Origin of the sequence: uncultured Ilumatobacter sp. (assembly GCF_963980585.1) — a bacterium.
Lineage (GTDB): Bacteria > Actinomycetota > Acidimicrobiia > Acidimicrobiales > Ilumatobacteraceae > Ilumatobacter_A.
This window is the reverse complement of the sequence record NZ_CAXCAM010000007.1, coordinates 1-91,747: the sequence shown is the minus strand read 5'-3', so window position 1 is coordinate 91,747 and position 91,747 is coordinate 1. Positions and strand designations below refer to the sequence as shown.

At 62.6% G+C, this 91,747-nt stretch carries 95 protein-coding genes and 1 pseudogene; 86 read left to right on the top strand and 10 right to left on the bottom strand.

Annotation, left to right across the window (positions count from 1 at the left end; genetic code table 11):
- The 3 genes from ACH2DW_RS04150 to ACH2DW_RS04140 form a co-directional block, all read left to right on the top strand.
- The coding region (locus ACH2DW_RS04150) for a TraR/DksA family transcriptional regulator (RefSeq protein WP_394928450.1) at nt 1-603 on the top strand (603 nt) is incomplete at its 5' end.
- A 24-nt stretch (nt 604-627) separates the two neighbouring features.
- Nucleotides 628-1,134 (top strand): signal peptidase II, encoded by a 507-nt coding sequence (gene lspA / locus ACH2DW_RS04145; RefSeq protein WP_394928449.1) that lies wholly within the window; start codon nt 628-630, stop codon nt 1,132-1,134.
- Complete coding sequence (locus ACH2DW_RS04140; protein WP_394928448.1) at nt 1,131-2,060, top strand: RluA family pseudouridine synthase; 930 nt, start codon at nt 1,131-1,133, stop codon at nt 2,058-2,060. Before lspA ends, ACH2DW_RS04140 begins: the two co-directional genes overlap by 4 nt.
- Before the next feature lie 38 nt (nt 2,061-2,098).
- On the opposite strand, the gene ACH2DW_RS04135 is transcribed toward ACH2DW_RS04140, so the two are convergent.
- Nucleotides 2,099-2,548 carry an RrF2 family transcriptional regulator gene (locus ACH2DW_RS04135; protein WP_394928447.1) on the bottom strand — a complete coding sequence of 150 codons (450 nt, stop codon included), beginning with the start codon at nt 2,546-2,548 and terminating at the stop codon, nt 2,099-2,101.
- Nucleotides 2,549-2,620: 72 nt separating this feature from the next.
- Between ACH2DW_RS04135 and ACH2DW_RS04130 the strand changes: the two genes are divergently transcribed.
- The 5 genes from ACH2DW_RS04130 (at nt 2,621) to ACH2DW_RS04110 (ending at nt 9,227) form a co-directional block, all read left to right on the top strand.
- The gene (locus ACH2DW_RS04130) at nt 2,621-3,745 is read left to right on the top strand and encodes an alkaline phosphatase family protein (protein WP_394928446.1); all 1,125 of its coding nucleotides are present in this window, start codon (nt 2,621-2,623) and stop codon (nt 3,743-3,745) included.
- A 23-nt stretch (nt 3,746-3,768) separates the two neighbouring features.
- A complete protein-coding gene (locus ACH2DW_RS04125) occupies nt 3,769-4,284 on the top strand; it encodes a proteasome activator (RefSeq protein WP_394928445.1) in 516 nt (171 codons plus the stop codon).
- A 73-nt stretch (nt 4,285-4,357) separates the two neighbouring features.
- Nucleotides 4,358-7,942, top strand: coding sequence for a DNA polymerase III subunit alpha (dnaE, locus tag ACH2DW_RS04120; RefSeq protein ID WP_394928444.1), 3,585 nt, complete (start codon nt 4,358-4,360; stop codon nt 7,940-7,942).
- Nucleotides 7,943-7,968: 26 nt separating this feature from the next.
- Nucleotides 7,969-8,625, top strand: coding sequence for a hypothetical protein (locus ACH2DW_RS04115; RefSeq protein WP_394928443.1), 657 nt, complete (start codon nt 7,969-7,971; stop codon nt 8,623-8,625).
- Nucleotides 8,622-9,227: a nitroreductase family protein gene (locus ACH2DW_RS04110; RefSeq protein ID WP_394928452.1), complete on the top strand. Its 606-nt coding sequence runs from the start codon at nt 8,622-8,624 to the stop codon at nt 9,225-9,227. Before ACH2DW_RS04115 ends, ACH2DW_RS04110 begins: the two co-directional genes overlap by 4 nt.
- Before the next feature lie 30 nt (nt 9,228-9,257).
- Here the strand turns inward: ACH2DW_RS04110 and ACH2DW_RS04105 are convergent, their stop codons facing one another.
- Complete coding sequence (locus tag ACH2DW_RS04105) at nt 9,258-11,369, bottom strand: thioredoxin domain-containing protein (protein ID WP_394928442.1); 2,112 nt, start codon at nt 11,367-11,369, stop codon at nt 9,258-9,260.
- Nucleotides 11,370-11,789: 420 nt separating this feature from the next.
- Between ACH2DW_RS04105 and ACH2DW_RS04100 the strand changes: the two genes are divergently transcribed.
- From ACH2DW_RS04100 to ACH2DW_RS04090, 3 genes and pseudogenes are all read left to right on the top strand, one after another.
- Entirely contained in the window at nt 11,790-12,332 is a 543-nt protein-coding gene (locus tag ACH2DW_RS04100; protein ID WP_394928441.1) for a pyridoxamine 5'-phosphate oxidase family protein, read from the top strand.
- 394 nt (nt 12,333-12,726) lie between these two features.
- Nucleotides 12,727-13,581: pseudogene (locus tag ACH2DW_RS04095) on the top strand (SulP family inorganic anion transporter); the annotation flags it as partial.
- Complete coding sequence (locus ACH2DW_RS04090) at nt 13,555-14,136, top strand: STAS domain-containing protein (RefSeq protein ID WP_394928451.1); 582 nt, start codon at nt 13,555-13,557, stop codon at nt 14,134-14,136. The pseudogene ACH2DW_RS04095 and the gene ACH2DW_RS04090, both read left to right, overlap by 27 nt.
- 61 nt (nt 14,137-14,197) lie before the next feature.
- Here ACH2DW_RS04090 and ACH2DW_RS04085 read toward each other — a convergent pair whose 3' ends face one another.
- Nucleotides 14,198-15,355, bottom strand: coding sequence for a phytanoyl-CoA dioxygenase family protein (locus ACH2DW_RS04085; RefSeq protein ID WP_394928440.1), 1,158 nt, complete (start codon nt 15,353-15,355; stop codon nt 14,198-14,200).
- A gap of 190 nt (nt 15,356-15,545) precedes the next feature.
- Here ACH2DW_RS04085 and ACH2DW_RS04080 point away from each other — a divergent pair, with 190 nt between their 5' ends.
- On the top strand, nt 15,546-17,000 hold the full coding sequence (locus ACH2DW_RS04080) for a DUF1254 domain-containing protein (RefSeq protein ID WP_394928439.1): 1,455 nt from the start codon (nt 15,546-15,548) through the stop codon (nt 16,998-17,000).
- A 108-nt stretch (nt 17,001-17,108) separates the two neighbouring features.
- The gene (locus ACH2DW_RS04075; protein ID WP_394928438.1) at nt 17,109-17,375 is read left to right on the top strand and encodes a GlsB/YeaQ/YmgE family stress response membrane protein; all 267 of its coding nucleotides are present in this window, start codon (nt 17,109-17,111) and stop codon (nt 17,373-17,375) included.
- A 12-nt stretch (nt 17,376-17,387) separates the two neighbouring features.
- Here ACH2DW_RS04075 and fabI read toward each other — a convergent pair whose 3' ends face one another.
- Nucleotides 17,388-18,170: an enoyl-ACP reductase FabI gene (gene fabI / locus ACH2DW_RS04070; protein ID WP_394928437.1), complete on the bottom strand. Its 783-nt coding sequence runs from the start codon at nt 18,168-18,170 to the stop codon at nt 17,388-17,390.
- 121 nt (nt 18,171-18,291) lie between these two features.
- On the opposite strand from fabI, the gene cysS reads away from it, so the two are divergent.
- The 28 genes from cysS (at nt 18,292) to ACH2DW_RS03930 (ending at nt 45,489) form a co-directional block, all read left to right on the top strand.
- Nucleotides 18,292-19,428 (top strand): cysteine--tRNA ligase, encoded by a 1,137-nt coding sequence (cysS, locus tag ACH2DW_RS04065; protein ID WP_394928436.1) that lies wholly within the window; start codon nt 18,292-18,294, stop codon nt 19,426-19,428.
- 77 nt (nt 19,429-19,505) lie between these two features.
- Complete coding sequence (locus ACH2DW_RS04060; RefSeq protein WP_394928435.1) at nt 19,506-20,267, top strand: lysophospholipid acyltransferase family protein; 762 nt, start codon at nt 19,506-19,508, stop codon at nt 20,265-20,267.
- A 51-nt stretch (nt 20,268-20,318) separates the two neighbouring features.
- Entirely contained in the window at nt 20,319-22,322 is a 2,004-nt protein-coding gene (gene thrS / locus ACH2DW_RS04055; RefSeq protein WP_394928434.1) for a threonine--tRNA ligase, read from the top strand.
- Between the two features lie 38 nt (nt 22,323-22,360).
- Entirely contained in the window at nt 22,361-22,846 is a 486-nt protein-coding gene (locus ACH2DW_RS04050; RefSeq protein ID WP_394928433.1) for an HIT family protein, read from the top strand.
- Nucleotides 22,847-22,855: 9 nt separating this feature from the next.
- Nucleotides 22,856-23,350: a hypothetical protein gene (locus ACH2DW_RS04045; protein ID WP_394928432.1), complete on the top strand. Its 495-nt coding sequence runs from the start codon at nt 22,856-22,858 to the stop codon at nt 23,348-23,350.
- Nucleotides 23,351-23,362: 12 nt separating this feature from the next.
- Complete coding sequence (locus ACH2DW_RS04040) at nt 23,363-24,049, top strand: CDP-alcohol phosphatidyltransferase family protein (RefSeq protein ID WP_394928431.1); 687 nt, start codon at nt 23,363-23,365, stop codon at nt 24,047-24,049.
- Entirely contained in the window at nt 24,046-24,984 is a 939-nt protein-coding gene (locus ACH2DW_RS04035) for a phosphatidylinositol mannoside acyltransferase (protein WP_394928430.1), read from the top strand. The genes ACH2DW_RS04040 and ACH2DW_RS04035 overlap by 4 nt, the downstream gene beginning before the upstream one ends.
- A 74-nt stretch (nt 24,985-25,058) precedes the next feature.
- Nucleotides 25,059-26,153, top strand: a complete 1,095-nt coding sequence (locus ACH2DW_RS04030; RefSeq protein ID WP_394928429.1) for a glycosyltransferase family 4 protein — start codon at nt 25,059-25,061, stop codon at nt 26,151-26,153.
- Nucleotides 26,154-26,179: 26 nt separating this feature from the next.
- Entirely contained in the window at nt 26,180-26,734 is a 555-nt protein-coding gene (locus tag ACH2DW_RS04025; RefSeq protein ID WP_394928428.1) for a LemA family protein, read from the top strand.
- A gap of 9 nt (nt 26,735-26,743) precedes the next feature.
- Complete coding sequence (locus ACH2DW_RS04020; protein WP_394928427.1) at nt 26,744-27,649, top strand: M48 family metallopeptidase; 906 nt, start codon at nt 26,744-26,746, stop codon at nt 27,647-27,649.
- On the top strand, nt 27,649-28,761 hold the full coding sequence (locus ACH2DW_RS04015) for a DUF3048 domain-containing protein (protein ID WP_394928426.1): 1,113 nt from the start codon (nt 27,649-27,651) through the stop codon (nt 28,759-28,761). The genes ACH2DW_RS04020 and ACH2DW_RS04015 overlap by 1 nt, the downstream gene beginning before the upstream one ends.
- A 44-nt stretch (nt 28,762-28,805) precedes the next feature.
- The gene (pdxS, locus tag ACH2DW_RS04010) at nt 28,806-29,690 is read left to right on the top strand and encodes a pyridoxal 5'-phosphate synthase lyase subunit PdxS (RefSeq protein ID WP_394928425.1); all 885 of its coding nucleotides are present in this window, start codon (nt 28,806-28,808) and stop codon (nt 29,688-29,690) included.
- Nucleotides 29,687-30,289, top strand: a complete 603-nt coding sequence (gene pdxT, locus ACH2DW_RS04005; protein ID WP_394928424.1) for a pyridoxal 5'-phosphate synthase glutaminase subunit PdxT — start codon at nt 29,687-29,689, stop codon at nt 30,287-30,289. The genes pdxS and pdxT overlap by 4 nt, the downstream gene beginning before the upstream one ends.
- Nucleotides 30,290-30,306: 17 nt before the next feature.
- Nucleotides 30,307-31,053: a YebC/PmpR family DNA-binding transcriptional regulator gene (locus ACH2DW_RS04000; RefSeq protein ID WP_394928423.1), complete on the top strand. Its 747-nt coding sequence runs from the start codon at nt 30,307-30,309 to the stop codon at nt 31,051-31,053.
- Nucleotides 31,050-31,505, top strand: a complete 456-nt coding sequence (locus ACH2DW_RS03995; RefSeq protein WP_394928422.1) for a peroxiredoxin — start codon at nt 31,050-31,052, stop codon at nt 31,503-31,505. Before ACH2DW_RS04000 ends, ACH2DW_RS03995 begins: the two co-directional genes overlap by 4 nt.
- Before the next feature lie 27 nt (nt 31,506-31,532).
- The gene (gene ruvC, locus ACH2DW_RS03990) at nt 31,533-32,078 is read left to right on the top strand and encodes a crossover junction endodeoxyribonuclease RuvC (RefSeq protein WP_394928421.1); all 546 of its coding nucleotides are present in this window, start codon (nt 31,533-31,535) and stop codon (nt 32,076-32,078) included.
- Nucleotides 32,075-32,662: a Holliday junction branch migration protein RuvA gene (ruvA, locus tag ACH2DW_RS03985; RefSeq protein ID WP_394928420.1), complete on the top strand. Its 588-nt coding sequence runs from the start codon at nt 32,075-32,077 to the stop codon at nt 32,660-32,662. The genes ruvC and ruvA overlap by 4 nt, the downstream gene beginning before the upstream one ends.
- 27 nt (nt 32,663-32,689) lie before the next feature.
- Entirely contained in the window at nt 32,690-33,727 is a 1,038-nt protein-coding gene (gene ruvB, locus ACH2DW_RS03980; RefSeq protein ID WP_394928419.1) for a Holliday junction branch migration DNA helicase RuvB, read from the top strand.
- A 32-nt stretch (nt 33,728-33,759) separates the two neighbouring features.
- Entirely contained in the window at nt 33,760-34,785 is a 1,026-nt protein-coding gene (gene queA / locus ACH2DW_RS03975; protein ID WP_394928418.1) for a tRNA preQ1(34) S-adenosylmethionine ribosyltransferase-isomerase QueA, read from the top strand.
- Nucleotides 34,786-34,794: 9 nt separating this feature from the next.
- The gene (tgt, locus tag ACH2DW_RS03970) at nt 34,795-35,892 is read left to right on the top strand and encodes a tRNA guanosine(34) transglycosylase Tgt (RefSeq protein ID WP_394928417.1); all 1,098 of its coding nucleotides are present in this window, start codon (nt 34,795-34,797) and stop codon (nt 35,890-35,892) included.
- 61 nt (nt 35,893-35,953) lie between these two features.
- Entirely contained in the window at nt 35,954-36,460 is a 507-nt protein-coding gene (gene yajC, locus ACH2DW_RS03965) for a preprotein translocase subunit YajC (RefSeq protein ID WP_394928416.1), read from the top strand.
- Nucleotides 36,460-37,914: a protein translocase subunit SecD gene (gene secD / locus ACH2DW_RS03960; protein ID WP_394928415.1), complete on the top strand. Its 1,455-nt coding sequence runs from the start codon at nt 36,460-36,462 to the stop codon at nt 37,912-37,914. Before yajC ends, secD begins: the two co-directional genes overlap by 1 nt.
- Nucleotides 37,911-39,077: a protein translocase subunit SecF gene (gene secF, locus ACH2DW_RS03955; protein WP_394928414.1), complete on the top strand. Its 1,167-nt coding sequence runs from the start codon at nt 37,911-37,913 to the stop codon at nt 39,075-39,077. Before secD ends, secF begins: the two co-directional genes overlap by 4 nt.
- Before the next feature lie 25 nt (nt 39,078-39,102).
- On the top strand, nt 39,103-39,630 hold the full coding sequence (locus ACH2DW_RS03950; RefSeq protein ID WP_394928413.1) for an adenine phosphoribosyltransferase: 528 nt from the start codon (nt 39,103-39,105) through the stop codon (nt 39,628-39,630).
- Between the two features lie 2 nt (nt 39,631-39,632).
- Nucleotides 39,633-41,882: a RelA/SpoT family protein gene (locus tag ACH2DW_RS03945; protein ID WP_394928412.1), complete on the top strand. Its 2,250-nt coding sequence runs from the start codon at nt 39,633-39,635 to the stop codon at nt 41,880-41,882.
- Between the two features lie 48 nt (nt 41,883-41,930).
- Nucleotides 41,931-43,184, top strand: coding sequence for a histidine--tRNA ligase (gene hisS, locus ACH2DW_RS03940; RefSeq protein WP_394928411.1), 1,254 nt, complete (start codon nt 41,931-41,933; stop codon nt 43,182-43,184).
- A complete protein-coding gene (aspS, locus tag ACH2DW_RS03935) occupies nt 43,181-44,944 on the top strand; it encodes an aspartate--tRNA ligase (RefSeq protein WP_394928410.1) in 1,764 nt (587 codons plus the stop codon). The genes hisS and aspS overlap by 4 nt, the downstream gene beginning before the upstream one ends.
- Before the next feature lie 20 nt (nt 44,945-44,964).
- Nucleotides 44,965-45,489, top strand: a complete 525-nt coding sequence (locus ACH2DW_RS03930; RefSeq protein WP_394928409.1) for a TlpA family protein disulfide reductase — start codon at nt 44,965-44,967, stop codon at nt 45,487-45,489.
- On the opposite strand, the gene ACH2DW_RS03925 is transcribed toward ACH2DW_RS03930, so the two are convergent.
- A complete protein-coding gene (locus ACH2DW_RS03925; RefSeq protein WP_394928408.1) occupies nt 45,486-46,151 on the bottom strand; it encodes a zf-HC2 domain-containing protein in 666 nt (221 codons plus the stop codon). The two genes, ACH2DW_RS03930 and ACH2DW_RS03925, sit on opposite strands and share 4 nt — an antisense overlap.
- A gap of 55 nt (nt 46,152-46,206) precedes the next feature.
- On the opposite strand from ACH2DW_RS03925, the gene ACH2DW_RS03920 reads away from it, so the two are divergent.
- The 21 genes from ACH2DW_RS03920 to ACH2DW_RS03820 all read left to right on the top strand — a co-directional run bounded on the left by ACH2DW_RS03920 (nt 46,207) and on the right by ACH2DW_RS03820 (nt 66,898).
- On the top strand, nt 46,207-46,782 hold the full coding sequence (locus ACH2DW_RS03920) for a sigma-70 family RNA polymerase sigma factor (RefSeq protein WP_394928407.1): 576 nt from the start codon (nt 46,207-46,209) through the stop codon (nt 46,780-46,782).
- 47 nt (nt 46,783-46,829) lie between these two features.
- Nucleotides 46,830-47,423 (top strand): SCO family protein, encoded by a 594-nt coding sequence (locus tag ACH2DW_RS03915; protein WP_394928406.1) that lies wholly within the window; start codon nt 46,830-46,832, stop codon nt 47,421-47,423.
- A gap of 2 nt (nt 47,424-47,425) precedes the next feature.
- Complete coding sequence (locus ACH2DW_RS03910) at nt 47,426-47,842, top strand: hypothetical protein (RefSeq protein WP_394928405.1); 417 nt, start codon at nt 47,426-47,428, stop codon at nt 47,840-47,842.
- A gap of 44 nt (nt 47,843-47,886) precedes the next feature.
- Entirely contained in the window at nt 47,887-48,870 is a 984-nt protein-coding gene (locus ACH2DW_RS03905) for a hypothetical protein (protein ID WP_394928404.1), read from the top strand.
- Nucleotides 48,845-49,387 carry a copper chaperone PCu(A)C gene (locus tag ACH2DW_RS03900; protein ID WP_394928403.1) on the top strand — a complete coding sequence of 181 codons (543 nt, stop codon included), beginning with the start codon at nt 48,845-48,847 and terminating at the stop codon, nt 49,385-49,387. The genes ACH2DW_RS03905 and ACH2DW_RS03900 overlap by 26 nt, the downstream gene beginning before the upstream one ends.
- 20 nt (nt 49,388-49,407) lie before the next feature.
- Entirely contained in the window at nt 49,408-50,526 is a 1,119-nt protein-coding gene (locus tag ACH2DW_RS03895; RefSeq protein ID WP_394928402.1) for a M24 family metallopeptidase, read from the top strand.
- Nucleotides 50,527-50,540: 14 nt separating this feature from the next.
- Nucleotides 50,541-51,104 (top strand): elongation factor P, encoded by a 564-nt coding sequence (gene efp, locus ACH2DW_RS03890; RefSeq protein WP_394928401.1) that lies wholly within the window; start codon nt 50,541-50,543, stop codon nt 51,102-51,104.
- A 13-nt stretch (nt 51,105-51,117) separates the two neighbouring features.
- Nucleotides 51,118-51,552: a transcription antitermination factor NusB gene (gene nusB / locus ACH2DW_RS03885; protein WP_394928400.1), complete on the top strand. Its 435-nt coding sequence runs from the start codon at nt 51,118-51,120 to the stop codon at nt 51,550-51,552.
- A gap of 15 nt (nt 51,553-51,567) precedes the next feature.
- Nucleotides 51,568-53,154 carry a DUF2079 domain-containing protein gene (locus ACH2DW_RS03880; RefSeq protein ID WP_394928399.1) on the top strand — a complete coding sequence of 529 codons (1,587 nt, stop codon included), beginning with the start codon at nt 51,568-51,570 and terminating at the stop codon, nt 53,152-53,154.
- A gap of 99 nt (nt 53,155-53,253) precedes the next feature.
- Nucleotides 53,254-53,808: a bifunctional pyr operon transcriptional regulator/uracil phosphoribosyltransferase PyrR gene (pyrR, locus tag ACH2DW_RS03875; RefSeq protein WP_394928398.1), complete on the top strand. Its 555-nt coding sequence runs from the start codon at nt 53,254-53,256 to the stop codon at nt 53,806-53,808.
- Nucleotides 53,805-54,764 carry an aspartate carbamoyltransferase catalytic subunit gene (locus ACH2DW_RS03870; RefSeq protein WP_394928397.1) on the top strand — a complete coding sequence of 320 codons (960 nt, stop codon included), beginning with the start codon at nt 53,805-53,807 and terminating at the stop codon, nt 54,762-54,764. The genes pyrR and ACH2DW_RS03870 overlap by 4 nt, the downstream gene beginning before the upstream one ends.
- Complete coding sequence (locus ACH2DW_RS03865; RefSeq protein WP_394928396.1) at nt 54,761-56,056, top strand: dihydroorotase; 1,296 nt, start codon at nt 54,761-54,763, stop codon at nt 56,054-56,056. The genes ACH2DW_RS03870 and ACH2DW_RS03865 overlap by 4 nt, the downstream gene beginning before the upstream one ends.
- An 88-nt stretch (nt 56,057-56,144) precedes the next feature.
- Nucleotides 56,145-57,281 carry a glutamine-hydrolyzing carbamoyl-phosphate synthase small subunit gene (gene carA / locus ACH2DW_RS03860; protein WP_394928395.1) on the top strand — a complete coding sequence of 379 codons (1,137 nt, stop codon included), beginning with the start codon at nt 56,145-56,147 and terminating at the stop codon, nt 57,279-57,281.
- Nucleotides 57,281-60,574 carry a carbamoyl-phosphate synthase large subunit gene (carB, locus tag ACH2DW_RS03855; RefSeq protein WP_394928394.1) on the top strand — a complete coding sequence of 1,098 codons (3,294 nt, stop codon included), beginning with the start codon at nt 57,281-57,283 and terminating at the stop codon, nt 60,572-60,574. The genes carA and carB overlap by 1 nt, the downstream gene beginning before the upstream one ends.
- A gap of 2 nt (nt 60,575-60,576) precedes the next feature.
- Nucleotides 60,577-61,482, top strand: coding sequence for a dihydroorotate dehydrogenase (locus ACH2DW_RS03850; RefSeq protein WP_394928393.1), 906 nt, complete (start codon nt 60,577-60,579; stop codon nt 61,480-61,482).
- Between the two features lie 5 nt (nt 61,483-61,487).
- Complete coding sequence (mihF, locus tag ACH2DW_RS03845; RefSeq protein ID WP_394928392.1) at nt 61,488-61,796, top strand: integration host factor, actinobacterial type; 309 nt, start codon at nt 61,488-61,490, stop codon at nt 61,794-61,796.
- A 6-nt stretch (nt 61,797-61,802) separates the two neighbouring features.
- Nucleotides 61,803-62,345, top strand: coding sequence for a guanylate kinase (gene gmk, locus ACH2DW_RS03840; RefSeq protein WP_394928391.1), 543 nt, complete (start codon nt 61,803-61,805; stop codon nt 62,343-62,345).
- A gap of 27 nt (nt 62,346-62,372) precedes the next feature.
- The gene (gene rpoZ / locus ACH2DW_RS03835) at nt 62,373-62,696 is read left to right on the top strand and encodes a DNA-directed RNA polymerase subunit omega (RefSeq protein ID WP_394928390.1); all 324 of its coding nucleotides are present in this window, start codon (nt 62,373-62,375) and stop codon (nt 62,694-62,696) included.
- A gap of 19 nt (nt 62,697-62,715) precedes the next feature.
- Complete coding sequence (gene coaBC / locus ACH2DW_RS03830) at nt 62,716-63,921, top strand: bifunctional phosphopantothenoylcysteine decarboxylase/phosphopantothenate--cysteine ligase CoaBC (protein WP_394928389.1); 1,206 nt, start codon at nt 62,716-62,718, stop codon at nt 63,919-63,921.
- Nucleotides 63,922-63,966: 45 nt separating this feature from the next.
- On the top strand, nt 63,967-65,157 hold the full coding sequence (gene metK, locus ACH2DW_RS03825; protein WP_394928388.1) for a methionine adenosyltransferase: 1,191 nt from the start codon (nt 63,967-63,969) through the stop codon (nt 65,155-65,157).
- Nucleotides 65,158-65,167: 10 nt separating this feature from the next.
- On the top strand, nt 65,168-66,898 hold the full coding sequence (locus ACH2DW_RS03820; protein WP_394928387.1) for a hypothetical protein: 1,731 nt from the start codon (nt 65,168-65,170) through the stop codon (nt 66,896-66,898).
- Here the strand turns inward: ACH2DW_RS03820 and ACH2DW_RS03815 are convergent, their stop codons facing one another.
- Nucleotides 66,899-68,347 (bottom strand): plastocyanin/azurin family copper-binding protein, encoded by a 1,449-nt coding sequence (locus ACH2DW_RS03815; RefSeq protein WP_394928386.1) that lies wholly within the window; start codon nt 68,345-68,347, stop codon nt 66,899-66,901.
- Nucleotides 68,348-68,430: 83 nt separating this feature from the next.
- Nucleotides 68,431-69,045 carry a class I SAM-dependent methyltransferase gene (locus ACH2DW_RS03810; protein WP_394928385.1) on the bottom strand — a complete coding sequence of 205 codons (615 nt, stop codon included), beginning with the start codon at nt 69,043-69,045 and terminating at the stop codon, nt 68,431-68,433.
- Nucleotides 69,046-69,064: 19 nt separating this feature from the next.
- On the opposite strand from ACH2DW_RS03810, the gene def reads away from it, so the two are divergent.
- From def to ACH2DW_RS03775, 7 genes are all read left to right on the top strand, one after another.
- Complete coding sequence (gene def / locus ACH2DW_RS03805; RefSeq protein WP_394928384.1) at nt 69,065-69,607, top strand: peptide deformylase; 543 nt, start codon at nt 69,065-69,067, stop codon at nt 69,605-69,607.
- Nucleotides 69,608-69,620: 13 nt separating this feature from the next.
- Nucleotides 69,621-70,454 (top strand): methionyl-tRNA formyltransferase, encoded by an 834-nt coding sequence (locus ACH2DW_RS03800; protein ID WP_394928383.1) that lies wholly within the window; start codon nt 69,621-69,623, stop codon nt 70,452-70,454.
- Nucleotides 70,451-71,701, top strand: a complete 1,251-nt coding sequence (locus ACH2DW_RS03795) for a transcription antitermination factor NusB (RefSeq protein ID WP_394928382.1) — start codon at nt 70,451-70,453, stop codon at nt 71,699-71,701. Before ACH2DW_RS03800 ends, ACH2DW_RS03795 begins: the two co-directional genes overlap by 4 nt.
- On the top strand, nt 71,698-72,189 hold the full coding sequence (locus ACH2DW_RS03790) for a molybdenum cofactor biosynthesis protein B (protein ID WP_394928381.1): 492 nt from the start codon (nt 71,698-71,700) through the stop codon (nt 72,187-72,189). Before ACH2DW_RS03795 ends, ACH2DW_RS03790 begins: the two co-directional genes overlap by 4 nt.
- A gap of 119 nt (nt 72,190-72,308) precedes the next feature.
- The gene (hisG, locus tag ACH2DW_RS03785) at nt 72,309-73,181 is read left to right on the top strand and encodes an ATP phosphoribosyltransferase (RefSeq protein WP_394928380.1); all 873 of its coding nucleotides are present in this window, start codon (nt 72,309-72,311) and stop codon (nt 73,179-73,181) included.
- Nucleotides 73,178-73,381, top strand: a complete 204-nt coding sequence (locus ACH2DW_RS03780; RefSeq protein WP_394928379.1) for a cold shock domain-containing protein — start codon at nt 73,178-73,180, stop codon at nt 73,379-73,381. The genes hisG and ACH2DW_RS03780 overlap by 4 nt, the downstream gene beginning before the upstream one ends.
- A gap of 22 nt (nt 73,382-73,403) precedes the next feature.
- Nucleotides 73,404-73,721 (top strand): MGMT family protein, encoded by a 318-nt coding sequence (locus ACH2DW_RS03775; RefSeq protein WP_394928378.1) that lies wholly within the window; start codon nt 73,404-73,406, stop codon nt 73,719-73,721.
- 60 nt (nt 73,722-73,781) lie between these two features.
- Here the strand turns inward: ACH2DW_RS03775 and ACH2DW_RS03770 are convergent, their stop codons facing one another.
- Complete coding sequence (locus ACH2DW_RS03770) at nt 73,782-74,201, bottom strand: hypothetical protein (protein WP_394928377.1); 420 nt, start codon at nt 74,199-74,201, stop codon at nt 73,782-73,784.
- 192 nt (nt 74,202-74,393) lie between these two features.
- On the opposite strand from ACH2DW_RS03770, the gene infC reads away from it, so the two are divergent.
- The 8 genes from infC to ACH2DW_RS03730 all read left to right on the top strand — a co-directional run bounded on the left by infC (nt 74,394) and on the right by ACH2DW_RS03730 (nt 80,962).
- Complete coding sequence (gene infC / locus ACH2DW_RS03765) at nt 74,394-75,209, top strand: translation initiation factor IF-3 (protein WP_394928376.1); 816 nt, start codon at nt 74,394-74,396, stop codon at nt 75,207-75,209.
- A gap of 10 nt (nt 75,210-75,219) precedes the next feature.
- On the top strand, nt 75,220-75,417 hold the full coding sequence (gene rpmI, locus ACH2DW_RS03760; RefSeq protein WP_394928375.1) for a 50S ribosomal protein L35: 198 nt from the start codon (nt 75,220-75,222) through the stop codon (nt 75,415-75,417).
- Between the two features lie 16 nt (nt 75,418-75,433).
- Complete coding sequence (gene rplT, locus ACH2DW_RS03755) at nt 75,434-75,787, top strand: 50S ribosomal protein L20 (protein WP_394928374.1); 354 nt, start codon at nt 75,434-75,436, stop codon at nt 75,785-75,787.
- A gap of 19 nt (nt 75,788-75,806) precedes the next feature.
- Nucleotides 75,807-76,583: a TrmH family RNA methyltransferase gene (locus ACH2DW_RS03750; protein ID WP_394928373.1), complete on the top strand. Its 777-nt coding sequence runs from the start codon at nt 75,807-75,809 to the stop codon at nt 76,581-76,583.
- A gap of 19 nt (nt 76,584-76,602) precedes the next feature.
- Nucleotides 76,603-76,938 (top strand): glyoxalase superfamily protein, encoded by a 336-nt coding sequence (locus ACH2DW_RS03745; RefSeq protein WP_394928372.1) that lies wholly within the window; start codon nt 76,603-76,605, stop codon nt 76,936-76,938.
- Nucleotides 76,939-77,169: 231 nt separating this feature from the next.
- A complete protein-coding gene (gene pheS, locus ACH2DW_RS03740; protein ID WP_394928371.1) occupies nt 77,170-78,183 on the top strand; it encodes a phenylalanine--tRNA ligase subunit alpha in 1,014 nt (337 codons plus the stop codon).
- A gap of 15 nt (nt 78,184-78,198) precedes the next feature.
- Entirely contained in the window at nt 78,199-80,565 is a 2,367-nt protein-coding gene (gene pheT, locus ACH2DW_RS03735; protein ID WP_394928370.1) for a phenylalanine--tRNA ligase subunit beta, read from the top strand.
- A gap of 4 nt (nt 80,566-80,569) precedes the next feature.
- Nucleotides 80,570-80,962, top strand: a complete 393-nt coding sequence (locus ACH2DW_RS03730) for an ACT domain-containing protein (RefSeq protein ID WP_394928369.1) — start codon at nt 80,570-80,572, stop codon at nt 80,960-80,962.
- 2 nt (nt 80,963-80,964) lie between these two features.
- On the opposite strand, the gene ACH2DW_RS03725 is transcribed toward ACH2DW_RS03730, so the two are convergent.
- Nucleotides 80,965-81,612 (bottom strand): YqgE/AlgH family protein, encoded by a 648-nt coding sequence (locus ACH2DW_RS03725; RefSeq protein WP_394928368.1) that lies wholly within the window; start codon nt 81,610-81,612, stop codon nt 80,965-80,967.
- 23 nt (nt 81,613-81,635) lie between these two features.
- On the opposite strand from ACH2DW_RS03725, the gene argC reads away from it, so the two are divergent.
- The 8 genes from argC (at nt 81,636) to ACH2DW_RS03685 (ending at nt 89,240) form a co-directional block, all read left to right on the top strand.
- Entirely contained in the window at nt 81,636-82,658 is a 1,023-nt protein-coding gene (argC, locus tag ACH2DW_RS03720) for an N-acetyl-gamma-glutamyl-phosphate reductase (RefSeq protein ID WP_394928367.1), read from the top strand.
- Entirely contained in the window at nt 82,655-83,557 is a 903-nt protein-coding gene (argB, locus tag ACH2DW_RS03715) for an acetylglutamate kinase (protein ID WP_394928366.1), read from the top strand. Before argC ends, argB begins: the two co-directional genes overlap by 4 nt.
- Nucleotides 83,554-84,759 carry an aspartate aminotransferase family protein gene (locus tag ACH2DW_RS03710; RefSeq protein ID WP_394928365.1) on the top strand — a complete coding sequence of 402 codons (1,206 nt, stop codon included), beginning with the start codon at nt 83,554-83,556 and terminating at the stop codon, nt 84,757-84,759. The genes argB and ACH2DW_RS03710 overlap by 4 nt, the downstream gene beginning before the upstream one ends.
- Nucleotides 84,756-85,661, top strand: coding sequence for an ornithine carbamoyltransferase (gene argF / locus ACH2DW_RS03705; protein ID WP_394928364.1), 906 nt, complete (start codon nt 84,756-84,758; stop codon nt 85,659-85,661). The genes ACH2DW_RS03710 and argF overlap by 4 nt, the downstream gene beginning before the upstream one ends.
- Nucleotides 85,658-86,122 carry an arginine repressor gene (gene argR / locus ACH2DW_RS03700; protein WP_394928363.1) on the top strand — a complete coding sequence of 155 codons (465 nt, stop codon included), beginning with the start codon at nt 85,658-85,660 and terminating at the stop codon, nt 86,120-86,122. The genes argF and argR overlap by 4 nt, the downstream gene beginning before the upstream one ends.
- Before the next feature lie 32 nt (nt 86,123-86,154).
- On the top strand, nt 86,155-87,606 hold the full coding sequence (gene argH / locus ACH2DW_RS03695) for an argininosuccinate lyase (protein WP_394928362.1): 1,452 nt from the start codon (nt 86,155-86,157) through the stop codon (nt 87,604-87,606).
- A complete protein-coding gene (locus ACH2DW_RS03690) occupies nt 87,607-88,218 on the top strand; it encodes a DNA-3-methyladenine glycosylase (RefSeq protein WP_394928361.1) in 612 nt (203 codons plus the stop codon).
- Between the two features lie 113 nt (nt 88,219-88,331).
- Entirely contained in the window at nt 88,332-89,240 is a 909-nt protein-coding gene (locus ACH2DW_RS03685) for an SDR family NAD(P)-dependent oxidoreductase (RefSeq protein ID WP_394928360.1), read from the top strand.
- Between the two features lie 21 nt (nt 89,241-89,261).
- Here the strand turns inward: ACH2DW_RS03685 and ACH2DW_RS03680 are convergent, their stop codons facing one another.
- The gene (locus ACH2DW_RS03680) at nt 89,262-90,347 is read right to left on the bottom strand and encodes a DUF2332 domain-containing protein (RefSeq protein WP_394928359.1); all 1,086 of its coding nucleotides are present in this window, start codon (nt 90,345-90,347) and stop codon (nt 89,262-89,264) included.
- 26 nt (nt 90,348-90,373) lie between these two features.
- Here ACH2DW_RS03680 and tyrS point away from each other — a divergent pair, with 26 nt between their 5' ends.
- Nucleotides 90,374-91,651 (top strand): tyrosine--tRNA ligase, encoded by a 1,278-nt coding sequence (gene tyrS / locus ACH2DW_RS03675; protein ID WP_394928358.1) that lies wholly within the window; start codon nt 90,374-90,376, stop codon nt 91,649-91,651.
- Nucleotides 91,652-91,747 lie beyond the last annotated feature (96 nt).

Here is a 91,747-nt window from a genome sequence, read left to right as displayed (position 1 = left end):
AAAAAGGCTGCCACGAAGAAAGCTGCAAGCAAGAAAGCGGCAAGCAAGAAAGCGGTCGTGGACCCGGCGATTCCTCGGCCCAAGCAGACAGTGCCTCCGAAGCCCGCTCCGAAGCCCAAGAAGAAGACCGGCTCGCCGTTGTCACCGTTGTTGTCGAACGAGATCCCTGAGCAAGTTGAAGTTCCCAAGCCGCGCGGCACGAGCAAAGACGGCGTGTCCTACACCAAGGACTTCGACGTGAAGTTCCTGAAGTCGCAGCGGGACGAATTGCTGGCGCGTCGTGCGGCTGAACTCGCACGGGCCACACGTCTTGAAGATGAAGCCACCTCGATCATCGAAGACGGTGAAATGGGCGACGTGCAGTTCGACGACGAGGGTGGCGAGGGCGACACCATGGTTGTCCAGCGTGACCTCGACCGGCTGTTGTCAGGTCAGGCTCGCCAGACCATTGGTGATATCGATGAGGCGCTTGCCCGTATCGAGGCGGGAACGTATGGGTACTCAGTGGTATCGGGCAAGCCGATTCCGCGTGAGCGTCTTGAAGCCATTCCTGAGACCACCGTGTTGGCCGTCGAGAAGGTCAGCGGCGCCGGGTTCCGGTAGTCCGAAACACAACACCGCATCGTCATGGCAATTGCCCGCGCCGCATCTTGGCGGGCTCCTGTCTTGTTGGCCATGGTCGTCGTCGTCGTCGATCAGTGGACCAAGCACTGGGCAGTCACCGTCCTGGGTACCGATCGTGAGATCGAAGTGTTCTGGACGCTGCAGTTCAACCTTGCCTTCAACAGTGGCATGGCGTTCAGTCGTGGCGAAGGATTCGGGCCGGTCATTGCCGTTGCGGCAACCGCCGTCATCGTCTGGCTGCTGATTTCGCTGCGCACTGAGTCGAGTCGGCTCTCGACCGTCGGCATGGGCCTCGTCATCGGTGGTGCTGCAGGTAACCTGATTGATCGGCTGTTTCGTGGCGAAGCATGGCTCCGTGGCGCCGTGGTCGACTTCATTGACTTCCAGTGGTTTCCGATCTTCAACATCGCCGACATGGCAATCAACGTGGGAGCCGGCGTGTTGATCCTCAACACGATTCTGGTCAGCCGCCGAAAGCCTGACGAGGCCAGAGAAGATGAGATGGCATGAGTACCAGCATGATGACTGACGAGGTGCCTGCAGCGCTTGACGGCCAACGACTCGATCGCATTGTCGCCCTGATGGGCGACATCAGCCGGTCTGACGCCGCCGCTGCGATAGCGGCTGGGGGTGTCATCGTCGATGGTGGCGCCGCTTCGTCCGGCAAAGTTCGATTGACGGAAGGTCAGGTCGTCTCGCTTGATCCGGCGACGTTCCCGCAGGTCGAATTGCCGCGGGCCGATTCGTCCGTGGAGTTCGGTGTTGTGCACGAAGACGACCATGTCATCGTCGTCGACAAGCCGGCCGGTCTTGTGGTGCATCCAGGCGCTGGCAATTTGACCGGGACACTCGCCAACGGGTTGTTGGCCCGCTTCCCGGATATCGAAGGCGTTGGTGATCCGATGCGACCAGGCATCGTGCATCGCCTCGATGCAGGAAGCTCGGGGCTGCTGGTCGTCGCTCGCACCAACCACGCTGCTGAGTACCTGATCGATCAGTTTGCTGATCACACCTGTACTCGTCGTTACGAAGCGCTTGTCTGGGGAGTTCCGGATGCTCCGCACGGAATTATCGACGCGCCGCTCGGACGCAATCGGAACGACCCGCTCAAGATGGCGGTGGTTGCCCATGGCAAGTACGCACGGACCGACTACCGAGTCATCGGCACCTATTCGGAGCCAGCCGTTGTCTCTCGACTCGAATGTCGTCTCGAAACGGGCCGCACACATCAGATTCGCGTGCATCTGGCGTCAATCAATCATCCGTTGGTCGGCGACCCGGTCTACGGACAGCGCCGCCCAGACCTCGGTGTGCAACGTCCGTTCTTGCATGCCGCAGAACTTGCGTTCAATCACCCTGGCAGCGAGGAGCGAGTCACGTTCCACAGCCCGCTTGCGAGCGATCTGCAGGCTTGGCTCGACGCAGCGGTCGCATAAACACGCTTGTCGATTGCCGGCTGGTCAGTGTTGCTTGATCAGTGCCGGTGAAGTTGCGGCCAGGGTGCCTGGCCCTGCGCAATGGCAGCGATACCGGCCAAGGAGTAACCATCGAGGTGCTCACGCATGTGTGTACCAGCCTGGTTCCAGATCTCAAGCAGGACGCACTGACCCTCGTGGTCGCATGCACCGTCTTGGTGTGGCGCTCCGAAGTCGCCGACGGTGATTGGACCATCGACGGCCGAGACGATGTCGGACAGCATGATGTCCTCGGGTTCGCGGGCGAGAACGTAACCGCCGCCGACACCTCGCTTCGAGCGGACGAGCCCGGCGCCTTTGAGTGCAAGCAGGATCTGCTCAAGGTACGGCTGGGGGAGTGCGGTGCGCTCGGCGATGTCACGGACCGACGTCGGACCGACCTGATCGCGATGCAGCGACAGGCTGAGGAGCGCCCGGCAGGCATAGTCCCCTCGGGTCGAGATGCGCACAACGTCACCTTAACTCCAACAATTGGCCGCTGACCTTGTGGAAGAGAGGTCGTTCGTGGTCAACTTGGACAAGTGACTTCCACTTCCGGCGTCGGGCCGATCATTCCGGACTACGCGGGCGCCAATGTGCGGGGGATTGTCCCGGCCCTCCTCGGACCGTCGACGTGGTCGGCGGGAACGCTGCCGCGCTGGATGCCGAAGCCAGTCGTTGATTCCGAACAATGTGTCTTGCTCGTGCTCGACGGTCTCGGTTGGGATCAGTTTCAGACGCATTGGGACCTGATGCCGACGCTCTCGACCTTCGTCGGCCAATCGATTCACACGGTGGCGCCAACCACGACCGCCACCGCCCTGACCTCGATCACGACGGGCCTGACTCCTGGCGAGCATGGGCTGGTCGGATATCGCATGATGCTCGGTGGTGACGTGCTGAACGTGCTGCGATGGGCAGTCGATGACAAGATCGTTCGCCGGCAACAGCCGCCGCCTACAGTCCAGCCGTTCGATCCGTTCCTGGGCTATGCAGTTCCCGTGGTCTCGATGGCCGAGCTTGAGAACTCTGCCTTCAGTGAGGCGCATCTGCGTGGATCGACACCGGTTGGCTGGCGGGCACCGTCATCGATCGCGGTGACCGCTGCCGCGCAGATTGCGGCTGGCGAGCGCTTTGTCTACTGCTATTACGGCAGCATCGACAAGATTGCCCACGAACGCGGGTTTGGCCCCTACTACGAAGCAGAGTTACGGGCTGCGGACCGCCTGGTCGCTGACATGCTCGAAGCGTTGCCGTCCGGAACGTCGCTCATGATTACTGCCGATCACGGGCAGGTGCACGTTGGCGACAACATCATCCACCCGTCGGAGGAGTTACTGCGCGGTGTCACGGTGCAATCGGGCGAAGGCCGCTTTCGGTGGCTCCACACCTCGCCGGGAGCACAGATGGACGTCGCCCAGACCGCGACTGCCGAAGTTGGTGACACCGCCTGGGTGGTCACCAAGGAGCAAGTCATCGACGAAGGCTGGTTCGGTCCGACGGTTGCGCCGCCGGTGCGCGCTCGTCTTGGCGATGTCGCGCTCGTCGCTCGTGACGACGTGACGTTCCACGAGAATGCCGACTCCGGGATGTACCAGCTGATCTGTCGGCACGGCTCGCTCACGTCAGCGGAAGTCAACGTGCCGCTTGTGGCAGCAACCGCCTAGAACCACGGCAGAGAAAGAGTTTCATGTCAGACATCGAATCGACTCCCCTCGAGGAAGGCGCGCCAGAAGTGTTGCGTCCCGACGACGTCCAGGGCGAGCAGGTGGAGCCGGTCGGAGAGCCGCCGTCAGGCGAGGCCGTCACGCAGCCGGCCAAGGTGATGCGGATTGGTTCGATGGTGAAGCAGCTGCTTGAGGAGGTACGCAACTCGTCGCTTGATGAGGCGTCACGCGAGCGGTTGGCGGAGGTCTACGAGCGGTCGGTGATCGAAGTGTCCGAGGCGTTGTCGCCGGATCTGCAGGAAGAACTGCGATCACTTGCGCTGCCCTTCGAGCACGACGAGGTGCCGAGCGAGGCAGAGTTACGCGTCGCCAAGGCGCAGCTCGTCGGCTGGCTCGAAGGGCTGTTCCATGGAATCCAGGCCTCGATGATGGCGCAGCAGGCCATGGCGCAGGCTCAAATGGCCCAGCAGCAGCGTTCGCTCGCTGGCGGTCCGGTCATCCCGGGCCAGCAAGCCGAGCGTCCCGGCACCTACCTCTAGGAGCCTTCGAGAGCACCTGGTAGGTTCGAGAATCCCAACGCTGTAACTCGAAGAAAGCAGCGAAAGCATCTTCATGGCCGACTCCTTCACACACCTCCACGTCCACACCGAATTCTCGATGCTCGACGGAGCATCGCGGCTCGATGAATTGGTGGCCAAGGCGGTACAAGACGGGCAACCAGCGATCGGCATGACCGATCACGGCAACATGTACGGCACATTGGACTTCTACAAGGAGTGCAACAACCAAGGCATTAAGCCGATCATCGGGACCGAGGCCTACATGGCCCACGAGCACCGCAGCGAACGTCCGTCGCGTCGCGGCCGGGTTGACGATTCAGGTGGCGAAACCGAAGGTGGCAAGAAGCTTTACTACCACCTGATCTTGCTCGCCGAGAACAACGAGGGCTACAAGAACCTCATCCAACTCGCGTCGTTGGCATTCATGGAGGGGTACTACTACAAGCCCCGGATGGACTGGGAGCTCCTCGAGAAATACTCCGACGGGTTGATTGCCACGAGCGGGTGCCTCGGCGGCCACGTGCTGCAGTCGCTGCTCAACGGTGACGACAAAGGAGCGCTTGAAAAAGCCGGTCGGCTGCAGGACATCTTTGGCCGCGACAACTTCTTCATTGAAATCCAGGATCACGGAATTCAGGCACAGAAGGAGACCAATCCAAAGCTCCTCGAGATCGCCAAAAAAATCAAGGCGCCGCTGCTGGCGACGAACGATACGCACTACACGCACCAGGACGAACACGACGCCCACGACGCGCTGCTGTGCGTGCAGACCGGGTCGCTCATGTCTGATCAGAAGCGGCTGAAATTCGATGGCAGCGACCACTATCTCAAGACCGCCGCCGAGATGCGCTATCTGTTCCGCGAGATTCCCACCGCCTGTGACAACAGCCTGTGGATCGCTGAGCGGTCGAACGTCGAGATCGAATTTGGCAAGCCGCTGCTGCCGAACTTCCCGCTGCCTGACGGCTTTGTTGATGACGAGGCATATCTGCGCCACCTGACTCAGGTCGGCGCCGAGAAGCGGTGGGGCAAGGACGTCCCGTCGGAGGCCGTCGAGCGCCTTGCCTACGAGCTGCAGGTCATCTGCGACATGGGCTTCGCGTCGTACTTCCTCATCACGTGGGACCTCATCAAGTACGCCCGCGACAGCAACATCCGAGTCGGTCCTGGCCGAGGTTCTGCTGCAGGGTGTGCGGTCGCGTACGCGCTCTGGATCACCGATCTCGACCCGATCAAGTACGACCTCCTGTTCGAACGGTTCCTGAACCCGAGTCGCATCTCGATGCCCGACATCGATATGGACTTTGAGACCCGATATCGGGAAGACATGATCCGATACGCCGCCGAACGGTACGGCCGCGATCACGTGGCCCAGATCATCACGTTCGGGTCGATCAAGGCCCGCAACGCAGCGCGTGATGCAGCTCGCGTGCTCGGCTACCCGTACGGCGTCGGTGACAAGATCGCCAAGGCGATGCCGCCACTGGTCATGGGTCGCGACACCCCGCTCAAGTACTGCTTCGAACAGCATCCCAAGTACGCCGACGGATACAAGGCTGCTGCCGATCTCCGAGCGATGTACGACACGGATCCAGACATCAAGAAGGTCGTTGACGTCGCCAAGGGTCTCGAGGGGCTGAAGCGGTCCGACGGTATTCACGCCGCCGCGGTGGTGATCACCAAGGATCCGGTCACCGATTACGTCCCGATCCAGCGCAAACCCGAGGCAGGAGTCGACCCACAAGACGCACCCGTCGTCACGCAGTTCGAAATGCACGGCGTCGAGTCACTTGGCCTGCTGAAAATGGACTTCCTGGGTTTGCGCAACCTCGATGTCATCTCCGATGCCGAGTTCATGATCCGCGAGCGACACGACCCGTCATTCGACATTGAGCAGACGGCGCTTGATGACCCGAAGACATATCAACTCCTGTCGCGTGGCGACACGATCGGCATCTTCCAGCTCGAATCTCCGCCGATGCGTCAGTTGCTCAAGGCCATGGAGCCGACCACCTTTCCTGATATCGCCGCCGTGCTGGCGCTGTACCGGCCGGGTCCGATGTCGGTCAACATGCACTACGACTTCGCGGACCGCAAGAACGGTCGTCAGGAAGTCGAGTTTTTCCACGAGGACGCCAAGGAGGTGCTCGGCGACACGTATGGCCTGATGATCTATCAGGAGAGCGTGATGCGTGTTGCACAGAAGTTCGCCGGGTACTCACTCGCTGAAGCCGACAACCTCCGCAAGGCAATGGGCAAGAAGAGCCGCGAGGTCATGGCCAAGGCGCGCCAGGCCTTTGAGGACGGCGTCGTTGAGCAGGGCTACGGCGACGAGATGGGCCCGATGCTGTTCGACATCATCGAGAAGTTCGCTGACTACGCGTTCAACAAGAGCCACACCTTCGGGTACGGACTCATTACGTACCAGACCGCGTACATGAAGGCGCACTATCCGGTCGAGTACATCGCGTCGCTCCTCACGAGCGTCAAGAACAACCTCGACAAGGCAGCCACCTATCTGGCCGATTGTCGTTCGATGGGCATCAAGGTGCTCACTCCTGACGTCAATCGGTCGCTGATGAACTTCGGAGCGTTGTCGCCGGAGGAATTGCCGCCCGGAGTCACGGTGCCAGTCGGGAGCCCGGGAGCGATCACCTTCGGCCTCTCAGCCGTGCGTAATGTCGGCGAGGCTCTTGTGGAGTTGCTGATCGCTGAGCGCACAGAGAACGGGCAGTTCAGCGACTTCTACGACTTTGTGGAGCGGGTGCCCGAAGCGGTGCTCAACAAGCGAACCATCGAGTCGTTGATCAAAGGCGGGGGCTTCGACGCACTGGGGCACCCGCGCCGCGGACTGCTCACCGTGTTCGAACACATCATTGACACGACCGTCAAGCGCCGCCGCGAGCGCGAAAAGGGAGTGATGAGCTTGTTCGGCGACTGGGGTGACGGCGAAGCCGACTCCAGTGGTGACGGAGACAGCTTCACTGAGCGGACACCAATCCCCGACCTGCACTTCGACAAGAGTGAGCAGTTGCGCTTCGAAAAGGAGATGCTCGGTCTCTACGTTTCGGACCACCCCCTGTTTGGCGTCGAGGGGGCCTTGAAGCGCAAGGTCGAACATGCCCTGATCGACCTGCCGAACATGGAAGACGGCACGCCAGTGGTCGTGGGTGGTGTGATCACCAACCTGGCGCGCAAGTTCACCAAGAAGGGTGACCAGATGGCGGTCTTCCTGCTGGAAGACCTCGACGCATCGATCGAGGTGACGATCTTCCCGCGGACTTTGGCCGAGCAGGGCCACAAGCTCGAAGACGACCTCATCGTCTCCGTGAAGGGTCGGCTTGACCGGCGCGACGAGTCGCGTTTCGGCATCATCGGGCAGACAATCACGGTGCTCCATGGGCTCGATGACGGGCCAGCTGTGCCGCTCCGTCTGCGCATGCCGTCCACGTCGCTTGACGAGCTGAAGATCCAGCGCCTGAAGCGCATTCTGAAGGAGCATCCGGGCGATTCAGTGGTCATGGTGGACATCGGAATGGGCCAAGTCTTGAAGCTGGCTGACGAGTTCCGTGTCGATGTGGATCGGTCGGTCGGCGAGTTGCGGATGGCCTTCGGGCACGAAGCCGTCCTCCTCTAGCCGATTCCCAGTGTAGAATGGGAACGATGGCTCTTGAAGTTTCGACCAACGACGCCTCCGCATTGACGGACACCGACCTCGACGAATTGGCGTCGATGGAAGAGGCCTTCAGCGCCGGATCGCTCTCGAAGGCCAAAGAAGACTGGGTCCTCATCACGACGGCTCGCTTCGGTGATGCTCTGCATGGCTTCACGTTCTCCACGCTCGAACGCATCGGAGGCACTCCATGTGTGCTCATCGGGCTGATGAGCGTCAAGCGCTCGTCGAAGCGTGACCAGGTACTGCGCGGCCTGATGAGCGAGGCATACCACCGGGCGCTGATGGCATTCCCCGACGAGGACGTCGTTGTGGGCTGTCGCTTCGTCAATGCTGATTCTGTGGTGGCGTTGAAGGATCTCGACGATCTCACGCCGCGTCCCGACAACGACGCCGTCGGCGAAGAACGTGCCTGGGGTCGACGCTTGGCCAAGCGCTTCGGTATCGATGGCAAGTATGACGCGAAGTCCTTCATCTCGAAGGCTGGCGCGCAAGACGGTTTCCTAGACTTTGAGTCGGCCAAGCCTGAGAAACTCGATCCTGATGTCGTCGAGATGTTCGATGCTGTGCCGGTCGACAAGGGTGGCGTCATGGTGGTCTATGGCTGGACCATGGCCGAAGATCTGCAGAAGCTCGGTAAGCGCTGAGCGAGTTCACGCACGTCGTTCGCTCGCGGCGGATGACGCGGGCGTTCTCGACTGAGTCGGTTGATCCGGCTGTTGTCGATTCTCTCGTCGATCTTGCATCTCGAGCCCCCAGCGCCGGCAAGACGCAGGGTTGGCATCTCGTTGTGCTCGAAGGCGAGCAGACGAAACGGTTTTGGGATATCTCGCTGCCCGCAGCGAAGCGTGCGTCTTTTCGGTGGACACACCTGCTTGACGCTCCGATTATTGCGCTGCCGTTGGCGGATGCCAGTGCGTACACGGCCCGCTACGCCGAACCTGACAAGGCTCGGACCGGACTCGGAGTGGGAGCCGACGCCTGGCCGGTGCCATATTGGACGATCGACACGTCGATGTCGGTGATGACGTTTCTGCTGGCTGCGCAGAACGCTGGCCTCGGCGCCCTGTTCTTCGGCGTATTCCACAACGAAGTCGCGCTGCGCGTTGAACTTGGTATCCCTGACGACCTCGAATTGCTCGGTGCGATCGCGTTGGGGCACCGCCTGGACGATGAGAGTGGGCTTGGCCGAAGCTCCAATCGGGAGCGCCGGTCACCGGACCAGATCATCCACCGCAACGGCTGGTGACGCTGGTTGGCCTTCCGGATCCGATGGTGCTCAGGCTGGGGCTTGACTCGCTTCGCTCGGCGGGGCCGGGTCTTGTCCATTCGGAGTCGCTGCCGGGGTGCCGGGCATCGAGAGACGTTTGCCTGTGAGAACTTCAGAGAAGCCTTCGACGGTGTCCTGCGGCAACTGGCAGACGTGGTCACGGCAGACGTAGACATAACCTTCGGCGCGGCCCTCCCACAATGGCGAGTCGTACGGCTCGCCCCAGGCCAGCACCGTGTCGGGACGCCAGATCGACTGTGCCATGCGCAAGATGTCGGGACGGTCGCCGACGATGACGACCTCGGTCGTGCCGCGACGGCGAAGGTCGGCGGCAATGAGTGCGTTGGAGTACATACCGATGCCTTGATCGACCTGAGTGTTGAGCAAGTGGAGGATGCGGTCAGCTTGGTTGGCATAACGCTGTTCGCCGGTCAGACCGGCAAGCCGGTAGAGCGCGACTGCTGCAGTGGAGTTGGCTGACGGCAGGGCGTTGTCCTTGAGGTCCTTCTGGCGGACGATCAACTCTTCGGCGTCTTCGGCTGTGGTGTAGAGCCCGCCATTCACTGGGTCCCAGAACCAGTCGAGCATCGTGTCAGCGGTCTCGATCGCGGCAGTGATCCAACGTGCCTCGCCGGTGCACTCAGCGAGTCGTGTGAACGCGTCGACGAGCGCGGCGTGATCGCCGGCGAGTGCATCGTGGCGAGCTCGGGGTTCGCCGTCGGCGTGCCAGCTCCGATGCCATCGGCCGTCTGGCTTGCGGAGCTCACGCAGGAGGAACTCACCGTTGCGAACTGCAGCGTCGCGCCAGTCGGAGTTGTTAAACACTGATGCAGCCTCGGCGAGCGTCGAAAGGAACAACGCATTCCACTCGGTGAGGATCTTGTCGTCGAGACCGGGGCGGCGGCGCTCGTGTCGAGCTTGCGCCATGCGGAACGTGGCATAGTCGATTTCCTTCGGACGCTGCAACACTCCGCGGGCTTGCATCCGGTTCGGGATGGAGCGGCCACCGCTCTCGGCCCAGTTGCCTTCGTCGGTGATGTCGAACCACTCGATGGTCGCATCGACGATGGCAGGTTTGACGTCGGGCATCGCGGCGCGAACCTCGTCGGGCGTCCAGGTGTAGAAGAGGCCTTCGACGCCGTTGCCGTTTTCGTCGGGGGAGTCAGCGTCTTCTGCCGAGTAGAAGCCTCCGTCAGGATGCTGCAGCGTTGTGAGCACGTAACCGATCGTCTCGCCGAGCACTTGCCTCCACTGCTGTTTGCCGAGCACGATCAGGCCGTGGAGGTAGGTCTTGCACAGGAGGGCCTGGTCCGACAGCATTTTCTCGAAGTGCGGAACGAGCCATTCACGGTCGACCGAGTAGCGGGCGAATCCGCCTCCAATGTGGTCGTACATGCCGCCGGAGCACATCGCATCGAGCGTCGTGACAATGATGTTCTGGGCTGCCTCAGCACCATTGCTCATGTAGGCGCGGAGCATGAGCTCAAGGTTGAAGCTGGACGGGAACTTGGGTGCCTGACCGAAGCCGCCCCATTCAGGGTCGAAGGCTTTGCCGAGGCCCTGGACGGCGTTGTTGAGCTGCTCGACGTCGGGAAGGTCGTCGCCAGCCTTCAGTTCGCTGCTCGCAGAGATTGCCTTCACGAGCTGATCGACGTTTTTGCGCACGTCTTGTTGGCGAACGGTCCAGATACCCCCATCACCGTTCTCGCCATCGCCGTTGATGGCATCAAGCAGCTTGAGGAACGGTTCCTTCGGGTAGTAGGTGCCGCCGTAGAACGGTTCGCCGTCGGGCGTCATGAAGACGGTCATCGGCCAGCCGCCTCGGGCGGTCATCGCCTGCACGGCATCCATGTAGAGCGCGTCGACGTCGGGGCGCTCTTCGCGGTCAACCTTGACGTTGACGAACAGCTCGTTCATCCTCGCCGCCACCTCGTTGTCTTCGAAGCATTCATGGGCCATCACGTGACACCAGTGGCATGCCGAGTACCCGACCGACAGCAACACCGGCACGTTGCGTTCTCTTGCGGCAGCAAAGGCGTCTGGTCCCCAGGCGTACCAGTCGACCGGGTTGTCCCTGTGTTGGCGCAGGTAGGGCGAAGTTTCGTCGGCAAGCCGGTTCATGCGAAGCAGGGTAACGGCGACCTGGTCTGCCACGCCCGCACAATGGTCACCCAGTTCAGCTCGATTCAGGCTGCGGCTGGGGCAGCAGACGGTTGGTGTGCAAGCTGGTCGTGTTGGTCAGCCAATACGTCGGGTTGGCACCAGCGGTGCAGTCTGCCGTCGGGGAGAAACACTCTGAGTTCTCGGGTGCTCGGGTCGAGTTGAAATCGCCATCAGCCCTCGTGCGTTCGACGGTGGTGATAGTCGCATGGCGCTCGCGTTGTGTGCGCCGCTGTCCCGGACCTTCGGGGCGCGTTGTAGAGCGTCACCTCTGTGCCAACCTCGGCGTTGGCTCGACAGAGAAGCAGCATCGCGATGGGGCGTCGAGGGGGTGCCTTCCAGCCGCATTGCTCCCACACCATCATGCAAAGGTGTGTTGTCATGCCGAAGATGACCGACACCGAAGTCGCCGCGTTCCTCGCCGAGCGACGCCATCTGTTGCGCGTGGCGACCGTCGACGCTGACGGCATGCCCCGCAATGTGCCGATCTGGTACATCATCGACGCGAACCGCATCGTGTTCACGCCGCGTTTGCATTCGGTCTTCTTGGCGAACATGATGCGGAATCCGCGCGTCGGACTGACGATCGACGAAGCCGACCTCCCGTATCGCAAGGTCACAGTGCAGGGGTTCGCCGAACTGCTGCATCCTCCCGGAGCCGATGACGAGTGGCGTGATCTGTACCGGGCAATCGCAGCTCGCTACGTGTCACAAGAAGCGGCCGACGACTACGTCCTCAACACGATTGACCAACCACGGGCCTTGCTCGGGGTCGCGCTCGATGATGCAACGAGTCGCGTCTCGTGTTGGAGAATGCCGGTCGGCGACGAGGCGGCTTCGGGTATCTGGGCACGTCGCTACTTCCTCGATGGAACTGCAATGGCAGCCGTCGCCGACGGCGACACCCCAACCAGTCGAACCTGACCCGATTCGCCTCACTGCCGGGGAATTGTGTGGGTTGGGGGCCACCGAAGGGCGCCATTTGACGCGGCCTCTGATCGTGTTCGACTCACGGTTCGCCGACGCGATCATCGTGCGTTCGATATGGCCCTGATTGAGACTGGTGGTGCCTTTGGCACTCAGGTGATGGGCGGATGGAACTGGGTGTTTCCGCCGGTATCGAACCGATGCGGAGGTGGCTGACGGAACTTGGCACCTGCTAGAGATCCGTCAGCTCTGTTTCACAATGATGCAGCCAATCACCTGCGCCCACCGCGCTCGCACAGAAACGCTCAGGAGATGCTCAGGTGTTTCTCCTCGATCTCTTCCTCGAGGGACCAACTGATGCGGATGGTCAGCTTCTGGCGATCCGGACCGCGCGGTCGCGCTCGCAGGACTGCTTGCGATCATGATGGGCATCCTGCTGCTGGTCGCAGGGGTTCTGCATCTGGGGTTCGTCGTCGACCTGCTTTCGAAGCCCATTCGCGTCGGGTACCTGAACGGCATCGCGGTTGTCGTGATCGTCGGCCAACTCCCCAAGCTCCTCGGTTTCACCATTGAGTCGGACTCATTCGTCGGCAACATGCGCGCCACGGCCGAAGGCATGTCTGATGGGCTGGTCAACTCGACGGCGATGTTGATCGGCCTGGCATCGCTCGCGTTGATCGTCGGGTTGCGTCTCTTCTTCAAGCGTGTTCCAGCGGTGTTGATCGCTGTCGCTGGGGCGATGATCTGGGTTGCCGTCACGAGTGCGAACGATGAAGTGCCGGTTGTCGGAGCCCTGCCGCGCGGCTTGCCCGCTCCTGCCTTGGGTGGCCTGAGCTGGGGCGATGTGGCTTCGCTCATTGGCCCGGCCCTGGGTATTGCGCTGATCGCTTTTGCGGACACGGGCGTTCTGTCTCGGGTATTCGCTGCGCGTCATGGCGAGACGGTCAGTGGCAGCCATGAGATGCGCGGAATCGGTCTGTCCAATATCGCGAGTGGAATGTTCGGAGGGTTTCCAGTGTCGGCGTCTTCGTCGCGCACGCCGGTGGCAGAGCAGGCAGGAGCGCGCACGCAACTTGTCGGAGTCACCGGAGCGCTGTTGATCGTTGGTTTTGTGTTCGTCGCTCCAGGGCTCACCAACTACTTGCCCTCGTCAACGCTTGCGGCGGTCGTCATTGTCGCGGCCGGTGGTCTCATCGACGTGCCCGCCGTTGTTCGGCTGATGAATGTCAATCCGATCGAGGGATTGTTGTCGATAGCGGCATTTCTGGGCGTGGTGTGGGTGGGGGTGCTCGAGGGCATTGTCATCACGATCGGTCTGTCATTCGTTGCGTTCGTCAACGAGGCCTGGCGGCCTTACCGCGCAGAACTGGTGCAGATTCCTGGAATGCGTGGGTACCACGACCGAAGCCGTCATCCGGAGGGTCACCGCATCGACGGCATCGTGATCCTGCGATTTGACGCGCCGCTGTTCTTTGCCAACGGTGGCATGTTCACCGATTACGTGCGATCGGTGGTGGCCGCTGGTCCTGAAGTCACCACCTTGATCCTTGCGGCCGAGCCGATCACTGACATCGACTCGACCGCCGTTGATGATTTGGTCGAACTCGACGACTTCCTCGCCAACGCCGGCATCACGTTCCTCATTGCCGAGATGAAAGGTCCGGTGAAAGATCGTCTCGCGCGTTACGGACTCGATCGTCGCTTCGGTCCTGAGCGATTTGCCCCAACGGTCGGTGCCGCTGTCGATGCGGTGCTTGGCCACGAACGTGATGACATCGGAGAACCGTCAGACCGGAGTTGACCAAGAAGTACGGAGGATCGGCCGGTTTCGCGTCAGGAAGGTGAGAGGTCGGCGCTCTCCCTCAGATGAAGATGTCGCGGGTGTTGTAGTCGCGAAGCACGCGCTCGTAGGTGTCGTCGTTGTACCGATAGTCATGTTCAAGACCGACGAACGGCGCGTACCGGAAGCGGGATTCTCCCGGGTAGTGCTGCGACCGAGCATCAATCGCCGTGGCGATCACCGCTGACCGAATAAAGATCCGCTCCTCGTCGTAGAGGTCGGCTTGGCCGGGGACGTCGGCCTTGTACTGAAGCTTGCCTTCGACGCCGAGCACTGAGGATCGCCGATGAAATCCGAAGGTGATGGAGAGACGCGGGTCTGGCGATGAGTTCACGAACGAACCGTGGAGTAGTTGACGGTTGACGATGGTGACGTCGCCCGCGACGCAGACGAGTGGAACGGCGCCGGGTAGCCGCTCATCACCGCCGTTGTCGGACACCAGACCGCTGACGTTGATTCGCCCCGACTTGTGGGTGCCCGGCATCACCCACAGCGCATTCGCTGCGGTCGTGCGGTGGAGCTGTACCTGGAAGTTGAACCCGTGAATGCTGTCGTCCCAGTCAGGACTCTCCCAGTGTGTGGCCCCATCCTGATGCCATGACACCGCCCCGCCCAAACCCGGTTGCTTCACGAAAATGACATCGTTGTACGGGACGAAGTCAGCGCCGTTCAGCGCAGCGGCCACGCCCAGTAACTGGGGGTGTCCGTAGAGGCGGAGACCAGCAGGAATTGCTTGACAGACGCCGGAGATCAGATGCACGACGTACTCCGGTGCGTCAGCGTCAGCGGCTGGTTGCTCCATCTGTGTCGGGTGCCGTCCCGCTAGGAGTCTGGTGCCACCCCACGGGTCAGAGAGTGGCTTGATGAACAAGAAGGGATCGATCGCGAGGTCTCGTCCAAATGCAGGTCGGCCCGTAGCATCGTGCTCCGCGCGTGGCCGAACAGGGGCTCGACTGAGGAGGTCGTCCACGCCGACTCGCAGTTCTTCGAGCTCGGTGGACTCGATGACGCCCTCGAAAATGTAGAAGCCGTGTGTCGAGTATGCGTCGAGAATGTCACTGGCAAGCCCACCGTCCTCGTCGAATCGAAGAGGACCCCGATTTCCAATCTCGTTGGCCAACCGCTCACCTCTGTCGCAGTAGTCGACCATCTTTGCTGCATGCTCAGCTCGCGTCTCCATGCCCCGAACCTACGGAGATGTGAGGCCTCGTTCAAGATTCGATGTCTCTCTTTCTCTCCAGCGAGCCCGAGTCGGCCGGGGACTGGTTCGCTGGGCTGCACCAGACAGCCCGTCGCCTGCGGGAGATATCGTCAGTCGTCGCACACCACCACTTACTTGGGCTTACACCACTACTGAGTGAGGACCTCCAATGACCTTTGAATCGACCGGGCCAAACGATGTCGTCCGCATGACGGCACCGAATCCACCGCTACAGGTGGTGACCTCTGAGTTCGTCGGCGACCTTCAGTTCGAGAACGAATACCCAACGGATGCAACGGTGGACAAGCTGTTCGACCATCTCGATTTCCAGCGGGGCTGTCAGGCGTTTCTGCGCAATATCACCGCGTCGTCGATGTATTCGTTCCGTGCAGGCTTGCGGCGAGACTTGGGAGTCACGTCGGCGAGCCAACTCGTTGTCTGGGAGGACCAGTTCGATGCCCGGTCGCTGCTGCTCACGCCGAACTCCGAAACGGTCTACGGCATGACCTACCTCGACCTGAAAACCGACGGCCCGACGGTGGTCGAGGTGGCCCCAGGGATCCTGGGGTTGGTCAACGACATGTGGATGCGCGAAACAACGAACATCGGCCCGGCCGGACCCGACCAGGGCCGAGGCGGTCGATTCCTGTTCTTGCCCCCCGGCTACGACGGTGAACTTCCCCCGTATGGCTTCCACATCTGCCCGTCGGAGACCTTCGGGCTGTGGCTCTTGCTTCGTGGCATGCGCACACCTGATGGCTCGTCGGCCGAAGCCGTGGCGCTGCAACGGCAGACGCGCATCTATCCGTTGGCTGAGATGGACGAGCCTCGTCAGACCGAGTTCGTCAACGCCTCTGGTCAGGACCTCGACACGATCCATCCGATCGACTTCCGTTTCTTCGAAGACCTCGCCACCCTCGTGAACGAAGAACATCCGGACGCAATCGATGCCGAGACAGCGGGCATGTTGGCCACCCTCGGGATCGCTCACGGCGAGCCGTTCAGCCCCGACGACCGCATGACCCGGATACTGACTGAATCGGCCAAGGTCGGCTCGGCGATGGCGCTCGCCACGAGCTACCGAACCCGACTTCCACTTCAGCGTTATGACGACCGCCAGTGGATCGAGATCGGCAACACCGGCTATCCCTACTACGAGCAGGACGGCCACACCATGCTGTCGGGCCTCAGTCTGATGGGTTGGTTTGCCACAGGTTCCTCCATTGCCATGGTGACCCCGCCACCGGGCAAAGGTTCGGCATACATCTGGACCTACAACGACGGTAACGGCGAGTGGCTCGACGGTGCCCGCACGTACGAGTTGAACCTTCCACCGGGAGTCCCCATGGCTAACTTCTGGTCGGTTGTGATTTACGACGTGTGGACTCGGTCGATGCTCGCCAATGGTCAAGCAGCACCGAGTCTCAACAGCTTCGCCGAACTCGACACGAACGACGATGGTTCAATCACGATCACCTTCGGTCCGGAGCAACCCGCTGAGGGGGAGTCGAACTGGATCCGCACGATCCCGGGCAAGGGCTGGTTCACGATCTTTCGGCTCTACGGTCCGACCGACGGCTACTTCGACCACAGCTGGAAGCCCAGCGACATCACCCCTGCCTGAACGCGGACGACATCGCTGGAACTGGAGGCACCGCGACCTCCACAACTCGCTGCGAACCGGTCTGGGAGCAGCTGTGGGCACGTCCAACAACTCGCTAGCGTCGGGCCTATGAGCATCATCGGGTGGATCGCCGTTGGATTAATTGCCGGCGGTCTGGCTCGGTGGATCGTCAAGGACGACCGCAGTGGCTGCATTTACACGATGATCGTCGGTGTACTCGGCGCGATGATCGGCGGCTGGCTCATGTCGATGATCGACAGCAGTGGCGTCGACGAGTTCTCGCTGCGCAGCATTGGTGTTGCCGCGATCGGCGCGGTGTTGTTACTGCTGGTGTTGCAGGCGATCGCTGGGCGCGGACCGAGGAACGCCGGCTAGAAGAGGGCGGACTTACACGCCAGTTGCGTGGAAGCCGCCGTCGACGTGGATGATCTCGCCCGTGGTCTTGGGGAACCAGTCGGACAGCATTGCGACGACGGTGCGCGCAACTGGCTCTGAGTCGTTGACGTCCCAGCCGAGAGGTGCGCGTCCATCCCAGACGTCCTCAAACTTGGCGAAACCAGGAATTGACTTGGCAGCCATCGTGCGGATCGGTCCGGCGGCGACCAGATTGCAGCGGATGCCCTGCGGGCCAAGTTCCTTGGCTAAGTATCGAGACACGCTCTGCAGCGCGGACTTGGCGACACCCATCCAGTTGTAGGCCGGCCAGGCCACTGAGTTGTCGAAGTCAAGGCCGACGATCGAACCACCATTTCCCATGAGAGGAACGAATGCATCGGCGAGCGCCTTGAGCGAATAGGTCGACACATGCATCGCAATGGCGACGTCATCCCACGGGGCATCCATGAAGTTGTCGCCGAGGCACGATTCCGGAGCGAAACCCACTGCGTGAAGCACACCGTCGACTCGGCCCCATTTCGCCGCAAGCGCATCGCTGACAGCGACGCCGTGTTCAGGAACGGTCACGTCGAGTTCGAACACCTCGATATCGGAGCCGTCGGGGTTCGTGCCGAGTTTGCGTGCTGTGCGCTGCGTTAGACGCAGCGCGCGCCCGGCGCCGGTGAGCACGACGTTGGCGCCCTGTTCCTGCGCGATTTTCGCCACCCCAAATGCAAGTGACGCGTCCGTCAGGACGCCGGTGATCACGATGTTCTTTCCGTCGAGCAGACCCATGACCCGCAAGCTAGCCCGATCATCGACTGTGACACGCGTTGCGAAGGCGGGGGAGTAGCCGTGCCGTGTGGCACCCTGTCGCCATGTCGGGAATGAAACGTCAGTCGTCGGGGGTTGACAAATGTCCGTGAAGCAAACAATGCAGCTCTACGACACCGCTCGTCGCACCATCGTTCCGTTCGAGCCCGGCGATGAGGTGCTGATGTACACCTGCGGCATCACGCCGTACGACGCCACGCACCTGGGGCACGCTGCCACGTTCATCGCATATGACATCCTGCAGCGCCGCCTCATCGACATGGGCCACACGGTCAAGTGCGTCCGCAATGTGACCGACGTTGACGATCCGTTGTTCGTGAAGGCGCGTGAACTCGGTGTGCATTACCTCGACCTGGCGGCTTCGGAGGAAGCTCGCTTCGAGCGCGACATGGTCGCGCTCAACGCGCTCCCCGTCGCATCGAGCCCGCGAGCCTCCTCGGCGATCCCTGACATCCGAGGCTTCATTGGCATGGTGCTCGATCGTGGCTTTGCATACGAAGCGGGTGGCTCCGTCTACTTCGACGTCTCGAAGTTCGACTCGTTCGGATCGATGAGCGGCTACTCCGAAGAGGAGATGCTCGCCTACGCAAAAGAGCGCGGAGGAAACATCGAGGATCCGAACAAGCGATCCCCGCTCGACTTTGTGCTGTGGCATCCATCTGCAGACGACGAACCGGCTTGGGACACGATGTGGGGTGCTGGTCGTCCCGGCTGGCACATCGAGTGTTCGGCGCTTGCGTTGCGCGAGCTCGGCACGACCATCGACTTGCACGGTGGCGGCTCAGACTTGATTTTTCCGCACCACGAATCCGAACGGGCACAGTCCGAGGCGGCCACCGGTGAGCAGTTCGTCAAACACTGGATGCACACATGCATGATCTTCATGGACGGCGAGAAAATGTCGAAGAGCCTCGGCAATCTCGTGTTTGTCGACGCATTGCGCGAGACCTACGACCCGCGCTCAATCCGACTCGCGATCATCGAACACAACTACCGCGTCGACTGGCACTGGGCCGATGACCTGATGCCGCGCAACGCAGCTCGTCTGGAGAAGTGGCTCGCGAACGCTCGACCGAATCCAAGCTTGCTCGAAGTCGTGCGCGAACGTCTCGACGACGACCTCGACACGCCCGGTGCGATTGCCGCCATTGATGCCGCAGCGACTGCCGGCGAGGGGGTTCTCGAATCGGCCGCACTGCTCGGCGTTGACCTCACCTGACTCACACGAAATCTGATTCACACGAAGTTCACCGAGCCGCCTCCGAAGCGCGCGGTACCTGTTCTAATGTCGCTCTCATGAGCGAAGGCCCCGGCGCAGGGACGCTGCAGCGAAGAGTTCGCAAGGTGGGCGCTCCGCTCGTCACGCGTTTGTGGGACCTCGACGTGTCTGGCCTCGAACAGTTGCCCTCCGATGGACCGGCGATTTTGTGCCCCAATCACATCTCGTTTCTCGACTCGGCATTGCTCACGTTCACGCTGCCGAGAAACATCTCTTTTGTCGGCAAAGCCGAGTACATGGACTCATGGAAGACCAAGTTCCTGTTTCCCGCGATGGGCATGATCCCCATCGACCGGACGGGTGGAACCAAGAGCGCCGCAGCGCTCGATGCCGCTGAAGCTGTGCTCCGGCGCGGCGAGCTGTTCGGGATTTACCCGGAAGGGACGCGGAGCCGCAACGGGTCGCTCGGAAAGGGGAGGACGGGTGCGGCCCGACTGGCCATGACTGTTGGATGCCCGATCTACCCGGTCGGCATCATTGGCACCGACGAGATTCAGCCGCCCGACGCCAAGGCGCCGAAGCTCCGCAAGCGCGCCGAGATCAAGATCGGTCGTCCGGTCAAACCGGAGCGATACATGAATCGCGGGGCGGAGCACCTCGCCTGGCGATCGATGATCGACGAAGTAATGTTTGAGATCCGCGAACTGTCCGGCCAGGAGTACGTCAACCGATACCACGGTGACGAAGCCGACTCCGAGCCCACCGTGACGGCACACGTCGGTCATGTCACCGACGCCGTGCCCGCGGAACGCGAACTCGTCGCTGTAGCGGACGGCTGATCTGAAACCGTCCGCCTGTGCGGCGACGTGCGCTTCTATCCTGAACGTCCCATGTCGAACATCACCATCTCGCTTCCCGACGGTTCAAGCCGAGAGCTGCCTGGAGGGTCGACAGCGCTCGACCTCGCAGCATCCATCGGGTCCGGTCTGCGCAAGGCAGCCGTCGCTGCAAGCATCGACGGCGTCGAAGCCGACCTGACCGTCCCGCTCGTCGACGGCAACGTCGTGGCGCTGATCACCAACGACACCGACGCCGGACGGCACGTGCTGCGTCACTCGACGGCACACGTACTGGCCCAAGCGGTGACGCAGCTGTATCCCGGCGCCAAGTTCACGATTGGCCCTGCCATCGAGAACGGCTTCTACTACGACTTCGACTTGCCTGACGGCAAGACCTTCACCGATGACGACCTGGGAGTCATCGAGAAACAAATGAAGGAGATCGTTAAGCAGAACCAGCCATTCACGCGTTCGGAACACTCGATGGCCGAAGCAAAGGAACTGTTTGCAGATCAGCCGTACAAAGTCGAGATCATCGAGCGCGTCGAGTCAGCAGACGCAGATGCAGAAGATGCAGGCGAAGTGTCCGGCGATGGGATCATCAGCGCCTACCGCAACACCGACGAATTCATCGACATGTGTGTCGGCCCGCACGTGCCGAGCACGGGCAAGCTTGCATTCTTCAAGTTGCAGCGCGTCTCGGGCTCGTACTGGCGTGGCAACGAGAAGGGTCCACAACTCCAACGTGTCTACGGCACAGCCTGGGAAAGCAAGCAGGCGCTCGCAGGGCACCTCCACCAGCTCGAAGAAGCCTTAAAGCGCGACCACCGCAAGCTCGCTGTCGAGCAAGATCTGCTCAGCTTCCCGAGCAAGCTCGGTGGCGGCCTCGCGGTGTGGCACCCGAAGGGTGCAACCATCCGCAAGCTAATGGAGGATTACAGCCGCCAGCGTCACGAGAACGGGGGCTACGAGTTCGTTTACACGCCACACCTCGCCAACGCGAACCTGTTCGAGACATCCGGTCACCTCGACTTCTACGCCGACGGCATGTACCCGCCGATGGAGATGGACAACGGGACGTACTACCCGAAGCCGATGAACTGCCCGATGCACTGTCTCATCTTCGACAGCCGTCAGCGCAGCTATCGCGAACTGCCGCTCCGACTGTTCGAACTCGGCACCGTTTATCGCTACGAACGGGCGGGGACATTGCACGGTCTGATGCGGATCCGGGGCTTTACGCAGGACGACAGCCACATCTATTGCACGCAGGAACAACTCGCCGGCGAGGTGGCCGGTTTGCTCGACTTCGTGCTGTCGGTCCTCCGCGCATTTGGTTTTGACGAGTTCACGTTCAATCTGTCCACGCGTGACCCCGAGAAGTCGGTCGGCACCGACGAGATCTGGGAGACGGCGACGACCGCACTGCGTGACGCGCTCGACTCACACGGCCTGGAGTACGCCGTTAAGGAAGGCGACGCAGCGTTCTACGGCCCGAAGATCGACATCGACGTGCGCGACGCAATCGGCCGGTCGTGGCAGCTATCGACCATTCAGGCTGACTTCCAGCTTCCCGAGCGTTTCGACCTTGAATACGTTGGCGCCGACAACAACCGGCACCGGCCGATCATGTTGCACCGTGCGCTCATGGGATCGATCGAACGCTTCTTTGGCGTGCTCGTTGAGCATTACGCTGGGGCCTTCCCCACGTGGCTGGCGCCTGTGCAGGTGCGCGTCCTTCCGGTTGCGACGCCGCACGAGGAGTACGCCCACGAAGTCGTCGACCGACTGCGCTCCGCTGGTGCCCGGGTCGACATGGTCGCCGCGGACGATGGCCTGGGTAAGCGAATTCGTAACGGCAAGGTGGAGAAGCTCCCATACGTGCTGGTGGTCGGTGACGACGACGTCGCCGCGCGCACCGTCGGCGTGAACGTTCGCGCTGATATGCAGAGCGAGGGCGCTCCGGATGTTGAACGTGACGTGCCGCTCGATGACTTCGTCTGCCGTTTTGAGGGCGAGGTCGCCGAAGCCACCGACGCAGCGCTGCAGGCCTGATGCTTGACCGCATTTGGTCGGGTTGGCGGGCTGCGTACGTGACTGACGCGCCCTCCCGTCAGGACGGCCATGATGCCGCAGGGAGTGTCTTCACACAACTCCTGAATTCGGGAGCGCCAGACGAGGAGACGCACATCGTCTACCGCGGCAAGCTCGTCTTCGCTGTCTTGAACATCCATCCCTACACGTCGGGCCATGTACTGGTCTTGCCGTACCGGGAGGTGGCCGACCTCAACGACCTGACGCCGGACGAGACAACCGAACTCTGGGCCACCGTGAGCGCAACGGTTGATGCGGTCCGCTCCGCGTATGCCCCCGATGGTGCGAATGTGGGGCTCAATCTCGGTCGTGCTGCGGGAGGCTCGGTCCCGACGCACCTCCACGTGCACGTCGTGCCTCGTTGGACCGGCGACTCGAACTTCATGTCGTCGATCGCCAACGCTCAGACTCTTCCCGAAGCCCTCGAAGTGTCGGCTGGTCGCCTTCGAGCAGCATTCGGCCGACATCTGCCGGCTGATGCGTAGGCTGACGTGGTGACGACCGACGATCAGATCGACGAACTTCCCGACGACCTCAATCCCGCAGGATTTGTCGGCGCCTACCTCTTTCCCGACAACAGTCGTCGGCGCTGGCCCGGAGTCATGTACCTCGGATTCGCTGCCATCATCGCGGCGGTCTACTTCCTCGCCAATGACGCGGCAGTGGTCAACGCTGGTTGGCTGGTCGCAGCGGTCGTGCTCGCTGCGGTTGGACTGTTCTCGATCAGCTCCGGCTGGCGGATGACAGTCGATGAAAAAGAAGCACTGGTCGCAGCCCAGGGCGCTGTCGGGTTTGCCGTCGGCCATGCCTCAGCGCAGCAGGTCTGGCGAGGACTCCGCAGCCGCCCCACCTGGCGGGTGCTCTGCTACTCAGCCGAGGAACCGCCGGCGCAGCGTGGTCTGGTGCTCGTCGACGCAGTCGATGGTCGCATCCTTGAACACCTCGTCGAGATCAACGACGAGGCTGACCTCGAGTCGGCTGCCGGTTAGAGTCGGCAGAACATGTTTGACGGCACATTCAGAAAGCCAGTCGACACGGCGGTCAAGCCGATCGGCGCGTTTCTGCGTAAAACGAAACTGACCCCTGATCACCTTACGATTCTTGGTCTCCTCGTCGGCGTTGGCGCCGCTGTGGCCATCGGTTTCGGCCGCCTGTGGTTGGGTTTGGCCCTCGTGATCTTGGCGGGGTTGCCCGATCTCCTCGATGGTGCGCTTGCCAAGGCAACAGGAACCTCCAGCCAGCGCGGCGCCTTTTTCGATTCGACCGTTGACCGAGTCACCGACTCGCTGCTCCTCGGGGGCATCGGCTGGCACTTTGCCTTGACCGAAGACCCTCGTCTGGTGCTGCTGCCCTTCGCCGTTGCCTCGACGTCGTCGATTATCAGCTACCAGCGGGCCAAGGCAGAGTCACTCGGCATCGATGCCAAGGGCGGCCTGATGGAACGCGCCGAGCGGATCATCGCGATCTGTATCGGACTGGCGTTCAACGTCTTACTCATTCCGATTCTGTGGTTGATGCTTGTGCTCACGGCCATCACCGCAGTGCAGCGATTCGCCAAGGTATGGAACGCCGCAGACGTTGCGCCTGTTACCGCAGCGAAGATCGAGATGCGTCGATCGCGACGGCAAAGCCGCCGAGTGGCACGCACTGAGCGGCGGCGCACACACGTGCCGCGCCGAAAGCAGTGACTCCCCAAGAATTGCAGCAGCAGTTCATCAGCCAGTTCACCACGAACGGCTACAAACTCGGAGCGTTGGCCGCCAGGCTGATTCCCGGGCCCCTCGCCATGGGATTCGCGACCCCGGCCGGTGCGGGGGCGAACCTTGCTAGCCCGGAACGCCGGGCGATCATCGAACGACACCTGCAGCGGGTCGATCCCACACTGCGCGGCCTGCGGCTGCGGAGGGCGGTGCAGGAGGCATTCGACTCCTATGCGCGCTACTGGATCGAAAGCTTTCGGCTCCCCACGATGTCCAAGCGCGCTGTTGCGGCATCATTCCGAGAGGACGGCTATCGGCACCTGACCGAAGCACTCGCCGCCGGCAACGGCGCCATCATTGCCCTACCCCACCTGGGAGGCTGGGAGTGGGCCGGTCGGTGGATCGCGGACCAGGGCCATCCCATCACGGTCATCGTCGAGCAGATCGAGCCTCCGGAACTGTTCGAGTGGTTCGTGGACCTGCGGTCGAAGCTGGGCATGACCGTCGTGCCGCTCGGTCCCAAAGCCGGCACCGCAGTGATTGCGGCGCTCAGGGCCAACCATGTGGTGTGCTTGCTGTCCGATCGCGACATTCAGGGCGGCGGCCCCACAGTGGAGTTCTTCGGGGAAACCACAACGCTGCCCGGAGGTGCGGCCACCGTGGCGCTGCGCACGGGGGCTCCGATTCTGCCGACGGGCGTGTACTTCACCGACCGATTCGACGGCCATCTCGGCTACGTCCGTCCCCCGATTCCAGTCGAGCGTCAGGCGAAGCGGCTGCGTGACGATGTGCAACGCGTCACGCAACTGATCGCCGCTGAGCTCGAAGTGTTGATCCGGCGAGCACCGTCGCAGTGGCACCTGTTCCAACCAAACTGGCCAAGCGACCCCGGCTACGGCGAATCGATCCGTGCTGATACCTGAGTGCGGTGTCCACCGCGACACCTGGGCAGAGGTTCAGGCTTGGACTTCCGCGCAGATCAGCTAGACATATCTCGGTGAACCGACCGCTACGCGTTGGGCTGGTGTGCCCATACAGCTTGACCATCCCGGGCGGGGTCCAAATGCAAGTGCTGGCATTGGCACACGAACTTCGCGCTCGCGGGCATGAAGCGCGAGTGCTCGGCCCCTGTGACGGCCCTCCGCCAGAGAGCTTTGTGACACCGCTCGGCAATTCCCTGCCGCTATCTGCGAATGGTTCGATCGCCCCGCTTGCACCCGACCCGTCTGCAGCGTTCCGTACGATTCAGGTGCTCAACGACGAAGCATTTGACGTGCTCCACGTGCACGAACCGTTGGCACCCGGGCCGACGCTGACAACGATCTTGACGCGGCCGGCGCCGATCGTCGCAACGTTCCACGCGGCCGGACAGTCGACGAGCTACCGGGTGTTCAAGGGTCCGCTAAGTCGCATCATCAAGCGGATCGATCACAAGGTCGTCGTTTCAAAAGATGCTCTGGCCCTTGCCCGATCTCACCTCGGCGGGGACTACGAAGTGTTGTTTAACGGTGTCGATATCGGCCAGATTCAAGCGGTCGACCCGATGGTGACGGACCGGCCGACAATCTTTTTTTGCGGGCGCCATGAAGACCGCAAAGGGCTCAGCGTCTTGATCGATGCCTTCGAGCAAATGCCCGCCGATGTCGATCTCTGGATTGGCAGCGACGGTCCTGACACGGCAGCACTGCAGCGACGGACGTCCGGTGACCAGCGAATCCACTGGCTCGGCCGTATCACTGAGAAGGACAAATTCGCTCGGCTGCGCGGCGCAGATATTTTTTGTGCTCCTTCATTGGGGGGAGAGTCGTTCGGAGTCGTGCTGATCGAAGCGATGGCCGCTGAGACCACCGTGGTAGCCAGCGCGCTCGACGGTTATCGCAACGTTGCCACCGACAACGTCGATTCGATCCTGACACCTCCGGGATCGGTTGATGCGCTCGCTGGCGCACTGCGTCGTGCGCTCGACGACTACGAACTGTCAGCCCGGCTCCGCTCCGCAGGAGCATTGCGAGCCACGGACTTCGCAATGTCGACGCTGGCGGACCGGTACGTGGAGATCTACCGGGAACTGATTTTCGACTCCACCCGCTGATCTTGCCGGGGTCGTACACTGGCCCGATGATCGTCCTTCTCCTTGTCATCGTCGTGGTGGTTGTCGTCGTGGCAATCATCATCGGCGCCTACAACGGCTTGATTCGTCGCCGAAACCAGATCGAGAATGCTTGGTCCCAGATCGACGTACAGCTCAAGCGGCGCCTTGATCTCATCCCCAATCTGGTTGAAACCGTCAAGGGCTATGCCGCCCATGAGCGCGAGACGCTCGAAGCCGTCATCAATGCTCGCAATGCCGCCATCCAGGCGCCCGACACGCCGGCGGGACAAGCCGGCGCCAACAACATGCTCGAAGGTGCGCTCGGCAAGCTGTTTGCACTGGGTGAGGCGTACCCCGACCTCAAGGCGAACCAGAACTTCTTGCAGTTGCAGGAAGAACTGACCGCAACCGAGGGTCGGGTGGCGTACTCGCGCCAGTTCTACAACGACAGTGTGCTTGATTACAACAACAAGCTTGAGCAGTTCCCGACCGTTCTGTTCGCAAAGGCAATGAAGTTTGAACGCCGCGAGTACTTCCAAGCTGAAGAAGCAGCTCGCACCTCACCGAGTGTCGAATTCTGATTCATCTCCATGTTTGAACTGATCAGATCGAACAAACGCCGGAGTCTCGCGCTCGTTGCCGGTTTCATGGTTGTCGTCGCCCTCGTCGGGGCCGCCATCGGCCTCGTCGTTGGCAGTGGCATTCTTTTTACGCTCATCGCTCTCGTGATCAGTGGTGTAGTCGCACTTGCGTCCTACTGGAAGGCAGACAAGATCGCGTTGCGCATGAGTCGTGCCCACCCAGCGTCAGCGGTTGAATATCAGCGCCTCCACAACCTGGTCGAGGGCCTCTGTATCGCTGCGGGACTTCCCAAGCCCGGTGTCTACATCATTGAAGACCCTGCACCGAATGCCTTTGCAACCGGACGCAATCCCGAGCATGCGGCCATCGCCGTGACGACTGGTCTGCTGGAAAAGCTGAACCGCGTCGAACTCGAAGGTGTGGTCGCGCACGAGTTGGGCCACATCAAGAACTACGACATCCTGGTGTCGACGCTCGCGGTCACCATGGTGGGCACGGTTGCGCTGCTCGCTGACGGTGCGATTCGGTTGATGTGGTGGAACGGCGGACGCGTGGCGCGTCGCGGCGACCACGACAACGGCAACAACCCGCTTGCCTACGTCGGCTTTGCCCTGCTGATTGTTTCACCGCTCATTGCAAAGGCGATGCAGGCGGCCATCTCGCGTCGCCGCGAGACGCTCGCTGATGTCACGGCTTGCCAACTCACTCGTTACCCGCCGGGGCTGATCTCTGCGCTCGAGAAGCTCCAGGAAGACACTACGGTGACGCACAGCGCGTCGACCGCTACGGCACACTTGTGGATTGAACAGCCCATGAGTGGTGTCGGGGACCAAGGTAAACTGCGCGCCGTCCACCAGTTGTTCAATACCCATCCGCCGCTCGACGAGCGAATCGCACTTCTGAGAGAGCTCTGATGACCATGAGATCCTTCCTGTCTGTCCGGCGCAGCTTGGCGCTCGCCGCCGTCGCAATGGTGGGCGCTGCGGCGTGCTCGGGAGGGTCCGAAGAAGCCGCGATCACTACGCCCGTCGAAACAACGGCGAGCGAGGTGACAACCACGACTGCTGTCGAGGTGACAACCACGACTGCTGTCGAGGCAACGACGACCACCCTTGCCCCGGCCATCATCCGCCAGCCGCTCACAGGTGAGCCGCTGGCGAGTGAGGCGGACTTTGTTGAGCGTCCGGCAATGGCCGTCAAGATCGACAACCATCCCGGTGCGCGCCGCAACCACTCCGGTTTGGCGGTTGCCGACATCGTCTTCGAAGAAAAGGTCGAAGGGTCGCTGACTCGTTTCGCTGCCGTGCTCCACACCCAGGACGCGGACCCGTTGGGACCCATTCGTTCCGGTCGTGAGCAAGACGTTGCACTGCTCAGTTCGTTCAACGAGCCGTTGTTCGCCTGGAGCGGCGGCAACCCTGGTGTTACAGCCTTGGTTCGGTCGTCGTCGCTGGTCGACATCGGCGCTCCGTCGTACCCCGGCAGTTACTACCGTGGTCCCGGATCCGGACCGCACAACTTGTATTCCGATTCCGACTCGCTGTACTCGCTGACGCCGGAGGGCCACCCAGGCGCTCCTCCCGCGCAGTACGGCTACCTCGATGACGGTCAGGTCTTCGCCGGAGCGCCCGGTCGCAATGTGTCGTTCTCGATCGGCAGTATTGACATCGAGTGGACGTGGAGCGACGAAGAACAGCGTTACGAGCGGTCTCAGGAGGGTGAAGCGCACGTCGACAAGACCTACGGCCGGATTGGAGCGGAGAACGTCGTGCTCCTCGGCGTCGACTACCGCCAGAGCTCCATCGATCAGAATGCGCCTGAGGCGATCACGGTCGGTTCGGGCCTCGTGTCGGTCTTCAGTAATGGTGAGTATCTCTCGGGCACCTGGGAACGTGAGTTGGCAACCTCCCCGTTCACGTTGACTGTCGGCGGCGAGCAGGTCATCCAACTGACTCCTGGGCAGACCTGGGTCGAGTTGGTCGAGGTCAGCACGCCAGGCGAAGTACCAGCCTTCGAAGTTTCCTGACAAACGATCGGGCGGGTTCGGTCCAGCGAAAGTAGCCTGTGGTCATGATCGCTGACAGCACCGGAACGTTCCCCGTCAAGCGGGGGTTGGCCGAGATGATGAAGGGCGGCGTCATCATGGACGTCGTCAATCCTGAGCAAGCCAAGATCGCAGAAGACGCCGGCGCCGTTGCCGTGATGGCATTGGAGCGCGTCCCGGCCGATATTCGGGTCGACGGTGGCGTTGCCCGTATGAGCGACCCTGAGATGATCGACGGAATCCAAGCCGTGTGTTCGATTCCCGTCATGGCAAAGGTGCGCATTGGTCACTTCGTCGAAGCGCAAATCATCCAATCGCTGGGTGTCGACTTTATCGACGAGTCCGAAGTGCTGACTCCCGCCGACGAGGCGTACCACATCGACAAGATGGCATTCGACGTGCCGTTCGTATGCGGCGCGACCAACCTCGGTGAAGCGCTTCGGCGTATCTCCGAAGGCGCTGCGATGATCCGTTCGAAGGGTGAAGCTGGCACGGGCAACGTGGTCGAAGCGGTCCGCCACCTCCGGTCAATCCTCGGTGACATCAAGCGCATGACGCAGGCAGACGAAGCTGAGTTGTTCGGCTGGGCCAAAGACCTGCAGGCCCCGCTGCCACTCGTGCAGGAGATCGCACAGACCGGCAAGCTGCCAGTCCCGCTGTTCTGCGCCGGGGGTCTCGCGACGCCGGCCGACGCAGCACTCGCCATGCAACTCGGTGCCGACGCCGTCTTCGTCGGGTCAGGCATCTTCAAGTCCGATGATCCGTCGCCGCGCGCCAAGGCGATCGTCGAGGCAACGACGCACTACCAAGACGCCGACATCCTCGCCAAGGTCAGCCGGGGCCTTGGCACCCCGATGACAGGCATCGGCATGGACGAAATCAGCGTCAAGTACGCCGACCGCGGTTGGTGAATCGATCCGCTGAGGCTTCCGGCCCGGTCGTCGGGGTGCTCGCACTGCAAGGTGCGTTCTCCACCCATCTTGAGCGTCTCGCAGCGCTTGGCGTCGATGCACGCCTGGTCAAGCAGCCCGAGCATCTTGATGGTGTTGACGCACTTATTTTGCCGGGCGGTGAAAGCACGACGATGTCGATGCTGCTCGACACGAGCGGTCTCAGAGATCCGCTCAGCGACTTGCTCGGCGACGGGATGCCGGTCTTTGGCACGTGTGCCGGGATGATCCTGTGCGCCTCGAACGTGCTCGACGGTCGACCAGATCAGCATGGCTTCGACCTGATTGACATCACGGTACGCCGCAACGGGTATGGCCGGCAGCTCGACAGCTTCGAAACCGACCTCGACATTGTGGGGCTCGACACGCCGTTCCACGCGGTGTTCATCCGGGCGCCGCGAGTCGAGCGTGTCGGCGTCGCCGTCGAGGTCCTCGCCGAGCACGACGGCATTCCTGTTCTCGTTCGGGACGGAACCTGTACGGTGGCAGCGTTCCACCCGGAATTGACTCACGACACCCGACTCCACGAATTGTTCGTCGCTCAACTCACCGGAAACTGAAAACAAGGGATCCTCGTATGTCCGGCCATTCCAAATGGGCAACAATCAAGCACAAGAAGGGCGCCACCGACGCGAAGCGCGGCAAGCTCTTCGCGAAACTCGCCCGCCAGATCGAAGTTGCCGCCAAAGGCGGTGGCGACGTCGACATGAACCCGACACTGCGAACGGCCGTCCAAAAGGCCAAGTCGGCGCAGATGACCAACGAAGCAATCGATCGTGCGGTCAAACGGGGGAGCGGCAACGCCGAAGGCGATGCCTACGAGAGCATCATGTATGAGGGGTACGCCCCAGGTGGAGCGGCCCTGATGATCGACGTGCTCACCGACAACCGCAATCGGTCCGGCGCCGACATCCGTCAGATCTTCAGCAAGCTCGGTGGGTCGATGGCCGAGCCGGGAGCAGTGGGGTGGCAGTTCGCCCGCAAGGGCGTCATCATGGTCGACGCGAGCGCCGACGAAGACGAGTTGATGATGGCTGCACTCGAAGCAGGCGCCGAGGACATGGTCCAGGTGGGCGAGGCCTTCCAGGTCACGTCGGACCCGTCGCCCGTGTACGACATCAAGACGGCGCTCGAGACTGGCGGATTCACAGTGCAATCAGCGGACTCGCCGATGATGGCCGAGAACCTCGTGCCGGTCACCGACGTGAAAGATGCCAAAGCGATCCTCCGTATTCTGGAGGCGCTTGAAGACAACGATGACGTGCAAGACGTCTTTTCGAACTTCGACATGAGCGACGACCTGATGGAAGCGGCAGCCGAGTGAGCCTCTCGGTCGGCGAAGCCGCTCCCGACTTCGATCTGCCCGGTACAGGAGGACGCAGCTACACCTTGGCCGAGTTTGCGGGCAAGTCGGTCGTGCTCGTGTTTTACCCGGGCGACGACACGCCGGTCTGCACAAAGCAGCTGAACAGCTACAACGACGGCCTCGAGCAGTTCGCTAACCTCGATGCGCAGGTCCTGGCGATTTCGGCGCAGGACGTGACCAGCCACGAAGGTTTTGCAGGCAAGCACGGCTTCGCATTTCCACTCCTCGCAGATGTCGACAAGTCAGTCGCTGGCACGTACGGGACGTTGGGGCCGCTCGGCTTTCCTCGCCGCAGCGTGTTCATCATCGATGGCGACGGCATTGTCCGGTACGCCCATCGGGCCATCGCCGGGCTGACATACCGCCCGGTGAGTGAATTGGTCGACGAGTTGGAGAAGCTCCCCTCCTGACCACCCGATCGAGTACGCTACGAACCTATGTTCGCCAACAGTGTTGACGCCACCTCCGGGGTGACCACTCGAGTGTTGGGCATCGACCCTGGGCTCACCCGATGTGGCTTCGCGGTGATTGACGGTCGAGGTCCCGGGTCGGCGACGGCGGTGTCGATGGGTGTGATCCGCACACCGAAGACGGATCCGTTACCGCAGCGACTCGGCGCATTGAGGACCGAGTTCACGGCACTGATCGCCGAATTCAAGCCCGACGCTGTCGCTGTCGAGCAGGTGTTCTTCCAGGTCAATGTGCGCACAGCCATGAGCGTCGGCCAAGCGAGCGGCCTCGCGCTCGCCGAAGCGGCGCTGGCAGGGTGTGAAGTCATCCAATACACCCCCAACCAGGTCAAAGACGCCGTTGCCGGGTGGGGTGGAGCTGGCAAGGAACAGGTGCAGAAGATGGTGCAGGCTCGTCTGAAGCTGACCACGTTGCCTCGGCCAGCCGATGCCGCTGATGCCGCCGCATTGGCACTTTGTCATCTCGCCATGTCGCCGATCGGGCGTCGTCTTCGTCAGGCGGCAAGCTCGTGATCGGGTCGCTCCGCGGCGAGATTCTTGAACGGAACGTCGATGGCACCGTGTTGCTCGAAGTCGCAGGTGTCGGCTACCTCGTCACGGTGTCCCAGCGCGTGATCCCCGAACTTGAGCCGGGTAGTTCCACGTTCCTGCGCATCCACCATCACATTCGCGAAGACGCGCAGACCTTGTTCGGATTCACATCAAACGAAGACAAAGCGACGTTCCAGATTCTGCTCGCGACCCACGGGGTCGGGCCGGCGATGGCCATGTCGGTGCTGGCCACGCACCCGGCCGCTTCGCTGGTCGACATTGTTGCCAACAATGACATCGCCGCGCTGCAGTTGGTGCCCAAGGTGGGCAAGAAGACCGCAGAACGCCTCATCGTCGAGCTGAAGAATAGGTTGTCACTCGACGTGCTCGATGGCGGTGGTCTCGGTGTCGGTGGCGGGAACTCCAGCATTGCCGACGTACGCGAGGCGCTCGCAGGCCTCGGCTACGGAACTGACGAGATCCGTGACGTTTTGCGTGAACTACCGAGCGATGCTGACTCGGCCACACTGTTGCGCGACGCGCTCAAGACATTGTCCAAGAACTGATCCAGAACTGAAACGGAGTGCTGCATCATGCGCGATGAATTCCTCGATCCCGGTGTCGGCCACGAGACCAATGTCGGTGAGGTCGAACTCGAAGAAGGCATCCGTCCCCGGGCGCTCGACGAGTTCATTGGCCAGCGCGAGCTCAAAGAGCATCTCGCGATCGTGATGGAGGCAGCTCGGCGCCGCGAACAGCCGGTCGACCACCTGCTGTTCGCCGGTCCGCCCGGACTCGGCAAGACCACGTTGGCCGGCATCGTGGCAACGGAGATGGGCACGCAGTTGCACATCACCTCGGGTCCGGCCCTTGAACGAGCCGGTGACCTCGCAGCAATCCTCACCAAACTCGAAGACCACGACGTGCTGTTCATCGACGAAATCCACCGGCTCAACCGGGCCGTCGAAGAGATCTTGTACCCAGCGATGGAGGACTTCCAGCTCGACATCGTGGTGGGAAAGGGGCCTGCAGCGTCGAGTATTCGGCTCACGATGCCGCCCTTCACGCTCGTCGGCGCCACCACCCGCACGGGCATGATCACCGGTCCGCTTCGTGACCGGTTCGGCCTGGTGGCGCGGCTCGACTACTACGACCATGACGAACTGCAAGCCATCGTCGTGCGAGCGGCCGGGATCTTCGACATTTCGATCGATCCGCTGGGCGCCTTCGAAATTGCGCGACGGTCCCGCGGCACACCGCGGATTGCGAATCGGCTGCTGCGACGTGTGCGCGACTTCGCCGAAGTGCGCGCTGACGGATCGATCACTGCCAAGGTCGCAGAAGAAGGGCTCGCGCTCTTCGGCGTCGACAACCGTGGACTCGACAAGGTCGACCGGGCCCTCCTCGCGGCGCTGTGCAAGCAGTTTCATGGCGGACCTGTCGGCTTGTCGACGTTGGCGATCAGCGTCGGCGAGCAGCCGGAAACGGTCGAGGACGTCTATGAACCGTTCCTCATCACACAGGGAATGATCGCTCGCACTCCCCGGGGTCGAGTCGCGCTCGCTGCGGCCTATGACCACGTCGGCATCACGGCGCCAGCGAAAGTCCAGAACGGCTCACTCTTCGACTGAACCTTTGTCGCTCGCACCTAGCATTGTCCCGCGTGCGGCTCTCCGACTTCGACTACGTCCTCCCGGACGAGCGCATCGCGCAGACCCCGATCGCTCCGCGCGACGCTGCTCGCCTCCTGGTGGCGGGCGACCCCGTCCAGCATCGACACGTCAGCGACCTGCCTGACCTGTTGCAGCCAGGCGACCTGCTGGTGGTCAACGAAACGCGAGTGATTCCCGCCCGCCTCAAGCTCACTCGCTCGACTGGTGGGGCAGCTGAGGTGCTGCTGCTCGAGGCGATCGATCCGGACCGGCGAGTGTGGGAGGCCTTGGTCCGCCCGGGCAAGAAGTTGAAAGTCGGAGAGCGCCTCTTTGCGGACGGTGTGCCTCTCGTCAGCATCGGCGAACGGACACCCGCCGGGGACACCTTCTGGGTGCACTTACTCGGAGATGCCGATCCGCTCACGCTGCTCGATCAGCACGGCCAGATGCCGTTGCCGCCGTACATCACCGCCACACTTGAGAATCCGGATCGGTACCAGACCGTGTTTGCCAACACCCCCGGGAGCGCGGCAGCGCCGACTGCTGGACTGCATTTCACCCCTGAACTGTTCGGGCGACTCGCCGCGCAGGGCATCGATCGCGTCGCCGTTGAACTCATTGTCGGGCTCGACACGTTTCAGCCGATCAGCACTGAGAACCCACTCGATCACCCGATGCACACGGAGCGATATCGGGTGCCGCCCGAAACCATGGAGGCGTGTTTGCAGACTCGCGAGCAGGGCGGGCGCGTGGTCGCTGTGGGTACCACCGCGGTTCGTGCACTCGAGTCTGCGGCGAAGTCCGGTGAGTTGTCCGGACGAACCAGGCTGTTCATCCACGAGGGTTTCGATTGGCAACTCGTCGACGTGCTGATGACGAATTTCCATCTGCCGAAAACGACGTTGCTGATGATGATCGACGCGTTTGCGGGCCCGGACTGGCGCGACCTCTACGCCGAGGCGCTACGCGAGGAGTACCGCTTTCTCTCGTTTGGCGACGCCATGTTGCTCGAGCGGTCTCGGTCGCAAATCCCCTAACCTCTCAGCGTGCACAGGGTCAACCTCCACGTCAGCGCCACGCACGGTGCAGCCCGAACCGGAACTGCCACGACGGCACGCGGAACATATGAGACACCGCTGTTCATGCCTGTCGGTACCCGTGGCGCGATCAAGTATCTGAGCGCTGCAGACTACGACCGGCTTGGTGCCGAAATCGTGCTCGGCAACACGTACCACTTGATGCTGCGACCTGGTGCCGACCTCATCGAGCGGTTCGGTGGACTCGGATCCTTTACCGGTTGGGACGGGGTGACGCTGACTGACTCAGGTGGCTTTCAGGTCTTTTCGCTCGATCCCAAGGTCGACGACGACGGCGTGACGTTCAAGAGCACCTACGACGGCTCGTCACACCGCTTTACGCCCGAAATTGCCGTTGCCGTGCAGCAGCAGTTAGGTGCAGACATCCAAATGGTGCTTGACGTCTGTCCGCCTCTGCCGAGTCCGCCCGAGGTCATCCGCCTCGCGGTCGAGCGAACCCATGCGTGGGCGCAGCGGGCCAAAGCGGCCCATACGCGCCAGGATCAGGCGCTGTTCGGCATTGTGCAGGGCGGCGTCAGTCCGACGATGCGTGCCGAGAGTGCGCAGCGCACCGTCGACATCGGCTTCGATGGCTACGGAATTGGTGGCTTGTCAGTGGGGGAGTCGCGTGACGAAATGCTGCCGGCGCTGGCTGCAGTCATCGAGCACCTTCCAGCCGATCAGCCGCGCTACCTCATGGGGGTCGGCGACCCAGCTTCGCTGATCGAAGCGGTCGCACTCGGAGTGGACCAGTTCGACTGCGTGATGCAGACACGACTTGGTCGGCACGGCACAGCATTGACCTCGACGGGCCGATTTCAAGCCAAGGCCGCCAGGAATGCGGAACTCGACGAACCGCTCGACGAGCTCTGCCCGTGTGAAGTGTGCGCTCGGCACAGCCGGGGTTACATCCGACATCTGCTCCAAGTCGGCGAGCCGACTGCGTCGCGGCTGCTGTCGATTCACAACGTGGCATGGACCTTCGATTTGATGCGCCGGATGCGTGCTGCGATCACCGATGGCTCGTTCGACACGCTGCGGCGCGAGGTGCTCGACGTCTGGGCGTGACCCACGCAGTTGCGGCATGCCCCGTCTCGGGCGTTTGACGCCGGTAGGATCGCACGCCGTTATGCCCTCCACATTTGCGATTTCATTGACCGGCACTCTTTTCGCCAACGCCGACGGCGGTTCAGGCGGTTCAATCCTGTCGTTCCTCTTCCTGCCGCTGATCCTGGCCGCGATGTACTTCCTGATGATCCGGCCGCAACGCAAGCGGATGCGTCAGCAGCAGAACGTGCAGCAATCAATCGAGGTTGGCAATGAGGTGGTGACCACGTCGGGCATTTTCGGCACGATCACCGGCGAAGATGGTCCGAACCGATTCTGGCTTGAAATCGACGATGAGCATGATGTGCAGATCCGCATTGCGCGAGCCGCGATTCAGAACGTCGTCACCCCCGACGATGACGCGGACACAGCTGATGACGCGGATGAGGCGGACGGTACCGATGATGCCGACCAAGCTGATGCTGACCAAGCTGATGACGCGGACACAGCTGGCGACGCAGACACAGCTGGCGACTCGGACGATGGTGATGCTGTCGATGCGGTGTCGAACGACGACACCAGCAACTGATGAAACGTCGCCTCTGGATTTCGCTGATCGGCACGATCGTCGCCGTTGTCGGTGCCTTGGCGTTCAATCTCGCCACCGACAACAAGCCAATTCTCGGTCTTGATCTCCAGGGTGGCCTGTCGGTCATCTTGGCTCCTGAGGAAGGTGCCTCCGAAGCTGATCTGCTGGTCGTTCGTGACCTCGTCCGGTCCTCGCTTGAACGGAGCGGCGTCGCTGAGCCCGACGTGCGCGTGCAGGGTTCCAACATCGTGGTCGACCTGCCCGGGGTGAAGGATAAAGAAGAAGCCTTGCGCAGCGTCAGCGTGTCCGGCATCGTCGAACTCCGGCCTGTGGTCAACTTGTCCGACTGCTCCGCTCCCATCGTTGACCCAGAAGTCACTGACGATGTCGAGCCGAATGGATTCCGGCGGACGGCTCCCGAACCGGAGCCGGACGACACTGTGCCGCCGGTGCCCACGCTGTTTGCAAACGGTGCAGAGTTCCTGCCGACACTTGACGGCGGCGCGGTGTGTGTCGGCCCGGCGCAGGCCAGCGGCGAAGTGTTCAAGCGTGACAGCGCCTCGGTGGCGCTTGGTCAAGTGGGTGGATTCAGTGTCAACGTCGAGCTGCGTAGCGACGGCGAAGCGGCGTGGAACTCTTTGGCGACGCAGTGCTTCAATCAGCTCCCGACGTGCCCGTCGACCGGAATTGACGCGAACGGCGCGTCGCGTCCCGGTCAGATTGCGATCGTGCTCGATGGCGTGGTGCAATCGGCCCCTGTGGTCAATACGCCGGTCTTCGACGGAAATGTTTCGATCACCGGCAGTTTCAGTCAAGAAGAAGCCGAACAGCTCGCCGACGTGCTCAACCGTGGAGCGTTCCCGGTCCAGGTCACGCCGCAGGAGACCCGCACCGTTTCAGCTTCCGCTGGTGGCGACTCGCTGAACGCCGCAATCATCTCCGGGCTCATTGGTCTCGCACTGGTGCTCATTTTCCTCGTCTTGTACTACCGTCTGCTTGCGCTGGTGATCATCGGTGGTCTCATCATTTGGGGCATGACCGTCTACAGCGCTGCGGCATTTGTGTCGGGAGCGACGAACTACGCACTCAGCCTCGCTGGTATCACCGGCATCATCGTTGCCATCGGTGTCACGGTTGACAGTTACGTGGTGTTCTTCGAGCGCATGAAAGACGAAATTCGCAACGGGCGGACGCTGCGCAACGCTGCACCGCGCAGTTTCAACAGCACGTGGCGCACCATCTGGTCCGCAGACCTCGTCTCGGTAATTGGCGCCGTTATCTTGTTCTCTCTCAGCGTTGGGTCCGTGCGTGGTTTCGCGCTCTACCTCGGCATCACGACGCTCTGCGACCTCTTCGTGTGTTTCTTCTTCACCCGGCCGGCGGTGCTCCTCCTGGCGAGAAGCAAGTTCATGGTCGGCAAACGCGCCTTCGGGCTGGAGGTGGCAGCGTCATGAGTCGCGGGGACCACATCGCATCCACCGGCCTCGGCCGGCTCTTCCGTGGACAGACTGCGGTCGACTTCTACGGCAAGCGCCGTATTGGACTGATCGTGGCCATCGTGGTCATTGTCGTCACGCTTCTGTCGCTGTTTACCAGAGGTCTCAACCTCGGACTCGATTTCGAAGGTGGCGATGCCTGGGACGTTCCTGCAAGCGAGACCTTCACGACCGATGACGCAGCGGACGTGCTCGAAGAAAACGGTGTTTCAACGACCGGCGCGCGCATCCAGCGTCGCTCGGGCGAGACGACCGATGTCGTCACGATCCAAATCGAAGAGGTCAGCCGCGACGTTGCCTTGGACCTGACCAACGGTTTTGCAGAGCGAGCCGGTGTCGACGCCGAAGAGATCAGCTTCTCGTTCACCAGTTCGACCTGGGGCGGCGAGATTACCGAGAAGGCCGTTCGAGCGCTCGTGATCTTCTTGATCATCGTCTCGATCTTCATTTCGATCCGATTTGAGTACCGCATGGCGGTGGCAGCCCTTGCCGCCATGGTCCATGACGTCATTGTGGTGGTCGGGGTCTACTCGGTGTTCGGTTTTGAGGTGACCCCTGCGACGGTCATCGCCTTCCTCACGATTCTCGGCTATTCGCTGTACGACACGATCGTCGTCTTCGACCGAGTGCAGGAGAACGAGGGCAAGTACGCGGGCGTTCGGATGCCGTACGAGGACATCGTCAACATCTCGATGAACCAAGTGCTGATGCGCTCAATCAACACCAGCATCTCATCGATCCTTCCCGTCATCTCGCTGCTACTGATCGGCTCCGGTCTGCTCGGTGCCGTGACGCTGCGCGAGTTTGCGCTGGCTCTGCTGGTTGGCATGATCTCGGGGATCTACTCCTCGATCTTCGTGGCAACACCACTGCTTGCAGGCCTGAAGGCGAATGTCGGGCGGAAAGCCCGTCGTGAGCGCCTGACTGGCGACAACTTGCGCGCTGCAGTCATCGGATCCGGGGTCACCGGGCGCGTGGCAGCAGCACCGACCGCTGCGGGGGGCGACAACGACGATGGCGGCGATGAGCATGACGACGACGCCAAGACCGCAGCCATCCTCGAACCGGCGGGCAAGTTGCTCACCCATCCGCCGCGACCGCGCAAGAAGAAGCGCCGCTGACCGACTCGGCAGATAACCTCGGCGCATGACAGCTGATCACGGCGCACTTCGCAGCTTTGTCCGCGACATCGCCGACTATCCCGTTGCTGGGGTCACGTTCCGCGACATCACCCCCTTGCTGGGCGACTCGGCGGCACTGGCTCAAGCGGTCGACGCCATGGTCGAGCAGTTTGCAGGCGTACCGATCGATCGGGTTGTCGGTGTCGAAGCCAGAGGGTTCATCTTCGGTGCGGCGGTTGCCTATCGGGCAGGTGCTGGATTCGTACCGGTCCGCAAAGCCGGCAAGCTGCCGTGGGCGGTGGTCCGTGAGGAATACAACCTCGAGTACGGGTCGGACAAGCTCGAGATCCACCGCGACGCGATCCATCCCGGCGAACGCATCCTGATCGTTGACGACGTTCTCGCCACCGGTGGCACGGCTGCCGCAACCGCCAAGCTCGTTGAAACACTCGGCGGCGTGGTGGCTGGTCTGGCCTTCTTGCTCGAGATCGACGACCTTGGCGGTCGAGCCAAACTCGGTGAACGGACCGCGCAGGCGTTGCTCCACTACTGATCATGGGGACGGTCGACCGAGTCTTACCCTGGAGACGGACGCCGACGACACCAACCGCGTCTGAGCTGGGTCCGCTCCTTGCCGCGTATCGGCGCCGCCACCCTCGAGCATCGACGACCACGATCAACAGGGCGTACCGGGTTGCTGCGGCTGCGCACGGGTCGCAACGCCGCGGTTCCGGCGAGAGTTACATCAACCACCCGCTGGCTGTGGCGTACATCGTCGCCGACATCGGGCTCGACGAAGTGTCCGTCGTTGCGGCACTGCTCCATGATGCGGTCGAAGACACAGAGATCACCGTGGCGGATGTGCAGCGCGACTTCGGCGACGAGGTTGCGGCCATCGTCGACGGGGTCACGAAGCTCGAGCGCATTCGGTTCGACAGTCGCGAGGAGCAGCAGGCGGCGACGATGCGCAAGATGCTTGTCGCCATGGCGAAAGATCTGCGCGTGCTGGTGATCAAGCTCGCCGACCGCTTGCACAACATGCGAACGATTGCCGCGATGCCGCTCGAGAAGCAGCAGCAAAAGGCACAGGAAACGCTTGACATCTATGCCCCGCTGGCGCACCGCCTCGGGATGCAGGAGATGAAGCAGCAGCTCGAGGATCTGTCGTTCTCAGCGCTGCATCCGAAACGGTTTGCTGAGCTCGACCATCTCGTCAGCAGTCGAACGCCCGAGCGCGACATGTACCTCGCCAAGTCGGTGGCCGAGGTTCGGTCTCGGCTGGGCGAACTGGATATTGATGCCGAAGTCACCGGTCGAGGCAAACACCTGTGGAGCATCTACGAAAAGATGGTGGTGAAGAGCCGCGAGTTCGACGAGATCTTCGACCTCGTTGCGATTCGGGTCATCGTGCCGTCGATGAAGGATTGTTATGCCGCGCTCGGCTGCATCCACGGGCGTTGGCGACCCATCGTCGGTCGGTTCAAAGATTACATCGCGATGCCGAAGTTCAACCTGTACCAAAGCCTGCACACCACGGTCATTGGGCCCGCCGGCAAACCGATCGAAGTGCAGATTCGGACCCGGGAAATGCATCAGCGTGCCGAATGGGGTGTCGCTGCACATTGGGCATACAAGGACGGCACCGGCGGCACGCGAGATATTGATTGGCTCAACCGCATCATCGACTGGCAGGAGGAAGTCTCCGATCCGGCTCAGTTCATGGAGAGCCTGAAGACAGATCTTGAGCAGGACGAGGTATTCGTCTTCACGCCGAAGGGCCGGGTCATCACGTTGCCGGTCGGTTCCACCACTGTCGATTTCGCCTATGCGGTGCACACCGAAGTTGGCCATGCCTGTATCGGCAGCAAGATCAACGGCAGGCTGGTCCCGCTCGATCACACCGTGCAGAGCGGTGACAACGTCGAGATCTTCACCTCGAAGGTCGAAACAGCGGGTCCGTCGCAGGACTGGTTGGCCTTCGTGGTGTCCCCGCGGGCACGGAACAAGATCCGCCAGTGGTTCAGCCGGGAGCGTCGTCTCGACACGATCGAGGCGGGACGCGATGACCTCAGTGACCGTCTCCGGCGTGAAGGTCTGCCGGTGCAGCGGATCTGGAAGTCACCGCAGCTCGAGGCGGTGGTCGCCGAGTTGAGCTACGTCGATCTCGACGCGATGCTGCAGGCCATCGGCGAGCACCACGTGTCGGCGCAGAGCGTGGCGCAGAAGATCGCCCGCGGGTTCCGTACCGGCGAGGAAGACGAGCAACTGCCGTCAACGGTCGACACTCCGCGGCGCGAACAGCGCGACGACGGGGGCACCACGGTGGGCGTCCACGTCGAGGGCCTCGACGACGTCATGGTGCGACTCGCCAGCTGCTGCACCCCGGTGCCGGGTGACGACATCATTGGCTTCGTCACCCGCGGTCGTGGTGTGAGCGTGCATCGAAGCGATTGCGCCAATGCCGTGTCGCTGATGGCCGAGCAAGCCACGCGACTCATCGACGTGGAGTGGGGCGGAGAAGAGCAGTCCAACGCGACCTTCATCGCCGGCGTCGAGGTCGTCGCATTCGATCGTTCACGACTCCTGATGGACGTCGCTGTGGCACTGTCAGAACACAAGATCAACATCGTGTCGTCGCAAACGGTGACGGGCACCGACCGTGTCGCCAAGATGCAGTTCCAGTTCGAGCTGTTCAATTTGGATCAGCTGGACTCGGTGCTGCAGACGATCAAGGGCATCGACTCGGTCTACGACGCCTATCGGTTGAATCCTGGCAGCGCTGCTGCTGCCGCTGTGGCCGGCTGACGAAACCGTCCCGCTGCCCGGTGGACCTCGCCGGTAGCCTGACGGGCCGTGCCCGAGTTCCAAACCAGTCCCGGCATGCGGGACATCCTGCCGCCCGAGAGCGGCCGTTGGCGCCGGTTCACGGCTGTCTTCGCTGATGTCGTCGAAGCTGCCGGGTATCAGCAACTGATCCCGCCGCTGCTTGAAGACCTTGGTGTCTTCACGCGAATCGGTGATGCCACCGATGTGGTCACCAAAGAGATGTACGACTTCGTCGACAAGGGCAAGCGGCGTGTGGCGCTCCGCCCTGAGCAGACGGCCAGCGTGTGCCGATCGTTCGCTCAACATCGGCCGACCGTGCCCTGGAAGGTCTTCTACTCGGGACCTAATTTCCGCTACGAGAAGCCCCAGCGCGGGCGTTACCGCCAGTTCGATCAAGTGGGCATCGAAGTGCTCGGTGTGGACGACCCGATGCTCGATGTGGAAGTCATTGCGCTGGGTTGGGAGTTCTACCGTGCACTTGGGCTCCGTCAGGTGACGTTGCAGCTGAACAGTCTCGGCGAGCCCGACGATCGAGCGCGCTATGTCGAGGCGCTTCGCACGCACTTCGAGGCAGCGGGTGAACAGTTGAGCGAACAGAGCCGCATCACGCTGGCGAAGAACCCGCTGCGCGTCCTCGATTCGAAGCGGGAGCCTGATCAACCGTTCATTGAATCAGCGCCCCAGATCGCCGACTTCTATAGCGATGAGGCTGCTGCTCACTTCGACGCCGTGCAAGTTGGCCTTCGTGCGCTCGACATTCCTTTCGTCGTCGAGCCGAAGCTCGTGCGGGGCTTGGACTACTACCGCCGGACGATTTTTGAATTCCTGGGCGGCACCCTTGATTCAGCCCAAAATGCCCTGGGTGGCGGCGGTCGCTACGACGGTCTCGTCGAGGCGCTCGGTGGCCCGGCGACTCCCGGTATCGGGTTCGCCCTCGGCGTCGACCGGACGCTCATCGCGTGCGATGACGAGGGCTGCTTTGACGCTGAGGCGCCGCAGCTCGTCGCATTCGTCGTCGATGTGGTCGGCGGCCTCGAAGCGGCCGTACTCACCACCGATCTACGCGCAGCAGGCCTGTCGGCCGATCGTGGCTACGACAACCGCAGCATGAAAGCCCAGATGAAGCTCGCCAACCGCAGCGGAGCATCGTTTGCGGTCATCGTCGGCGAGCAAGAGCACGCCGACGGCACCGTCGTGATCAAGCCGATGCATGGCGGAGATCAAGTCACCATTCCCCGATCCGAGCTCATCGCTCATCTCTCAGAAACCACGAACTCATGACTGAATCGACACCGACCACCCAATCCACCTCGATGCGCACCCACCTGTGCGGAGCGCTCCGCGACGCCGACGTCGGCAGCACGGTGAGCGTGTGCGGCTGGGTCGGTCGTCGCCGCGAGCACGGTGAACACCTTGCCTTCGTTGACTTGCGTGATCACTCAGGCATCGTGCAATGCGTCATCAACGACGACGTCGACGTGCGGAGCGAGTACGTCCTGAGGATCACCGGTACGGTTCGTGAGCGGCCCGAGGGCACCATCAACGATGCGCTCCCGACCGGCCGGGTCGAGATTGGCGACTGCGAGGTGGAGATCTTGCGCAGCGCCACGCCGCCGCCGTTCCCTATCGATGCTCGCGCCGACGACGTCGACGAGAACATCCGGCTCAAGCACCGCTACCTCGACCTGCGTCGCGAGCGGATGCAGAAGAACCTGCGTCTGCGCTCCAAGATCAACGCCGCGGTTCGTCACGCCATGGAGATCCAAGACTTCGTCGAGGTCGAGACCCCGATGTTGGTCCCGTCGACACCCGAGGGCGCCCGTGAATTCCTCGTGCCGTCGCGCAAGGAGCCCGGCTCGTTCTACGCGCTGCCGCAGTCTCCGCAGCTCTTCAAACAGCTCCTCATGGTGGCCGGAGTCGACCGCTACTACCAGATGGCCCGCTGCCTCCGTGACGAAGACCTGCGCGCTGATCGCCAGTACGAGTTCATGCAGCTCGACATGGAAATGAGCTTCGTCAACCAGGACGACGTCCTCGATGCAGTGTCTGCAGCGGTGCTTGCTGCCGCCGAGGCAGCGACCGGGGAGCGGCCCGCGCCGATCGAACGGATGACCTGGCACGACGCCATGAACCGCTTCGGCAGCGACAAGCCTGACCTCCGCTTCGGCATGGAACTGCAGGAACTCACCCCTGTCTTTGCTCACACCGAGTTCAAGGCATTCTCCGGTGCGGGTGCCATCAAGGGCATCAAGGTCGATGGCGGGGCATCCGAATACGGCCGCAACCAGCTCGACAAGCTCACCGACAAAGCCAAGTCGGCCGGCGCCAAGGGCCTGGTGTGGCTGAAGTGCACCGACGAGGGTTTCGACTCGCCAGTTGCCAAGTTCCTCTCCGACGACGAAGTGCCTGCTGTCAAGGCAGCGATGGGCGCCGCCACCGGCGACCTGATCCTCATCGTCGCCGACGAATGGGACACCACCTGCCAGGTCCTCGGCATGCTCCGCAATGAGATCGCTCGGCCGCCTGTCCACGAGGGTCCATACCGCTACGTCTGGGTGGTCGAGTTCCCGCTCTTCGTCGGCCGGGACAAGGAGACCGGACAGCCCAAGTCGGGCCACCACCCCTTCACCATGCCGCACCCTGACGACATCGACAAGTTCGAGAGCGATCCGATGTCGGTCCGCTCGATTGCCTACGACCTCGTCCTCAACGGCTGGGAGCTCGGCTCAGGTTCGATCCGAATCCACGAGCCGGAGCTGCAGCGTCAGGTTTTCCAGGCGCTGGGAATCTCTGACGATGAAGCAGAGAAGAAGTTCGGCTTCTTCCTCAACCCGTTCGAATACGGTGCTCCGCCGCACGGCGGCTTCGCGTTCGGTCTTGATCGCCTCGTCGCCATCCTGGCCGGTGAGGAGAACATCCGCGAGATCATCGCCTTCCCCAAGACCCAGAGCGGTGCTGACCCGATGACCAACAGCCCGATCGCCGGGGATCCGAAAGCGATGGCTGAACTGGGGCTGAAGGTCCTGCCACCCACAACCTGAGCCGCCCGTAGGCTGCTCTCGTGAAGTTGAACGGTCAACGGCGCACGGCGATCGTCATCTCAGTTCTCGCACTCCTGCTGGCGATCGGCGCGGCCATTCGACTGAGCGGAGGCGACGATTCCGGCGGTGACGATGCGGTGCTGCCGTCGGTCGAACTGACGGCGGCGGGGGATTTGACCTTGTCGACCGATGATCTCGTTGGGGAACCGCTTGTCATCAACTTCTGGTACTCGGCCTGTCCGCCGTGTGCAAACGAACTGCAGGACTTTGCTGCAGTGCACACGAGTTACGGCGATCGGGTCCGATTTGTTGGAGTGAATGCCATTGACAGCATTGACAAGATGAGCGCGTTCGCTGGCGAGCGCGGCGTCACCTACGAGCTGTATCAGGACCGACTTGCCGAGCTGCAGACCGAGCTGCGCTTGACGTCATTTCCGACGACGTTGTTCGTCGCGGCCGACGGATCGATCGTCGAGCGAACCGGTGTGCTCGACGAGTCACGCCTGGAGACCGAAGTGATCGAATTGCTCGCGGCCGAGAGCTAGTGGTGATGACCGGGGAGGATGTGGCGACGCCGATTCACCCACTGAGTCCAGCGGGTCCAGCCTGGTGACCCAGCGATCATCCACAGCAGCGCCAGGCCGATGACCTCGGTGATGTGGGCGCTCTCGGCGAGCACAGTGCGCCCGCCGTCGACGATGTCGGCCACGGCGCTGACCGAGATCGTCACGATCAGGGCAGCTGCAAATGGCAGAAGGCCGTGGGACCGGTGCGGCTTCCAGGCGACGTAAGCAAAGCCGATGGCGAGCGCGACACCGAAGGCTCCGACATGACGAGCAAGATGGTCGTCGGCGCCGTCGAGGCGTCCACCGACCAACGCGACGGCATTCTGGGCAAACAGCACAACTGCGACCCAGGCCATTGCCGGCCGCAGCCAGCCTCCACGGCCGAGCACCGCTGGACGGGTTCGTTCGCTGATCGCTCCGACCAGGTTGGGAATCGGATCGGCGGCTCGGAATCGGAGCTGCCGACTCAAAGCACCGTATTGCGCCGCCACGGCCGTGCATGCGGCGCAGCTCATGAGATGTTGCTCGAGCGACGCATGCTCGGCAGCCGTGGTTTCGCCGTCCTCACGCGCTGAGAGCAGTTCGCTTGCAGCCAAACACGTCAGGATCGGCGGGACGGCGGGCGGATCATTGCGAACCATGTCACAGAGGTCGAAGGTCCCGGATGTTTGGTTCCCGACTCGACAGAATGCTGGTGTGGATCGGCTGACGCAGTTGCTGCTCGAAGCGCAGAGTGGGGACCGGCGCGCCTTCGAACAGTTCATCGCCGAGACGCAGGCTGACGTGTGGCGAATGTGTCGCTACCTCGGCGATCTCAGCGACGCTGACGACCTTGCCCAGGAGACCTACGAGCGCGCCGTTGGCTCGCTGCACCGATACCGCCGCGAGGGGCCGGCAAAGGCCTGGCTGCTGACCATTGCACGCCGCGTCTGCGTCGATCACACGCGCCGCCAACAACGTCGGCGGCGGCGCGACAGCCGCGCCGTCCACGACGCATTGCTTGGCGGCGGCCTCGGGTCGGTCATCGCGCCCGATGACGCCGGGCGGTTGACGCTTGACGCTTTGGTCGACGGTCTCGACGAGGACCGGCGAGCTGCTTTCGTCCTCACTCAGGTGTTGGGTTTGCAGTATGCCGAAGCTGCAGATGTGCTTGGTTGCCCGATCGGCACGATTCGCTCGCGGGTGGCCCGCGCCCGGCGTGATTTGGTTGCTCTGGACCGCTGCGACGAATTGCCGGCGACGGGAACCAACGACGCCTCGGCAGCGACCTGAACGGCGTGGAGTTGAGAGCGACGAATACCCGGTTGCGCCAGGTGGCGATGGCCACGATCATCACGTTCGTGCTGGTCGCCTGTGGCGGGTCATCTGATGGCGGCAGCGGCGACACGCTGTCGGGTGCGGTCATCGATCCAGCACCACAGGTTGATCTCGTGAGCCTTCCTTCGCTGAGCAACCCCGGAACTGACATCGACTTCCGTGCTCGACCGAGTGGCGTGCAGGTGGTGTACTTCGGATTCACCAACTGTCCGGACGTCTGCCCGACGACCTTGGCCGACCTGACGATCGCACTGCGCAAGCTCGACCCGTCCGACGCAGATCTGGTCGACGTGGTGATGGTCACGGTCGACCCGGAACGAGACCTCGAGGTGCTCGACACATATGTCACGAGCTTCATTGAGGACGCGGTCGCTGCGGGCACGCTCGACATCGAACAGACCGCCGCCGCCGGCATGCCCTTTGGTGCCAGCTGGGAGGTCCGCACGCTCGACGACGGAACCGTCGAGGTGGATCATTCACCCTTTCTCTACGCCGTCGATGACGCAGGTCGACTCGTCTTGACCTGGCAGTTCGGTGCAACATCAGACGACATGAGCAACGATCTGTCACTTCTGTTGAACCGAAACGAGGTATGACGATGACCGTACGTGCAGCTCTGGTCGGGCTGGCCACCGTCGTGCTTGTCGCCTGTGGCGGGGGTGGAGACAGCTCGAATGTGAGCACCGCTGGCGTGCCTGACCTCGAAGAGAACCTCCCTGGCTTCGGTGCCGTGTTGAGCGCCGACCAAGCCACCTACGAGTACACCATCCCCGTTGGCGCCGGAGATGCACTCGACGCCGGCGAGCCCTTGTCAATTCTGCCCCGTTCGCTCACCACGACGGTTGGCCAGACGATTCGTATCGTCAACGAAGACACACGTGGGCACAGCGTGGGGCCATGGTTTGTGAGCGCTCGAGCAACCCTGCGTCAGGAGTTCACGACTCCCGGTTCCTACGAGGGGCTGTGCACGGTCCATCCGTCGGGTGAATTCGTTCTGCAGGTGTTGCCCCGTTGACGAAGCGCGGCGGGAGGGCCTTCGTTGGGATCCTGGCGGCAATCGTGTTGACGATCATCCCCACCGGGGTCGTCCTGGCTGACCCCGCCGGTCCGACTGACTACCGCAGCGAGATCATTGCTATCGATCCACCGACTCCGGAGATCTCGGTTGCGGTGCTGGGGGGCGACTCGTTCGTCGAACTCACGGTTGATTTGGGCACTGAGGTGGTGGTCATTGGTTATCGCGGTGATCCATACCTGTGGTTTCAGCCGGATGGCACGGTGCTCGAGAATACCTTGTCGCCGTCCACGTACCTGAACGCGGAGCGTTACGGTACGGACTTTCCCGCCTTCGCCGACCCTGACGCGGAGCCGGAGTGGCGCGAGGTCGGCACAACTGGCCGGTGGTCGTGGCACGACCACCGTGCTCACCTCATGCAACCGGTGCCGCCCTTCGGCACCGAGCCGGGCGATCGCATTCTCGAAAGTGTGCTGCCACTGGTTGTCGACGGAAACGAGGTCGACGTCACGGTGATCAGCACGTGGCAGCCGGAGCCGTCGGCGGTCCCCATCTGGATCGGCGGAGTCGTCGGCCTGCTCGTCGGACTCGCCGGAGTGCTCTTGATCACGCGCGGCGGGCCGATGGCCGCGGCGGTCTTGGTTCCTGCTGCACTCGGCTTCGTTGTGGGTCTGTGGCAGTACGCATCCCTGCCCGCTGAGACCGGCCCGAAGCTCACCTGGTGGCTCCTCCCGCTGCTCGCCGGAGGCGCGGCGCTGTGTGCGTTGATTCCGTTTGTCCGACGGGACCGGACGATCGCCGCAGTGCTCATTGGGCTGGCCGGACTGCTGCTCGCCGGGTGGGGGTGGATGCGGCGCGATGGGCTCACCGCTGCGATCGTGCCGAGCAACGCTCCGAACTGGTTCGACCGCGGGGCAACCGTTGCGGTGCTCATCGCAGGACTGCTGGTGGTGATCCTCGGTGCCTGGGAACTGATCAGATCGTTGCGACGACCTGACAGATGTGACGACAACTCAGCTGATCAATAGTTTCTCTCGCCGGCGCTTCGGAGCGTTCGTTCTGGTCGCAGGCCTCGGGCTTGCAGCGTGCGGCTCCGACGATGCATCTCCGTCGTCGGACGACCCAATTTCGATTGCCGACCCGTGGTCTCGTCAGCCAGCCGACGGGCAGACCGCAACGGCGGTCTACGGCGTTGTCACCAATGCCGGCGAGGAGGACGTCACTGCGATCGCTGTCTCGACATCGGTCACTGACACGGCGGAACTGCACCAGGTGATCATGAACGACGAAGGCCAAATGTCGATGAGCGAGAAGGAAGGCGGATTCACGATCGAGGGTGGGGCATCCTTCACGTTTGAGCCGGGCGGACCACACATCATGATGTTCGACATCGATCCGGCGACCTACCCGGAGATGGTGGATGTCACCCTCTCGTTCGATAACGGATCGACGTTCGACTTCGCCGCCGAGGTCCGCGCGATCGGTGATGAGGACACGGCCGAGATGGATGGCGAGATGGACAGCGGAATGGACGACGACGGCTGATCTCCGCCTAGCGTGGTCTGATGCGCAACTTTACGCCGATCGATCACGCCGCCCGAGTCTCGGCAATTCGATCACTGTTGGGCGCTGGCGATCTCGGCGTCGATGCGCTGCTCTTCACCGACCTGGTCGACGTCCGTTGGTTGACGGGCTTCACCGGTTCGAACGGTTGGGTCGTCATGCGACCCGATCGAGCGGTGCTCGGCACTGACACCCGGTACGGCGAGCGAGCGGCAGCCGAAACTGACGGCAGCGGTGTCGAGATCGTGGCAATCCAGCATCGCGGTGACCTGCACCGTGCGCTCGTCGACGCGGCTGGCACCGGAACAGTCGGGCTCGACGCTCGATCGACGACTCATGCGCAATGGAAGCAGTTGGCCGTCGACGTGTCGTTGGCGTCGGTCGACTCGATCGTCGCAACGGCTCGAGAAGTCAAAGATGTCGCTGAAATCGAGCGAATCGAAGCTGCCTCGGCTGCTGCTGATGCCGCGATGCAGGAGGTGGAGCCGCTGCTGTTTGGCACGCTTGACTCGCCGCTCACCGAGGCCGATGTCCGCGACGAGCTCGAATACCGGATGCGTCGTCACGGTGCCGACGACCGGAGCTACGAGACGATTGTGGCCACCGGTCCGGATCATGCGGCGCGGCCGCATCACGAAGTTGGTCGTCGTACCATCGTCGAAGGCGACACGGTCGTGATTGATGTCGGCGCCCTGGTCGAGGGGTATCACTCCGACATGACGCGGTCGTACGTCATCGGCGAGCCAACAGCGCGGCAGCGCGACATCTACGAACTCGTGCAGGTCTCCCAGACTGCCGGACTTGCTGCGCTGCATCCGGGTGTCACCGCGACGGCGGTGGACAGCGCCTGCCGGGACGTGTTCGTCGATGCGGGATACGCCGACTGGTACCTCCATGGAACAGGGCACGGCGTGGGGCTGCAGATCCATGAATCTCCGTTCCATTCTCAGGCGTCGAATGACGTGATCCAGGCGGGCAACGTGGTGACCGTCGAGCCGGGCCTCTATCGTGGCGGTTTCGGTGGCTTCCGCATTGAAGACCTCGCGGTGGTGACCCCCGATGGGCACCGAGTCCTGACGCATCATCCCAAGCGACCGTTCAATACCTCATTCTCAAACTAGAAACAGAGCAGCCCATGCCGCAGATTTCCGTGAACGACCTGAAGAACGGTCTCACACTCGAGTTGGAGAATGGCCTGTTCCAGGTCATCGAGTTTCAACACGTCAAGCCGGGCAAGGGTGGCGCATTCGTGCGCACCAAGATTCGCAACGCGCGGACCGGCGCCGTCATCGACAAGACCTTCAATGCCGGTATCAAGGTCGAGCAGGCCATTGTCGACCGTCAGGACATGCAGTACCTGTACGCCGACGGTGATGACTACGTGTTCATGAATACGTCGACGTACGACCAGCTCAACGTGGAACGCACTGCGCTTGGCGACGCTGCGGACTTTTTGGTCGAGCAGATGATTGCTCAGGTCGCGATGTACCAGGGTGAGATCATCGGCGTGGAGATTCCGGCCTCGGTCGAACTCGAGGTCTCGGTGACCGAGCCCGGCCTCCAGGGCGATCGGTCGAGCGGTGGCACCAAGCCGGCAACGCTCGAAACCGGCAAGGAGATCAAGGTGCCGTTGTTCGTCAACATCGGCGACAGGGTCAAGGTCGATACTCGTACTGGCGAGTACATGGCTCGCGCCTAGTCCGGACACCACTGTGGCATCGATCAACGCAAAAATTGCGCGCCCTGACGAGCGGTCAGACGCGCGCGAACGCGCCCTCTACCTGCTCTACGAAGCGCACTCAAAGGGCATCAGCCCCTCCGACGCGCTCAGCCTGCAAGTACTCGAACCGGACGAACTCACCGTGGTGCTGGTCACGGGCGTCGAAACGCACGCCGCCGAACTTGACGCGGCGATTGCTGCCAAGGCAAAGGGGTGGACCCTTGAACGTATGCCGGTGCTCGATCTCAACGTGCTGCGTCTCGCTGCCTTCGAACTGAGCGAACGCAGCGACGTGCCTGTTGCCGTGGTGCTCGACGAAGCGGTGAAGCTCGCAAAACGCTTCTCCACCGACGACAGCGGCAAGTTCGTCAATGGCGTGCTGGCCGCGCTGTCGAAAGAGTTGCGACCGGACGATCCGCTTCGTTGACGCGAGACTGAGGCAATGACCGAGCAGGTGGCGATCGAAGGGAGCGACGACGCCCCGGTCGATCCTGATGATCTCGATGACGTTGCCGTCGTCCGTCCGACGGTCAATGAATGGCTCGGCGCACGAACACTTCCGCAGATCCTGCTGACGTGTGCGGTACTGCTCTGGACGGCGTACTTCACGCAGCGCAGCCTGGACATTCACCACGGCCTCGGGACGTCGTCGTACGACTCGGGCTTGTACGACCAGGGCATGTGGCTGCTGTCGCGGGGCGAGGCACCGTTTATCACGTTGATGGGCCGCAACATGTTCGGCGATCACACGTCGTTCGTGTTGCTCCTTCTTGTTCCGCTCTATTGGATTGCTCCCGGCGCGTGGATCATGTTCTTCTCGCAGTCGGCAGTGATCGCGGCGGGTGCGATCCCGGTCTTTTTGTATGGTCGCCGCCGACTGGAATCGGAGTGGTTTGCTCTGATCGCCGCGGGGACATATCTGCTGCATCCGGCCGTCGGCTGGGCCAACCTCGAGAACTTCCACCCCGACTCATTCCTTGGGCTCTTCATCGGCGTCGCGCTGTACGCGGCGCTGGAGCGGAAGTGGAAGTTGTACGGGGCATTCGTCGTGTTGTCGTTGCTCGTCAAAGAAGATGTTTCGCTGGTCATTGTGCCGCTCGGGATCTGGGTTGCACTGCGCCGCAGTTGGCGCATCGGGCTGATCACCGTGTTCGGTTCGCTCTGGTTCATGTTCACCGCGATGTACGTGGTGATGCGTGGGCTCATCGGCCAACCCACTCTGAATGCCTGGCGTATTCCGTTCAGCCAGCCCGGCGACGGCACCGGTGCGGCCGCTCGGCGCCTCATCGACACGGCGGTGACCAATCCGACGCAACTTGCTGACCACCTACGCGCTGATGGACGCCCGTGGTACCTCTGGCAAATGACGTCGCCGTTTGCGTGGATCTTCCTGCGGCTGCCGAGCGTGGCGATGATCAGTGCACTGGTGTTGTTCACGAACGTCTTGAGCACGTTCTGGTACCAGTATCAGGTGCAGTATCACTACGCGCTGGTTGCGGTCCCCGCGCTCGCCATCGGCACGGTGTATGCGCTGGGTGCGGTCAAGAGCAAGGTCACGGTGCAGTCGTTGGAGGTTCCACTTCGTGCGGTCGGCATCGGGGCATTGGCACTGTCGTCCTTCGTCGCGGCGTTCATGTGGTCGCCGATGCCCTGGGGCCGGACCGTGCTGTTTCACGGCGACCCGGACAATGTGTACGCGGTCACCATGCGCGAGATCATCGAAGAGATCCCGGCGGGGGCGAGCGTCGCTGCACATCATCGGGTGACGCCCCACATTGCGTATCGCACCGAGATCTATCAGTTCCCGAATCCCTTCCGCGTCGTGTTGTACGGACCCGATCGCGAACTCGAAGGAATCCGCCTTTCCGAGCGTGCTGACAGGGTCGACTTCGTGGTCTTGCCGACGAGCGAGGATGAGAACGTTGCAGATGACTTTGCGGTTATCGAGGCGGCGTTTGTCGAAGTGGCGGCAAACCAGTTCTGGGTGCTGTACGAGCGGGATCGAAGCGTTCCGCTGCCGGGAAACTGAGGAGTTTCACGGTGGTGTTTTGACGGCGCGCAGCTGGCTGCTACGTTGCGTGTCCGACCCGTGAAGTGAGTTCAGTGAGGCTCACACGGAAAGGACAACATGAACACTCCCTCAGGTGTGAGGAAGCAGGTCCTCGGACCTGACGATGTGCGTCGGGCAATCACCCGAATGGCACACGAGATTATCGAGCGCAACCGCGGCACGGCTGGTGTGGCCCTGGTGGGCATTCAGACCGGCGGGGTGTGGGTTGCAGAAGCCCTCGCCGCTGAGATCTCGCGGATCGAGGCGGCCGAAGATGGCGGTGCAGATTCGATTGTCATCGGCTCGGTTGACGCATCGCTGTATCGCGACGACATCGGGTTGCGTCCCGTGTCTCCGGGGTCGGTGAGCGATCTCACGTTCACGGTCGACGGTGTCACGGTGGTGCTCGTTGACGACGTGCTCTACACCGGCCGCACCGTGCGGGCGGCGCTCGACGCCATTGGTGACTATGGGCGCCCGAAGGCGGTCCAGTTGGCTGCGATCGTCGATCGTGGTCACCGGGAGCTGCCGATTCGGCCTGACTTCGTTGGGAAGAACCTGCCGACGAGCGCCGAGGAGAGCGTCAGCGTCACCCCGGACGGTGTCACGATCACGCAAGGGACCGACACATGAGCCGGTCGTTGCTGTCGATCGCCGAACTCGGCGAGACCGGTCTACGACGGTTACTTGACATCTCTGATCACATGGCCGAAGTCAACCGGCGGCCAAACCCAAAGGTCCCGGCGCTGCGCGGCAAAACCGTGTGCAACGTCTTCTTCGAGGACTCGACTCGAACTCGGCTCAGTTTCGAGACGGCTGCCAAGCGGCTGTCGGCCGACACGATGAACTTTTCGGTCAGCCAGTCGAGCTTGAACAAGGGCGAGAGCCTGCGCGACACCGTTGAAACCATCGCTGCGATGGGCGTGGATGCCTTTGTGATCCGGCATGGATCGAGCGGGGCGCCTTGGCAGCTCGGGGAGTGGACCAGCGCCAGCGTCATCAACGCTGGTGACGGCTGGCATGCCCACCCCACTCAGGCACTGCTCGACATGTACACCGTCCGCACCGCGTTGAACCGGCCCGTCTCGGTCGATGGGGGGAGTTTCGACGGTTTGCGTGTGGCGATGGTCGGCGACATCAAGCACAGTCGTGTCGCGCGCAGCACAACCGAAGCGTTCAAGTTGCTCGGCGCCGACGTCACCTGGGTATCGCCCAAGACGTTGCTTCCGCCTACGCACGACGAGAACGTCGTCGCAAACCTCGATCAGGTGATCGATGACATCGACATCCTGTACTTGTTACGCATGCAGAACGAGCGAATGAGTGAGGCGTTGGTGCCCCATCTTCGTGAGTACACCGCGCGATTCGGCCTCACCCCGGAGCGTGCTGCTCGCCTGGGCCAGCACGTGCTGGTGATGCACCCCGGGCCCATGAATCGTGGCGTCGAGATGGCAGTCGATCCCGGCGAGTTGCCTGGCAGCGTCATCAATCAACAGGTCACCAACGGCATCAATGTCCGCATGGCGGTCCTTTTCGAGCTGCTCGGGAGTGGCTCGGAGAACTCACTCACAGGGAATACGGAATCATGAACATCTTGATCACCAATGGTCGCCTCATCGACCAGACCGGCGACCGGCTGGCAAGTGTCCGCATCTCCGACGGGATCATCGTCGAGGTCGGCGACCAGCTCGCCCCAGACTCTGACAGCAGCAGGGACGAGCGTCTCATCGATGCCGCCGGGTTGGTCATCAGTCCCGGCTTCGTCGATCTACATGTTCACCTTCGTGAACCCGGTCGCGAAGAGGCTGAGACCATCGAGACTGGCAGCCGAGGTGCCGCGCTCGGTGGGTTTACCGCTGTCGTGGCAATGCCGAATACCGATCCCACGCAGGACTCGGTCGGAGTAGTGGAATTCGTCCGCCAGCAAGGGAAGCGCGCCGGCCTCTGTGATGTGTACCCGTCAGGGTCGATCACGATGGGCCGCAAGGGCGAGCAGCTGACGCCATTCGCCGAACTCGCAAATGCCGGCGTGCGCCTTTTCACCGATGACGGCAACGGTGTGCAGGACCCCCAGCTGATGCGGCGGGCCTATGAGTACGCAAGCGACCTCGGTGTCACCATGGCCCAACACTGCGAGGTCGAATCGCTCACCGCAGGTGCGGTGATGCACGAGGGGTCCTGCTGTAGCCATCTCGGGCTGCCCGGGTGGCCGTCGCTTGCCGAAGAACTCATGGTGCACCGTGATATCGAACTCGTTCGTCTCACCGGTGCCCCAGCTCACTTCCTGCATCTGTCGACGGCTGGTTCGGTTGCCCTCGTTCGCGCTGCCAAAGCCGATGGCCTACCGGTCACCGCCGAGGCCACGCCGCACCACATCAGCCTGACCGATGAACTGCTGGCGTCGTACAGTGCGCTCTACAAGGTCAACCCACCGCTGCGCACGATCGAGGACGTGGTGGCGGTGCGCGAGGGCCTGCAAGACGGCACAATCGACGCCATTGCCACCGATCATGCTCCGCACGTGTCCGAGACGAAGGAGATGCCGCTCGACCAGGCGCCCCCAGGGATGCTTGGCCTCGAAACCGCACTCGGTGTCGCCCTGGCCCATCTCGACATGCCGTTGGTGGACGTCGTGGCGGCGATGTCGTGGAAACCTGCTGCCATCGCCGGAATCGCGGATCGACACGGCCGACCGATTGCACCGGGCGAGCCTGCCAACCTCACGGCGTTCGACCCGAATGAGACCTGGGAAGTCGTTCCCGCCGAGCTGGCAAGCAAGAGCAGGAATACGCCGTTTATTGGCGTCCCGCTGACCGGACGCGTGAAACATACGATCCTGCACGGAGACATCGTCGTGCTCGATGGAAAGGCACAAAAATGAATCCGCATGATCATCCAATAGACTGCATGATCATGCAGTCGCCCGTGCAGATGCCCATGCAGATGCCCATGCAGATGAAGGAACACCGATGAACGCCATGACGACCAGAGGCATCCGAGAAGGCGCGCTGGTGCTGTCTGACGGCTCAGTGTTCGAAGGCGAATTGATCGGCGCTGCGATCAGCGCGGCTGCGCCGATTGCAGCTGGTGAGGTCGTCTTCAACACCGTGCTGAGCGGCTACCAGGAGGTCATCACCGACCCGAGCTACGCCGGCCAGATCATCACCTTCACGTACCCGCACATCGGCAACTACGGCATTAACGCCACCGACTTCGAATCGGTCGGTACGTTCTGCCGCGGCATCGTGGTGCGCGATCTGGCGCGTCGCCACAGCAACTTTCGGGCGCAGTCGGACCTCGGTTCGATGCTGTTCCAACAAGGTGTCCCCGGCATTGCCGGCATCGATACCCGGCGCCTCACGCGCATCGTCCGCGACAGCGGCGCGCTGCCCGGTGCGTTTGGTTCAGCCTCGGAATCCGAGTTACTCGCAGCCGCCAGAGCCGAGCCAGGCACCGACGGTGTCGACCTCGTCAGGACGGTGAGCACCCAGGTGCCATACGTGATTCCGGCGGCTGACCCAAACAGCCGAACCAACATCGTGGCGATGGACTTCGGCATGAAGTCCAACATCGGCCGCAGCCTTGCTCGTCTCGGTCGCGTGCACGTCGTTCCCGCAGCGACCACAGCGGCTGATGTGTTGGCTCACAGTCCAGACGGCGTCTTTCTCAGTAATGGCCCTGGCGACCCGTCGATGTCTCCGTACGCCATCGAGGCGATCCGGGGTCTGATCGGGCAGGTGCCGATCTTCGGCATCTGTCTCGGGCACCAACTGCTTGGCAACGCGATCGGGGCCAGCACTGTCAAGCTGCCATTCGGTCACCACGGCGGTAATCACCCGGTGAAGAACCTGCTGACCGAACGTGTGGAAATCACGAGCCAGAACCACAACTTCGCCGTCGACCCGGACTCGCTCAGCGGTCGTGCCGAGATGACGCACGTCAACCTCAACGACGGCGTGTGCGAAGGACTGAAGGTCAACGGCGAGCAGGCGTTCAGCGTCCAGCACCACCCCGAGGCCAACCCCGGCCCCCACGATTCGAACTACCTGTTCGGGCAGTTCGCCACCATGATCGAGAAGGCAACCGCCAAGAAGATGAGTATCTGATGCCCCGGCGTAACGACATCGAATCGATTCTCATCATCGGCTCCGGGCCGATCGTCATTGGTCAGGCGTGTGAGTTTGACTACTCGGGCACGCAAGCCTGTCGAGTGTTGAAAGAAGAGGGCTACCGCGTCATCCTCGCCAACTCCAACCCGGCGACGATCATGACCGACCCTGACTTTGCAGATGCGACCTACATTGAGCCGCTCACCTGGGAGGTGCTGTCGGCAATCATCGACAGGGAACAGCCCGATGCCGTGTTGCCGACCCTCGGCGGTCAGACCGGTCTCAACATCGCCATGGAGTTGTTCGAACGCGGGCTGATCGGTGTTCCGGGTAAGCCCGAGATGATCGGTGCCAACGCCGAGGCGATCGCCACCGCAGAGGATCGCGGGAACTTCAAGGTCGCAATGACTGAAATCGGGCTTGAGTCGTGTCGGTCCCGGATCGCTCACTCGATGGACGAAGCCCGTGCGGCCATGGACGAGATTGGCCTGCCGACGATGATTCGCCCGGCGTACATCCTCGGCGGCCGAGGCACCGGCATCGCCCACACTGTCGAAGAGTTCGAGACTCTGGCGGCGACCGGTATCGAAGCCAGCCCGATCAATGAGATTCTTGTCGAGGAATCAATCGTTGGCTGGAAGGAATACGAGCTCGAGGTCATGCGCGATCACGCCGACAACTGCGTGATCATCTGCGGCATCGAGAACTTCGACCCGATGGGCGTGCACACCGGCGACTCGATCACGGTCGCTCCGATCCAAACCCTGACCGACGTCGAGTATCAGCAGATGCGCGACGCGGCGATCGCATGCATCCGACGAGTCGGTGTCGAAACTGGCGGTTCCAACGTGCAGTTTGCCGTCAACCCGGCTGACGGCCGGCAAGTCGTCATCGAGATGAACCCGCGCGTATCGAGGTCGTCAGCGCTGGCCTCGAAAGCGACCGGCTTCCCGATCGCCAAGATTGCTGCGAAGCTCGCCGTCGGATACACCCTCGACGAGATTCCGAATGACATCACCCGCGCCACACCGGCGAGCTTCGAGCCGGTCATCGACTACGTCGTGACCAAGATCCCACGGTGGGCATTCGAAAAGCTTCCCGGGGCCTCCGGCATCCTTGGGACCCAGATGCAGGCAGTTGGTGAGGTGATGGCCATTGGCCGGACGTTCCCCGAGAGCCTGCAGAAGGCGATCCGATCACTCGAACTCGGATATCACGGCCTCGGCTGCGACGCTGCCGAAGGTCGCCTGCTCACCGAGTTCCCGGATGACGAATCGCTGCTCGTCCAAGCCGCTCTTCCCACTCCTGACCGGGTTCTGCACGTGGGTGAGGCGCTGCGCCGGGGCATCGGCATCGAGGTCGTGCACGACCGGACTGGTATCGACCCCTGGTTCCTCGATCAGATGTCGCTGATCAACGAAGAACGCGACCACCTCGCTGCCGTGGGATTCGACGCAGTGTCCGCTCGCGACTGGAAGCGGGCTAAACGACTCGGCTTTTCTGATGTGCAGCTGGCGTACCAATGGGGTCGAACCGAAGACGAAGTGCGTGCTGCTCGCGAAGCCGCTGGTGTCATTCCGACGTACAAAACTGTTGACACCTGCGCTGCGGAGTTCGCCGCTGAAACCCCGTACCACTACTCGACATACGAAGACGAGAACGAAGTACGCGAGTCCGACGCCCAGAAGGTCGTCATCCTGGGTTCGGGGCCGAACCGCATCGGGCAGGGCATCGAGTTCGACTACTGCTGCGTGCACGCGTCGTTCTCGCTGCGTGATGCCGGGTTCGAGACGATCATGATCAACTGCAATCCCGAAACCGTGTCCACCGACTACGACACGTCTGACCGGCTCTACTTTGAACCGCTGACCAAGGAAGACGTGCTCAACGTCATCGCAGCGGAGCAGCCGCACAAGGTGATCGTGTCGCTCGGCGGGCAGACGCCGTTGAAGCTGGCGGGCGAGATCCCGTTGGAACTCGTCGCCGGGACGTCGCCCGATTCGATCGACGCCGCCGAGGACCGCGAGCGGTGGAACAAGATTTGCGACGAGTTGAAGATCCCGCAGCCTCCCGGTGGAACCGCGGTGACCCTCGACGAGGCGCTGGAAATCACCGAGGCCATCGGCTTCCCGGTACTCATCCGGCCGAGCTATGTGCTCGGAGGGCGGGCAATGCAGATCGTCCACGACCGCGACCATCTTGCGTCGGCAATGGCGGAGCTGGCCGGTTTCGGCAGCCTCGGTAAAGAAGGCGGGCTCTCGGCCGAACGTCCAGTGCTCATCGACCGATTCCTCGCAGATGCCACCGAAGTGGACGTCGATGCGATCCGTGACCACACCGGCGAGGTGCTGATCGGTGGTGTCATGGAACATGTCGAAGAAGCCGGCGTGCACTCCGGTGATTCAGCATGTGCGATTCCGCCACAGACGCTGCCCTCATGGGTTGTCGAAGTCATCGAGGCGTACGCCGCATCAATCGCGAAGCGCCTCGACGTGAGCGGGCTGATCAACGTGCAGTTCGCGGTTGCCGGAACGACCGTGTACGTCATTGAGGCCAATCCGCGAGCGAGCCGAACGGTTCCGTTCGTTGCCAAGGCGACCGGAGTGCCGCTTGCCAAAGTGGCGACCAGAGTGATGCTGGGCGCCACCTTGGCTGAGTTGCGCACCGAAGGCTTGCTGAAGCCAGCGATCGGCGGCCACGTGTCCGTGAAGGAGGCAGTGCTGCCGTTCACTCGCTTCCCCGAGGTCGATCCCGCACTGGGACCGGAAATGAGGTCAACGGGTGAAGTGATGGGCATTGCCGACACGTTCGGCAAGGCGTTTTACAAGGCCGAGTTGTCGGCGGGCACGATTCTGCCCGAGTCGGGCACGGTCTTCTTGTCGCTTGCTGACCCGGACAAGCCCGCCGGGCTGGTGGTGGCGCAGCGGATGCAAGCCCTCGGCTTGGGAATCGTTGCGACAGTCGGTACGGCTGAGTACCTCGCGCGTTTTGACGTCGAGGTCGACCAGGTGCTCGACAAGGTGCAGGACGTCCACACCAAGGGGGCTGGCGTCACCGCTGTCGATTTGATTGCCGCCGGTGAGATCAGCTTCGTGGTCAACACACCGCGAGGCCGGATCGGCCGCACCGACGGTGCGCACATTCGTAAGGCAGCAAGCCTGCACCGCGTTGCCTGTGTCACGACCGTTGATGCCGCTTTGGCTGCAGCCGAGGGGCTCGCGGAACGGGACGGGGTGCTGCTCGGCGTCCGCCCGCTGCAGGAGTACCACGCAACAGGAACCACTGCTTGAACATGGACACGACAGTCACGATTGGGTCGGTCATGCTCGACGCTCCGGTGATGATGGCGTCGGGCACCGCCGGTTATGGCGTCGAGATGGCGCCGTTTGTTGACCTGTCCAGCATCGGAGCCATCGTGACGAAGTCGTTGGCTCCGTTCGAATGGGCCGGCAATCCTGCACCAAGGGTCCATCCCACCACGCAAGGCATGATGAATGCCGTTGGGCTCCAGGGGCCTGGCGTGGAGCACTGGTTGGTCAACGTGCTGCCGCCGCTGGTCGACACGGGCGCCACGGTGGTGTGCAGTATCTGGGGCCGTTCGCTTGAGGACTACCAACTCGCTGCCGAGATGTTGGCGGACGCGCCGCCCGAGGTCGTTGCGGTCGAAGTGAACCTGTCGTGCCCGAACCTCGAAGGACGAGGTGCGATCTTCGCCCACGACATCGAGCTGTCCGCTGCCGTGATGGCGGCGACCGCCGGATGCAATCGTCCGCGGTGGGCCAAGCTGAGCGCCAACACCGATCGGATCATCGAGGTCGCAGCAGCAGTCCACGACGCAGGAGCCGAGGCGGTGACCTGTGTGAACACACTGCTCGGCCTGGCGTACGATCCGGACTCGCTCAACAAGACGCTGGGCGCAGGAGGCGGTGGGTATTCCGGTCGGGCCATTCATCCCGTTGCGGTTCGGGCGGTGCACGATGTGCATGCGGCGTTGCCCGACCTTCCGATCATCGGCGTCGGGGGAGTGGCGTCGGGCTGGGACGCCATCGAGATGTTTTTGGCGGGGGCATCGGCTGTGCAGGTCGGAACAGCGTCGTTTGCAGACCCTCGGGCTGCTGCAAACGTCCAGCGTGAGCTCGTCGAATGGGCCGAGGAGCGGGGAATCGCCCGCGTTGCCGATCTCCGCGCGTTAGTCTGACTTTTATGGCTACACCTCCACAATTGACTCCAGAGCAGCGGGCTGCCGCTCTTGTCAAAGCGGCGGAGGCTCGCGCCGCTCGGGCAGAGATCAAGGCCCGCCTGAAGATGGGTTCGATGTCACTACAAGAGGCACTCGACTCCGACGACAACAACGTTGGCAAGTTGAAGGTTGTCTCGATGCTCGAATCACTGCCGGGCGTCGGCAAGGTCAAGGCGCGTCGGCTGATGGAAGAAGTTGGCATCGCCGACAACCGTCGTGTGCAGGGCCTCGGTGCTCAGCAGCGCAAGGCCTTGCTCGAAGAACTCGGCTGACACGAGTTGATCATCGTAGTGTCCGGCCCTGGCGGGGTCGGTAAGGGCACGATCGTCGATGCGGCGGTCAAGCGCGACGCCCGATTGTGGTTGAGCAGGTCATGGACCACTCGTGAGCAGCGGCCTGGTGAGGCCGATGACGCCTACGTGTTCGTGTCGGCGGAGGAGTTCGAGGCACGCATCGAGGACGGTGGCTTCTTGGAGTGGACGAATTTCCTCGGCAACTACTACGGCACGCCGGTTCCGGACGAAGGCTCGGGGCTGGCTGCTGGCCGCGACATCGTGCTCGAAATCGAAGTTGACGGTGCTCAACAGGTCAAGCGTCTCCGACCAGATGTGATGCTCATCTTTGTTCTGCCGCCGAGCCGCGAAGAGCAAGAACGCCGCCTGCGCGGACGTGGCGACGTCGATCACAAGGTGCTGGCTCGCCTGAAGAAGGCCGAGGAGGAAGAACCGATCGGCCGAGATCTCGCCAATCACGTTGTGGTCAACGACGATCTCGAAGACACGATCACCGAGATGCTCGCAATCATCGACGCTGCACGCTGACCTGAACCCGGTAGTATTGCTGGCCTTATGGCGCTTGATCACGACACGATGATTGATCCTCCTATCGAGGGACTCCTCGACAAGGTGGATTCGAAGTTCACGCTGGTCACGCTGGCTGCACGGCGGGCCCGCAACATCAACTCCTACTTCAACCAGCTCGGTGAAGGCCTTGGCCACATGATTCCGCCGCAGGTCTCTTCCACGGCGCACAAGCCGCTGTCGATGGCATTCGAAGAGATTGCTGCCGACAAGATTGTCTGGACCGAGGCACCTGAGCCGGTCGAAGAAGTCGAGATCGAAGAAGATCCCGAAGCTGAAGCCCAGGCCGCAGCAGACGCTGCCGACAGCTGATCACCGAGCACTCGCATCGATGAGCGCTTCGCCTCTCACTGGCAAGCGCATCGTGCTGGGCGTCACCGGCGGCATCGCTGCCTACAAGGCCATTGAACTCTCGCGCCGCCTCGTCGACGCAGGTGCGCACGTGGTGCCGATCATGACGGACGCAGCGCAGCACTTCGTTGGCGCGACGACGCTGGGCGCGCTGGCGTCTGAGCCAGTCCAGACCGAACTCTGGAATAACCCCACGACCCCCATCCCGCACACCAAGGTGGGACAGGGTGCCGATCTGATCATCGTTGCACCGGCCACGGCGAAGTCGATTGCGGCCTACCGCATGGGGTACAGCCACGACCTGCTGCAGAACACGCTGATCGCGACGCGGGCGCCGGTCATCGTCTGCCCGGCGATGCATACCGAAATGTGGGAGCACCCGAGTGTCGTCGACAACATTGCGACACTTCGGAAACGTGGTGTGCATATCGTCGAACCCGAGTCAGGTCGGCTGGCCGGTGGCGACATGGGTGCAGGTCGGCTGGCCGATCCCGCAACAATCCTCGGTGCAGCCGAACGGATACTCGGCCCTGCCGATCTCACCGGAGTCAGGGTGGTCGTTTCGGCCGGCGGCACACGTGAGCCGATTGATGCGGTCCGCGTGATCGCCAACCGGAGTTCCGGCAAGCAGGGCTATGCCGTTGCGGCCGAAGCCGCAGCACGCGGTGCTCAGGTCACGCTCGTGTCGACTGTTGGGCTGCCGACTCCCGCGGGTGTGCAGGTCATCGCCGTCGAGACTGCCGCCGAGATGCAGGAGGCGATGGAACGAGCTGCCATCGATCACGACGTGATCGTCATGGCGGCCGCGGTCGCAGACTTCCGGCCAGCGCATGCTGCATCCGGCAAGATCAAGAAGCGCGACGGCGTCCCTGAAATTGTGCTCCAACCAACACCAGACATCCTCGCCGGGCTCGGCGCCAACAAGCGTGACGATCACGTCCTCGTTGGGTTTGCCGCAGAAACCGCGAACCTCGTCGATAATGCCCAAGGAAAGCTCGAACGCAAGCGGCTCGATCTGATCGTGGCCAACGATGTCAGCGCTCCTGGTGTTGGCTTCGCTCACGACACAAATGCGGTTACGCTGCTGCGGCCCGGCGCGAAGCCTGTCGAGATCGACCTCGCTACCAAGCGAGATGTCGCTCGGGCGGTCATCGACGCGGTCGTCGACATACGAAACGCCCGTTGATCATCACCCATCTTTCCGACCACTGACAGGACACAGCGGACCACCATGGCCAACTACACCTTCACTTCCGAGAGCGTGACCGAGGGTCACCCCGACAAGATGGCAGATCAGATCTCTGATTCTGTCCTCGACGCAATCCTCACCGAGGATGCCGACGCTCGGGTCGCGTGCGAGACCATGGTGACGACCGGACTCTGCATCGTCGCAGGCGAGATCACCACTAACGCATACGTCGATATCCAGCGCATCGCCCGAGAGACCATCAACGCCATCGGTTATGACGACGCCCACAAAGGCTTCGACGGGCATACCTGTGGCGTCATGGTCACCCTCGACGAGCAAAGCTCGGACATCGCTCAGGGCGTTGACACCTCCGAAGAGGTGCGTGGCGGTTCTGCCGGCGAAGACCACCTCAGCCTCCAGGGTGCGGGTGACCAGGGCATGATGTTCGGATATGCATGCAATGAGACCGACGTCCTCATGCCCCTCCCGATCAACACTGCCCATCGTCTCGCCGAGCGCCTCGCTGAAGTCCGCAAGAGCGGCCAGATTCCGTATCTCCGCCCCGACGGCAAGACTCAGGTCACCTTCGAGTACAACGAGCTCGGCGTCCCAGTCGCGCTCAAGGCTGTGCTCATCTCGACTCAGCATCAAGAAGGCGTCGATCGCGACACGGTGATCCGCCCGGACTTAATTGACCAGGTCATTCGGCCAGTGATCCCCGAGCAGTTCGCCGATGACGAGTACGACGTGTACATCAACCCGACCGGCAACTTCGTCATCGGTGGCCCGCAGGGCGACTGTGGCCTCACCGGCCGCAAGATCATCGTCGACACCTACGGCGGCATGGGTCGCCACGGGGGTGGCGCATTCTCCGGCAAGGACCCATCCAAGGTCGATCGATCAGCTGCCTACGCCGGCCGCTGGGTTGCTAAGCACGTCGTGGCCTCCGGTGCTGCTGACCGTTGCGAAGTGCAGCTCGCCTACGCCATCGGCATGGCCCAGCCGATGAGCATTCTCGTCGAGACCTTTGGGACCGCCAAAGAAGATCCGGCCAAGATCGAAGCAGCCGTGCGAGCCACATTCGATCTCCGCCCCGGAGCCATCGTGCGCGACCTCGATCTGAAGCGCCCGATCTACAAGGACTCTGCGGCGTACGGCCACTTCGGCCGCGACCAGTTTCCGTGGGAGCAACTCAGCCGTCTCAGCGAGTTCAAGGCTGCTGTCGGGGCCTGATCGGCACCACATGATTGTTCGGGTCGCTCGGGTTCTCCCGAACGTCACCGGGCTCGACAAGAGCTTTGACTACCTCATTCCCGAGGAACTTGCGCCCAGGGTCCAAGTCGGCACCATCGTGCGCGTCGAACTCCATGGGCGCCGCATCGGTGGTTGGGTCACAAAGATGCTCGATGACGGTGAGGCCGCCGTTGGCGCCGATGCCTTGAAGCCGATTGCCAAGGTGACCGGCCACGGCCCTGACGCGTCGTTGATTGACCTCGCCGACTGGGCCGCCGTCCGGTGGGCAGCTCGGCGCCCGCGGCCCTTCATCGTTGCCGCGTCACCACAGCGGGCGATCACCTCGTTGCCTTCTCAACGTCGGTCGACGTCGGAGCTAGGGGCGACATCGCCTGCCGCTGCTGAGATACTCCAGTCGGGGGGCGGGGTGCTGCGGCTGCCGCCGCGGAGCGACGTGTTGCCGGCGCTGCGCTCAGCAATTGCATGTGGTCCCACCCTGGCAGTGACGCCGACAATTGTCGATGCCCACTCGTTTGCATTGCGACTTCGTCGCGAGGGGGTGTCCGTTGCGCTCATGCCAGATGACTGGGCGTCGGCGGTGGGCGGCGTCGATCTGGTGATTGGGCCGCGATCGGCGGCGTGGGCGCCCTGCCCGGACATGGCGGCTGCGGTCGTCCTCGATGAACACGACGAGGCACTCCAAGAGGAACGCTCGCCCACCTGGCACGCACGTGACGTCATTGTTGAACGATGCCGACGCCTGGGTGTTCCCCATCTCGTGGTCTCGCCGGCTCCGACACTGACGGCGATCGAGACGGCCGCCGGCGACGGCGGAGTGGTGCACCCACCGTTCACGCGCGAGCGTTTGGCGTGGCCGACGATCACGGTCGTGGACCGGACCGACGAGGAGCCGTGGAAGAAGTCACTGGTGACTTCGGCGTTGATCGATCGAATCCGCAACCCCGACCTCACTGTCGTCTGCGTGAGCAATATCACGGGTCGAGCCAGGCTCATGGCCTGTCGAGCATGTCAGTCATTGATCCGCTGCGAGCGATGTGATGCAGCCGTCGGTCAATCGAGTGACCTCCGGTTGGACTGCGCTCGTTGCGGAGCGACGCGGCCCGCGGTGTGCCAGGAATGCGGCGCCACCAACTTTGCGAACCTCCGGCCTGGAATCAGCCGCTTGCGCGAGGAACTCGAGGGGGCTGCGGCTCGACCGGTCGTTGAAGTCAGCGGTACCGACACCGAGGCGGTGGCCTCGGCCGGTGTCTACGTCGGGACCGAGGCGGTGTTGTACCGCGTGGCCAACGCTGATGTTGTGGCCTTCCTCGAATTCGACTCCGAGATGCTCGCCCCTCGGTTCCGTGCTGCAGAACAGGCGATGTCGTTGCTGATTCGGGCGGGTCGCCTGGCCCCCGAGGTATTGGTCCAGACCTTTTCTCCTGACCACGAGGTGATTCGGGCCGCGGCCGAAGGCAATCCCGACATCGTCGTTCGCAGCGAGCGCGAACGACGGGTCATGCTTGGTCTGCCTCCGTTCGGCGCGCTCGCCCGAGTTGTCGGGACCGGGGCTGCTGAGCTCGTCGGCCAACTTGGCCAGGGGGTACAGGTCGGTGGAGACGAGGCAACAGGCTTCGTACTTCGAGCCGACGACTGGACCACCCTCGGCACCGAACTCAATGTCGCCGAACGCCCCAAGGGCAGCCGTCTGCGCGTGGAGGTCGACCCGCCCCGCCTCTGATCACCCTGTCACTTCGATCTGTCCGATCATCCAGGGGTGCGGGGTGCAGTAGTAGTCAAATGTGCCGGGTGTGTCGAAGGTGTGCGCGTAGGTCTCACCGGTCTGAACCTCACCGGAGTCGAATTCTCCGTTCGGCGTGACGGTCGTACCGTTGCTGCCCCCGGATGTGATCGTGTGGAACACCGAGTCTTCGTTGATCCACGTCACCGTGGTGCCGACCGCAACGGACATTGCCTGCGGCGAGTACGCGGTGTCTGCGTTTGCCGGGTCGTAGGCGCCAGCCGGAATGAGGACCGTGTTCGGGTCTCCGGCTCCGGCCGGTGCCGCAGGCTCGTTGTCGGCGGCAGCGGAGAGACCATCGTCGCCGACTGTCAGAATCGCGTTGTCGTCGCCGGTGACAACAACCAGGCCGATGCACCCCTTGTAGAAGGTCCGCACGAGTGCGTGGTCGACGAGAATGATCGTGCTCGGGACATGCCCGACAAGTTCGGTCACCGTTCCGCCGCCGGCGACGACCAGCGTTGATTGCGAGCCCCGGATCACGCGGTTGACCGGGTGCGTCGCTGCCTCGGGGTAGACCACGTCCCAGTGGGACCCGATCGGGTGGAAGTTGGCATCGAGATTCAAACCTTCGTTCACCATGTAGAACCGCGAGCGCTCGCCGACCTGCATCTGAAGTGAGTTGTCGTCGACCAGTGCGTCGGTGCGTCCGTTGAACGTCACGTAGGTCGGGTGCTCAAGTTCGAGGCGATCGCGATCGAACTCGGCCACGCCGTCCTCGTTCGGTTCGCCCAAGTACCACTCCGACTGCATGATCGCCCACTCGTGATCGACGTCAGGAAGCGGTGTTTCAGGGTCGACGATGAACATGCCGTACATCCCGTGTGTGATGTGTTCGGGCACGTCACCGAATGCGCAGTGATACATGAACGCCCCGGGGTACAACAGACGGGCGTTGATCGTTGCGGACTCGCCGGGGGCCACAGTCGTACCTGCGGCGCCGCCGCCGCCGATGCGAAAGCCCCACATCAGGGTGGACACGTTGTTGGCGGGGTCGACGACACACTCGCCCTCAATAACGTCAATGTCGAACTCGACGATGCGTTGGTCGCTGCGTCGTGCGCGCTCGGGGACCAGCGGCGCGTAGGCCATCCGCTCCTCGGATTTGTCCGCGGTCGAGAGGTCGGCAAGGCGTGTCAGGGCGGGGATGATCGAATCAGAACGGTCATCAAAGGTGGGAGCCACCGCTTGGGTGACCTGGACTGTCTCGACGGCACCGGCGGACGCGTCGACAGGGTGGTCCTCATCGAAAAATGCGGTGCCCGGGCCGTCGGGCCCGTCAGCATCGCAGGCGGCGAGGCCGACCACAGCGGCACCGCCTCCAAGCGTGGCGAGGAACCGACGCCGTCCAACCGGAGGATGTTGCGTGCCGGTCGCGTGCTGGGTCATGTTGTCGCTTCTCTCAGTTGTCGTAGCTCCCATGTGACGTTGAAATTGGCGGGACAGGCAGGGCCGAAAGTCCCGCGTCGGCGTCACAGGGCGCGCGGGGCGACAGCGAGGAGACGGAAGCCGGTCTTCGAGGCGGTCCGCTGGGTGGGGAAGCCTTCGAGCTGCAACCAACGTTGCAGCGAGTCAGCACCGAGGTGTTTTTGGACGACCAGGCACGCGGTTCCTCCCTCGTCGAGGCGGGCCAGCCACTCCAGGAGAAGTGCGCGCATCGCGGGTTTGCCGATACGGACCGGCGGATTCGACCAGATCGTCGCGAACCGGATCTCCGGAGGAACGTCACCGGGTGCTGCCACTTGCATGTTGGTGATGCCATTGCGTCGCGCATTGCGCAGACACAGCTCGCGGGCCCGAGAATTGACGTCAACGGCCCAGACCGTGGCGTGTGGCGATCGCAGCGCCATCGCCAAGGCGATTGGTCCGGCGCCAGCGCCGAGGTCAAGCAGATGTCCCGTCGAAGCGAGTGGCAAGTCGGCGCGGAGGAGCAGATTGGTCCCCGAGTCGACGTGACCGCGGCTGAAGACACCGCGATCGGTTTCCATCACGAACGCGGTGTCGGGGAGCATGACGTCGATCACCACCGGGGCAGACGCCACGGTGGGGTCGTCATCGAAGTAATGAGCGTCGTCAACCGGGTCCACGCGTCGTAGCCTGGCAGGAATGTCGTACAAGATCAGGACATACGGCGATCCCGTGTTGAAGACCAAGGCGGCCGCGGTCGACAATATCGACGGCAAGGTCATCCGCCTTGTCGACGAGATGTTCGACACGCTCATCGACTCCGGCAACGGCTTGGCGCTCGCGGCCCCGCAAATTGGCGTGCAGAAGCAGGTGGTGGTCTGGGATCTGGGCGATGAGCCACTGGCGATCGTCAACCCTGAAGTCGTCGAGTCCGACGGCGAATGGGTCTTCGACGAAGGCTGCCTGTCGATTCCGGGGTTGTACGTCGAAATGCTTCGGCCAAAGAAGGTGCTGGTTCGTGGCGTCAGTCTCGACGGCGAGATCATCGAGATCGAAGCCGACGAGTTGGAAGCGCGCATGTTTCAACACGAGATCGACCACCTCCACGGTGTGTTGATGTTCGATCGCCTTGAGGGCGACCAGCGCAAAGAAGCGATGCGCGAGTACCGGCGAATTGAAGAACAAGCCGCTGAGGGCGCGACCGAGCGCCAACCGCTCCGCAGGCGTCTGGGTCTCTCCTGATCAGGCCAGTTCAATGAAGCTCGTCTACCTCGGCACACCCGAGATGGCGGTGCCACCCCTTCAGGCCTTGCACGCAGCTGGCCACGAGATCGTGCTCGTCGTCACACGTGTCGACAAGAAGCGGGGGAGAGGCGGAGCGCTGTCACCGAGCCCGGTCAAGGCCGCCGCCATTGAATTGGGCCTCCCTGTCTCGCACGATCCGGATGACGTCATCCTGGCCGTCGAGCGTGACGGTGCAGAGCTGGGGGTCGTTGTTGCCTACGGCCGGATGATCAGGCCGCATATCCTTGGGGTCATTCCGATGGTCAACGCGCACTTCTCGCTGTTGCCGCGATGGCGCGGAGCGGCACCTGTCGAGCGAGCGCTCCTCGCAGGCGACAGCGAGACCGGCGTGTGCATCATGGCCCTCGAAGAAGGTCTCGACACCGGCGGAGTGTACAACTGCGTCACGACGCCGATCACCGACGACACAACCGCCGCGGAGCTGCGCGTTCGGCTGGTTGACATCGCAGCAGACCTGCTCGTGCGGACGCTGAACACACCGCTCGCCGAGTGGATCGATACGGCCGAGCCGCAACACGGCGAGACGCTGTACGCCGCGAAGTTCGCGAAGCCGGACTTCGAAATCGACTGGGCGCAGCCTGCCGAGCACGTTCACCGGCTGATTCGAGTCGGGGGAGCGTGGACCACGTTCCGCGACAAGCGCTTGAAGATCCATGCGGCCGACCTCGTGGATGGCGTACTCGTTCCGACATCAGTGCAACCGGAAGGCAAGGGCCCTATGGACTTCGCAGCATGGCGCAACGGCGCGCAACCAACTGCCAACGAATTGTTCGGAACGCTGTGAGCGACTGGACCGCGCCGTCGGGGCCTCCCGTCGATGACACGAAACCGTTGAATCGCAAGCAGCGTCGCGCCGCACTCCAGAACTCGGACTGGAACGACAAAGGCCGGACCGATCCGCGTGCACACACCGAGAAGCGCGAGACAGCTCGCCAACTGGCCTTTGATGTGCTGCAGCGCATCGAGAACGACGGGGCGTACGCCAACCTCGTGCTCGGTCCGACGCTGGCGGCATCCAATCTGTCTGATCAAGATCGGCGCTTTGCCACCGAGCTCGTCTACGGCTCGACCCGAATGCGGCGTGCCTGCGATGCGATCATCGACCGGTTTGTCAGCCAGCCTCCTGACGATGCGACCCGCTCGCTCCTTCGGCTCGGTGCGTATCAGCTCGCGTATGCGGGGGTGCCGGCGCACGCCGCGGTCAGCGAGACCGTGGAACTCGCGCCGGGTAAGACCCGTGGCTTCGTCAATGCTGTGCTGCGCCGCGTTGCCGACTCGCCGATCGAGTCGATGACGTGGCCTTCTGACGCATCGCGGCTGAGCTACCCCAACTGGCTGGCCGATCGGCTGGTGACCGAACTCGGTGACGAAGCAATTTCTGCGATGGAGCGGATGAACGAGCCGCCCCCGGTGACAGCGCGTGCCGATGGCTACGTGCAGGACCGATCGTCGCAGTGGGTTTCGGCGTCGGTCGACGCTGGCCCCGACGAGCGCGTTCTCGACGTGTGTGCAGCTCCGGGCGGGAAGGCGACAGCGATTGCCAACGACGGTGCGCTCGTCATCGCGGCAGACATGCGTCACCGCCGTGTGCAGCTCGTCCGCGAGAACGCCATCAAGCTCGACCTCGAGCTCCCGGTGGTCACCGCCGACGGGACTGCGCCGCCATTCCGCCCGGCCTCATTCGACGCGGTGCTCCTCGATGCACCGTGCTCGGGACTTGGCGCGCTGCGTCGTCGTCCAGATGCTCGTTGGCGTATCGAAGCCAGCGACATCACCGAATTGGCCGTGCTGCAGCGTGGGCTGCTCGCTGCGGCCGCGACGCTGGTCAAGCCAGGTGGCCGACTCATCTACAGCGTGTGCACGGTGACGGCTGAGGAGTCGATCGATCATCCGACCCCTGCAGGATTCGAAGTCGATCCCAGTGAACCTGCAGTCGGCACGTGGCGGCGTTTCGGGCACGGGTGGCGGGTGTTGCCGCACGATGCAGACACTGACGGAATGGTGCTGATTCGCTACCGTCGGGTCACATGAGTGCATCGATGGCGGCTGACCGGCAACAGGCGAAGGTGCTGACCTGCAGTGATGGAGTCATCCACGGCACGCGCGATGACAAGAGCGGCGCAGCTCTCGCCGCTCATCTCGTGGTGGCAGGGTTTGACGTAGTCGAGCAGCGGGTCACCGCTGATGGCACGGACAACGTCGCTGCGGCGTTGACGGAACTGACCGATGGTTTCGCCGGACTCGTGGTCTCGACAGGCGGCACGGGTTTTGCTCCACGGGACCAGACACCGGAAGGCACGCGTGCGGTCATCGAACGCGAAGCTCCCGGTCTCGCCGAGGCCATGCGCCTGTGCAACCCGCTCGGTCGGCTCTCGCGTGGGGTTGCCGGTATCCGGGGCAACGCGATCATCGTGAACACCCCGGGCAGTACCAAGGGCTGTGTCGAACAACTCGACGCGATCCTCGACGTGCTGCCGCATGCGCTTCGGTTGTTGCACGACACGGACAACTCACACTGACCACAAACCCAGTGACATCAGGTTGGGAGCAGGCGTCACTCTGAGTTGCGTCGAGGCCGGGAGCAGGCGTCACTGAAACTCGCAGGTCGTCAGCGGCGGAGTCTCGATACCCTCACGGCGTGCTCAATGTCGTTCTCCCCAAGGGTTCACTCGAAAAGGCAACGCTCGAATTGTTCGACGCTGCCGACCTGCCTGTGAACCGTTCCTCATCGGTCGACTATCAAGCGACGATCGACGATCCCCGAATCGCGTCGGTCCGGATCTTGCGTCCCCAGGAGATTCCGACGTACGTCGCCGAAGGGCTCTTCGATATTGGTATCACCGGTCGCGACTGGGTCGAGGAGACGGGCAGCGTTGTCGAGAGCCTCGGAGAACTGAAGTACTCCAAGAACACCTCGAAGCCAATTCGGATGGTGGTCGCAGTGGCGGGCGATTCGGCGGCAGAGTCGGTGACGGACCTCCCGAACGGCGTGCGTGTCCAGACGGAATACCTCGGTATCACGAAGAAGTTCTTCGAGCAGCAGGGTGTCGAGGCCAACATTCGACTTTCCTATGGCGCCACCGAGGCCAAGATTCCTGACATTGCCGACTGTGTTGTCGAGATCACCGAAACCGGTCGAGCCCTTCGTGCTGCCGGTCTCAAGGTGATCGACACGATTCTCACGAGCTATACCGAAGTCGTGGCAAATCCGGTCGCGTTCGCCGATCCGGAGAAGCGCAAGGCAATGGAGCAGGTGATGACCCTGCTCAACGGCGTTCTTGATGCCAGGGGCAAGGTGCTCCTGAAGCTGAACGTCGATGAGGATCATCGCGATGCGGTACTTGCCGTCCTGCCGTCGATGAAGTCGCCCACGGTGTCACCACTGTCCGGTGGAGGGTACGCAGTCGAATCAGTCATCGAGAAGCGCACGGTCAACCTGGTGATCCCGGCGTTGCGTGAGGCAGGAGCCACCGACTTGCTCGAGATGTCGATTTCCAAGATCGTGCCGTGACCACCACCTCGACGGGGACGGTCACGGCCTTTGACGAATCGGTCGGCCTGGGAACCATCACGTCCGAGGACGGCTCCGAACACCCATTCCACTGCATCGAGATCTCAGACGGGAGCCGGTCGATTGCCGTCGGCACGGCCGTCTCGTTCGACCTCCTCGCCAAATTTGGCCGTTACGAAGCCGCTCGCATCCGGTCCTGAATTCGGCTGCTTGGGTATTCAGATGGTTGACGACGCATCGCTCCGCGCTGAGCGAGAGCGTCGGATTCTCGAGGTGCTGCTGTCGCTGAACGAAGGCGAAGTGACCACTTACGGCGATGTCGCTGACGTCGCTGGGTATCCGAAGATGTCTCGTCTTGTCGGTCGTATCGTCGGCCACACTGACGTCGACGTTCCGTGGTGGCGCGTTGTCAACGCCTCGGGTCATCTGAGGTCAAGTAATCCTCAGCTTCAGGCCGACATCCTTGCCGAGGAGGACGTGATCGTGCGCAATTCACGCGTGGTCGACGCCCCGCTCGGCCGCTTCGCCCGTCACCCCTGACCGAAATGTGAGGGGAAATCGTCGCTCAACGCCCATTTTCCATCATTTTTCGGGCGGGGTTCAGCTGTTGGAGGGCTGCTCGGCACCTTTGATCTGCACGAAGGCGAGGCGGATGTTGTTGAGTGCATCGCGCATCGTGGGCGCTTCTTCGCCGAGGCGGTCGCCGAGACCGTCGACGAGGCAGGCAACGGCATCTATGGCCAGTACGGACTGTTCGAGGTCAGGGGGAGTGGCCGACAGGTGGATGGCGGCCAACTCGTACAGGCCCATGACGTGGTTCGTCACCACGACTTCGGCAGGAACGTCTGCGAGACGTGATCGAGCGTCTTCCATCGCCCGCTGTGCTTCTTGCATGGCATCGATGGACTCTTGATCGAGCTCGGGCTCGGCGCCGAAACCGGCGAGGCCTTCATTGATATCTGCGAATTCAGCAGTGTGGTCGGAGTCGGAATCTGGCGTTGGAGCACTTTCGTCAGTCACGTGCGGTAGCCTACCGAGCAACAATTGAGGCGAAGTGGGGGAAACTCCCACCTGGCCACGACCGCGAGTTCCCGAGAACAACGGAAACTTCAACCGTGCGTCCAGGTCCCGGCTGAGACCAGCCACGTGCACGGCACGACATCGAGAGATGTCCGTGGCGTGTTTGTGTTGGCCGCTCCGTGACATTTCGCGTTGAGCGCCATCACATTCAAAACATGGGGAGGCCCATTTGTACAGGAGAGCAGTCTCATAGCACCTCGAAACGAACAACGCGGCGACCAGCATCGCATCAACGACCGCATCCGATCACGCGAAGTCCGACTCATCGGACCCACAGGTGACCAACTCGGAATCAAAGCGGTTCCCGAAGCGCTGCGAATGGCCCGTGGCTTTGATCTCGATCTCGTGGAGGTCGCACCTGGTGCGAATCCCCCCGTTTGTCGGATCATGGACTACGGAAAGTTCAAGTACGAGGAGGGCCAAAAGGCCAAAGAGGCTCGTAAAAAATCGACCAACGTCACGGTGAAAGAAGTGAAGTACCGGCCGAAAATCGGCAGGGGCGACTTCGACACCAAGACACGCAACGTCATCAGATTCATCGACGAAGGCCACAAGGTCAAGATCACGCTGCAATTCCGCGGCCGTGAGATGGCCCACCCGGAGCTCGGTTCGAAGATTCTCGATGATGTGCTTGAGTCAGTGGGGCCGGCCGCCAAAGTCGACACCCAAGCTCGATTCGAGGGCCGCAGCATGACCATGGTGCTGTCCCCGGACAAACAAGCCCAAGAAGCAATGAAGAAGGCAGCCGCCGAGGCTGCCAAAGAAGCAGAGGCCGCAAGCGCAGCCGCTGAGACTGAGACACCAACCGACACCGAAGCGTCGACTGAGCCTGTGGCAACCGCCCCGGTTGAGGAAGCCGTCGAGGTCGAAGAGGTCGCCGAAGTCGAAGCAGCCGAAGCAGCCGAAGCAGCCGACACGGCCACCGCCGAGTCGGAAACAACTGAATAAGGAGCGTTCGATGCCCAAGATGAAGACATCGAAGACCGCCGCGAAGCGGTTCAAGAAGACTGGCACCGGAAAGCTGCGCCATGAGCAGCAGAACAACCAGCACAAGTTCGAGGGCAAGTCGTCCTCGCGCAAGCATCGCCTCGACCGCGATGCCGACGTTCACAAGGGCGATGCCCGCAAGATCAAGCGCCTCCTGGCTGAGCGCTGAGTAGAAGGAAAAGACAATGGCACGAGTGAAACGTGGCGTCGCGTCCAAGAAGCGGCACAAGAAGGTACTGAAGCAGGCCAAGGGCTACTACGGCAATAAGAGCCGTTCGTTCCGGGCCGCAAACGAGCAGGTCATGCGGTCGGGCAATTACGCCTTCCGCGACCGGCGTGCGCGCAAGGGCGAAATGCGTCGCCTGTGGATCCAGCGGATCAACGCTGGCACCCGCCAGCACGACATGAGCTACAGCCGGTTCATCGCCGGTATGAACGCCGCTGGCATCGAAGTCGACCGCAAGATCCTCGCGGAGCTCGCGGTCACCGAGCCCGCAGCGTTCGCCAAACTGGTCGAAAGCGCGAAGGCAGCTCTCTGACCAGTAGTTTCCAGAGCACATGAGCGCTCTGGACTACAAAAACTCACGAGTTCAAGATCTGCGACGCCTCCTGGGGCGTCGCAGTTCGCGTTACGACGAAGGTGTGTTCGTCGTCGAGGGCCCTGTTCTCGTCGCTGAAGCAGTACGCGCTGGTTGGCGCGTCGACGCGCAGTTCGTGCCCGAGGGCAGCGATGCAGCAATCGACGGCGCTGGTTCGGTGTACGAGCTTCGATCAGGCGTGCTGGAGCGAGTTGCCTCCACCGCGGCTCCACAGCCGCCGATTGCCATCGTGGGAATGCCCGAGGTTGGCGACGTGCACGAACGGCTGCTCGCAGCGTCCTTGGTCGTCGCGCTTGACCGGGTGAGCGACCCGGGCAACCTCGGCACGATTCTACGGTCGGCTGAAGCCGCTGGCGCTGACCTGGTTGTGCTGACGCCTGGCGGCGTCGACCCCTACAACTCGAAAGTCGTCCGCTCGTCGGCCGGGGCGTTGTTCAACGTGCCGGTGGTCGTTGCCGAGCTTGACGAGTTGCGAACTGCAGGCCTCCGGCTGATCGGCTCAAGCAGTCACGACACTGACGGCCGAACCGTGCACCCGCATACCGACATCGACCTCACCGGACGCGTCGCCATCGTGATGGGGAACGAAGCGGCGGGCCTTCCCGACGAATGGGACGACGCCGCCGGGCCGATCCGCGAGTGGGTCACCATTCCGCATCACGGCCGTACGGAGTCACTCAACGTCGCCATGGCCACCACGGTCTTGGCGTTCGAGGCTGCCCGCCAACGTTCCTGACTCTCGTAACGTGGTCGAGATGGCGACACGGGTGGTTCCGATTCTCCCGACTCAGGATGCTGCCGCTGCAGTCCAGTGGTACCGGCACTACGGGTTCGAGGTGGTGTTCGAACATCGATTCGAGCCGCACCTGCCTGCTTATGTCGGAATCAAGCGTGGCGACGCCGAGATCCACCTGTCGGAGCACACCGGCGACATCGCCACACCCGGGCTGCTCTACATCTGGGTCGATGCCGTCGAGCCGCTTGCCGCGCTGTCGGGCGCAACCATCGACGAGATGCCGTGGGCGCGGGACTTCGAGATCGCTGATCCCGACGGAAACCGATTGCGGTTCGCCGAGCCCGTCGCTGGATGATTCGACGGTCTGCAGCTGACCGCTCCGACCAGATCGCTGGCTCACTCAGAGAACTGATCGACTGATCGAGCAGTCTGACGGGCTATCCTGCCCCTCGTGAATCTGCAGTCGCAGCGATTTCTGTTCCCCGGGTGACCGGGGGACGTGCCCAGCGCTCAATTGCTCCTGCCCACGTTTTGCCGTTCGTCCGGGGACTGACGCGTCTCATCCGGATGACCTGAAAGGACTCTCGTGATCACTGACATCATCGCTGCGAAAGACGCAGCACTTGCCGACATTGAGGCAGCCGCCTCCCTGGAAGACATCGTTGCCCTGACGACCAGGTACGCCGGCAAGAAGGGCGAACTCGCTGCGCTGAAGAAGCAGTTAGGCAGCCTCGATTCAATCGAGCAGAAGAAGGCGGCAGGCGCTGCCGTCAACGACGCGATGTCGGCGGTCGATGTGGCCCTCGACGCCCGGCGCGCCGTTCTCTCTGCTGCGGCCCTGGCAGAGCAGGTCGAAAACGAACGACTCGATCTCACTGAATTCATGGGAGCGCCGACTCGCGGCCACGCTCACCTCGCTACCCAGGCCTGGGAGCGGTTGGAAGACGTCTTCGTCGGCTTGGGGTTCCGTGTGGCGGAAGGCCCCGAAGTCGAGACTGACTGGCACAATTTTGAAGCGCTCAACATGCCGATTGGCCACCCGGCGCGCGGAGAGTGGGACACGTTGTTTGTCGACCACGTGCCGCCAGGAGGCGAACCGGGTTCCACGGTTTTGCGTACGCACACGTCGCCGGTGCAGATTCGCACGATGCTGGATGAAGAACCGCCGATCTACATCGTGGCGCCGGGGCGGGTGTTTCGTCGCGATACGCCGGACGCCACACACATGCCGGTGTTCCATCAGATCGAGGGTCTGGTCATTGATCGCAACATCACGATGGCTGACCTTGCCGGCACGATTGACGCCTTCACGAAGGCCTACTTCGGGCCGGGGTTCAACTCTCGCCTGCGGCCGAGCTACTTCCCGTTCACTGAACCATCGGCCGAGTTCGACATCCAACGACCAGATGGCAGCTGGATCGAGTTGGGCGGTTCGGGCATGGTGCACCCGAACGTCCTACGCGCCGGTGGCCTCGACCCTGAGGAGTGGAGCGGATTTGCCTTTGGATTCGGTATCGACCGCATGGCGATCATGCGCCATGGCGTGGCGGACATCCGCGAGATGTTCGCCGATGACATCCGATTCCTCGAGCAGTTCTAAAGGAGCGCAGTTCTGATGAAGATCCTTCTTTCATGGCTCAACGAATACGGCGACTTCGCCGATCCGACCGACAGCGCAGCGGTCGCGCGCGTCGCTGACGCAATCACCGCGCTCGGACTCGAAGTGGAGTCGGTCGAGGTGATCGGCGAAACGGTCGAGGGCGTCGTGACGGCCAAGATCAATCGTCTCGAGTCGCACCCCGATGCGGCCAAGGTGCAACGCGTCCACGTCACTACTGGTGCCGGCGACGAGCTGCACGTCTGGTGCGGGGCTGACAACATCTCCGAAGGCGACATCGTTCCGCTCGCCACACTCGGCACGACCATGCCGAACGGGATGACCATCGAGCGACGCGGCATCCTGGGCATCGACTCGGAAGGAATGCTCTGCAGCGCCACCGAACTGGGCCTCGGCGACGACCACTCCGGCATCCGCTTGCTCGATCCCGACACACCGCTTGGTCTGCCATACGGCGAGGCACTTGGGCTCAGCCTCGATGTGCTGATCGATGCTGACGTGACCCGCAACCGTCCGGACTGCTGGGGCTACGTCGGGATCGCCCGCGACCTCGCTGCCAAGATGGGCGTCGAGTTCCGCCCGCCGGTACCTGCCTTCGAAGTCGCCGGCGAAGCGCGTACGACGCCGGTCGAGATCGTCGATGGCGATCGCTGCGCCCGTTTCACCTCGACGGTGATCTCGGGCGTCGAAGTGAAGCCGTCACCGGACTGGATGGCCAATCGTCTCACCGCAGCTGGCATGCGCCCGATCAGCAACGTCGTGGATGTGAGCAACTACGTGATGCTCGAGCTGAACCAGCCGAACCATGCCTATGACCTTGACACCCTCGGTGGTGGCGGGTTCCGTATCCGGCTTGCCAACGACGGCGAGTTGCTGACCACGCTTGACGGGGATGCTCGTACGTTCACTGCGGAGGACCTTTTCATCTGTGATGCCGACGACACGCCGATCGGCGTTGGTGGAATCATGGGTGGCCTCGATTCTGAAATCAGCGATGCAACCACGACGGTCGCCCTCGAGATGGCCTGGTTCAGCCTCGTTGGCATTGGCCAGACCGTGACCCGCACCAATTTGCGTTCCGAAGCGTCGTCTCGTTTCGAACGCGGCGTTGATCCGCACGGCATGCCAAACGCCGTGCTCCGTTTCGCCGAACTCCTGTCTGAGACATGCCCGGACCTCGTCGTGCACGCCGGGGGAGCAGACGCCCGAAGCGACTTCCTGCCCGCCGCCGAGCGGTCGGTCGACGTGCGAGTCGGCGCCGTGAACCGTCTCCTTGGCACCGATTTCATCGCTGATGATCTTTCTGCGTTACTCGACCCGATCGGCTACACGGTGTCGGGCGTGGGGGACACTCGCAGTGTCGTGCTGCCTACCTGGCGGCTCGACTCCACCGATGAAGTCGACGTCATCGAAGAAGTTGCACGCCACCATGGCTACGAAAAGCTTGGCAAGTCTGTGCCGAAGTCCACCGTCCACGGCGGCCTGACGCCGCACCAACAGCGCCGGCGGCTGGTGCGCGAAGTACTGCTTGGTCTCGGTATTTCCGAAGCCATGCCGAACCCCTTTCTGGCCCCTGGCACGCTGGCCAAAGCGGGGTTGCCTCCCGAGGCGATCTCCATCACCAACCCGCTGGTGATGGAAGAGAGCGTGCTGCGCACGTCACTGCGTCCCGGCCTGCTGGAGGCGCTCGCATTCAACGAGTCCCATCGTCGCACCGGTGTGCGGTTGTACGAGATCGGCCACGTGTATCCGCCCAGTGACGGGGAACTGCCCGCCGAATACGAAGCGCTGACGGTGGTGCTCGCCGGCGAGGAAGCGCCCGCCGCTGTGGCGGTGTGGCGCGAGCTCGTCAACACACTCGGTGCTGGAGCTCGAGTTGATCAGAGCCGAGTGCCCGCAGGGCTCCATCCCACGCGTACCGCGACGCTGCAGGCAGGCAAGGAGCCACTTGGTGCGGTCGGCGAAGTTGCGCCTGATGTGCTTGCGGCGTTTGATGTCCACGAGCGAGTGGCAATTCTCGAGCTGGATCTCGACCAGTTGCTGGGTCGCGAGCCAAAGCCGACGCAGTGGAAGGCGACGAGCCGCCAGCCATCGAGCGACCTCGATCTTGCATTTACGTTGCCGAACGACATTCCCGCGGAAAAGCTCGACAAGGCGATCCGGCAGGGTGCAGGAAAGCTCCTCGTCGACATGTCACTGTTCGACGTGTATCGGGGGACCGGCGTTGCGGACGGCAGCCGTTCGCTTGCGTACCGCCTCCGTCTCCAAGCAATTGATCGCAATCTGACTGATGCTGACATCGCCGACGTGCGACGAGGGGTTGAGACAGCGACAATCAAGCTGGGCGCCGAGCTGCGAAGCTGACGGGATGACATCTCCGGGAGAGACTGATCTCGACAAGATGCTGGCGACGTTGCGTGTCGAGCGGCGTCCGGGTGTCTTCACCTATGCCACTGTGCGTACGCCGGCACCGGAATTGCTCGCTGCAGCCCATGGGGTGGTCACCGAAGGTGACCTCACCACTCTGGTCCTGCCCGTCGAGGCCGCCGAGCGAGCAGGCCTGCCGGTTGAGCTGGAGATGGCGTGGCTCTCGCTCACGGTCCAGTCAAGTCTTGAAGCGGTGGGGTTGACTGCGGCGTTCTCCGCCACGCTCGGCAAAGCCGGTATCCCGTGCAACGTGCTGGCTGGCTTCCATCACGATCACATTCTCGTGCCGGTTGATCGAGCGCAGCAGGCCATCGACGTGCTGACGGTCCGCTGATCTCAGTTCATGCTGAGATCATCGGGGGCATTGGCCAGCCAGGCCAGGCGACCGGGTTGGCGCCGCAGCACTTCGCGCCAGAGCTCGTCAGGAGCATTGGTGAACACGTCGCTGGTTTGTGCATCGAGTACGAGCCAGGCGCCAGCATCGATTTCGCCTTCGAGTTGACCGGGGCCCCACCCCGCATAGCCGCGGAAGACTCGGACTTCGTTGACCGAGGCGGCCACGATCGCTGGATCAGCGGTGAGGTCGGCGGAGGCGATGACTCCCACGATTGGTGTGAGCGCTTCGTCGTCGATATCGGGATCTTTGGCCGCAGCGAGCGCGATCAGCGCCGTCGATTCAACAGGTCCACCCTCGAACACTGAGCTGGGGGCCGTCTGGAGGTCGATCCACCGGTCGAGCGGTTCGTCGAGAGCCTCGTCGCTGGAACGATTGATGACAACGCCGACTGCGCCTTCGTCATGGTGCTCGAGCACATAGATGACCGTGCGGTCGAAGTTCGGGTCCTCCAGTGGCGGGGCGGCGAGGAGAAGTCGACCCTTGGTGACGGGTGCGCTCGGAAACACGGGAACAGTCTGCCGGATCTGGTGACTCGAAACTCGCCATGGCAGCTCAGCTGCGGTGACTCGTGTTCGTTGTATGATCATGCAGTTGACTGTATGATCATACAATGACGAAGATCAACGTCGGTATCATCGGTGCATCGGGGTTCACCGGCGCTGAACTGCTCCGCATCGCGGCACAGCATCCCCACTTCGACGTGCGCCTCGCCACAGGTGACTCGATGGCAGGCCGCCGAGCTGCTGATGTGTACCCCTCGCTCGAACTGGGTTACCCGAACTTGGTGTTCGAACAGTTTGATCCGGCGTCGCTCGATGGTCTCGACCTCGTGATTCTGGGCCTGCCCCACGCAGCATCGATGGACCTTGCTCCGCAGATCGTGGGCAAGGTCGGATGTGTCGTCGACCTCTCGGCGGCATACCGGCTCCAGGACACCACGCAGTACCCCGAGTTCTACGGATTCGAGCACACCCAACCCGAGATGCTTGGCGACGCGGTGTACGGCCTCCCCGAGTTCCACCGAATCGACTTGCAAGGCGCACAGCTCATCGCCACACCTGGCTGCCACGTCACGGCCGCGGCGCTGGCGCTGAAGCCGCTGGTTGATGCCGGACTGATCGCCACGGCCGGAATCGCTGTGAACTCGCTCACCGGGATCACCGGTGCGGGCCGCGCAGCGAGCGACGTGAACATGTTCACCAGCATCGATTCGAACACGCGGGCGTACGGCCTGCTCACTCATCGCCACACCCCCGAGATCGAGCAGGAGATCGGGGCGCAGGTGTTGTTCACGCCACACCACGTCCCCATGAGCCGAGGCATCCTGGCCACGTGCACTGCGCCGGCCACCGCCGCAGCGTCGGCGGACACGGTGATGGACGTGATGCGCGAGTTCTACGCTGACGAACCGTTTGTTGCAGTGATCGATGGCGCGCCGCAGACCAAGTCGGTGATGGGGTCGAATGCCGCACACGTCTCGGCGCGGTTCGACGAGCGGACCGGCATGGTCCTTGCGATGTGTGCCATCGACAACCTCACGAAGGGCGCATCCGGCGGCGCAGTTCAAGCGGCCAACGTGGCGTTGGGGCTCGACGAGGGCGCTGGCCTGACCACCGTCGGAGTTGCACCGTGAGCCCGATCATCGACGAGGCCGGACTACGCGCCTCCACATTGGTCGAGGCACTGCCCTACATCCGCCGCTTCGCCGGCAAAACGATTGTCGTGAAGTACGGCGGGAATGCGTTGGCGGGCACCGAGGGCCACGATCCGCTGACGTTGTTTGCCGAGGACATCGTGCTGATGCGGCTGGTCGGGATGCGTCCCGTCGTGGTGCATGGCGGTGGCCCGCAGATCACCGCCCTGATGGAACGGCTGGGAAAGAAGTCCGAGTTTGTCAATGGGCTCCGGGTCACGGATGCCGAGACCGTCGAAATTGCCCGCATGGTGCTCAAAGGACAGGTCAACCCGCAGCTCGTCGCCGCCATCAACGTGCACGGCAACTACGCGGTCGGTGTCAGTGGCGTCGATGGCGGCCTCATTCGGGCCGAAGCACGCGACCCCGAGCTGGGTTTCGTCGGCGATGTCACGGAAATCAACCCCGAGGTCATCAACGGGCTCTTGGACGACGAGTTCATTCCGGTCATCGCCACGATCGGCAGCGACGAGACCGGCCAGGCGTACAACATCAACGCTGACACCGCTGCCGGAGCGATCGCCGAGGCGCTTGGTGCCGAGAAGCTGATCTATCTCACCGACATCGAAGGATTGCGCCGCGACGTTGCCGACGCGGCCACGTTGATTCGGCGGACGACTGCTGACCAGCTCGACGCATTGGTTGCCGACGGCATCATCGCAGGCGGGATGATCCCCAAGATCGACAGTTGCACGCATGCTGTGCGCAACGGCGTCAATGGGGGCCACATTCTCGACGGTCGAGTTGCGCATGTGCTGCTGCTCGAGCTGTTCACCGACGACGGCATTGGCACGATGATTGAAAACACCGGGACCGAACAGACAGGAACAAGGTCATGAGCCACGATTTCGACACCCCGGGAGCGCAGAGTTGCCCGTTCATGCCGGTGTTCGGTCCGCCTTCGATCATGTTCGAGCGGGGAAGTGGCACCGAGCTGTGGGACTCGAACGGCAAGCGCTACCTCGACTTTCTGGCTGGTATCGCCGTGACATCGCTCGGTCACAGCCACCCTGCAATCGCGCAGGCAATCAGTGACCAGTCGACACGGTTGCTGCATGTGTCGAACTTCTTTGCCAACCCGGTGGCAACAGAGGCCGCGGTCAAGATCAACCGCCTGCTGTTTGACGCGACGGGCCAACACGGGCAGATCTTCTTCACTAACTCGGGCGCCGAGTCCAACGAGTGTGCGTTGAAGCTCGCGCGCAAGCATGGCGGCCGAGGGCGGCACACCGTCGTGAGCGCGCTCGGCAGTTTTCACGGCCGTACCTTGGCGTCGTTGGCAGCAACGGGGCAACCGACGAAACACGAGCCGTTCTTCCCGATGCCCGACGGGTTCAAGCACGTCGCGTGGGGAGACCTCGACGCGATGCGCGCAGCGGTCGATGGTTCGGTTGCTGCCGTGCTGATCGAGTCGGTGCAAGGCGAGGGTGGTGTCAATCCGGCCACGACCGAGTACCTGCGAGGTATCCGCGAACTCTGCAACGAGACCGGTGCGTTGATGATGGTCGATGAGATTCAGACCGGATTTGCCCGCACTGGTAGATGGTTTGGGTTCGAGCATGCAGGTGTGAGCCCGGATGTGGTCACTCTGGCCAAGGCAATGGGCAATGGGATGCCCGTCGGTGCTTGCTGGGCGCGTGCCGATGTCGCTGCTGTCTTCGAGCCCGGTGACCATGGCAGCACGTACTCTGGGACTGCCATTGCCACGGCAGCGGTCAACGCCACGATCGACGAGATGCTCCGCATCGATGCACCAGCGCTAGCCGTTGCCACCGGCGCGAAGCTGGTGACTGCGCTCCTCGAACTTGACGGCGTCGTCGGTGTCCGTGGGCATGGACTGATGCTCGGAGTCGAACTTGCTGATGGAATCGATGCGCGAGTCGCCTACGCGGACCTCCTCGAAGCCGGACTCATCGTGAACGCCGTCAATCCCACCACCATTCGTCTCATCCCACCGCTGAACATCAGCGATGCGGAGGTGGCCGAGGCCGTGGCGATGATCGGATCCGCGCTCAACGAACAGATCGCAGCTGGCTCATGACCCGCCACCTCATCGACATCGCGGACTTCAGTGCCGCGGAAGTCACAGCGATACTTGATCTCGCCGAGGTCCCGCTGGCCGACTTGCCTCGGCCGCTCACGGGCCAAGGCGTCGCGCTGATCTTTGAAAAGCCGTCGGCTCGGACTCGGCACTCGATGGAAATGGCGGTCGTCCAGCTCGGTGGCCACCCGGTGTTCACACGCGGCGAAGAAGTCGGATTCGACACCCGCGAGCCAGTAGAAGACGTGGCGCGGATCATGGAAGGATTCCACGCGTTGATCGCCGCCCGCGTGTACGACCACTCGACCATCACCCGGCTCGCCGCCGTCGCGACGGTGCCCGTTGTCAACATGCTCAGCGATCATTCCCATCCGTTGCAGGCCTTCGCCGATGCGCTGACGATGCGTCAGCACCTCGGTGACCTCGCAGGCCAAACGGTGGCGTACGTCGGTGATTACAACAACGTCGCTCGATCGCTGGCTGAAATCTCAGCCCGACTGGGGATGCACATCCGCCTCGCTTGCCCGCTCGGCTTCGAAGCCGACGACGCTGAGATTGACCGCATCCTCTTGCTCGGCGCCGCCTCAGTTGAACAGGGCAACCGACCTATCGAGATGGTTGTCGGGGCTCACGCGGTGCACACCGATACTTGGGTGTCGATGGGCGAAGAAGAGGACAAAGAAGCCAAGCGACAGAAGTTCGACGGCTTCACCGTGGACGACGCCATGATGGATGCTGCCGGTCCCGCATCGATCTTCATGCATTGCCTGCCGGCCTACCGCGGCTTCGAGGTCACAGCATCGGTCATCGACGGTCCTCGCTCAGTCGTCTTTCAGCAGGGGCACAACCGGATGCACGCCGCACGGGGCGCGCTTGCGTTCTTGATGGGGGTCGAGACATGACCAGCAAGGTGCAGCGTCAAACCCTCATTGTGCGACTCGTCGGCGATCATGAGGTCACGAGCCAACCCGATCTGATCGACCTGTTGGCGGCTGAAGGCATCGACGCCACGCAGGCAACGGTGTCGCGCGACCTCGATGACATCGGCGCGGTCAAGGTACGTGTCCCCGGGGGAAACACGGTGTACGCCATTCCAGAATTTGCGCCTGACCGGATTGCACCAGTTGACCAGCTCCGGCGCGTGATGGGGGAGTGGGTCGCCGAAGTGGCGGTCTCCGGCAACATTGTGGTGTTACGTACCCCGCCCGGGTGTGCTCACGTCGTGGCCTCAGCGCTCGACCGCAGCCGGCCCGACGGTCTGCTCGGCACCGTGGCTGGTGACGACACGCTGATGTGCATCTCGGTCAACGCCGATGGCACAGATCTCTGCAACGACTTGAAAGACTTCGCTGGACTCGACTGAGTCGACGGCGAACGGCGGACTGAAAGGCCTCCATGGATCTCGATGACAAGAATGAATTCGCGCGCGACGCACACTTGCCGGAACAGGCCAAGACGTTGTGGCACGGTCGCTTTACCGGTGGCCCGTCAGAGTCGCTGCTGGCCTACACCGTCAGCCTTCCGTACGACCAGCGAATGTGGCGCGACGACATCGCCGGTTCCAAGGGCCACGTTCGGGGACTTGCCCGCGTCGGATTGCTGACCGAGGACGAGCGCAACGCGATCCTCGGCGCACTCGACCAAGTCGCTGACGAGATGGAGGGCAGCGGGTTCCATTTTGTCGATAGCGACGAGGACATCCACACCGCCATCGAACGCCGAGTCACCGAGATTGCCGGTGCAGCAGGCGGCAAGCTCCACACCGCCCGGAGCCGAAACGACCAGGTGGCCACCGCCTTCCGACTCTGGTGCAAGCGCGAACTGAAAGACGTCGCCATCCGCCTCATCGAGATGCAGGAAGCCTTGCTCGACCAAGCGCTTGAGGCAGGCGACGCGTACCTGCCCGGCTACACCCACCTGCAACGCGCCCAACCAGTGTTGCTCTCGCACCATCTGATGGCACACGGATGGGCGCTCGGCCGTGATGTCAGCCGGCTCGTCGACACATTGCATCGCCTCGACGTGTCACCACTCGGCGCCGGCGCGCTCGCCGGATCGTCGCTCCCGATCGACCCTGTCGGCAACGCCGCAGACCTCGGTTTTGCCAAGGCATTCGACAACAGCCTCGATGCAGTGAGTGACCGGGATTTCGTGGCCGAGGCCGTGTTCAACCTTGCGCTGATCGGCATCCACCTCTCCCGCATCGGAGAGGAGTGGGTGCTCTGGACCTCAGGCGAGTTCGGCTTTGCTCGGCTCGACGACGGGTATGCAACCGGCTCGTCGATGTTGCCCCAGAAGAAGAACCCCGACATCGCGGAACTGGCCCGCGGCAAGAGCGGTCGTCTGATCGGCAATCTGACTGGTTTGTTGGCCACGCTCAAGGGGCTGCCGATGGCGTACAACCGCGACCTCCAGGAAGACAAGGAGCCGCTGTTCGACTCGGTCGAGCAAGTCACGCTCGCGGTCGCCGCATTGACCGGCATGATTGCCACGGCAACATTCAACACCGACGCAATGGCAGCAGCCGCCGATGAGGAGACCATGGCCGCGACCGACCTCGCTGAGTTTCTCGTGCGTGACGGTATGCCGTTCCGAGAAGCGCACGCTGTCGTCGGTGCACATGTGCAGGCTTGTCTCGCCGGCAAGGGTCGCTTGGCCGACCTCGTCGCAGCTGACCCAGTGCTCGGGCCAGACGCAGCAGCACTGGTCCGTCCGGGCGTGGGTGTTCAGATGCGGACTTCGCGTGGGGCTGCCGGGCCTGCGGCGCGAGACGAGCAGGTGGCGTCGTATCGCACCATGCTCGCCGATGAGATCACCGCAATCCGAGACCTCGCCTCGGTCGACTGAGTGCCTGGCCTGGCGCAACCGATCGACCGAGCGTGGTTCGAGCGTGACGCGCCTGAGGTTGCTCCGGACCTGCTGGGGAAATGCCTGGTCGTTGATGTCGCCGGAATCATGTGCAGCGGTCGGATCATTGAGGTCGAGGCCTATATGCCCGATGATCCGGCGAGCCATACGTTCAACGGAGAAACGTCGCGCAACACGGTGATGTTCGGCCCGGCCGGGCATCTCTACGTCTACCTCAGCTACGGCATCCACCAGTGCGCCAACGTCGTGACAGGTCCGCTCGGGAGCGGACAAGCGGTCTTAATCCGTGCCGTCGAGCCCACCGAAGGTATTGATGCGATGCGTCGACGGCGTGTGGGACGCCCCGATGCCGACTTGGCCAATGGTCCGGGCAAGCTCTGTCAGGCGTTGGGCATTGGGGCCCATCACGACGGAGCAGACCTGTTCGACGGACCCGTTGCCATTGTCGACGACGGACAACCACCGCCGCTCGTGCCCCGCAGCGGACCACGCGTTGGCATTACCAAGGGCATCGAAACTCCGTGGCGGTTTCGCGTTCCGGTCGTGCCGGCCAACGAGGTCGGTACTGCGACCCTTCGCCCTTCATCCTGAGCAGGAGCCGCGACTGTCACGGTGATTGACGCCGGTGTGCCGAAGCACAGGGCGAGCATGGTGGAGCACGGCCATCTCTTCGCCGCGACTTCGTCGGCAGTAGCTTCGCGCTGATGAAGAGCTTTGCAGGCAAGATCGCAGTCGTCACGGGTGGCGGCACTGGCATGGGCCGAGAGCTGGTGGTCCAACTGGCTGCCGCTGGCGCCCACGTGTCGATGTGTGATCTCTCCGACGAGCGGATGCAGGAAACCGCGACGCTGGCTCGCGCCGCCGCGCCGGCTTCCGATATTCGGATCTCGACCCACGTCTGCGACGTGAGCGACGAGGCTGCGATGCTCGTCTTCCGTGATGCTGTGCTTGCGGATCACGACACCGAGCACATCAACTTGTTGTTCAACAATGCGGGTCTGAGTGGCGGTGGAAGCCTGGTGACGGACACGCGAGAGAGCTGGGACCGGTGCTTCGATATTTGTTTCAACGGTGTGCGCTGGGGTGTTCTCGCGTTCTTGGACGCACTGATTGCGTCCGATGAGGGGCACATCGTCAATACCTCCAGCGTGAATGGCTTTTGGGCCTCGATCGGTCCCGACCGGCCGCACACGGCGTACTCCGCGGCAAAGTTCGCCGTGAAGGGCTTCACCGAAGCGTTGATCACCGACATGGCGGTCAACGCGCCACATGTGCTGGTCTCGGTCGTGATGCCTGGGCACATCGGCACGTCGATTGTTCAGAATTCGATGAACTTCGGAGCCCGCAACCTGAACGACGAAGAACGTGAACTGATGGCGGTCGCTGATCAGATGTTCCACGACAACGCCCCAATGACCGCAGCCGAGGCAGCCACGGTCATCCTCACTGACGTCCTCGCCGAACGCTGGCGGATTCTTGTCGGTGACGATGCCTACGCCCTCGACCGCGCAGTTCGAGCAGACCCCGAAGCTGCGTACGACAACTCGATGAACGAGATCTTGTTCGCCGAACTCAATGAGGCGCGTGAACACCTTGAAGAGCTGTTCGACTGAACAGCGAAGCGACTCACCGGTTCACTGCCAATGCATCCAGAATCCGTGTGGATGGCAGTGGGCGAGATGGCGGACGGTGCGGATGCCGTCACGCCACGTGGTGAGGAGGAGTTGGGTTTGCCAGTTCTCGGCGATCTCGTGGGGCCACGGTAGCCCAGCGGTGAGAGCCGGCGCCTCGGCAGCGATCCACGACAGGTCGCCTGCGGCACCGATGTGTTCGAGTTCGTCCAGGAATGTGTCGCGTTCACGGTCGTGCAGATAGTTGAGAACCCACGAGTTGGTGACCACCGGGTGGCCGAGCGGGCGGATGCGCTCGATGGCCTCGGACATTTCAGCCACGAGATCGCCCTTCACGATGCGGGGAGGGTCGATTCTGGCCAGTTCGATGGCGGCGCGGAGACGACGAAAACGTTCCGGTTGGTCCGGCCAGACACAAGCCTCGAGCCAACGTGCCTGCCTGTCGTTGGTGACATCAATTGGACTCGCGTCGATACCGAGCCGTCCGGCGATCGTCGGGAGTACGGCAGGGATCGGCACGGCGCCGCGAGTGGAGGCAGTCAGGGTGACGGTCGAATCAGCGCCCACGGTCGATGCCGGTGACCCGTCGTCGGGCTCGTATCGATACGCGAACTGGTCGAGCAAGAGGTTCAACCCGCCGCTCGCACCGACATCAATCATCGTCACGGCCCCAACCTCTTGGGCAATCATGCCGAGCGGTGGCAGGAACAGCAGCGAACGGCCGACTTCATTCGTCTGGGTTGACCGGGTCGACACCAGCTGCTTGATCTCGTCGAGGTGATCGCGGACGAACGCTGAGAGCGTCGGCATCAACTCGTCATCATCTGGCAAGCGCGGCACAGACCGGAGATTTGGATACCAGTCGGCGAGTGGGTGGGTCGGCTCTGCAATCAGCAGCGAGTGAATGCTTGCGAACAGAAGTACCGGAAGTCGTTGGGTCGGCGGGGCGTCGAGGAGTAACCGGTGCAGGCCCGGATCCGCTGCGATGCCGGCCGAAAGAGCTGCGTAGAGCGGGGCCCGCGGGAGCGAGGTGACCGCGGACTCAGCAAACCGTCGCTCGAGTTCCAATTCGTCACTCGGGTCGTCCATGCGGCGAGAGTAACCTTGATCCGGATATGACTCTCGTGAACGGCGACCTGATCGCAGACCTCGAAGCCCGCAACCTCATCCACGATTCGACTGACCGTGAATACTTGCGGGCCCAGGTCGCCGAGGGGCCGACCGGTGTCTACTACGGGTGCGACCCGACGGCGGACAGTCTCCACGTGGGCAACCTCATCGGTTTGGTGGTGCTGCGTCGATTTCAAGATGCCGGCCACCGGGCGATCGCGTTGGCCGGTGGTGCCACGGGCATGGTCGGTGATCCAGGCGGACGATCCGAAGAGCGCAATCTGCTCGACGAGGAGACCTTGACGTACAACGTCGCCAAGATCAAGGAGCAGCTGGGCCGCATCGTCGATCTGACCGATGAGCAGCGCGGCACGCTGGTCGACAATCGCGATTGGACGCATTCGATCACGATCCTCGAGTTTCTCCGTGACGTGGGAAAACACGTCACGGTCAATCAGATGCTGGCTCGCGAAAGCATCAAAGTCCGGATCAATTCCGAGCACGGCATCTCGTTCACGGAGTTCAGCTACATGCTGCTGCAGGCCAACGACTACCTGTGGCTCCACGACCATCTCGGGTGCACGATTCAGATCGGTGGTTCAGACCAGTGGGGCAACATTATTTCTGGCGTCGACCTCATTCGGCGCAAACGTCAGGCTCACGTGCATGCCTTCTCCTGGCCGCTGCTCACCGCCGCTGACGGAACCAAGCTCGGTAAGACGACGGGCGCGCGCGTGTGGCTGGATCCGGCCAAAACCAGCCCGTACCAGTTCCGCCAGCATTGGATGCAGACTGCAGACGACGATGTCGAGGCGCAGCTCCTCACCTTCTCGCTTCGGCCGGTCGACGAGATTCGAGCCGTTGCCGCTCGCCACGCCGAGGCACCGCAGCGACGCCTTGGTCAGAAGACGTTGGCCGACGACATGGTCACACTCGTCCATGGAGCTGCAGCGGCAACTGCAGCGAACGAGGCGGCCGATCTGCTGTTCAGCAAGGATCCGACCGGTGCGTCCGAGGTCGCGTTTGCGACCCTCGCCGGCGAGATCCCGCACAGCCGGATGCGCGCCAGCGAACTGGATGACACCGTTGGGGTCTTGGTGGCCACGGAGCTCGCACAATCCAATGGTGACGCGCGTCGCACGCTGGCTCAACATGCGGTCTACGCCAATGGGGTGCAGCTCGGTGAAAAAGACCAGCTCAGCGACCAGAAACTGCTCCATGGGAGGTACCTGTTGCTGCGGAAAGGCAAGAAGTCTCACCACCTCGTCGAAATAGATCGTTGAGGCAGGTTGTGCCAGGTCCTCGTTGCGTATAGCTTAGTTTCTCGCTCCACGGAGGCATTTGCTTCTGGAAGAGTGTGGCACCAACGGTCTGGTTTG

What these genes read in the sequence shown, in the direction of transcription:
- ACH2DW_RS03950 (WP_394928413.1), top strand. Translation starts at nt 39,103, where the DNA reads ATGACAGCTGATCACGGCGCACTTCGCAGCTTTGTCCGCGACATCGCC.
- efp (WP_394928401.1), top strand. Translation starts at nt 50,541, where the DNA reads ATGCCGCAGATTTCCGTGAACGACCTGAAGAACGGTCTCACACTCGAG.
- ACH2DW_RS03880 (WP_394928399.1), top strand. Translation starts at nt 51,568, where the DNA reads ATGACCGAGCAGGTGGCGATCGAAGGGAGCGACGACGCCCCGGTCGAT.
- pheT (WP_394928370.1), top strand. Translation starts at nt 78,199, where the DNA reads ATGAAGATCCTTCTTTCATGGCTCAACGAATACGGCGACTTCGCCGAT.
- ACH2DW_RS03915 (WP_394928406.1), top strand. Translation starts at nt 46,830, where the DNA reads ATGGCCACGATCATCACGTTCGTGCTGGTCGCCTGTGGCGGGTCATCT.
- ACH2DW_RS03790 (WP_394928381.1), top strand. Translation starts at nt 71,698, where the DNA reads ATGAGTGCATCGATGGCGGCTGACCGGCAACAGGCGAAGGTGCTGACC.
- ACH2DW_RS03685 (WP_394928360.1), top strand. Translation starts at nt 88,332, where the DNA reads ATGAAGAGCTTTGCAGGCAAGATCGCAGTCGTCACGGGTGGCGGCACT.
- ACH2DW_RS03925 (WP_394928408.1), bottom strand. Translation starts at nt 46,151, where the DNA reads ATGGTTCGCAATGATCCGCCCGCCGTCCCGCCGATCCTGACGTGTTTG.
- ACH2DW_RS03910 (WP_394928405.1), top strand. Translation starts at nt 47,426, where the DNA reads ATGACCGTACGTGCAGCTCTGGTCGGGCTGGCCACCGTCGTGCTTGTC.
- ACH2DW_RS03680 (WP_394928359.1), bottom strand. Translation starts at nt 90,347, where the DNA reads ATGGACGACCCGAGTGACGAATTGGAACTCGAGCGACGGTTTGCTGAG.
- ACH2DW_RS04000 (WP_394928423.1), top strand. Translation starts at nt 30,307, where the DNA reads ATGTCCGGCCATTCCAAATGGGCAACAATCAAGCACAAGAAGGGCGCC.
- ACH2DW_RS04125 (WP_394928445.1), top strand. Translation starts at nt 3,769, where the DNA reads ATGTCAGACATCGAATCGACTCCCCTCGAGGAAGGCGCGCCAGAAGTG.
- ACH2DW_RS03750 (WP_394928373.1), top strand. Translation starts at nt 75,807, where the DNA reads ATGAGCGCTCTGGACTACAAAAACTCACGAGTTCAAGATCTGCGACGC.
- ACH2DW_RS03895 (WP_394928402.1), top strand. Translation starts at nt 49,408, where the DNA reads ATGCGCAACTTTACGCCGATCGATCACGCCGCCCGAGTCTCGGCAATT.
- ACH2DW_RS03710 (WP_394928365.1), top strand. Translation starts at nt 83,554, where the DNA reads ATGAGCCACGATTTCGACACCCCGGGAGCGCAGAGTTGCCCGTTCATG.
- ACH2DW_RS04020 (WP_394928427.1), top strand. Translation starts at nt 26,744, where the DNA reads ATGTTTGAACTGATCAGATCGAACAAACGCCGGAGTCTCGCGCTCGTT.
- carB (WP_394928394.1), top strand. Translation starts at nt 57,281, where the DNA reads ATGCCCCGGCGTAACGACATCGAATCGATTCTCATCATCGGCTCCGGG.
- ACH2DW_RS04105 (WP_394928442.1), bottom strand. Translation starts at nt 11,369, where the DNA reads ATGAACCGGCTTGCCGACGAAACTTCGCCCTACCTGCGCCAACACAGG.
- argC (WP_394928367.1), top strand. Translation starts at nt 81,636, where the DNA reads ATGACGAAGATCAACGTCGGTATCATCGGTGCATCGGGGTTCACCGGC.
- ACH2DW_RS03745 (WP_394928372.1), top strand. Translation starts at nt 76,603, where the DNA reads ATGGCGACACGGGTGGTTCCGATTCTCCCGACTCAGGATGCTGCCGCT.
- rpmI (WP_394928375.1), top strand. Translation starts at nt 75,220, where the DNA reads ATGCCCAAGATGAAGACATCGAAGACCGCCGCGAAGCGGTTCAAGAAG.
- ACH2DW_RS03850 (WP_394928393.1), top strand. Translation starts at nt 60,577, where the DNA reads ATGGACACGACAGTCACGATTGGGTCGGTCATGCTCGACGCTCCGGTG.
- fabI (WP_394928437.1), bottom strand. Translation starts at nt 18,170, where the DNA reads ATGGGTCTGCTCGACGGAAAGAACATCGTGATCACCGGCGTCCTGACG.
- coaBC (WP_394928389.1), top strand. Translation starts at nt 62,716, where the DNA reads ATGAGCGCTTCGCCTCTCACTGGCAAGCGCATCGTGCTGGGCGTCACC.
- ACH2DW_RS04025 (WP_394928428.1), top strand. Translation starts at nt 26,180, where the DNA reads ATGATCGTCCTTCTCCTTGTCATCGTCGTGGTGGTTGTCGTCGTGGCA.
- ruvB (WP_394928419.1), top strand. Translation starts at nt 32,690, where the DNA reads ATGCGCGATGAATTCCTCGATCCCGGTGTCGGCCACGAGACCAATGTC.
- ACH2DW_RS03725 (WP_394928368.1), bottom strand. Translation starts at nt 81,612, where the DNA reads ATGATCATACAACGAACACGAGTCACCGCAGCTGAGCTGCCATGGCGA.
- ACH2DW_RS03865 (WP_394928396.1), top strand. Translation starts at nt 54,761, where the DNA reads ATGAACATCTTGATCACCAATGGTCGCCTCATCGACCAGACCGGCGAC.
- rpoZ (WP_394928390.1), top strand. Translation starts at nt 62,373, where the DNA reads ATGGCGCTTGATCACGACACGATGATTGATCCTCCTATCGAGGGACTC.
- ACH2DW_RS03775 (WP_394928378.1), top strand. Translation starts at nt 73,404, where the DNA reads ATGGTTGACGACGCATCGCTCCGCGCTGAGCGAGAGCGTCGGATTCTC.
- pyrR (WP_394928398.1), top strand. Translation starts at nt 53,254, where the DNA reads ATGAACACTCCCTCAGGTGTGAGGAAGCAGGTCCTCGGACCTGACGAT.
- argF (WP_394928364.1), top strand. Translation starts at nt 84,756, where the DNA reads ATGACCCGCCACCTCATCGACATCGCGGACTTCAGTGCCGCGGAAGTC.
- metK (WP_394928388.1), top strand. Translation starts at nt 63,967, where the DNA reads ATGGCCAACTACACCTTCACTTCCGAGAGCGTGACCGAGGGTCACCCC.
- secD (WP_394928415.1), top strand. Translation starts at nt 36,460, where the DNA reads ATGAAACGTCGCCTCTGGATTTCGCTGATCGGCACGATCGTCGCCGTT.
- cysS (WP_394928436.1), top strand. Translation starts at nt 18,292, where the DNA reads ATGTCCGTGAAGCAAACAATGCAGCTCTACGACACCGCTCGTCGCACC.
- ACH2DW_RS04140 (WP_394928448.1), top strand. Translation starts at nt 1,131, where the DNA reads ATGAGTACCAGCATGATGACTGACGAGGTGCCTGCAGCGCTTGACGGC.
- mihF (WP_394928392.1), top strand. Translation starts at nt 61,488, where the DNA reads ATGGCTACACCTCCACAATTGACTCCAGAGCAGCGGGCTGCCGCTCTT.
- secF (WP_394928414.1), top strand. Translation starts at nt 37,911, where the DNA reads ATGAGTCGCGGGGACCACATCGCATCCACCGGCCTCGGCCGGCTCTTC.
- lspA (WP_394928449.1), top strand. Translation starts at nt 628, where the DNA reads ATGGCAATTGCCCGCGCCGCATCTTGGCGGGCTCCTGTCTTGTTGGCC.
- ACH2DW_RS03815 (WP_394928386.1), bottom strand. Translation starts at nt 68,347, where the DNA reads ATGACCCAGCACGCGACCGGCACGCAACATCCTCCGGTTGGACGGCGT.
- carA (WP_394928395.1), top strand. Translation starts at nt 56,145, where the DNA reads ATGAACGCCATGACGACCAGAGGCATCCGAGAAGGCGCGCTGGTGCTG.
- ACH2DW_RS04090 (WP_394928451.1), top strand. Translation starts at nt 13,555, where the DNA reads ATGAATGTCAATCCGATCGAGGGATTGTTGTCGATAGCGGCATTTCTG.
- ACH2DW_RS04060 (WP_394928435.1), top strand. Translation starts at nt 19,506, where the DNA reads ATGAGCGAAGGCCCCGGCGCAGGGACGCTGCAGCGAAGAGTTCGCAAG.
- ACH2DW_RS04040 (WP_394928431.1), top strand. Translation starts at nt 23,363, where the DNA reads ATGTTTGACGGCACATTCAGAAAGCCAGTCGACACGGCGGTCAAGCCG.
- rplT (WP_394928374.1), top strand. Translation starts at nt 75,434, where the DNA reads ATGGCACGAGTGAAACGTGGCGTCGCGTCCAAGAAGCGGCACAAGAAG.
- ACH2DW_RS04015 (WP_394928426.1), top strand. Translation starts at nt 27,649, where the DNA reads ATGACCATGAGATCCTTCCTGTCTGTCCGGCGCAGCTTGGCGCTCGCC.
- ACH2DW_RS04100 (WP_394928441.1), top strand. Translation starts at nt 11,790, where the DNA reads ATGCCGAAGATGACCGACACCGAAGTCGCCGCGTTCCTCGCCGAGCGA.
- thrS (WP_394928434.1), top strand. Translation starts at nt 20,319, where the DNA reads ATGTCGAACATCACCATCTCGCTTCCCGACGGTTCAAGCCGAGAGCTG.
- ACH2DW_RS04075 (WP_394928438.1), top strand. Translation starts at nt 17,109, where the DNA reads ATGAGCATCATCGGGTGGATCGCCGTTGGATTAATTGCCGGCGGTCTG.
- ACH2DW_RS04085 (WP_394928440.1), bottom strand. Translation starts at nt 15,355, where the DNA reads ATGGAGACGCGAGCTGAGCATGCAGCAAAGATGGTCGACTACTGCGAC.
- yajC (WP_394928416.1), top strand. Translation starts at nt 35,954, where the DNA reads ATGCCCTCCACATTTGCGATTTCATTGACCGGCACTCTTTTCGCCAAC.
- ACH2DW_RS04080 (WP_394928439.1), top strand. Translation starts at nt 15,546, where the DNA reads ATGACCTTTGAATCGACCGGGCCAAACGATGTCGTCCGCATGACGGCA.
- ACH2DW_RS03945 (WP_394928412.1), top strand. Translation starts at nt 39,633, where the DNA reads ATGGGGACGGTCGACCGAGTCTTACCCTGGAGACGGACGCCGACGACA.
- ACH2DW_RS04115 (WP_394928443.1), top strand. Translation starts at nt 7,969, where the DNA reads ATGGCTCTTGAAGTTTCGACCAACGACGCCTCCGCATTGACGGACACC.
- dnaE (WP_394928444.1), top strand. Translation starts at nt 4,358, where the DNA reads ATGGCCGACTCCTTCACACACCTCCACGTCCACACCGAATTCTCGATG.
- def (WP_394928384.1), top strand. Translation starts at nt 69,065, where the DNA reads ATGTCGTACAAGATCAGGACATACGGCGATCCCGTGTTGAAGACCAAG.
- aspS (WP_394928410.1), top strand. Translation starts at nt 43,181, where the DNA reads ATGACTGAATCGACACCGACCACCCAATCCACCTCGATGCGCACCCAC.
- argH (WP_394928362.1), top strand. Translation starts at nt 86,155, where the DNA reads ATGGATCTCGATGACAAGAATGAATTCGCGCGCGACGCACACTTGCCG.
- ACH2DW_RS03800 (WP_394928383.1), top strand. Translation starts at nt 69,621, where the DNA reads ATGAAGCTCGTCTACCTCGGCACACCCGAGATGGCGGTGCCACCCCTT.
- ACH2DW_RS03820 (WP_394928387.1), top strand. Translation starts at nt 65,168, where the DNA reads ATGATTGTTCGGGTCGCTCGGGTTCTCCCGAACGTCACCGGGCTCGAC.
- ACH2DW_RS03870 (WP_394928397.1), top strand. Translation starts at nt 53,805, where the DNA reads ATGAGCCGGTCGTTGCTGTCGATCGCCGAACTCGGCGAGACCGGTCTA.
- argR (WP_394928363.1), top strand. Translation starts at nt 85,658, where the DNA reads ATGACCAGCAAGGTGCAGCGTCAAACCCTCATTGTGCGACTCGTCGGC.
- pdxS (WP_394928425.1), top strand. Translation starts at nt 28,806, where the DNA reads ATGATCGCTGACAGCACCGGAACGTTCCCCGTCAAGCGGGGGTTGGCC.
- ruvC (WP_394928421.1), top strand. Translation starts at nt 31,533, where the DNA reads ATGTTCGCCAACAGTGTTGACGCCACCTCCGGGGTGACCACTCGAGTG.
- ACH2DW_RS03730 (WP_394928369.1), top strand. Translation starts at nt 80,570, where the DNA reads ATGACATCTCCGGGAGAGACTGATCTCGACAAGATGCTGGCGACGTTG.
- tyrS (WP_394928358.1), top strand. Translation starts at nt 90,374, where the DNA reads ATGACTCTCGTGAACGGCGACCTGATCGCAGACCTCGAAGCCCGCAAC.